Consider the following 115,343-nt stretch of genomic DNA (forward strand, 5'->3'; position numbering starts at 1 on the left):
CTGGACGGCTGGGCAACCACGGCCCGCAGCCTGGCGGGCGTCCTGGGACGGCTGCGTCACGAGCCCGGGAGGGTGGCATGAGCACGAGCACGACTCCGACGGGATCCGAGGAGCGTACGGCACCGGAGGCACCCCAGTCGGCACCTGCGGTCCTCTCCGCCATCCCCACGCCCGGCCCGGGCGAGCCCGAAGTGCCCCGATACGCCCCGCAGTGGCTGCAGTTGAGGGAGCCGGCCGATGCCGCGGCGCGGGCGCACGACCTGCTCGACCCGCTGCGGATACGGCTCGCCAACCGGCCCGGGCGCAGCACCGACCTGGTCGTGCACGACCTGGGCTGCGGCACCGGTTCGATGGGCCGCTGGCTCGCCCCGCTGCTCGACGGCGCACAGCACTGGGTCCTGCACGACCGGGACCCCTACCTGCTGCACTTCGCCACGGTGGGAGCGCCCCGGGCAGCCGCCGACGGCAGCCGGGTAACCGTCACCACCCAGCGCGGCGACATCGGCCGGCTCACCCCCGACGCCCTGACCGGGGCCTCACTGGTGACCGCCTCCGCGCTGCTCGACGTCCTGACCGCCGAGGAGATCGACACGCTCGCCACGGCCGTCGTGGGCGCGGGCTGCCCGGCCCTGCTGACGCTCTCCGTCGTCGGCCAGGTGGAACTCACGCCCGCGCACCCCATGGACCAGGAGATCGGCGCCGCGTTCAACGCCCACCAGCGGCGCGGTGAACTCCTCGGCCCCGACTCGGTGAGCGCGGCCTGTGAGGTGTTCGACCGGCTGGGCGCGAGCGTACGGGTGCATCCGAGCCCCTGGCGGCTCGGCGCCGAGCAGGCGGAACTGACGCAGGAGTGGCTGCGCGGCTGGGTCGGTGCGGCCGTGGAACAGCGGCCGGAGCTTGCGGCCCGTGCGGATACGTATCTGCGCGACCGGCTGGCCGCGTGTGCGGCGGGCGAACTGCGAGTGGTGGTGCACCACAGCGACGTGCTCGTCCTGCCACGCCCGGCGGGAGGGGTGTCATGACCACAGGGACGGCCCCGGCACAGGCGCGGGAGGGAACACACATGGCTGCGGTGGGTGTGCAACTGCCGGAGGACACGGGCGCCCTGACGGCTGCGGACGATACGGCGGCGCGCGTGGGTGCGGATGCGGGTGCGGCCAAGGCCGTGCTTCGGGGCCCGCGCACGGACACCGCCCCTGCGGCGGCCGTCGTGCGCCCCGAGCCGGACGCCGCGCCGGCCGGCCGTCGCCGCCCCGTCTTGCGTGCCCTGCGCACGCACCTCGGCACGGTCGCCGGGGCCGTCATCCTCGGTGTGCTCCTGTGGCGCCTCGGTACCGGAGTCTTCCTCGACGGGCTGCGGCGCATCGACGTCCCGACCCTGCTCGCCGGACTCGGGATCGGCGTGCTGACCACCGTGTTCAGCGCCTGGCGCTGGTGCCGCGTGGCCCGCGCGCTCGACATCCGGCTGCCGCTCGGCGCAGCCGTCGCCGACTACTACCGCGCGCTGTTCCTCAACGCGGCGCTCCCCGGCGGAGTTCTCGGCGATGTGCACCGCGCGGTGCGGCACGGACAGAGCACGGGTGACGTCGGCCGTGGCGTACGCGCCGTGTTCCTGGAGCGGACCGCCGGACAGGTGGCCCTCGTGGCCGTCGGTGTGCCGGTGCTGCTCACGCTGCCCTCGCCGGTGCTGACCGAGGCCCGCCATTTCGCCGGTCTGCTGGCGCTCGCCGCGCTGGGTGCGGTCGCCATCGTGGCGGCGGTGCGGTTGGGCCGGGCGCCCCGCCCCTCCCGCCGGCGCCGCACCCTCGATGCCGCGCTCGCCGAGGCGCGGACGGCCCTGCTGAACCGCGGCAGCTGGCCGGCCGTCCTGTTCTCGTCCGTCGTCGTGCTCGCCGGGCATCTGCTGATGTTCCTGGTGGCCGCGCGCGTCGCCGGATCGCACGCCTCTGCGACCACGCTCCTGCCCCTGGCCCTGCTCGCCCTCATCGCCATGGGCCTGCCGCTGAACATCGGCGGCTGGGGCCCCCGGGAGGGTGTCACCGCATGGGCCTTCGGCGCGGCAGGCCTCGGTGCGGAGACGGGGTTGAGCGTCGCGGTCGTGTACGGCGTCCTCAGCTTCGTCGCGAGCCTGCCCGGGATCCTCGTACTCCTCGCCCGGTGGTACGAGGGCCTGCGGCAGCCGCGCACGAAGACGGACGCGAAGACGGACGTGATGACGGACGTGATGACGGACGCGATGACGGACGAACCCGCCCCCACCGCGAGCACGGGCCACACCCCCGAAACGGACGGGACGACGACCGAGGCCGCGGAAGAACCCGCCGCGACGCCGTCGAGGCCCGCGGCGCGGGGCCCGGAGCGCACCCCCCACGCGCTCCGTGCCTCCGTGCCGTACGCCTCCTACCCCCGGTCACCTCCCGCGCCGCGCGGACCGGCTCTGATGCGGCGTCACGACCGGTGCCAGCCTTCTGGACTGGCGATCCCCGGTACGCCGTCCAAGCCCTCGTCCGAGGCGACCAGGGAGAAATACGCCTCGAAGGAGTCGGCGAGCGCCGCAAGCAGTTGCTTCCCCTTCTCCGCGGAAGCGAGTGAAGGACGCCCGATGACACCGGATTCCGTATAGGCCGACATACCGAGGGTGAGCAGATGCCTTCGGTCGTCGGCGACGAAATCGGTGGTCTCGTAACCGGGCCTGACCAATTCGGGATGACAGTGCAGAAGAATGGAGGTCTCGATTTCCCCGGCATGCATGTCGCTGAGCAGCGAGGTGAGCACTCCGGCCCGCTCCCGGGCCGTCTCCCAGTCCTCCGGGGCCGGGAACAGCGCCATCCGCACACCGCTGCCCCCGGATTCCTGGACGACATTGCCGAGGACGTAATTCCCGCCGTGACCGTTCACCAGCACCAGGGCCTCCACGCCCGAGCGGCGGAGCGATTCGGCGATGTCCCGTACCACCGCATGGAGAGTGACGGAGGAGATGCTCACGGTGCCCGGCCACCCGGCGTGCTCGTGCGAGCAGGAGATCGTCACCGGAGGAAGGAGGTGAACCGGATACGCGGCGGCGACCTCGCGGGCGATCGAGCAGGCGACCAGCGTGTCGGTCGCCAGCGGAAGGTACGGACCGTGCTGTTCGAAACTGCCCACGGGAAGGACGGCGACCTGACGGTAGGGGCCGGCCGCCCGTGCCCGTACGTCGTGCGAGGTGTCCGACGGCAGCACACCGCCGGCAGTATCCGCAGTTCCCGAATCGCTCATGATTTCACGGCCTTTCGTCTCGTACCGCCTGCGCTTACCAAGATAGGAACAGATCATGACAGACATTGACGGCGTGCTCGGCGGGAATGCCCACCGCTCGGGAGGCCCCCGAGTCGTGAATGCCCCCACCGGGGTCACCCGAGTCGTGAACGCCCCATTGCCCACCAAGTACGGTGATTTCCAGGCCATCGGCTACCTCGACCACGACCGCGGTGACGAACAAGTGGCGCTGGTGTACGGCGACATCCAGGAAGAGGGGATGCTCGTCCGTCTGCATTCCGAGTGCCTGACCGGGGACGCCTTCGGGTCCACGCACTGCGAGTGCGGGCCCCAACTCTCCACCGCGCTGCGGGAGATCGTGGCCGAGGGGCGTGGCATCGTCGTCTACCTGCGCGGCCACGAGGGCCGCGGCATCGGCCTGCTCGGCAAGCTGCGCGCGATGAAGCTCCAGGCGGAAGGCCTGGACACGGTCGAGGCGAACCTCGCTCTCGGCCTCCCGGTGGACGCGCGCGACTACGGGGTCGCGGCGGAGATCCTGCACGACCTCGGTGTACGGTCCGTGCGCCTGCTCTCCAACAACCCGCGCAAGCGGGAGGCGCTGCTGCGCCACGGCATCAAGATCGACGAGCAGGTTTCGCTGCTGATACCGCCGTGCGAGAACAACATCACCTACCTGCGGACCAAGCGGGAGCGGCTCGACCACTACCTGCCGCATCTGGACGCGGTGGTGCACTCCTCGTGAGTGCGGCGGTGCACTGTTCATGAGCGGGGTGCGCGGCGGCCGGCCGGGGCCGGCGTCCGTACGATGCCGGCCGCCGCACCCGCGGCCCTCGGTGACGTGGGCCCGGTTCCCGGAAACAATCAAGGAATGACCGACGACGTCCTCCACCTCTCCGGCGACCGCATCCTGGAACTGCTGGACACCGACCTGGCGATCCACTCCCAGCGCGTCGCCTTCACCGCGCTCGGGGACGGAACCGCCGAACTCCCCGGCAAGATCATGCATCCCAGCCGCTACGACGACAGCGTCGTCTTCGCCTATGTCGCGCGCCTGTCCGCGGACACCGGGCCCGTGGCCAAGGTCGGCAGCGTGAACCCGGGCAACGCGACAGCCGGGCTGCCGACGATCCACGCGGTGATCAACGCCCTGGACCCGGTGACCGGGCGGCTGGTCGCCGTTCTGGACGGCACGGCGGTGACCACGCTGCGCACGGCCGCCGCCAGCGCCGTCGCCTTCGACGTCCTCGCCACCGCCGACAGCGCCGAACTCGGCCTCCTCGGCTCCGGCACCCAGGCGCTCGCCCATGCGCGAGCCGTCGCCCGGGTGCGTCCCCTGCGCTCCGTACGCATCTGGAGCCCGACCCCGGACCGGCGCGCCCGGGCCGCACACGTCCTCGCCGCCGAACTCGGTATCCCCGTCAAGGCCACGGACAGCGCGGAGGAGGCCGTGGCCGGGCTCCCCATGATCGCCGCCTGCACCCTCAGCCGCACGCCCGTCGTCCGAGGCGAATGGCTCGCGCCCGGCTGCACGGTCGTCAGCGTCGGCTCGTTCGAACCCACCCGCAGCGAGGTGGACGCGGAGGTCGTACGGCGGTCAGCGACGGTGGTCGTGGACGACCCGGACACGGCACGGGAGCACTCGGGGCCGGTCGTGGCCGCGCTGTGCGACCGGCTGCTGGCCGCGGACGACCTGGTACCCCTGGGCGGGGTGCTCACGGGCCGCCGGGAGGCGCGCACGAGCACCGACGACATCGTCCTGTACACCAGCGTCGGGCTCGGCGTCCAGGACGCGGCGGCGGCCTGGGCCGTGATCGACGCGGCCCGTGGACGGGAGCCCCGATGACCCCGCGTGCGAGCGTCGTGGTCATCGGCGGCGGGGTGATGGGGACGAGCACCGCCTACCATCTCGCCCGCGCGGGCGTCCCCGACGTCGTCCTGGTCGAGCGCGGGGAGCTCGCCTCCGGTTCCACCTCGCGGGCGGCCGGCGGCGTACGGGCGCAGTTCTCCGACGAACTCAACGTCCAGCTCGGGGCGCGGAGCCTGGAGGCGTTCGGGCGGTTCGCCGAGGAGCCCGGACAGGACATCGGGTTGCACCGGGTCGGCTATCTCTTCCTGCTGTCCACCCCTGAGGAGGTCGCCTCCTTCGAGGCCGGGGTGCGGCTGCAGAACTCCCTCGGCGTACCCAGCCGCATGATCGACGTGGCCGAGGCCAAGCGTCTGTCGCCGTTGATAACCCCTGATGGACTGCTGGCCGCCGCGTTCTCACCGGACGACGGGCACTGCACCCCCGAGTCCGTGGTGCACGGCTATGCCGCCGGGGCCCGTCGGCATGGCGCCAAGGTCCTGCGGCACTGCGCGGTCACCGGCATCGAACTGCACGGCGACACCATCACCGCTGTCATGACCGAGCGCGGCCGCATCGAGACCGACACGGTGATCTGCACGGCGGGCGCCTGGTCACGGGCCGTCGGCGCGATGGTGGGCGTGGACCTGCCGGTCCAGCCGCTGCGCCGGCAGATCGCCGTCACGGAGGCCGTGCCGGATCTGCCGCCCGCCCTGCCCATGACCATCGACTTCAGCAGCACCTTCTACTTCCACAGGGAGGGCCCGGGCCTCCTCGTCGGCATGTCCGACCCCGACGAGGAGCCCGGCTTCGCCACCGAGCCCCACGACCGCTGGATCCCACGTCTTTACGAGGCGATGGAACGCAGGGCGCCCGCCCTGCTCGACCTGCGCCGCACCGGCGGCTGGGCGGGCCTGTACGAGGTCACTCCGGACCACAACGCGCTGATCGGCGAGGCGAGTTCGCCCTCCCGCTTCCTGTACGCCACCGGCTTCTCCGGCCATGGTTTCCTGCAGGGGCCCGCCGTCGGCGAGGTCCTGAGGGATCTCTACCTGGGACGCGTACCCTTCGTCGACGTCAGCCCCCTGAGCGTCGGCCGGTTCGCCGCCGACGCACTGCGCCCGGAGGTCAACCGCGTATGACCGAGCTCCACCTGTGGCTCCGCCACGAGTCCCGAACGACCGAGCGGCGCACGCCGATCGTGCCGGCCGACGCCCGGCGGCTGGTCGAGAGCGGAGTGACCGTCACGGTCGAGGACTCACCGCAGCGGGTCTTCCCGGCCGAGGAGTACGAGGCGGTGGGCTGCCGCATCGCCGGGCCCGGCTCCTGGGTGACGGCGTCGCCGGACGCGGTGATCGTCGGACTCAAGGAACTCCCCGACGAGCCCATCGATCTGATTCACCGCCATATCTTCTTCGGTCACGCCTACAAGGGGCAGCCGGGCGCCGAGACCCTGCTGCGCCGCTTCCTCGCGGGCGGTGGAACGCTGCTCGACCTGGAATACCTGGTGGACGACACGGGGCGCAGGCTCGCCGCGTTCGGCTACTGGGCCGGATACCTGGGCGCAGCCCTCGCCCTGCTCCACCACCGTGGCCGGCTGACCGCGCCACTGCGGCCGACGTCCAAGGAGGAGCTGGACGAACAGCTCCGCGCGGCGGCGGGCGAGGCGCGGGCACTGGTGATCGGTGCGCTGGGGCGCAGCGGACGCGGTGCGCGGGTCGCGCTGGGCGTGGCCGGCGTCGACCCCACATGCTGGGACCTGGCCGAGACCCGCGAACTGGACCGGCCGGCCCTGCTGGCCCACGAGCTGATGGTCAACACCGTGCTCACCACGCGCCCGGTGCCGCCGTTCCTGACGGACAAGGACCTCGACGACCCCAGCCGACGGCTGCGCACCGTGTGCGATGTGACGGTCGACGTGGGATCGCCCCTGAACCTCCTGCCGTTCTACGACACCGCGAGCGACTGGGACCATCCGGTCCGCCGACTGCGCGAGGAGCCCGTCCTCGATCTGATCGCCATCGACAACCTGCCCTCCCTGCTGCCGCTGGAGGCGAGCTGCGACTTCTCGGCGGCGCTGACTCCGTTGCTGCCGGACTTCGAGGTCGGCGGCCCCTGGGGCCGCTGCCGGGAACGGTTCGACGAGGCGGTCCGTGAACTCCGCGCGGGGGAAAGGAAGTAGAACCATGTCCGAGACCACGAAACAGTCCACGCCGGTCCCGGCGAGCGGTACGGTCCACTGGGTCGGCGCGGGCCTGTCCACGGGCAGCGGGCTTGCCGTGCTCTGCGACACCGCGGACCGGGTCCGCCTGTGGCACCGGACCGAGGAGCGCGCCGCGCGGTCCCTGGCCGGGCTCGGCCTGACGGGCCGGGCCGAACCGCGCGCGTTCACCCTGCCGGCGCTCGCGGCGGAGGTGGCTCCGGGCGACGTGGTCGTCTCCATGCTCCCGGCACCCGAACACGCGGCCCTGCTCGGCGTGTGCGTCGAGCGGCGTGCCCACTTCGCCTGCTCCAGCTATGTGTCGGACGCCGTCCTGGACCTGGTGCCGGCGGGTGGCCAGGCGGGTGTCGTGGTGCTGACCGAGGCGGGCCTGGACCCCGGCATCGACCACCTCTTCGCGCAGGGACTGATCGCCCGGGCGAAGAAGGCGATCGGCGCCGGGACGGCCGCGGAGGTGAGCCTCACCTCGTACTGCGGCGGCATCCCCGCGATCCCGAACGACTTCAGGTACCGCTTCAGCTGGGCGCCCCTCGGAGTACTCAACGCCCTGCGCTCACCGGCGCGTTACATCGAGGACGGCGCCGAGACGACGGTGGCCCGCCCCTGGGAGGCGACCCGCCCCCACGTCATCGAGGGCGAGACCTTCGAGGTCTACCCCAACCGTGACAGCGTCCCCTTCGTCGACCAGTACGGACTGCCGCCCGCCTGGAAGCCGGGAACCTTCGTGCGCGGCACCCTCCGCCTCGACGGCTGGCTGCGCGCCTGGGACCGGGTCTTCGAGGAACTGAAGGGGGGCGACGACGCGCGCATCGCAGCCCTGGCAGCCGAGTTGGCGGCGACGTACCCGACGACGGACGAGGACCGCGACCGCGTGGTCCTGGCCGTGACCCTGGACGTACGGGCCGACTCGGGCGAGACGTGGTCGGGCCGCTGCCTGCTGGACCTCGAGGGCACCAAGGAGGAGAGCGCGATGGCCCGTTGCGTCTCCCGCCCTCTGGCCCTCGGCGTCCGGTATGTCCTTGCGGGCTCCCTGCCGGCGGGACTCAACCGGGCGGCCGGGACGGCGGAGCGGTCCGGACAGTGGCTGCGGGAACTGGCCGAGGAAGGGCTGGAGTTCACGGTGCTGCCGTGAATCCGGGAGCTCGCCGTTCAGCCTCCCACCGCTTCGTGCACGAGCCGCTTCAGCTCCGGGTAGACCGTGTGCGAGCCCATGGGGCGGAGCTGGGTCAGGAACTGGACGGTCAGATCGTGGTGCGGGTCCACCCAGAACGTCGTGGTGGCCACCCCGCTCCAGCCGAACGAGCCCAGGACCGCGGGCGACCGGGTCAGTTCGGGGTCCGTGACGACGGAGACGCCGAGGCCGAAACCGAGGCCCGCCTTGCCGGGCTCCCGGTGGACCCGGCTGCCGTAGGAGCGCAGGTCGGCGTCGCCCGGAAGGTGGTTCGAGGCCATCGTGGCGATCGTGTCGGCGCTCAGCAGCCGGGTGCCGTCCAGTTCGCCACGGCGGCGCAGGAACTCCATGAAGCGGTGGTAGTCGTACGCCGTCGCCACCATGCCGCCGCTGCCGGAAAGGAGCCGGGGCCGGCCGTGCAGGGGCAGACCGGGGACCGGGGTGATGCCGCCGTCCTCCGTCTCGCCGTACAGCTCCGCCAGCCGGGGCGCCTGCTCCTGCGTCAGGGACAGGCCCGCGTCCTTCATGCCCAGCGGGGCGAAGATCCGTTCGGCGAGGAAGTCGTCCAGGTCCAGGCCCGACACCACCTCGACGAGCCGGCCCAGGACGTTGGTCGCCACCGAGTAGTTCCACTGTGTGCCCGGCTCGAACTGGAGCGGGAGCCGCGCATACGCCTCGCATGTCTGCGCAAGGTCCGTGCCGGGTACCACGGAGGAGTCGATGCCCGCCTCCCGGTACAGGGCGTCGACGGGGTGCGAACGGTAGAAGCCGAACGTCAGCCCCGCCGTGTGGGTGAGCAGATGGCGGACCAGAATCGGCTGCTCGGCAGGGCGGGTCCGGATGTCCGGGCCCGAGCCGTCGACGTACACCTGCGGATCGGCGTAGGCCGGCAGGAACTCGGCGACGGGCGTGTCGAGCCCGAAGCGGCCCTCCTCCAGCAGGATCAGCGCGGCGACCGACGTGACCGGTTTCGTCATCGAGTACATCCGCCACAATGTGTCGGTCTCGACCGGGAGGTGCGCCTGCACGTCGCGGTGCCCGTACGTGGTGAGGTGGGCGACACGGCCGTGCCGGGAGACGGCCACCAGGTAGCCGGGCAGCCGGCCGTCGTCGACCTGGTGCGCGAAGTGCTGGTCGAGGCGGGCCAGCGCCTTCGGGTCGAGGCCGACCTCGTCCGGCTCCACCTCTTGCCGCAGGTGTCCCATCGTTCTCCTCCGGTCTCTCCCGGCGTCGTCCCGGGTCTTCCGGGTCTTCGGGTCCAACATTTCATGGTCCGCTACGGAACCGGGGCCGATCCCTCCACGGGCGGGGGTCCCCCCTGGTCGAGCGAAGTCGAGACCTTGGGAGAGGCCCGCGTTCCGGACCGGCCGGGCAGGCGGAGGGCCAGCGGCGTGCCGAGCAGGGACACGCCGGCGAGCACCACGAGCGTGGGTCCGGGCGCCGCGTCCGTGCCGGTCATCAGCGTGCTCGCGGCGGCGACGCCCACCGTGGGCCCGACGTTCAGCGCGGTCTGCTGCAGCCCGCCGGCCACCCCGGCCGATGCGACGGGCACCTGTCGTACGACGACGGCGGTCGCTGTCACCATCACCATGCCGAAACCGGCGCCCACCAGTAGGAATCCCATTCCCGCCGGGACGGCCGACGACGCCTCTTCCAGCCGGGACAGTACGAGGACTCCGAGGGCGAGCAGCAGCATGGCCGCCCCGGCCGTACGGCGCGGACCGAACCGGCGCATGAGGACGGCCGTCACCGGCGCGCCCAACACCATCGCCACGGGCCCCGGCAGGGCCCGCAGCGCCGTCTGCAACGGGTCGAGACGGAGCACCTCCTGAAGCAGGTAACTGCTCGCGAACAGCGCGCCCAGCATCGTCACCGACGCGGCCACGAGCAGACCGAGCGCCGGGCCGACGCCCGTCGAGCCGAGCACGCCCGCCGGCACCAACGGGCTCGCGGTGCGGCGCTCGTGCCGGACGAACCCCCAGCCTGCCGCCGCTGCCCCGAGCAGAGCCGGCACGGCATCGGCCGGCCGGCCGGAGTCCGGGATGCCGACGAGGGCGTACACCAGGCACACCAGGGCCACCGCGAGCAGACCCGCACCCGGGAGGTCCAGCGGTGTGCGGGACGGGGGCGTGCGCTCCGGACCGCGTACGACCGCCGCCAGGCCGCCCATGACCAGCGCGGGCGCCACGTTGAGGAAGAAGACGGCCCGCCAGCCGAAGGGCGTGACCAGCGCCCCGCCCACCAGCGGACCGGCCGCGGCGGCCGCACCGATCGCGCTGGTGCGCAGGGCGATCGGCATCCCCAGCCGTTCCGGCGGGTAGGCGGCCCGCAGCATGCCGAGCGTCGCCGGCTGCAGCAGGGCACCGAAGACGCCCTGGACCACCCGTAGTCCGATCACCCAGCCGATGCCGGGCGCCACCCCGATCCCGGCGGAGGCCGCGCCGAAGCCCACCATGCCCAGGGCGAAGATCCGCCGGTGGCCGTGGCGGTCGCCGAGGCGGCCGGCGAAGACCAGCAGGCTTGCCACCGCGATGAGATAGCCGGTGCTCGTCCACTGCACCTGGGCGAATGAGGCGTGCAGATCGCGTCGCAGGGTGGGCTGCGCGACGGTGAGCACCGTGCCGTCCAGGGCGACGATCACAGCGCCGACCACGCTGCTCGCGAGCGTGAGACCGTGGTGCGCCCTCACCGGTCGGCCGGCCCGAGGTGCGCGTCGAGCGCCGTGTGCAGCAGGGGTACGAAGTCGTCGGCGCCCGTGGTGAGTTGGAGGCTTCCCCAGGTCCACAGCTGGGCGATGCCGTGCAGGTTCGCCAGCAGGGAGCCCGCGACGAGCGCCGCGTCGGCATCCGGGCGGGTCCGGCCGACCAGGTCCACCAGCAGGGAGAACAGCGGAAGGCTGGTCCCGCGCAGGCCCAGATGACCGCTCTCCAGCAGATCATGACGGAACATCAGCTCGTGCATTCCGCGGTGGGTCAGTGCGAAGTCCAGATAGGCGTGCCCCAACGCCGTCAGCTGGTCCCGGGGGCTCGCTGTGCCGTCGCCGACCGCCTCGGCCGCCCGCGCCGCCAGGTCGCCGAAGCCGCGGCGCGCGATGGCCGACAGCAGCTCCAGATGGGTGGGGAAGTAGCGGCGCGGGGCGCCGTGCGAGACCCCCGCCCGTCGGGCGATCTCCCGCAGGGTCAGCGCCTGTACGCCCTCCGTGTTCACCAGGTCGACGCCGACATCGACCAGTCGGGCTCGCAGCCCGGTCTCCGGATCACTCATAGACACTGTCTACCACCCGGGAGTAGACAGTGTCTACAGATGATGTGGACGACGTCTGCCCGGGAATGCGGGGCTCGGGCGGCCGAGTTGACCCAGGTATGACTCAGGACGCCACGCAGAACGCTCTGCTCGCACTGCTCTCCGAGGTCCACGGCGGGGTGCTGGTCACCCTCAAACGCGACGGCCGGCCTCAGCTGTCGAACGTCAGCCACGCCTACGACCCGGACGAGCAGATCATCCGGGTCTCGATCACGGACGACCGCGCCAAGACCCGCAATCTGCGCCGGGACCCGAGGGCCTCGTACCACGTGACCGGCCCCGACCGGCGCGCGTACACGGTCGCCGAGGGTACGGCCGACCTCTCGCCGGTCGCGCAGGATCCGTACGACGAGACGGTCGGGGAACTCGTCCGGCTCTACCGTGACGTCCTCGGCGAGCACCCCGACTGGGACGACTTCCGCGCCGCGATGGTCCGCGACCGGCGCCTGGTACTGCGGCTGCATGTCGAGCGGGCGTACGGCATTCCCAAGGGCGCCAACAGAGGCTAGGTGTATGGACCCGTGGGAACAGCCGCGCCGGTCACTATGCCTGGTCCGGAAGACCGGCGGTGGTGCGCGCCTCGATGGCGCGCAGGACGGCCACCATGTCCTCGCCGCCGTACCCCAGTGTCACCGTCTCCTCGAAGAGGGTGTGGCAGACGTCGAGAAGCGGGGACGCGAGGCCCTCCTTGCGGGCGGCCTCCGCGATCAGCCGGTTGTTCTTCAGGACGTCCAGGGCCGCCGCCTGCACCGTGAAGTCGCGGGAGTGCAGCTTGGGCGCCTTCATCCGGGAGACTCCGCTGGCCATCGGGCCCGCGTCCAGGACGTCCAGGAAGAGCTGCCGGTCGAGTCCGTGCCGTTCCGCGAAGTGGTACGCCTCCGAGAGCCCGGTCACCAGGGTGATCAGGAACAGGTTGACCGAGAGCTTCATCAGCAGGGCGCTCGGAGCGGGGCCGCAGACGAACATCTCGCGGCACATCGGGGTGAGCAGCGGCCGCACGAGGCCGACCGTCGCGTCGTCTCCGGCCAGCATGGCCACCAACTGGCCGTTCTCCGCGGGGACCCGGGATCCCGAGACGGGCGCTTCGACATACCTCCCGCCCGCCGCGAGAACGTCGGCCTGAAGGCCGTGCGAGTAGCCGGGCGAGGTCGTGCCCATGTGGACGACGACGCGTCCGGCGACGCGCGCGGCGAAGTCCGGGGTGCCGCGGCTGAGGGTGGAGTCGATCGCGCCGTCGTCGGCCAGCATGAGGATCACGACGTCCGCGCGCGCGAACACCTCGGCGGGGTCCGCCGCCACCTTGGCGCCGGCCGCGCGCAGCGGCTCCGTGCGGGCGGCTGTGCGGTTCCAGACCACCAGCGGCGTACCGGACCGGACCAGCTGGAGCGCCATGGGCTGCCCCATGACGCCGAGACCGATGAAACCGACGTCCACCATGGACCGCCTTCCCTGCGAGGCGCCTATGACAGCGGTCATAGTAGCGGGCGTTATGACGCCGGTCATAGGGTGGGACGAGCATCGACGCGGTGAGTCGGGAGGTCGACGATGGCGGTGTCCGAGCGCGGGCCGCGCGAGCGGATGGTCTTCAGCGCGGCCCAGCTGATCCGGCGCGACGGCGTCACCGCGACCGGTATGCGCGAGGTCGCCGCCCATGCGCAGGCGCCGCGCGGCTCGCTCCAGCACTACTTCCCCGGTGGCAAGGAACAGCTCGTCAACGAGGCGGTGGACTGGGCCGGCCGGTATGCGGCGAAACGGGTCGCGCGCTTCCTCTCAGGGATGACCGAGCCGACGCCGAGCGGGCTCTTCGCCGCGATGGTGCATCAGTGGACGGACGAGTACGCGTCGGCCGGGTTCGGGGGAGGCTGTCCGGTCGCCGCCGCGACCGTGGACTGTGCGCAGTCCACCGACTCCACGCGGACAGCGGCCGCGGCGGCGTTCGCCTGCTGGACCCGCCCGGTGGCCGAGGCGCTGACGGACATGGGCGTCCCGGCGGCCCGTGCCGAACCGCTCGCGACGCTCATGATCAGCACGCTGGAGGGAGCGCTGCTGATCGCCCGTGCCGAACGGGACGTACGTGCGCTGACGACCGTGGCGCGGGAACTGGGGCCTCTGCTCGACGGGAGCGTCGAGCGGGACGCCTGACCGCCGGGGCGAGGCCCTGCCGCCGGTGCGGGACGCACTGCGTGCCGGGCTTGCCGTCCGTCCCCCGCCGCCACTAGCGTCCGCTCGTGATCAATGGGGCACATGTCGTGATCTACTCCCGTGACGCCGAGGCGGACCGGGTCTTCTTCCGGGACGTCCTCGGGTGGGCGCATGTCGACGCGGGTCACGGCTGGCTCGTCTTCAAGGCCCCGCCGGCCGAACTCGCCTTCCACCCGGCCGACGGAGAGCCCTCGCACGAACTCATGCTGATGTGCGACGATCTTGACTCGACGATGGCCCAACTCACCGCGAAGGGCGTCGAGTTCACCCGGGCGGTCACCGAGGCCCGCTGGGGCCGGGTCACCGGTTTCCGGCTGCCCGGCGGGGACGAGGTCGGCCTGTACGAGCCGCTCCACCCGGTGGCGTACGACCTTTGACCCGCAGCGGGAGGAGTCCTCAGAGGCATCCGAGGGCACGGTAGGTGTCGCGGGTCGTACCCGCGACCCGCGCCCAGGTGCGGTCACGGGCGACGGCCGCCCGGGCGGCGGCTCCCCAGGCCTGCCGCCTCCTTGGGCTGTAGAGCATCATTTCGAGTTCATCTGCCCAGGCCAGAGAGGACTCCGGCGGAATCAGCCGCCCGGTCAGCCCCGATTCGACCAGTTCTCTCATCGCCGTGAGATCACTTGCTGCCACGGGGAGACCGCTCGCCATCGCCTCGACCGGCTCGAACGGGGTCATCAGATGGCCGGCGCGCTCGTCGGTGCGCGGCACCGCGAACACATCCAGCACGGCGTGGTACGCCCGCACCTGGTCGTGCGGCAACCGGCCGGTGAACTGAGCCGCGCCGTCGTCCAGTCCCAGGTGCCCGGCCAGCTCTTCGAGCGTTCTTCGCTCGGGTCCTTCGCCGGCCACGAGCAGCCGCACCGGCACGCCCCGGCGTCTGAGCTCGGCCCCGGCCTCCAGCAGCGTGCCGATGCCCTCCTGGCGGGTGAGGGCGCCGGCCGTGCCGACGACGTACTCGTCGGGCCCGATGCCGAGACGGGCGCGCAGGGCGCGGCCATCGGGCGGCGCCTCGAGGAAGTTCGGGTCGACGGCGTCGGGCGCGATCCGCACCCGTTCCTCCGGCACCCCGCGCGAGACGATCTCGGCCTTCATCGCCTCGCCCAGAGTCAGTACCGCATCCGCCTCGCGCATGCAGTACGTCTCCAGCTCCCGCAGTGCGCGATAGGTCTCGTCGCTCCGACGGCGGCCGGGCGCCAGGGTCAGCCAGCTCTCCTCCGGGAAGCAGCGCACCTCGTAGACCACGGGAAGCCGGTACGCCTCGCGCAGGGCCAGCGCCACCCGGCCGTTGCCGTGGTCGCCGGCAGCGTGCAGCACCGAAGGGCGCAGCCGTTCGACGAGCCGGGCGGCCAGCTCGGCGTTGCGCGCCAGCACCGGCCCCGAGCCGTAGGGGAGCCACCACGGAAGCAGCCGGTGTTGGGGGACGCCCTCCAGCAGGTGCAGCGGCCGGGCGTCGAACACCCCTTGGGTCACCGGAAAACCGATGCGCGTGACCACGTGCGGGTCGAGCCCCGACGCCGACTGCGCTCGGGCGAGAGCCTGGGTGCGCAGGGTGTGGCCCGTGTGCCTGTACGGCGGCCCGTCGGTGACCAGGTGCAGCACGCGGCCGGGCACGGGCCGGATCGGACGCCCCGGCGTGGTTGTTACGCGGGCGGGGGACGGCTCCCCCGACGGTCCCGACGGGCGGGCCCGTACGGCGAGGCGGCGCTCGAGAGGCCGCAGCGGACGCCGGGCACGGGACGGCAGCAGTCGTACGGCGAGCAGGACCGCACGCCGCGGATCGTGCCGCAACTCGGCCCAGGCCACCGAGGCAGCCAGGGTGAGGGCGCGTACCGGGCGACGGGGCGGGCGACGGGACATGGCGTCAGGCTAGGACGCGCAGATGACCGACATGCGACGTGCGGCCCCGGCCACCCGGACGGCGGGCACACGACGTGCGGGCCGGCCGGCCGGAGAGAGACGGGCGCACGATGTGCGGGCCGGTCAGCGGGAAAGAGAGACAGGCGCACGATGTGTGCGCCGGGCTCTTCCCGTGTCGGGCGGGTGAGCGCCCGGCCGGGCGCTCACCATGAGCCGGGCGCTCACCATGAAGGGCGGGGGAGTGGGGCAGCAGACGGACCCGGGTCCCCGAACAGCCCGGTGCAGTCGGGGACCCGGGTGACCAGGGGTGCCTCAGGCCGTGACCGTCTCCCGGCTCGCTGCCTTGCCGGCCGGGCGCTCGCCGAGCTGCTCCGAGGGCACCTTGTGCGTCTCACGGGCCGTGAGGGCGGCGACGACCGGCGGGACGCACAGGGCCGCCGTGAACAGGGCCACCGACGACCAGTCCGTGCCATGGGGACCCGCGATCTCCGCGGCGAAGGTGACCGCGAACCCGGCCACCGCGAAACCGATCTGCGTACCGATCGCCACCCCGGACAGGCGCACCCGGGTCGAGAACATCTCGCCGTAGAAGGAGGGCCAGACACCGTTCGCGGCGCTGTAGACGACACCGAAGGTGAGGATGCCCAGGAGCAGAGTCAGCGGGTACGAGCCGGTCGAGATCGACCACAGGTAGAGGAACATCATCACCGCGCTGCCGACGGCGCCGACCAGATACACCGGGCGGCGGCCGATGCGGTCCGAGAGCGTGGCCCAGGCGGGGATCGCGCCCAGGGCGACCAGGTTGGCGAGGGCGCCCACCCACAGCATGGAGGAGCGGGACATGCCCACCGCGTCGCTGGTGGCGTACGCCAGCGCCCACACGGTGAAGATCGTGCTGACCGAGGCGATGAGGGCACCCGCGATCACCCGCAGCACGTCCGCCCAGTGTTCGCGCAGCAGCACGGCGAGCGGCAGCCGGACGACGCCCTCGGTGGCGGCCTGCCGGGCGAAGGCCGGGGTCTCCGCGAGCCTGCGCCGGATGACATAGCCGACGGCGGCGACCACGACGCTCAGCCAGAACGGGACGCGCCAGCCCCACGAGAGCAGTTGGTCCTCGGGGAGCGCGGCGACGGGGATGAAGACGAGCGTGGCGATGAGCTGGCCGCCCTGGGTGCCGCTGAGCGTGAAGCTGGTGAAGAAGCCGCGCCGGTGCGGTGGCGCGTGCTCCAGGCTCATGGAGCTGGCGCTGGCCTGCTCGCCCGCCGCCGAGATGCCCTGCAGGACGCGGCACAGCACCAGTAGCACCGGGGCCAGGCCGCCCACCTGGGCGCGGGTGGGCAGACAGCCGATGAGGAACGTCGACAGGCCCATCAGGATCAGCGTGAACACCATGATCTTCTTGCGGCCGTGCCGGTCGCCGAAGTGGCCGAGGAACAGCGCGCCGACCGGGCGGGCCGCGTAGGCGACGCCGAACGTGGCGAGGGACAGGAGTGTTGCGTTGGCCGGGTCGGACGCGTCGAAGAAGACCTTCGGGAAGATCAGCGCGGCCGCGCTGCCGTAGATGAAGAAGTCGTAGTACTCCAGCGCGCTGCCGATCCAGGCGGCCGTCGCGGCCTTCTTCGGCTGGCCGGGCGGGGCGTCCGGGGGCGTGGCGGGGACAGACACGGCGTGCTCCTTCGAGGGGACTCCAACGTAAGTGGAGTGAGCGGAGGGGAGAAGTGCCGGATCCCTGGGGTGACGGGTCGGCCGCGCCGGGCGCGCAGCTTTTCGGTTCGCTCGCGTCCCGGCTAATTAACCCACTGGATAGTTAGTAGCGGTTGGCCAGTGATGTTGCGCCCGTGTTTCCCGGGTGTCAAGGGTCCGTGCCGAAGGATCTTCGGGCGAGGGGTGCCGCTCAGACTTCCGTGCGGTCCGCCGTCAGATACGCGATGACCATGTCGCCGAGCATCGTGCGGTAGTGCTCGCGCTGGTCGGCGGCCACCAGATCGCGGCCGAACAGGGCGCCGAAGGTGTGCCGGTTGGCGACACGGAAGAAGCAGAAGGAGCTGATCATCGCGTGCAGGTCGACGGCGTCGACATCGGCCGTGAACAGGCCTGACTTCTGGCCCGCTTCAAGAATGCGGCGGATGACGTCCAGGGCGGGCGAGCCGATTTTCCCGAGCCGCTCGGAGGCGGCGATGTGCCCCGCCTCGTGGATGTTCTCGATGCTGACGAGGCGGATGAAGTCGGGGTGCTGCTCATGGTGGTCGAAGGTGAGCTCCGCCAGGCGCCGGATGGCCGCGACCGGGTCCAGATGCTCGACGTCGAGTTGCTGCTCGGCCTCGCGGATCACCGAGTAGGCCCGCTCCAGTACGGCGGTGAACAGCTGTTCCTTGCCGCCGAAGTAGTAGTAGATCATCCGCTTGGTGGTGCGGGTGCGGGCGGCGATCTCGTCCACGCGGGCCCCGTCGTACCCGGCCCGGGCGAATTCCTGCGTGGCGACGTCGAGGATCTCGGCCTTGGTGCGGGCGGCGTCGCGGATGCGCCCGCCTGGTCGTGCCGGTTCGTCGACGCTGGTCATGGGGTTCCTTCGGGCGAGGGGCCGGTGCCGGTGATTGTAGAAGCACGGCCGGGGTGTTCCCGTCGGGTCTTCACGTGGACCAGTGATGCTGATATAGCTAACGTACTGGTTCGTACATTAGTGCCGCTCGGGAGGAACCGCCGTGCCCCAGGACTCATATCTCGTCGGCCTCATCGGCTCGGGCATCGGTCCCTCGCTCAGCCCCGCCCTGCACGAGCGGGAGGCCGGCCGCCAGGGGGTGCGCTACCTCTACCGGCTGATCGACATCGACGCGCTCGGCGTCGGGCCGGAAGCCGTGGGCGATCTGGTCCGGGCCGCCCGCGACCTGGGCTTCGACGGGCTGAACATCACGCATCCGTGCAAGCAGCTCGTCATCCCCCATCTGGACGCGCTCGCCCCGCAGGCCGAGGCGCTCGGCGCGGTCAACACCGTCGTCTTCGAGGACGGCCGGGCCGTCGGCCACAACACCGATGTCACCGGCTTCGCGGCCTCCTTCGCCCGCGGACTGCCCGACGCCCCGCTGGAGCGGGTGGTGCAGCTGGGCGCGGGCGGCGCGGGTGCGGCCGTCGCACACGCCCTGCTGACGCTCGGCGCCGGGAACGTCACCGTCGTCGACGCCCTGCCCGACCGTGCAGGCGGCCTCGCCGCCTCTCTGAACGGACACTTCGGCGCCGGGCGTGCGGCTGCGGCCGGCCTCGACGCGCTGCCGGCCCTGCTGAGGGGCGCCGACGGGATCGTGCACGCCACGCCCACCGGCATGGCCGCCCACCCCGGACTGCCATTTCCGGCCGAGTTGCTGCATCCCGGACTGTGGGTCGCCGAGGTGGTCTACCGTCCGCTGGAGACCGAACTGCTGCGCACCGCCCGCACCTTCGGTTGCCTCACCCTCGACGGGGGTGGCATGGCCGTCTTCCAGGCCGCGGACGCCTTCCGCCTGTTCACCGGCCGGGAACCCGACAGCACGCGCATGCTGGCGGACATCGCAGAGCTGGCCGGAGCGGCGGGCGCCCGCAACCAGTAGGGAGAACCGTCATGCGTACGTCCATCGCCACCGTCTCGCTCAGCGGATCCCTGACCGAGAAGCTCACCGCCGCGGCCCGGGCCGGCTTCGACGGCGTCGAGATCTTCGAGAACGACCTGCTTGCCGGCCCGCTGAGCCCCGAGGAGGTCCGGGCCCGCTGCGCCGACCTCGGCCTGACCATCGACCTCTACCAGCCGATGCGCGACATCGAGGCCGTCCCCCCGGAGGCGTTCGAGCGGAGTCTGCGCCGGGCCCGGCACAAGTTCCAGCTGATGAACCGGCTGGGCGCGGACACCGTTCTGGTCTGCTCCAGCGTCTCCCCGCTCGCCGAGGACGACGACGCGCTCGCGGCCTGGCATCTGCGGAAACTCGCCGACCTGGCACAGGACTTCGGGATCCGGGTCGCCTACGAGGCGCTGGCCTGGGGCCGGCACGTCAGCACATACGACCACGCATGGCGCATCGTCCAGGCCGCCGACCACCCCGCGCTCGGCACCTGCCTGGACAGCTTCCACATCCTCGCCCGGGGCAGCGACCCCAAGGGCATCGAGGACATACCCGGCGAGAAGATCTTCTTCCTGCAGCTGGCCGACGCCCCGCTGATGGCGATGGACGTCCTGCAATGGAGCCGCCACTACCGCTGCTTCCCCGGCCAGGGCGGCTTCGATGTCGCCGGGCTCCTCGGACACGTGATGCGCGCCGGCTACACCGGCCCGCTGTCCCTGGAGGTCTTCAACGACGTCTTCCGGCAGGCCGAGGCGGGCCCCACCGCGGTGGACGCCCGCCGCTCGCTCCTTGTCCTCCAGGAGGCGACCGGGCTCGCGACCCCGCCTGCGCCCGTCGTGCCGACCGGCATCGCGTTCGCCGAACTCGTCACCCCGGACGTCGACCCGGTCTCCGCGCTCCTCGGCGCGCTCGGCTTCGCCCGGACGGCCCGGCACCGCACCAAGCCCGTGGACCTCTGGGAGCAGGGAGAGGCCCGCGTCCTCGTCAACACGGGTCCGGCCGCACGCCGCGACGGCACCGCGCTCGCCGCGATCGGCCTGGAGTCACCGGACCCGGCGGGCGCCGCCCACCGCGCCGAGGCCCTCCTCGCCCCGGTCCTGCCACGCCGCCGCGCCCTCGCGGACGCCCCGCTGGAGGCGGTGGCCGCCCCAGACGGCACGGAACTCTTCTTCTGCTCCACCGAACAGCCCGGACTTCCCAGCTGGCGGGGCGACTTCGAGGACGTCCCGCACGAGATCCCGGCCCCCGGCGTCGACCGTATCGACCACCTCGCCCTCACCCAGCCCTGGCACCAGTTCGACGAGGCGGCCCTCTTCCACCGCAGCGTGCTCGGCCTGACCGCCCGGGAGAGCGTCGACGTCGCCGACCCCTACGGACTGCACCGCAGCCGCGCGGTCACCAACGCCGACGGCAGCGTGCGCATCGCCCTGAGCGTTGGACCCGCCCCCACCGACAACGGCGCCCGCGCCCAGCACATCGCGCTCGCCACCGGGGACGTGGCCGCGGCGGCCCGGCGCTTCCGCGAGGCGGGCGGCCGGCTCCTGGAGGTGCCCGCGAACTACTACGACGACCTCGCGGCGCGGTTCGAGTTCGCCGACGGCGAGCTGGAGACGTACCACGACCTCGGCATCCTCTACGACCGTGACGAGCACGGCACCTTCCGCCACTGCTACACGCAGACCGTGGGCCGCGTCTTCTTCGAACTGGTCCAGCGGGACGGCGGATACCGGGGTTACGGCGCCCAGAACGCGCCGGTGCGGCTGGCGGCTCAGCACGCGGGGCGGCCGGTGCGCTGAGTACCTGCGTCTGAACCCCGGAGCTGGATCTTCGGTCGGGTCCGGCCTGGCGGTGTGTCCGAGTTCGTCGGGCTGCCGGTTCAGCGGTGGTGTCCGGTGTGCGACTCCCCGTTGACGTGGGGAGCCGCGCCAAGGGCGGCCTGCGGCAGGTGGTGATGCAATGCCCACCATGGTCGGGCAAGGCAGCCGCGGTCGTCTCGCGTACTCGCGCATCGGGCCACACGTGCTCAGGACCTCGCCCGCGTCGGCAGCCCATGTCGGCGGAGGAATGCGTCGACGAGCCCGTCGGTGAATGCGTGGCCGATCGGCTCGTCGGTCACCATCGCGCGGTAGTACAGAGGGCCCAGGAGCTGGTCCGTCTCGGCCGCCATGTCGAGGTCGGCAGGGAGCTGCCCCCTGTCCACGGCCCGTTCCAGTGGCAGGCGGTCGCGGCAGCGCTGCACGTCGAGACATCTGGACCGGAAGTCCTGGGCGAACACCGGGTCGTGCTGCGCCTGGGCGATCAGCGCCTTGAAGACGGCGCCAGGGTCGGATTCGCTGGGCCGCCAGGGCCGGGGAGTTCACGACGCAGCTGGGCCGGGCCCTCGCGGAGCCCGGCCCGTATCCGATCGACTGCGTGGTGCCCCCGGTCGTCCGAGGGCTGTCACCTGCGTGCTCAGGCCTGGTCCCACAGCTCCGCGTGCCGTCGATGTGCCTCCGTCAGACCGTGGTTGAAGAACCGGTCGTAGTAGTCGCCCTCCACGTGGTGCGCCTGCAGCCAGATGCCCGGGACATGGATCGCGTCGGTGTGCGCCGGGAAGCGGCGGTGCGTCGTGATGATGTACTCGCAGATGTCCCGGGCGCAGTCGATGACCCGTTCCTCGTACTCACTCGCCTCGGCGAGGTAGCGCTGCCCGTAGTCCTCCTTGTAGATGCGGGTGAAGACGTCCTTGTCGGTGTAGACGCCGCCCGGCCCGAACTTCGACCTGATGACCGCGTCGACCGCGTCCGACATGGACGGGTGCGCGGGCGGGCAGGCGGCCGCGATCAGGGGTTCGCCCTCGGGCGACGTGAGGCCGACCGGATGGGAGCGCAGGGTCGCGTACCTGGGCAGCGGGACGTGCCAGCGCCAGATGTCGGCGAGGCGCCAGCGGGGGGTGACGAACGTGAAGCCGAGCATCTTCCCGTACCGGCTGGAGAACTTCGGGTCGCCCAGGGCGATCTGCGGGTTCAGTGAGGCGTGGATCCAGGCGCCCAGGCCCATCGCCTCGGCCGTCAGCATCAGGTTCTGCAGCAGCAGGTCCGCCTCGATCTGGGTGCGCATGGGGCCGAGCGCGCCCAGCGGCAGTTTGAGGTCCTTGTTGAGGAAGCCGTTGTCGATCCACTTCCTCACCCCGGCGGGCCGGTAGAAGTTGCGGTCGTCGACGATCGTGGGGCGCGCCCCGTCCGGCTGGGTGAGCAGGTACATCAGCGCGTTGATGTACTGGTGCGAGAGGTCGACCACCGGGAAGAAGACCGTCGTGCCCGGCAGGTTGGACAGGAACCGGTTCGAGTCGAGGTACGCAGGAAAGTCGCGCATCCCATCGGCCACGTCGAGCCGGTGGTCGAGCACCCGCACCTTGGCCTCGCGCGCCCGTGCCACCAGCGTCTCCGTGTCGAACGGTTCGTTCGGCGCCGGGGGCAGCTTGCGAAGGTAGTAGGTGCCCGAGTCGTTGATCATGAAGAAGTGGGTGCCCTGCGCGTTGTCCGGGCTGCCCGCGGTGCGTCCGGTCATGGTCAGACTGGGCTTGGCCATGATGGGTTGGCCGTCCCGCGGGTCCTCGAAGGGCCGGTCGGGCATGGTCAGTCCGGTGGAGCCGGTCAGCGCGATCAGTACCGCCTCCTCCAGCTCCGACAGCGGGAGCGGCGGGTGCGGTGAGCTGTAGCTCATGGAGCCGGCGGGCACCGACGCGCCACGGCTGACGCGGTGCGTGCGACGGTGCCAGACCGTCTCCAGCAGGGGCCGGGTGAAGAGGTCCGTCAGCCCCGCTCCTGAACCGGCGCCCTTCGGCCCCGCGCCATGGTCAGCCATCCGAGCCTCCATCCGTCGTCGGCTTCACCGTCCGCCAGGGCGCGAACGCGCTCGTGCCCCGCGGCAGCAGCGCCGCCAGCTCCGGGCAGTGCCGCAGGATCACGGAGTTCATGCCGCCCTTCTCCACCCAGTCGATACCCAGCGGGGTGTACACCTCGGGCCGGTAGTCGACGGTCAGGAAACGGTCGGACTGAAGCCGCCGGCTGGCCATCAGGATGAAGATGCGGAACGCGGTGTCGCTGAAGCCGAACCCGGCCGGCGGGTTCTCCGCGAACAGGCCGACCACCGTGTCGATGTCGTCGACGGAGCGGTAGACCTCCTTCAAGCGCGTCAGCGTCCCGGCGTTCTCGGTGAGTTCCTCGAAGGAACGGATGCGCTGCTTGTGCAACCCCGCGCGGAAGTCGTTGTAGCGCGGGACGCCGCGCCGCCGGGTGCGCACCAGGTCGACCACCGACAGGTCGATGATCTCGCCGTCCCGCTCGAAGTGCTGAAGCGCGCGCGGGAAGTTGTGCAGGGTGATCGCGCCCGGGTGGGCGATGCCGAACGAGTACAGCGTGTTCGCCAGGCCCGTCTTGCGGATCTGCGACTCGGCCGCGCCGCCCTGGATGTCCGTGAAGCCGACCGTCTCCAGCCGTTGCCCGAAGTGGTGCTCGCACAGCTCGTAGTCGTCCGGGATCAGCGGATGCATCCGGTAGACCGTGACGAAGTCCTCGGTCAGCGAGTACGGCGCCGCGTGGTGGTCGGGCAGCGTCTTCGGGATGCCCTTGAGGGAGTGCGCCTCGAAGAGCCACAGGCCCAGCTGGTTGAGCCAGTTCTTCGGCGGACCCTGCCAGTTGGTCTTCAGCGCGAGGTCGATGGCCTCGGTGGCGAGGATCGCCGGCGTCCACTCCACCGTGTGGATCTTCGCGATCAGCGCCGAGACCACCAGCCGGGCCGTGTGGTAGATCCGCTCCTCGCTCATCGACGGGTACTCGGCGCGCAGCGCATCGCAGACCGTGTTGTGTTCCCGCGCGAACAGCGTGTGCATCGCACTGAGCCCCATCCACCAGCTCTCGTTGAAGCCGGTGAGCGGAATACCGTTCGCCCCGATCGGCAGATGGCCGTCCTCCAGGCGGATCCGGGCACCCCCGTCGGGCTCGCGCAGGAACCGGGCCGTCTGCTCGTCCTCGCCGTACACCTCGGAGCCGTCCCACCAGTGTGAGGCGACGTTCCCGAACAGGATCGGCGGACGGCCCCCCGGTACCTCGATGCCCTCGTTCTCCGCGAACCGCATCACGTTCTCGGCCGGGCCGCCCGGTGTGTTGTGCCAGGGCCCGCTGCCGGGCGGCAGCGGCACCTCGACCGAGCGCTCGCCCGGCTTGTAGCGGCGGTGGTTGACCCAGTCGTGCACCTGGAACTGGATCCACGCGGCGGCGAGGACGTTGAGCGAGGTTGCGGGCAGGAACCGCTCGCGGTACAGCAGTTCTCGGCTGACCGTGACCGGGTTGGGGGTGTCGAAGAGATCGGGCCGGTAGTCCGGCTTCAGGTTGCGGCCGAAGGTGGCGCCCACCGCGCCCATCCTCGGGACGGACAGATCGTCGTACCTGCCGTCGTACGACCGCTCGGTGCGCAGCCGTTCAGGGATCGGCTCCGGCACCGGCTGGGCCCTGGGCGGCGCCTCGTGGGGTTCGGTGTCGATCAGGTTCTGCCGGCGCAGCACCTTGCGCAGGAACACCAGGTTCAGCAGGCTCAGCTGCAACGGCAGCCGGTGCCAGGGCACAGAGCGGTTCAGCAGCCGGAACGCCGCGCCCACCGGCGGTGCCAGGAGCCGGTTCTGCAACGGCTCCGGAGTGACGAACTTGAGGCCCTGCCGATGGGCGCTGCTCGCCTGGTAGGCGGCCTTGCGCGCCCGGTTGATGTTGCCGAGCGGACGGAACTCGTCCGTCGTGTACCAGGGGTTGAAGGAGAGCTCGTCGATGCGGCGGGCGGCGGCCCGGGCCTCGGCGCCGTCCAGGTCCTGGCCGGGCACGGTCAGCCGGGCGATCGGCACGACGGGGGAGACCCCCTCCTTCCACTCCACCGACGCGTCCTCGACCGGGGTGTGCCGCTCGTCGGCGAACCGCTGGACGCACAGGTCGAAGACGACGTCGGCCTTCGCCAGCCGCTGCGCGATCTCGCGGTGCAGGAAGTCGGGGTCCTCACGGTCGGGCGAAAGCGCGGGCGGGCTGCCCGGAGCGGGACGCAGCAGATAGCGCACCGGTCCGGCTTCGCCCCACAGGATCGCCCCGCGGCTCCAGTACGTCTCGGAGGCGAGGGAGGTGACGGCGTGCCGGGCCGCGGCCTGCACAGTGCGGCGCATCCGGTTGGCGGTGCCGAGGCCGACCGCCAGCGGGAGCTTCACGAACAGCCCGAACGCCTTCTGCAGCGGGGTGCGGGCGCCTGCCATCGCCTTGGCGAACGCCACGAACTCCCGCGCATTGCGGGCGTGTGAGACGGGGTGACTGGTCGCCAGCAGGTCGTGGCTCTCCTCCGCCGACACCCGCACCCGTACGGCCGCACCGCGCAGGTCGGGTGCCCCATCGCCCTGCCGGATGCCGCTTGCGTTGGACAGCCGCACGGTCGCCGGGTACTCGGCGCCCGGCTGGGCGAACCCGACGCGCAGATCGGCCGGCAGATCGTCGTGGAAGCGCAGCCGGGCGTTCTCCACCGCCAAAGGTGCCTTGGCATGGAAGGTGCGCGAAATCGCGCCTCCGCCGGCCCGCCGGTTCCTGAGCTGCACCTCCATCAGTTCCTTGGCCAGGCGCTCGAACACCAGCCGTTCCGCCTCGGGACTGCCGCCTTCGTATCGCTCGTACTGCTGCTCGTGCTGCCCGGTCTCGGCCATCGGTCGCTTCCTTCGTGCGGATGCGTACGCAGGGGCCAGCACGTTATCGGCCCTGCCCGGGGCGCCCACAGCGGTGCTTCCCGCCGATGTGCGCCGTGTCGTGAGCTCTACGAACAATAGGACGATCAGTGGTATTTGCGCTCGTCATCGGAATGGCCGAAATCCAGTTCGAAACTGGTGTCCATCCCGTGCACTCCTCGGCCCCCAGCAATCCCACCCGGCACTGCCGAGGTTGGCCGAGGAGTGACTGGTCCGCGGTTGACGACCGTGCTCCGCGGTGGTGTACGGCCTCGACCCGCACGCGCCGGCGACCTGCGCGGCGTACTCGTACGCCGGATTCGGACAGCGCGGCGACCCGGGCACGGCCGCACGTACGATGTCCACGCGGGCTTCCAGCGCAACATCCGCGCCACCCGTCATCCGGCCGTCGGGGTCCTTGAGCGCGGCCTGCGCGGCAAGTCGGTGAACCCCGCACGGCGCTCGCCTTCGCCGCCGACACGGCCATCGAGACGATCTCGCCGCCGGGCGGCGCCCTGCGCACCCCCGCCACCCGTCCGGCCGCGGCGCCCGGCGAACTGGCGGTGCGCGTCAGCGAGGCGGCTCGCCGCGTGCTGCGGCCCCTGCTGCGACCGGCCGAGCCCGGCCGGGCCGGAGAACACCGAACCGCGCCTGCCCTGTCCGCGGATCGACAGCCCTCGAAGCGGCGGCGAAACTAGCGGGGAGCCGCAGCAGTTCCGGATGTGTTCCATTCCGCGATCACGGGCCAGTCGTGCTCGGTGGACAGCCGGCTGACCGTTCCCGTCGCCAGCTGGAACAGCCGGCCCTCGGTGGCCGGAAGACCGAGGCGGCGAGCGGTGAGGACGCGCAGGAAGTGTCCGTGTGCCACGAGGATCACATCGCCTTCGGCGAGGGCGGGCGCGATGCGGGCCAGCACCCGGTCGGCGCGCGCTCCCACCTCGTCCGGCGACTCACCGGGGTGTCCGGGCGGGCCCGGCGGCACCCCGTCGGCCCACAGCACCCAGTCGGGCCGGGTGCGGTGGATCTCCGCGGTGGTGATGCCCTCGTAGCCGCCGTAGTCCCACTCGTGCAGATCGGGGTCGGGCGCGGCGCCGGACAGGCCCGCGAGTTCCGCGGTGCGTATCGCCCGGTGCAGGGGGCTGGTGAGGGTGAGAGCGAAGGTGCGTCCGGCGAGCACCGGGGCGAGGGACTTGGCCTCTTCCTCGCCCCGGTGGGTGAGCGGGAGATCGGTCCAGCTGGTGTGCTGTCCCGAGACGCTCCACTCGGTTTCGCCGTGGCGGACCAGCAGGAGGTCGCCCACGGCTCACCTACTCCGCGGACTCGACGGCGTGGCCGCCGAACTGGTTGCGCAGCGCCGCGATCATCTTCATCTGCGGCGAGTCGTCCTGACGCGAGCTGAAACGCGCGAACAGCGAGGCGGTGATCGCGGGCAGCGGCACCGCGTTGTCGATGGCCGCCTCCACGGTCCAGCGGCCCTCTCCGGAGTCCTCGGCCCAGCCGCGCAGCTTGTCCAGGTGCTCGTCCTCCTGGAGTGCGTTGACCGCGAGGTCCAGCAGCCAGGAGCGGATGACCGTGCCCTCCTGCCAGGAGCGGAAGACCTCGCGGACGTTCTCCACGGAGTGGACCTTCTCCAGCAGCTCCCAGCCCTCGGCGTACGCCTGCATCATGGCGTACTCGATGCCGTTGTGGACCATCTTCGAGAAGTGCCCGGCGCCGACCCGGCCCGCGTGGACGTACCCGTACGGGCCCTCCGGCTTGAGTGCCTCGAAGATCGGCTGGAGCCGCTCGACGTGCTCCTTGTCGCCGCCGACCATCAGCGCATAGCCGTTCTGCAGGCCCCAAACGCCGCCGGAGACGCCCGCATCCACGAAGCCGATGCCCTTGATGCCGAGTTCCGCGGCGTGCTTCTCGTCGTCTGTCCAGCGGGAGTTGCCGCCGTCGACCACCGTGTCGCCGGGCGACAGCAGGTCCCCCAGCTCGTCGATGACGGACTGGGTGGCGTGGCCGGCCGGGACCATCACCCAGACCACGCGCGGGGCGTCGAGCTGTTCGACCAGTTCGGCGAGGCTCTTCACGTCGGAGACGTCGGGGTTGCGGTCGTAGCCGATGACGGTGTGGCCTGCGCGGCGGATCCGCTCGCGCATGTTGCCGCCCATCTTGCCGAGGCCGATGAGTCCGAGCTGCATATCAGTTCACTTCTTTCTGAGCGTGCGGTAGGCGGCCACGAGGGCGGTGGTGGAGGGGTCGAGGCCGGCTACGTCCGTGCCTTCCGTGAGCGCGGGTTCGACGCGCTTGGCCAGGACCTTGCCCAGTTCCACGCCCCACTGGTCGAAGGAGTCGATGTTCCAGACGGCGCCCTGCACGAACACCTTGTGCTCATAGAGGGCGATGAGCTGGCCGAGGACCGAGGGGGTGAGCTCGGTCGCCAGGATCGTGGTGGTGGGGTGGTTGCCGCGGAAGGTGCGGTGCGGCACCTGCTCCTCCGGCACGCCCTCCGCCCGTACCTCCTGGCTCGTCTTGCCGAAGGCGAGCGCCTGGCCCTGGGCGAACAGGTTGGCCATCAGCAGGTCGTGCTGCGCCTTGAGCTCGTCGCTCAGCTCGTCGACCGGGTTCGCGAAGCCGATCAGATCGGCCGGGATCAGCTTGGTGCCCTGGTGCAGCAGCTGGTAGTAGGCGTGCTGGCCGTTGGTGCCGGGCGTGCCCCACACCACCGGGCCGGTCTGCCACTCCACCGGGTGCCCCTCACGGTCCACCGACTTGCCGTTGGACTCCATGTCCAGCTGCTGCAGATACGCGGTGAACTTCGACAGGTAGTGCGAGTATGGCAGCACCGCGTGCGACTGGGCGCCGAAGAAATTGCCGTACCAGATGCCCAACAGGCCCAGGAGAAGCGGGGCGTTGGCCTCCGCCGGTGCGGACAGGAAGTGCTCGTCGACGATGCGGAAGCCGTCGAGCATCTCCCGGAACCGCTCCGGGCCGATGGCGATCATCAGGGACAGACCGATCGCCGAGTCGTAGGAGTAGCGGCCGCCGACCCAGTCCCAGAACTCGAACATGTTGTCCGGGTCGATACCGAACTCGGTGACCTTCCCTGCGTTCGTCGACAGGGCCACGAAGTGCTTGGCGACCGCCTTCTCGTCGCCGTCGAAGGCCTTCAGCAGCCAGGAGCGCGCCGAGGTCGCATTGGTGATCGTCTCGATCGTGGTGAACGTCTTGGACGCGACGATGAACAGCGTCTCCGCCGGGTCCAGGTCACGGGTGGCCTCGTGCAGGTCGGCGCCGTCCACGTTCGACACGAACCGGAACGTCAGCGAGCGGTCGCTGTAGGCGCGCAGCGCCTCGTACGCCATCGCCGGGCCCAGGTCGGAGCCGCCGATGCCGATGTTGACGACATTGCGGATCCGCCTGCCGGTGTGGCCGGTCCACTCGCCCGAGCGGACCCGGTTTGCGAAGGCGGTCATCTTGTCGAGCACCGCGTGGACCTCGGGCACCACATTCACGCCGTCGACCTCGATCACGGCGTCCCGCGGCGCGCGCAGTGCGGTGTGCAGGACGGCCCGGTTCTCGGTGACGTTGATCTTCTCACCGCGGAACATGGCGTCCCGCTGACCGAACACATCGGTGGCGGTGGCCAGTTCCTGGAGCAGGGCGAGGGTCTCGTCGGTGATCAGCTGCTTGGAGTAGTCGACGAGCAGGTCACCGACGCGCACGGTGTAGTGCTGGGCCCGCTCGGGGTCCCGGTCGAACAGCTCGCGCAGGTCGGGGTGGAGCAGTGCCCCCGCGCGATGGTCCTCCAGGGCCGTCCACTCGGGGCGGTGGGTGAGCCTGGGGCGGTCAGACATGGCTGGCGTTCTCCTTGGCGGCCTCGCCGCGCAGGGCGATGGCGTACATCTCGTCCGCGTCGAGGCGGCGCAGCTCCTCGGCGATCAGTTCGGAGGTGGGGCGCACCTTCAGCGCCATGGTGCGCGACGGCTGGCCCGGCAGGGTGAGCGTGGCCAGCGGGCCCTCGGGGCGGTCGATGACGATCTCGCCCTTCTCGGTGCCCAGGCGGACGGCCGTGACGACCGGTCCGGCGGTGACGACCCGCTCCACCGGCACCTGGAGCCGGGCGCCCAGCCAGCGGGCCAGCAGTTCGGCGGCCGGGTTCTCGGCCTCGGCCTCCACGGCCGCGGAGGTCACCTTCATGCGGGCCTGGTCGAGAGCGGCGGCCAGCAGCGACCGCCAGGGCGTCAGCCGGGTCCAGGCCAGGTCGGTGTCGCCCGGGGCATACGAGGCGACCCGGGTCTCCAGCACGGCCAGCGGGTTCTCGACGGCGTACAGATCGGTGATCCGGCGCTGGGCCAGGGCGCCCAGCGGGTCCTTGGACGGGTTGTCCGGTGCGTCCACCGGCCACCACACCACGACGGGCGCGTCCGGCAGCAGCAGGGGCAGGACCACCGAGTCGGCGTGGTCGGACACCTCTCCGTACAGCCGCAGCACGACCGTTTCGCCGGTTCCGGCGTCCGCGCCCACCCGTACCTCGGCGTCCAGATGCGAGCGTGTGCGGTCGCGCGGGGTGCGGGCGTGCCGCTTGATGACGACCAGGGTGCGCGAGGGGTGCTCGTGCGAAGCCTCCTCGGCCGCCTTGATCGAGTCGTAGGCGTTCTCTTCGTCGGTCACGATGACCATCGTCAGGACCATGCCCACGGCGGGGGTGCCGAGGGCGCGGCGGCCCTGCACCAGCGCCTTGTTGATCTTGCTTGCCGTGGTGTCGGTCAGGTCGATCTTCATGGCCTGCGCCAGCTCCGTCCGTCTCGTGCGAGCATCTCGTCGGCTTCCTCGGGACCCCAGGTGCCCGAGGGGTACTGTGCGGGCTTGCCGTGCCGTTCCCAGTACTCCTCGATCGGGTCGAGGATCTTCCAGGACTCCTCCACCTCCTCCGTACGGGGGAAGAGGTTGGCGTCGCCGAGCAGTACGTCCAGGATCAGGCGTTCGTACGCCTCCGGGCTGGACTCCGTGAACGACTCGCCGTAGGCGAAGTCCATCGTGACGTCCCGGATCTCCATCGAGGTACCCGGCACCTTCGAACCGAAGCGGACCGTCATGCCCTCGTCGGGTTGCACCCGGATGACGATCGCGTTCTCGCCGAGTTCCTCGGTGGCGGTGGAGTCGAACGGGGAGTGGGGCGCACGCTGGAAGACCACCGCGATCTCGGTGACCCGGCGGCCGAGCCGCTTTCCGGTCCGCAGGTAGAAGGGGACGCCCGCCCAGCGGCGGTTGTCGACCTCCAGCTTGACGGCCGCGTACGTGTCCGTGGTGGACGCGGGGTCGATGCCCTCCTCCTGGAGGTATCCGCGCACCTGCTCGCCGCCCTGCCAGCCGGCCGCGTACTGCCCGCGCACCGTGTGCCGGCCGAGATCCTCCGGCAGCTTCACCGACTTCAGGACCTTCATCTTCTCGGTGACCAGCGCCTCGGCGTCGAAGGCGATGGGCTCCTCCATGGCGGTGAGGGCCATCAGCTGGAGCAGGTGGTTCTGGATGACGTCCCGGGCGGCGCCGATGCCGTCGTAGTAGCCGGCGCGGCCGCCGATGCCGATGTCCTCGGCCATGGTGATCTGCACATGGTCGACATACGACCGGTTCCAGATCGGCTCGTACATCTGGTTGGCGAACCGCAGCGCCAGGATGTTCTGGACGGTCTCCTTGCCCAGGTAGTGGTCGATCCGGAAGACCTGGTCCGGCTCGAACACATCGTGCACGATCGCGTTCAGCTCGCGCGCGCTCGCCAGGTCGTGGCCGAACGGCTTCTCGATGACCGCGCGCCGCCAGGAGCCCTCCGGTGCGTCCGCGAGGCCGTGCTTCTTGAGCTGCCGCACGACCTTCGGGAAGAACTTCGGCGGTACGGAGAGGTAGAAGGCGTAGTTGCCGCTGGTGCCGCGGGCGGCGTCCAACTCATCGACGGCGGAACGCAGTTGCTTGAACGCGGTGTCATCGTCGAAGTCACCGGGGATGAATCGCATGCCCTCGGCGAGCTGCTGCCAGACCTCCTCGCGGAACTCGGTACGGGCGTGCTCGCGCACCGAGTCGTGCACCACCTGCGCGAAGTCCTGGTCGGCCCAGTCGCGACGGGCGAAGCCGACGAGCGAGAAGCCCGGCGGGAGCAGACCGCGGTTGGCGAGGTCGTAGACGGCCGGCATCAGCTTCTTGCGGGACAGGTCGCCCGTGACACCGAAGATGACCAGACCGGAGGGGCCCGCGACACGGGGGAGACGGCGGTCGCGGGAGTCGTGGAGGGGGTTGACCCAGTCGGTGACAGTGGTCCCCTCGGAAAGCTCCTTGCTCATTCGCCGTCAACTCCCTTGCTCTTCAAAGAGGCGGTGACCGCCTCCAGCAGGTCCTGCCACGCCACCTCGAACTTCGCGACGCCCTCGTCCTCGAGCTGTCCCACCACCTCGTCGTACGAGATCCCGAGCCGCTCGACGGCCGCGAGGTCGGCGCGGGCCTGCGTGTAGCCGCCCGTCACCGTGTCGCCCTGGATGTCGCCGTGGTCGGCGGTGGCGTCGAGGGTGGCCTCCGGCATGGTGTTGACCGTACCCGGGGCGACCAGCTCGTCGACGTACAGCGTGTCCTTGTACGCCGGGTCCTTCACACCGGTCGAGGCCCACAGCGGACGCTGCTTGTTGGCCCCGGCGCCCGCGAGGGCGAGCCAGCGCTCACCCCCGAAGACCTCCTCGTACGCCTCGTAGGCGAGCCGTGCGTTGGCGAGCGCCGCCCTGCCCTTGAGCGTGAGGGCCTCGTCCGTGCCGAGCTTCGTCAGGCGCTTGTCGATCTCGGTGTCGACGCGGGAGACGAAGAAGGAGGCGACGGAGTGGATGGCGGACAGGTCGAGCCCGGCGGCCCTCGCCTTCTCCAGGCCGGCCAGGTAGGCGTCCATGACCTCGCGATAGCGCTCCAGCGAGAAGATCAGCGTCACATTGACGCTGATGCCCTGGCCGATGACCTCGGTGATGGCCGGGAGGCCGGCCCGGGTCGCCGGGATCTTGATCATCACGTTCGGGCGGTCGACCAGCCAGGCGAGTTGCTTGGCCTCGGCGATCGTCGCCGCGGTGTTGTGGGCGAGCCGCGGGTCGACCTCGATGGAGACCCGGCCGTCCCGCCCGTCCGTCGCCTCGTACACGGGCCGCAGGATGTCGGCGGCGGCGCGGACGTCGGCTGTCGTCATCATGCGCACGGCCTCGTCGACCGTCACGCCGCGCACGGCCAGGTCGGCCAGCTGCTCTTCGTATCCTTCTCCGGAGCCGATGGCGGCCTGGAAGATGGAAGGGTTGGTGGTGACGCCCACCACGTGCCTGGTCTCGACGAGTTCGGCGAGGTTGCCGGACGCGATCCGCTTGCGGGACAGATCGTCGAGCCAGATCGAGACGCCCTCGTCGGACAGGCGCTTCAGGGGCTCCGCGGCTGCGGTTGCTTCGGTCACTGTGATCATCTTCTTTCTGGCGATCGGATCAACCGCGGACGGCGGCGAGAGATTCCTTGGCGGCGGCGACGACGTTCTCGGACGTGAAGCCGAACTCGGCGAACAGGGTCTTGGCGTCGGCGGAGGCCCCGAAGTGCTCCAGGGAGACGATGCGGCCGTTGTCACCGACGTACCGGTACCAGGTGAGTCCGATGCCCGCCTCGACCGCCACGCGGGCCTTCACGGACGGCGGCAGGACCCGCTCGCGGTACTCGGCAGGCTGCTCCTCGAACCACTCCACGGACGGCATCGACACCACCCGGGTGCCCACGCCCTCGGCCTCCAGCCGCTCGCGCGCGGCGACGGCGAGCTGCACCTCGGAACCGGTGGCGATGAGGATGACGTCCGGCGTGGCGGTGGAGGACTCCTTGAGGATGTAACCGCCCTTCGCCGCCTCCGGGTTCGGGGCGTACGTGGGCACGCCCTGGCGGGTGAGCGCGAGACCGTGCGGGGCCGGGTCCGTGGAGTGCCGCTTGAGGATCTCGGCCCAGGCGATCGCGGTCTCGTTGGCGTCGGCAGGGCGGACAATGTTCAGGCCCGGGATCGCGCGCAGGGAGGCCAGGTGTTCGACGGGCTGGTGGGTGGGGCCGTCCTCGCCGAGGCCGACGGAGTCGTGGGTCCACACGTACGTCACCGGGAGCTGCATCAGGGCGGACATGCGGACCGCGTTGCGCATGTAGTCGGAGAACACCAGGAAGGTGCCGCCGTAGATACGGGTGTTGCCGTGCAGCGCGATGCCGTTCATCTCCGCGGCCATCGAGAACTCGCGGATACCGAAGTGGATCGTACGGCCGTACGGGTCCGCCTCCGGCAGCGGATTGCCCTTCGGCAGGAACGAGCTGTTCTTGTCGATGGTGGTGTTGTTCGAGCCGGCCAGGTCGGCGGAGCCGCCCCACAGCTCGGGGATGACCGCACCGAGCGCCTGCAGGACCTTGCCGGACGCGGCACGCGTGGCGACGGAGGCACCCTCCTCGAACACCGGCAGGGCGTCTTCCCAGCCCTCCGGCAGCTGACCGGCCACGACCCGGTCGAACAGCTTCGCGCGCTCCGGCTGGGCGGTGCGCCACTCGGCGATCCGCTTGTCCCAGGCGGCGTGCGCCTCGGCACCGCGGTCGAGGGCCTGGCGGGTGTGGGCCAGCACCTCGTCCGCGACCTCGAAGCTCTTCTCCGGATCGAAGCCCAGGACGCGCTTGGTCGCCGCGACCTCGTCCGCGCCGAGGGCCGAGCCGTGGGAGGCCTCGGTGTTCTGCGCGTTCGGGGCGGGCCAGGCGATGATCGTACGCATCGCGATGATCGAGGGGCGCTCGGTCTCGGCCTGCGCCGCCTTCAGCGCCGTGTACAGCGCGTGGACGTCGATGTCACGGCTCTCGGCGGGCTCGATGCGCTGCACGTGCCAGCCGTAGGCCTCGTACCGCTTCAGCACGTCCTCGGAGAAGGCCGTGGCGGTGTCGCCCTCGATGGAGATGTGGTTGTCGTCGTAGAGGAAGACGAGATTGCCGAGCTTCTGGTGGCCGGCGAGCGAGGAGGCCTCGGCGGAGACGCCCTCCTCCAGGTCGCCGTCGGAGACGATGGCCCAGATGGTGTGGTCGAAGGGGGAGGTGCCCTCGGGGGCGTCCGGGTCGAACAGGCCGCGCTCGTAGCGGGCCGCCATCGCCATGCCGACCGCGTTGGCGACGCCCTGGCCGAGCGGGCCCGTGGTGGTCTCGACGCCTGCCGTGTGACCGTACTCGGGGTGACCGGGTGTCTTCGAGCCGTGTGTACGGAAGGCCTTCAGGTCGTCCAGCTCCAGCTCGTACCCGGCGAGGAAGAGCTCGGTGTAGAGCGTCAGCGAGGTATGGCCGGGGGAGAGGACGAAGCGGTCACGGCCGGTCCACTCCGGGTCGGCGGGATCGTGCCGCATCACCTTTTGAAAGATCGTGTACGCGGCCGGGGCCAGGCTCATCGCGGTGCCCGGGTGGCCGTTGCCGACCTTCTGCACCGCGTCGGCGGCCAGAACGCGGGCCGTGTCGACGGCTCGCCGGTCGAGCTCGGTCCATTCGAATCCGTCTTGGCTCTGCGTACTCATCTTCAGGAAGTCCTCACTGCATGGGGAATCGCTGGCGGAACGCGTTCAAACCTAAAAGTCTGACTTTTGCCGGGGAAGGTCCCCCTGTGTCAGCCTTCGGTGAAAGTGGGACATCGGCAGTGGGACCGAGGCGGCGCGAGACGGACATGGCGGACAGAATCACGCAAGACGGCGACGGGATCAGGACGTATCCGTTCCCGGTCGACCTGAGTGTCGGCGGCGTCGGTATGCAGGTGGGTCCGATGGATGCGGGCCGTCTCTGGCGCGAGGACGGGCCGCTCGACCGGGTTCACCGCATCGACTTCCACGTGGTGATGCTCTTCAACGGCGGCCCTGTGACGCACATGGTGGACTTCGCCGAGTACCGCGTGACGGCCGGCGACCTGTTGTGGATCCGCCCCGGGCAGGTCCACCGCTTCTCCCGGACGAGCGAGTACCGCGGCACCGTGCTGGCCATGCAGCCCGGATTCCTCCCTCGGGCCACGGTGGAGGCCACCGGCCTGTACCGCTACGACCTGCCGCCCCTGCTGCACCCGGACCCGGACCAGCGCGCCGGCCTTCAGGCCGCGCTCGCCCAGCTGCAACGCGAGTACGAGGACACCACCACGCTGCCGCCGACCCTGCACACGGCTGTGCTGCGCCACTCCCTGACCGCGTTCCTGCTGCGCCTCGCGCATCTCGCGGCGAGCTCGGCCGAGGCGGCCCGCGGCCAGGCGGACACCACCTTCACCCGGTTCCGGGACGCGGTCGAGAAGGGCTTCGCCACCAACCACAGTGTCAGCGCGTACGCCGACGCCCTCGGTTACTCCCGCCGTACCCTGGTCCGCGCCGTCCGCGCCGCCACCGGGCAGACGCCCAAGGGCTTCATAGACAAGCGCGTGATCCTGGAGGCCAAACGTCTGCTCGCCCACACGGACCTGCCGATCGGCCGCGTCGGCGCCGCGGTCGGCTTCCCCGACTCGGCGAACTTCTCCAAGTTCTTCCATCAGCACACGGACACGACACCGGCGGCGTTCCGGGCGGAGCTGAGATGACAGGAAAGGGGGTGGGCCCTCGGCCCACCCCCTCGATGCCGGTCCGTCAGTGACCGAAGTCGAACCAGTTCACATTCACGAAGTCGTTCGGCTGGCCGCTGGTGAAGGTCAGATAGACGTCGTGCGTCCCGGTGACGGAGGTGATGTTCGCCGGGACCGTCGTCCAGCTCTGCCAGCCGCCCGTGTTGGCCACCGCGAAGGAGCCGATCGGCGCGTTGCTCCGGCTGTCGAGGCGCACCTCGACCAGTCCGCTCACCCCGCTCGCCGCACCGCTCGCGACCCGGCCGTAGAACTGCCTGGCCGCCGTGGAGCCGAAGTCGACGCCCTTGTAGAGGGCCCAGTCGCCATTGGCCAGGTAGCCGATGTCCTGGCCGCCGCCGGTGTCCGTGGTGGCCTCGGTGGCCACGCCGGACTGGCTGTCGTACGACTCGGCCTGGATCGCGCTGTACGCGTCCCGGTTGCCGGACGGCGGAGGCGTGGTACCGCTCCCACTGCCCGAGGACTGGAGCACCTGTACGTAGTCGACCACCATCGGGTGGCCGGACTCCGTGCTGCTGGTCGGGCCGCCGCCGAACGCTGCCGGGAAGGCGCCGCCCATGGCCACGTTCAGGATGACGAAGAAGCCGTGGTTGGTGGCGTTGGCCCAGGTCGTCGCGTCGACCTGGTTCGCCGTGACCGTCTGGTAGTTGACGCCGTCGACGTAGAAGCGGATCGCCTCGGGGCTCACCGAGCGGTCCCACTCCATGGTGTAGGTGTGGAAGCCGGACTGGCAGGTCGTGTTGGGGCAGGCGGTGGAGTTGCCGATGCCGGTGGTCTCGTTGCACGGGCCGCCCGGGTTGGTGCCGCAGTGCATCGTGGCCCACACCTTGTTCATTCCCTGGACGTTCTCCATGATGTCCAGCTCGCCGACACCCGGCCAGTTCTGGTAGTTGCCGCGGTAGGGCGCGCCCAGCATCCAGAACGCGGGCCAGTAGCCCTCGGCGGCGGTGCCGGTGACATTCGGCATCTGGAGGCGGGCCTCGACGCGCAGTTTGCCGCCCGCCGGGGGCTGGAAGTCGGTGCGGGTGGTCTCGATCCGGCCCGAGGTCCAGTTGCCGGAGGCATCGCGGCGCGGGGTGATGAGGAGGTTGCCGTTGCCGTCCAGCGAGACGTTGTTCGTGCCGGCCGTCATCGTCTCGACCTCGCCGGTGCCCCAGTTGGCGGGGCCGCCCGGATACGAAGTCCCGGTGTCGTACTGCCAGTTGGCCGTGTTGACGCCGGACCCCGCGGCGCCGTCGAAGTCGTCGAGGAAGACCTGGGTCCAGCCGGAGGGGGGTGCGGGGGCGGAGGCGTTCGCGGGGAGGGTGGCGGCCGTGGCGACCGCGGTCGCCAGGCCGAGCGTGGCGAGAACGGCGACGAGGGCGCGTCGCCGTCTGGGTATACCGGAGGTTTCACTCATGGGGCGTGCCTCTCGGGTACGGAGTATGTGCGCGGGCGCCTTTGAGAGCGCTCTCAAAGTGGGCCCAATGTGCTCTCCGTCACGGAGGCCGTCAAGACTTAAAGCAAGGAAAGTCCTTTCGTGGCAGGGAAGTTCATGCAGTGAACGGTGCAAACGTGCTAAAGCGCGCTTCCCGCCTTCCAGTCCGCCCACGACAGGTTCCAGCCGTTGAGGCCGTTGGCCGGGTCGACCGTCCGCTCACCCGAGTTCCTGACGATGACCACGTCACCGACCATCGAGCTCTCGTAGAACTTGTAGCCCGCCACCGAGCTGTCGCTCGCGCCCTTCGCGTCGTGCAGACCGACACAGCCATGGCTGGTGTTGCTGTGGCCGAACACCGAGGTCGAGGCCCAGTAGTTGCCGTGCACGAAGGTGCCGGACGTGGTCAGCCGCTGGGCGTGCGGCACATCCGGGATGTCGTACTCGTCGCCGAGGCCGACCGTCGAGGACTCCATCCGCGTCTGCTTGAACCGCTCGCTGATCACCATGATCCCGGACCAGGTGGTGTGGGACGAGTCGCCGCCGGTGACCGGGTAGGTGGCGTACGCCGTGCCGTCGCGCTTCACCGTCATCGTCCTGGCCGCCAGGTCCACCGTGCTGATCTGCTCGCGGCCGATATGGAAGGTGACGTCCTTGGACTGGGTGCCGTAGACGCCGTCCGCGCCCTCGACGTCCTTCAGCCGCAGACTCAGGGTGATCTTCGTGCCGGGCTTCCAGTACGTCTCGGGCCGGAAGTCGCGCCGGGTGTCGCCGAACCAGTGACCGACCACCTCGACCGCCGGATCGGCCGTCACCGTGATCGCCTTCTGAACGGCGGCGCGGTCCTTCACGGCGTGCGTGAAGTTGATCGACACCGGCATGCCGACACCGGAGGTCGAGTTCGCCTCGGGGGTGAAGCAGCCGACGAAGGTCGCGCCCGGAGACCCGGTGGTGAAGGTCGTCACCGTCGCCCCGGCGGCGCCCTCGGGCTGGGCCGTCACGATGTACTTCGTGCCCGAGTACGGGTTCTTCGCCGAGGTCCACCTGGTCCTGGTTTCGTTGAGGGATCCCGGCAGGGTCGAGCCGTCGTCTCCGGTGACCTTGACGGACGCGAGCGTGCCGTCGGTCACGGTGACCTCGACGGGACCGGTGAAAGCGGCCTTCCTGGTGCCGTCGGCGGGCGTGACCGAGACGACCGGCTTCTTGGCGGCGGCCTTCGCGGACGCGGTCGCCCCCGGGGAGGTGCCCTCGGAGGCGCCCGCCGACCCGCTGCAGCCGGTCAGGACGGCGGCCGGTGCGACACCGAGAAGAGCGAGCATCCCGCGCCGGGACCACCTCTCCCGTCGCTGCACGGACCGGTTCGATATGTGCGAGACGCCCACGGCACGCCTTCCTGAAGTTGTCGATCTGTGCGTGGCATCCTGCGTCCGGTGCATGGGTTGAACCTTTGAATCCGAGGGGCCCTGCCTGAGATTCCCGTGAAGACACGCTGAGAGTCGGCCTGAAACCAGGGTTGTTCCGGTGCCGGTCATGGTGAGAGTGGGAACGGGCATCCGCCGGGCTGCCCCGGACCCGACCATCGACGGAGGCACACGTGATTCCAGCCCGCGGGCGGTATGCCCTGGCCATCGTCGGAGCGGGCGCGGCCGGCGCGCTGACCGCGATCCAGCTGTGCGAGACGGCCGCGCGGCGGCGTACGCCCCTCGAACTCGTCCTGGTCGACCCGGCGCCGGAGGCCGGACGCGGTACCGCGTACGCCACCCCCGATCCCCGGCATCGGCTCAACGTGCCCGCGGGCGGCATGAGTTGCTATCCCGACGACCCCGGTCACTTCACCCGCTGGCTGTGCCGCCACGGCGAACCCAATGTCACCGCCGCGGACTTCGTCACCCGGTACCGCTTCGGCGCCTACCTTGCGGACACCCTCGGCCAGGCGATCGTCCGCGCCCATGGGGTGGCGCGGGTGCGGCGGGTGCGGGCGCGCGCGGAAGGCTGCGCGGACACCGCCGACGGGCGGCTGGAACTCCGGCTCACGGACGGCGAACTCCTGACGGCGGACGGCGCGGTGCTCGCCACCGGGCCCGCCGCCGGGAACGCCGCCTGGGCCCCGCCCGGCCTGCGCTCGTCACCGCGGTTCGTCGCCGCGCCCTGGGCGCCGGCTGCACTGGACGGACCCCTCGCCGACACTGCCGATGTGCTGCTGGTCGGCACCGGCCTGACGGCCGTCGACCTGGCCCTGACCCTCGACCGCCCGGGCCGCACGATGCACGCCGTGTCCCGGGGCGGTCTGCTCCCGCAACCGCACGCGCTGACCCCGGCCGGCGAGATGCCCGCGCCGGAGGGGCTCTACGGGGCGTCCCTGGACGGGCTGCGGCGGGCTGTGTACCGCCATGCCGGCCGGGCGCTACGGCTCCACGGCGACTGGCGTCCCGCCCTGGACAGTCTGCGGCCGCACACGGCACACCTGTGGCGGAACCTGACGCTGCAGGAGCGGGAGGAGTTCCTTGAGCGGGACGGGGCCCTGTGGAACACGCACCGGCATCGCATGGCGCCCGCCACGGCTGAGGCGCTGGCACGGTTGCGGGCGGCGCGGCGGCTGCGCGTGTACTCCGGCGGCGTCGCCGCCGCCCACGCCGAGCGGGACGGCACGATGACCGTCACTCTCGCCGACGGCCGTACCCTGCACGCGGGTTGGGTCATCGACTGCACGGGCCCCGGCCGTCACCTCGACGACCCGCTGTGGCGTTCGCTCGTCGACGCCGGCGCGGCCGTCCCCGGCCCCCTCGGCATGGGCGTCGCGACCCGCGACGGCCGGCTTCTCGACGACCTTGGCCGGACCGTCCGTCCGCTGTTCACGCTCGGCGCTCCGCGTCGCGGCGAGCTCTGGGAGACCACCGCCATCCCCGAGATCCGGGTGCAGGCCGCCGCACTGGCACAGGAGTTGCTCGCACCTCTCGCCCCGCCCGAGCGCCGCGTCCGTCGACGTCCCCTCGACGGGCACGGTCTCGCCCTGACCACGCATGCCGCTGCGGCCACCGCCTACCGCACCGGACTCGATCGCGTCCTCAAGGTCAGGTCCGGGGCCGATGACGCCTTCCGGCGGGCGGTCGCGCTCGACCCCGGCTTCGCGCTCGGGCATGCGGCGCTCGCGCTGCTCGGCCACGAGTGCGGCGTCGACGTCGACGTACCCCGGGCCCTCGCCGAGGCGCAACGCTGCGCGCGCGAGCGGGCAGACGACCGTGAGCGCTCCTTTGTGGACGTCGTCACCCGCCGTGTCCACGGCACCGACGGGGACGGCGCCGCGTTGCTCGGCCACCTCGACGCGTACCCCGGCGACGCGCTCGCCCTGGCCGCCGCCGTGCCCACCATCGCCTTCTCCGGCGTGAGCGACCTCGACGACGACTACGCGCTGCCGCTGGTGGAGCGCACGTCACCCGCGTACGACGGCCACTGGTTCCACACCTCCCTGCTCGCCTTCCTGCGCCAGGGGCAGGGCCGCTATCACGAGGCGGGCGAACTCGCCCACCGCGCCCTGGCCACCGAGCCCGGCTCCGGACACGCGGTGCACGCGCTCGCCCACGTCCACTACGAGTGCGGCGCCCACGAGGCGGGCCGCGACTGGCTCGACGCGTGGGTGTCGGGGCAGGGGCGCGGCGCTGTCCACCGGGCGCACTTCTCCTGGCACATCGCACTGCACGAACTGGCGCTGGACGACCCGGCCGCCGTCCGCAGGCGCTGGTTCGCGCAACTGGCACCGGGACGCGTGTCCGGGGTACGGGCGCTCGTCGACTCGGGGTCGCTGCTGTGGCGGGCGCGGCTGAGCGACAACTGGCCCGGCGAGGTTCCGGCGGCCGATGTGCTCGACTCGGTGGCCCGTGAGGTCGTGGAGCGGCCGGCGACCGCGTTCACCGCGATGCACGCGGCCGTCGCCCTCACCGCCGCGGGCGACGTGGCGGCCCTGCGCCGGCTGCGCGACCATGCCGCGGGCGCCGACTCCGTGCAGCGCGAGGTGATCGTCCCCCTGTGCGAGGCGTTCGCCGCGCTCGTCGAGGAACGTTTCCACGAGGCGGCCCGCGGTCTCGATGCGCTCCTGCCGGTCCTGCGCAAGGTCGGCGGGAGCGCGGCCCAGCGCGAGGTGGTCGAGGAGACCCTGCTGTACGCACTGGTCGCCGCGGGCCGTTGCGAGGCGGCACGCCGACTGCTGGACGCCCGACTCGACCGCAAAGCGGCCCCCAGGGACCGGCGGTTGATGGCCGCGCTGTGCGGCTGACCGACGCCCGTCCCGGTCGAGGTCCTGGACGAGCCCGTGGAGAACGAGGGCTGCTACGCGTTCCGCATCCGCCCCATGGCCCGTTCCGTCACCCGGCGTGCGGCGGGAGCGGGGCGGGCTGCCTCGCCAAGACACCCGCGCCCGGCCCCCCTCAGCGTGACTCCGGCTGCCATCCCAGTGCCCGCGAGATGCCTCGCGCCGCCAGGCGAACCGCGGGTATCAACGTGGGGACTTCGGCGCCGACCTGAGGCACGACGACCGACACCGCCGCCGCCACCGCACCGTCCCGGCCGCGGACCGGAGCCGCCACCGACATTGCGTCGTCGGTGATCTGACGGCTGCTCACCGCCGCGCCGGAGCGCCGTACTTCGGCCAGTTCGCGACGCAGCCGCACCGGATCCGTGATCGTGTACGGGGTGAACGCGGCCAGCGGTCCGTCGCAGTACTCCTCCTGGAAGGCCTGGTCGCCGTGGGCGAGCAGCGCGAGTCCCACTCCGGTGGCGTGCAGCGGCCAGCGTGCGCCGACCCGGATGTGCACACCCACGGCCGAGCGCCCGGAGATCCACTCGATGTACACGACCTCGTTGCCGTCGCGCACCGCCAGTTGCACGTTCTCGTGCGTGGCCTCGTACAGGTCCTCCAGATACGGCAGAGCGACCTGTCGCAGTGCGAGCCCGCGCGGGGCGAGTGCCGCGACCTCCCACAGCCGCAGGCCCACGTGATAGACGCCGTCCGCGTCCCGTTCCAGCGCGCCCCAATCCGTCAGGGCGCCCACGAGGCGGTGCGTGGTGGTGAGCGAGAGCCCGGCCCGGCGGCTGATGTCGGTCAGGCAGAGCGCCGGGTGCGCGTGGTCGAAGGCGGCGAGCACGGCGAGCAGCCGGTCGGTCGCGGAGCGCCGGTACGGCTGCGGTCCTTCGGCGGGGCGCTGCCGTGCCGGAGGTACGGCGTCGGATTTCGGCACGGCGTCACCCGAGACCGGTCTCGGCGACTCTCTGCAGCAGCCCGTGCAGGATCTCCCGCTCGGCGGGGTCGAGGGGCCGGAGCAGTTCGTTGGTGACCCGCAACCCGGCCTCGTCCGTGTCGCGCAGGAACGCCCGGCCGGCCCCGGTCAGCACGACGATGCGGCTGCGCCGGTCGTCGGGGGAGGGGCGGCGCTCGGCGAAGCCGAGCCTCTCCAGGTCGTCGACCAGCCCGACGATCGCGCTCGGGTCGTAGCCGAGGGATGTGCTCAGTTCGCGCTGGAGGGCCCCCTCGGAGGTGGCGAGGAAGCGCAGCAGTGCGTAGTGGCGCAGCCGCAGGCCCGACTCCTGGAGGAAGGTGTTGAACAACTGCCCGGAGCGCAGCCCGAGCCGGTACAGCAGATAGCCGGTGTCCGAGTGCAGCCCGCGCATCCACGGTTCCTGGGCGTCGATGGGGGCAGAGCCTACGGCAGTTTCTGCGGCGTGCTGCTGGCCGGTGATGACGGGCTCCCTGGGCCTGGCCCCCGGACGGAGGCGTACGTACATGTTCACCCACAGCATGCCGCACCGGTCGGTCGACAACAACTATTGACGACAACAATGATTGTCCTTAGCTTCGATCTCGTAGCCGTCCGCCGCTGGAGGCCGTAGTGCACTCCAACGGCCGACCCGTCTGGAGGGACCCGCTCGTGCCCAGCATCGATCTCACCGGCAAGGTCGCCGTCGTCACCGGTAGCGGCCGTGGCCTCGGCCTGGCCTACGCCCATGCCCTGGCCGCCCACGGCGCCTCCGTGGTCGTGAACGACGTCGACGAGGCCGTGGCCGAGCAGGCCGTGAAGTCCATCACCGAGGCGGGCGGGAAGGCCGTCGCCGAGGTCGTCCCGGTCGGTACCACCGAGGCCGCCGACCGGCTGGTCGCCCGCGCGGTCGAGGAGTTCGGCCGGCTCGACGTCCTCGTCACCAACGCCGGCATCCTGCGCGACAAGGTGCTGTGGAAGATGACCGACGACGACTTCGACGCGGTGATCACCACCCACCTCAAGGGCACCTTCACCTGCGCCCGCGCCGCCGCCGTGCGGATGCGCGACCAGGGCGAGGGCGGCACCCTGATCCTGGTCGGCTCCCCGGCGGGACAGCGCGGCAACTTCGGTCAGACGAACTACGCCGCCGCCAAGGCGGGCATCACCGCCATGGCCCGCACCTGGTCGATGGAACTGGCCCGCGCGAACATCACCGTCAACGCGATCGTGCCGGTCGCCGCCACCGCCATGACCGAGACCATCCCGGCCTTCGCCCCCTACGTCGAGGCCATGAAGAACGGCGACCCGCTGCCCGGCTTCCTCCGCAAGGGCGAGGGCTTCGGCGCCCCCGAGGACTGCGCGGCCCTGATCCCGTTCCTCGCCTCCGACGCCGCCCGGGAAGTCACCGGCCAGGCCATCGGCATCGGCGGCGACAAGGTGGCACTCTGGTCGCATCCGCAGGAGATCAGGGCGGCGTACGCGAACGGAGGCTGGAGCCCGGAGGCCCTCGCCGACGTCTGGGCCACCTCGGTCGGTGCGGAGCCGCAGACCGTCGGCATTCCCGCGCCGAAGTTCCCGGAGGCGTGATGGACCTGAACGAACTCGTCGCGATCGACGTCCACACGCATGCGGAGATCTCCTCCAAGGGCAAGTCCTCGCTGGACGACGACCTGCACGACGCCTCCAGCGCGTACTTCAAGGTCGAGGGCAAGCGGAAGCCGACCCTTCAGGAAACGGCCGCGTACTACCGGGAGCGGAAGATGGCCGCCGTGATCTTCACGGTCGACGCCGAGTCCGCCACCGGCACCGAGCCCGTCCCCAACGAGGAGGTCGCCGAGGCCGCCGCCGCGAACCCGGACGTGCTGATCCCCTTCGCCTCCATCGACCCCTTCCGCGGCAAGGCCGGGGTGAGGCAGGCCCGCCGTCTGGTCGAGGAGTACGGGGTGAAGGGCTTCAAGTTCCACCCCAGCATCCAGGGCTTCTTCCCCAACGACCGCTCGGTGGCCTACGACCTCTACGAGGTGATCGAGGAGACGGGGACCATCGCCCTGTTCCACACCGGCCAGACCGGCATCGGCGCCGGTGTGCCCGGCGGGGGCGGGATCAGGCTCAAGTACTCCAACCCGCTCCATGTGGACGACGTCGCCGCCGACTTCCCCCACCTGAAGATCATCCTGGCTCACCCGTCCTTCCCCTGGCAGGACGAGGCGCTCGCGGTGGCCACGCACAAGCCCGGCGTGCACATCGATCTGTCCGGCTGGTCGCCGAAGTACTTCCCGCCTCAGCTCGTGCAGTACGCGAACACGCTGCTGAAGGACAAGGTGCTCTTCGGCTCCGACTACCCGGTGCTGACGCCGGACCGCTGGCTGGCGGACTTCGCGAAGCTGTCCATCAAGGACGAGGTCAGGCCGAAGATCCTCAAGGAGAACGCCGCCCGTCTGCTCGGGCTGACGAAACCGTAAGGGGCACCCCCATGTGCAATGACGGACAGGGGCAGACAGATGCGCAATGAGGGACTGGGGTCGTGGCCCGCACGCCGGGCCCGCAAGACCCCGCACCGCACCGCCCTGATCCACGGGGACACCACGGTCACCTACGCGGACCTGTACGAGCGCACCACGCGGCTCGCCCATGCGCTGCGCGCCCGTGGCGTGCGCCGCGGCGACCGGATCGCCTACCTCGGCCCCAACCATCCGGCGTACCTGGAGACGCTCTTCGCGGCGGGCACCCTGGGCGCGGTCTTCGTACCGCTCAACATCCGCCTCGCCGGACCCGAGATCGCCTACCAGCTCGCCGACTCGGGAGCCAAGGCCCTCGTCTACGCGCCTTCGCTCGCCGGCCTCGTCGCCGGACTGCCGGGCAGCACCGATGTGCGGACGTACGTCCAAGTGGGCGCCGATTACGAGGAGCTGCTCGCCGACGCGAGCGACGAGCGGATCGACCAGCCCGTCGCCCTCGACGACACCTGCATCATCATGTACACCTCGGGGACCACGGGCCGGCCCAAGGGCGCCATGCTCACACACGGCAACCTGGTCTGGAACGCGGTCAACGTGCTCGTCGACCACGACCTGATCGCCGACGAACGCGCCCTGGTCTCCGCACCGTTGTTCCACACCGCCGGGCTGAACATGCTCACCCTGCCGGTCCTCCTCAAGGGCGGCACCTGCGTCCTGGTCGAAGCCTTCGACCCGAACGCCACCTTCGACCTGATCGAACGCCACCGGATCACCTTCATGTTCGGCGTTCCCACCATGTTCGACCAGGTGGCCCGGCATCCGCGCTGGGCGGGCGCGGACCTGTCCAGCCTGCGCATCCTCACCTGCGGCGGCTCACCGGTGCCCACCCCGCTCATCGCCGCGTACCAGGAGCGCGGGCTCACCTTCCTCCAGGGCTACGGCATGACTGAGGCCGCGCCCGGCACGCTCTTCCTGGACGCCGAGCACGCGGTGAGCAAGGCGGGTTCGGCCGGGGTGCCGCACTTCTTCAGCGACGTACGCGTCGTACGGCCCGACCTCACCCCGGTCGACATCGGCGAGACCGGCGAGGTCGTCGTCAGCGGGCCACACGTCATGCCCGGCTACTGGGGGCTGCCCGAGGAGACCGCGGCCGTGTTCGCGGACGGCTGGTTCCGCAGCGGGGACGCGGCCCGTATCGACGAGGACGGGTACGTCCATATCGTCGACCGCATCAAGGACATGATCATCTCGGGTGGCGAGAACATCTACCCCGCCGAGGTCGAGGACCAGCTCCTCGCCCACCCCGACATCGTCGAAGTCGCGGTCATCGGCGTGCCGGACGACAAGTGGGGCGAGGTGCCGCGCGCGGTCGTCGTCCCCCGCGAGGGCGCCACGCTCGACCCCGACGAGGTCATCGCATCGCTCGCCGGGCGACTCGCCAAGTACAAGATCCCCAAGTCGGTGGTGATCGCGGACGAACTCCCGCGCACCGCCTCCGGAAAGCTCCTCAAGGCCCGTGTCCGCTCCCGGTACGGCACCGACTCGTAACTTCGCCACGTAAGGAACGTCAATGAGCATCACCGTCAACGGCCTCGACGAACTCAAGAAGCTGGCCGGCAGCGACCTCGGCACCAGTGAGTGGATCGAGGTCACCCAGGAGCGGGTCAACACCTTCGCCGACGCCACGGGCGACCACCAGTGGATCCATGTCGACCCGGAGAAGGCCGCCGAGGGGCCGTTCGGCGCGCCCATCGCGCACGGCTACCTGACCCTCTCCCTCTTCATCCCGCTCTTCACCGAGCTCCTGGAGGTCGAGGGTGTGTCGACGAAGGTCAACTACGGCCTGAACAAGGTGCGTTTCCCGGCGCCCGTGAAGGTCGGTTCCCGCATCCGGCTGGTGGCGAAGCTCGCCTCGGTCGAGGACGTGCCCGGCGGGGTTCAGATCGCCGTCGACGGCACCATAGAGATCGACGGCGGCGGGAAGCCCGCCGCCGTCCTGCAGAGCCTGTCGCGCTTCTACGCCTGACAGGCCTGCCTCCCGCGGTCCTTAATGCTGTCGGTACGAGTAGACGGTGGTCGCGAGCACGCACACGCCCGGTTGGACGACCTCGGCGCGGAGCGTGCCGCGCGCCGCGTCGTAGTCCACGCCCTCCGCCTCGAACGTCCCGCTGCACACACTGCGCTGTGGCAGCGCGAACAGGCTCGTCACCCGCCCCGTGATCGGCCGACCGTCCAGCTTGCGCGGCAGGTCCACCTGGAGCAGCGGCCGGTCTTCCGGGAACAGCGTGCGCGAGCCGTCGTCCGAGGCGCACACCAGCCGGGTGTCATTCACGAAATCGCAGCCCTGGATGTCGCGTACGGGCTTGTCGAGAGTGATCTGCGGAGCCTGAGGAAGTGCACCGCCCTGGCGCGGGGTGGACGGGTTGAGCAGGGGAGCGGGGAAGACCTGGAGCCTGTTCTGGTCGCCCCACTCGCCCGACACCAGCCACTGCCCGTCGGGCGAGACGGCGGCGAAGGAGTTGTTGAGCTTCTCGCCGGGGTCGAGCTGATGGACGTACTCATAACGCTTCCCGGCCGGGGTGGTCACCGCGAACATCTTCGAGGTCGCGGTGTCCGGGCCCTGGTAGGCGTCGAACACATACCCCTGAGCGATGTCCGGGTCGCCGATGTGGTTCCAGCCCTTCAGACGCAGGTCCAGCGGGATGGAGGCCAGGCCCCGGTGCAGCAGCGAGCCGTCGGCGCGGCTGGCCAGCCCCTGCCCGCCGCCGAGCGAGTCGACGTAGGCCGTGCCCGTCTCGGTCCAGGACGGCCCGGCGGCCACCGACGAGGTGGCCGCACCGAGCGTGAAGGCAGCCGATAAGGCGGCCAGGGCGATTGGTTGACGTCTCATCAGGTCCTAGGCTCCTGCCACGTCGACGAAGATGGGGTTGGCATAGAACCATGTATCGGCCCACGGGTCACCATTGCCGGGCACGTGCGGAACAGGGCCGTGCGGGTCGACGGACGCGCCGAGGTAACCGGCACCGTGGCGATTGCCGTCGCTGCCGCGCAGCCGGACGTAGAAGGACTCATCGCCTGTGGTCAGCGGGATGCGCAGGGTGTACGTGCCCTTCCGGCCCGTCACGTCGTCCGTGTGCACGACCCTGGTGTCGGGCGCCTGCCACGCGTCCCGGTCGGCCACGGGGCCGCGCACCGCGCCACGGATGACGTCCACGTGCGCCAACGCGGGCAGGATCCCCTGGGGGTTGGGCCGTGAGGCGGTCGTCACGGTCACGTACAGGGAGAGCTTCTCACCCTTGCGGGCCCGGAGTCGGCCGCCGAGCGTGACCCCGCGCCCCGAGTCGCAGTCCCGCTTCAGCCGCACATCGAGCCCGTCGAGCAGATGCCCGTGGTCGAGCCAGACCCGGCCCGCGCGCAGGCCCGCCATCACCGCGCGGTAGCCGTAGCGCGTCACGCCGACGTGGGTGCGGCTGAACTCGCCGGGCCAGAAGTCGCTGCCCGGCTGCGGGGTGGTGGTGTTGACCGGGTCGGGCAGCTTGCCGGTGTTGTCGAAGTTCTGCCCCGGCAGCCAGTCGCCGTTCTTCCAGGTGTCGAACACCACGCGGTGGACGTCCGAGTTGGTGGTGACGGAGAACAGCTTGCCCTCGGCGAGCATCGAGTCCCACAGACCGCCGACCGTCGCGGTCGCCCAGTCGAACCCGCCGTAGGTGAGGTAGGCGTCCGCCGGGTACCCGGCGAAGGAGTTGGCGGACGGCTTGTTCTCGTACTCGCCGCGGATCGAGGTCGAGCCGCGCCCGCCGGGGATGGCAGCGCCCTGGGCACCTGGCGCGCCCTCCATGCCGATCATGATCTCGGGCGCCGCGTCCCGCCAGTTGCGCATCTCGTGCGGGGAGTCGATGCCGAGGCGCAGAGGGTGGTTGGCGAGGACGAGCACGTCCTCGACATAGCCGGTGCGGCGCTGCTCGGCCAGCCACTGGATGGCCTTGACGGCGTGCGCCTCGTTGCGGGCCGTGTTCGCGTTGCCGGGGGCGCCGTCCGTGTAGCCCAGCAGCTTGCCGTCGTAGGCGAGTTCGAACTGCGTGAGCAGGTCGACCTCGTTCGGGCCGGGTGCCGCGAAGATCGTGCAGTGCTCGGCGGCCGGGATGTACCACTCCAGGCCCTGGAAGATCAGCTGGCGCGGGTTCTCCGCGCGTGCCTTGAGGATCTCCTGGTGCTCCATCTCGGCGCCGTAGCGGGCGTGCCCGAAGTTGGAGTGCTCGTTGAACACCATCCAGTCCAGGCCGTACTTGGCGGCCGCGGTGGCGATCTGGGAGAACGTGTACTTGGCGTCGTGGCTGTAGACGGAGTGGACGTGGTGGTCGCCGACGAGGTACGCGAGGCGCGGGTCGTCGCCGCCGAACCGTCTGTCGTCCGCCACCGCCGGTGTGGCGAGCGAACCCGCGGCGAAGGCGGCGCCGAACAGGCCCGCGCTGCGCAGAAGTCCACGCCGGGAGAGACCCTGTGCGTCGAGCGCGGCGGGGGAAACGGACGGATCGGCCCAGGCGGGCAGCTGCTGCTCGGTCATGGTGATCCTCGAAGAAGGTCAGTGGTTCATGAAGGAGGTGACGGGCAGCGCGCGTTCGACGATGCGGACGTCGCCGAGCCGGCCGTGCAGGATCTGGTCGATCTTCCCGGCGTACTCGTAGCCTCCGAGCAGCCACGGCAGCCCGACCGAGGTGAGCCCGATCGCGGCGGCCTTCGGGTTGCGGACGACCGGGCAGCCCTCCACGTAGAGCGTGGTGTGCGTGCCGTCGTTGACGACCGCGAGGTGCCACCAGGTCTCCAGCGGCGTCTCCTGGCCCCAGTTGGTGGCGATGCCCTCCTGGTTCAGGGGGCGCACGGCCCACTGCGGCTCGCGGTCGTTCGACAGCGACAGCGTGGCCAGCGGCTCGTCGGGGTCGTCGGCGGTCTTGCCCGCGGAGCCGCCCGTACCCGTACGGCTGACGATGCCCGACCAGGCGTGGTGGGACGGGTCCCAGTCGGCGGGAAGACGGTAGAAGGCCTCAATGGTGTAACCGGCCTTGAAGGTGGCCGCGTTGAGGGGAGAGCCGTCCACCGTGCGCAGGTACGCGCCCTTCAGCGGGGACTTGAAGCCCTGGAACTCCAGGCTGCCATGGCCCGGCTGGTCCGGGTGGTGGTCGGAGGACCAGTTCAGCGCGCCGCCGCCGACCGTGACCAGGGTCAGATCGTTGCCGCGCCCGGACAGATCGCGGACGGTACCGGTCACGGCCGCGCCGTCGGTCTGCCCGTCGAAGCGCCAGTAGGCCACCGTGCCGGGAATCACCATCTTCGACGCCGGTCGCGCCGGGCGCGCGGGAACGGGGGCGAAGCCGGAGAAGCGCTTCTCGAAGTCGATGCCGACCGAGAACCGGTCCGCGTCACCGCTCAGCTCGATCTCCTGCCGCTCCAGCTCGTTGAGCCCCTTCGCGGCCCGGCCGAGGATCCAGGGGGAGACCGTCTCCACGTCGATGACGTTCCGGTCCAGGTCGAAGCGGTACAGACGGATCATCGCCGCGCCGCCGAAATAGCGGTTCTGGTAGTTCGTCAGATGCAGATGGACATCGTTGCCCGCTGCGTTCTTGCGGGTTGCACGGCCCGCCGGCCAGTAGTGCCCGTTGAGGGTGAGGAAGATCTGGTCGTGGTCCTTGACCAGTTGGTCCCACAGCTGCTGCCCGTAGGAGGACAGGGAGTCGTCCTCGACGACCAGTTCGTGCGTGGTGAGGATGACCGGTGTCCTCGGGTGCTGCGCGAGGACGTCCTTCGCCCAGGCGTAACCCTGCGCCGACAGCCGCCAGTCCAGCGCCAGTACCATCCACTCCCGCCCGGCGGCCCGGAAGAGGTGGAAGGTGTTGTAGCCGTCCGGGGAGGCGCCGCCGAAGGAGGGCTTGTCCTGGAAGCGCTGCGGACCGAACGTGTCCAGGTAGGGCGTCGAGCCGCGCTGGTCGGTGGTCGAGGACCGCACGTCGTGGTTGCCCGCGAGGACGCTGTAGCCGACACCCCGCCGGTCGAGCAGCTCGAACGCCTCGCCGATCGCGGCGAATTCGTCGTTGGCGCCGTTCTGCGTGAGGTCGCCGAGGTGGGACAGGAAGACGATGTTCTCGTCCTTGCCGTGTTCCAGGAGGTAGCGCAGCGAGGCCTCGAACGGAGCGGCGTAGATGCTCGGTCCGTCGAACAGATACTGGGTGTCGGGCATCACGGCGAACGTGAAACGGCGGCTGTCCGCGTCCGGCCGCCACCCGGCGGCCGACGCCGGGGCCGCCTCGGCGACGGCAGGCAGGGCGACCCCGGCCGTGGCGGCGGCGCCGAGCAGTGCGGTGGCTCTGAGGAAACTGCGTCGTCCGGCACCGGCCTGCGCGGCCTCGCCCTGGATGTGGTCATGCGAAGTACACATGGGTGCTCCGTAAGAGGTGACAGGGAAGAGGAAGCGTGGGGGGTTTCAGAGAACGCGCAGGGTCCAGCTCCAGCGATGGACGCCCGGTGCGATGCGATAGGAGGGGGAGGTGTCGGGGCCGCACGAGGCCGTGCCGAGCCCCCGGTGCGCCGCGTCGATGTGCACCACGCACCCCGAGCGCGGCACGAGCTCGTCGTGGTGCGAAGCGGCGGTCAGATCCTCGGCGCGGTGACGGGTGACGGACACCTGGCGCGGCTGGTCGAGCGTGACCGCGAGGCCCGTGGCGTCCGGCGCCGACAGCGTGAAACGGCGGACGCCGTGCCGGCCGCCGCTTTCCTGGGGACGTAGATAGGGGGTGAACAGTTCGTCCACGGGAACGGAGTGGTGGCCCACGGGCGCACCCGCGCTCCGGTCGGGATACGACTCCCAGGGCCCCTGCCCGAACCAGTCCAGCAGATCCAGGCCCGCCACCGTCTCGAAGACCGAACCGACCCGTGCCACGTCGTCGAACTGGTCCGGAAGCTCGGCCTGTTCATCGATCCGGACCCCGCCCTCGACCGGCGTGAACACCTGCCGGTGGCGGACGACACCGACCGTGCCGGCGTACTCGGCGATCACGGACACCCGTGCACCGTCCCGGCGCACGGAGACGACCTTGCGGACGAGGGAGTCGAGCCCCCAGGCGCGCCAGCGCAGCGCCATGCCGCCCAGCTCGTCGTTGTCGGTGGGGGCGCGCCAGAGGGAGAGCGTGGGGGCGGCCGTGAGGAGCGGGTGGACGAGGAGGCCCTCGCCGTCGACCTCGACGGGACGGTCCGCCACCGGCGGGTCCTGGACCACGGAGGCGGCGCGCAGCCGTACCTGCGGCGTACACACCTCCGTGCCCCGCGGCGCCCACGGCAGGTCCTCCGCCGTCGTCACCCGCAGCGTCAGCCAGGCTTCGCCCCCGTCCCGCGGCAGTTCGAACGGCAGGGGCACTGCCGCCGTCTCGCCGGGACACAGGTCGGGCAGTTCGGCCGGCGCGGTCAGTGTGCGGCCGTCGGCGAGGGACAGCTCCCAGCGGCCCGTGAGCCAGTCCAGGCCGCGGAAGTGCTGGTGGTTGCCGAGGACGATCCCCTCGTGCTTGTAGCACTGGATCCGTACCGGCGCCGCGATCTCGCGGTGCTCGTACAGCGCGGGTTTCGGGGTGCGGTCGGGGAAGACGACCCCGTCGGCGATGAAGGCGCCGTCGTGGATCGTCTCACCGAAGTCACCGCCGTACGCCCAGCGGTGGCCGGGCGCGGCGACACCGTTGTCATACAGTCCGGCGCCCGCGCGCCCGGCAGGTCTTCCGTCGCTCACGCGCTGGAGAATGCCGTGGTCCCAGAACTCCCAGATGAAGCCGCCCTGAAGACCCGGGGTGGACTCGATGGCCGCCCAGTGGTCGGCGAGCGTGCCGTTGCTGTTGCCCATGGCGTGCGAGTATTCGCACTGGATGAGCGGTTTCGTCCGCTCCCCGGACAGCGCGTGCGCGACGCAGTCCTCGATCGGCGCGTACATCGGACAGGCGATGTCTGAGGCCAGGTCCGGGTCGGCCCAGCCACGCTTGGCGGCCCCCTCGTACTGGAGAGGCCGGGTCGGATCGTACCGCCGTACCCAGCCGGCCGCCGCGTCGTGATGCGCGCCGTAGTCGGACTCGTTGCCCAGCGACCAGATGATGACGGACGGGTGGTTCTTGTCCCGCAGCACCATCCGCGAGACCCGGTCCACAAAGGCGTTCAGATAGCGCGGGTCGTCGGCGATCTCGTGGGCGTGGTCGTGGGACTCGATGTCCGCCTCGTCGACGACGTAGAAGCCGAGCTCGTCGGCGAGGTCGTACAACCCTGGATCATTGGGGTAGTGGGCGGTGCGGATCGCATTGAAGCCGAAACGCTTCAGCAGCACGAGGTCCGCACGCATGTCCTCGTACGACACCGTCCGGCCGGTCAGCGGATGGAAGTCGTGCCGGTTGACGCCCCGGATGAACACGCGCTCCCCGTTGACCAGCAGATCCCGCCCGACGATCTCGACATCGCGGAAGCCCACGCGGTGGTACGACGTGTCGGCGACCGTGCCGTCCGCGCGGTGCAACCGCACCGTCAGGCCGTACAGCTCGGGCGTCTCGGCGTTCCAGGTGCGGACCTCGGGGACGGTGGTGCGCATCCGCGCTTCGCCGAGGAAGGCGGAGACGCGCTCGTCCTCGGCGTTGATCCGGTCGAACTCCTCGTCCTGGGCGAGGAGATGCCCCTCCAGCTCCCCGCTGACGTACCACCCCTCGGGCAGCGCCCCGCCCGTGTCCCGCACCCGGCAGTCCACCTGCAGTTCGCCGTCGAGCCGGGCCCGAACGGTCACGTCCGCGAGGTGCAGCGGGTCCGTCGCGTACAGCAGCACCGACCGGGTGATCCCGCCGTGCCACCACTGGTCCTGGTCCTCGATGTGCGAGGCGTCCGACCACTTCACCACGGTCAGCCGTACGACGGCCCGCTCACCGGGACGTACGACACCGGACAGGTCGAACTCGGCGGCCAGATGGGAGTCCTTGGAGATGCCGACGGGCCGCCCGTCCACGTGCACCAGCAGCACGCTCTCGGCGGCCCCGATCCTGAGCACGATCCGGCGTCCGGCCCACTCGGCCGGTACGTCCACCTCACGCTCGTGGACGCCTGTCGGATTGGCCGCGGGCGAGGCGGGCGGGAACTCGGCGAACGGCATACGGACGTTGGTGTACTGCGGCAGGTCGTCCGTGCCCTGCAGCGTCCAGACGCCGGGGACGTACGACGACGACCAGGCCTCTGCCAAGGGCGCGTCCGGCGCCGGCAGAAGCTGGAAGCGCCAGTCGCCGTCCAGACAGAGGGCTCCGGAGCGCCGGTCCACGGCGTTCATCGGCAGTCGCCCCCATGAGGTCACCTCGGGTGCCTCCCAGGGGCGGAGCGCCAGCAACGGGTCCATCAGCGGATTGCCCCCTTGCCGAGGTCGCCGATGATCTGCCGGGCGCCGATCGCGAACACGATCAGCAGCGGGACGAGGGCGAGCAGCGCGCCGGTCATGACCATCCCGTAGTCGGTGGTGCCATGGGTGCCGTTGAGTTGGGACAGTGCGACCTGGAGGGTGACGTTGTCCGGGTTGGTGAGGGCGATCAGCGGCCAGGCGTAGTCGTTCCACTGGCCCATGAAGGTGAAGATGCCGAGGAAGGCGAGACCGGGACGGACCACCGGCAGCGCCACGTGCCAGTACTGGCGCAGGAAGTTCGCCCCGTCGATCCGTGAGGCGTCGAGCAGCTCGTCGTGGATGGCGCCCTTCATGTACTGGCGCATCCAGAAGATGCCGAACGCGTTGGCAGACGCCGGCACGATCAGCGAGGTCATCGAACCGATCCAGCCGAGCTTCGCCATGATCACGAACTGTGGGATGGCGGCCAGCTGTGCCGGGACCATGAAGATGACCATCAGCAGCGCGAACAGCACCCTGCGGCCGGGGAACTCGAACTTGGCGAAGACGAAGGCCGCCAGCGAGTCGAAGAAGAGGACCAGGAAGGTCACCGAGCCGGCCACCAGCAGGGAGTTGAACATCGAGCCGAAGAAATCGATGTTGTCGAAGAGATGGCGGACGTTCTGAAGGAAGTGCGAACCCGGCAGCAGCTTCGGCGGGTACGAGAAGATCTCCGACGAGGTGTGCGTCGACATGATCACGGCCCAGTAGAACGGGAAGGCCGACAGCAGCAACCCGATGACCAGGACGGCGTGGAGTGCGATCCCCCGGCTCCGGGTGCCCCGGACGGCCTTCGGTCGCCGTGTGCCTTGGACGGATGCCATGGTGAGCGGCCTCCCTAGTCTTCGCCCCGGCGCTGCACCAGGCGCCAGTTGATGATCGAGAAGAGGATGACGACGAGGAAGATGCCCCAGGCCACGGCGGCGCCGTAGCCGAAGTCGTTGTTGTCGAAGGTCTGCTGGAAGAAGTAGAGAACCATCGTCCGGCCCGCGTGGCCCGGACCGCCCGAGAAGGTCGAGTCGTTGGCGGTCGTCTGCAGCAGCACCTGCGGTTCGGAGAAGCTCTGCAGACCGGTGACCGTCGAGACGACGAGCACGAAGAGCAGTACCGGCCGCATCATGGGCAGCGTGATCCGGAAGAAGGTCTGCACGGCGCCCGCGCCGTCCATCCGCGCCGCCTCGTACAGCTCGCCCGGGATGGTCTGCAGACCGGCGAGGAAGATGATCGCGTTGTAGCCGGTCCACTGCCAGGTCATCAGCGTCGCGATGGCGACCTTGATGCCCCACGGGGTGTTCAGCCATGCCACCTGGTCCAGGCCCACCGCCTGCAACAGGGCGTTGACCAGGCCGAAGTTGGTGGAGAACACCGAGCCGAAGATGATCGCGACGGCCACGACCGAGGTGACGTTCGGCAGGAAGTAGGCGAAGCGGTAGACGTTCTTGAAACGGACCGCCGCATTGAGCATCACGGCCGTCACCATCGCCAGGAAGATCATGGGGAAGGTGGCCAGCGCCCAGATGACGATGGTGTTCCCGACCGAGCTCCAGAAGTCGCTGTCGCCCAGCAGGTATTGGTACTGCGTAAGGCCCGCCCACTCCATCGAGCCGAGGCCGTCCCAGCGGTGGAAGGAGACATAGAGCGAGAAGCCGACGGGGATCAGGCCGAAGCCGAGGAAGAGGAGGTAGAAGGGGGAGATGGCGGCGTAGAGGTGCCAGTACTCGCGGAACCCCTTCTTCGGCTGCGCGGCGGGCGGGTCCGCCAGGGACGCCGGGGGTTTCTCCAGTGCGGGGAGGGTGGCCATCAGTGGCTCACCCCCAGATGATCGGCGATACGACGGCACTTGCTCATGGCGTCACTCCAGGCCTTCTTCGGGTCCTTGCCGAGGACGCCGACGTTCTTGATCTCGTCCTTGACGGGCTGCCCGAGCGCCACGTCGAACGGGCTGTTGTAGGCGACCGCGATCTTCTGCGCGGCGGGACCGAAGACGTCCATCGTGACCTGGCCGCCGAAGAACGGATCGGGCTCGCGCAGCTGCTCGAGGCCGTACGAGGCGGGGGTGGAGGGGAAAAGTCCCGCGTCCACGAAGCCCTGGGCCTGGTTGGGCGCGTCCAGGATCCATGTGATGATCTCGAAGGCCCGCTCGGGCTCGCGGCACGCCTTGGTGATCGACAGGAACGAGCCGCCGTTGTTCGAGGGCCGCACGGGCATGTCGGCGACCCGCCATTTGCCCTTGGTGTTCGGAACACCGCTCTTGATGTCGTTGGTCGCCCAGGAGGCACCGAGCTGGCTGGGCAGCTTGCCGTCCTGGATGGCCGACAGCTGGTCCGGAGTACCGTTGACGAGGTTCGAGACGATCCCCCGCCGTTTGGCCTCCACGGCCAGCGCCCAGGCGGCGCGCACATGCTCCTGGTCGCCGATGAAGTGGCGGTCCTTGTCGACATAACGCTTGCTGCCCTGCTGCACCGCGTTCTCGAAGACGGCGTTGACGTCGGTGAGCAGACAGGTCCCCGGGATCCGCTTCTTGAGCTGCTCACCCGCCGCGAAGAACCTCTCCCAGGTGTCCAGCTCCCGGGACACGTCGGCGGGTTCGTACGGGAGCCCGGCCTTGCGGAAGACGTCGTACTGGTAGAAGTGCGCGACCGGGCCGCAGTCGATGGGGAATCCGACCATCGTGCCGTCGTCGGCGATGCCCTGGTCCCACTTCCACGGCAGGTACTGGCTCTTGTACTTCTGCGCGCCCAGGGTCCGCAGGTCCACGAACTGGTCGGCGTCGGGCAGGTAGGACGCCATGTCCTCGCCCTTGAGGCCCGCGATGTCGGGGATGTGGGCACGGCCGGCCATTGTGGTGATCAGCTTGGACCGGTAGTAGCCGCCGATCTTGATGGCCTGCAGGTTCACCGTGCGGTCGTAGCGGGCCCTGGCCTTCTCGACGACCGTGTCGCCGAGGCCGCCGTCCCAGTACCACAGGACCATGTTCCGGCCTGTCGAACCGGTTGGAACCGCACAGCCGGACGCCAGGCCGCCGAGAGTCGTGGCGGCCGTACCGGCCAGCCCCGCGCGCAGCAGGCCCCTTCGTGAGAGCCGCACGCTCCCACCCCTTTCGGAACTTTTCGGGACGTCGTACGAGAACGACGTCGTATGAGAACAAGGGGTGTGTCACAGATGCCGTGCGGGCGGCGTGACGGGCGCGTAGGCGACGGGCGGGCCGACGTCCGCGGGGATGCGGTCCGCCAGGAAGCCGTACGCACCCTTCAGATCGGGGTCGGTCTGCGAGCGCCACCAGCGGTCGACGCCGTACCAGCCGGGGGCGGCCAGCGCGCCACCGGGCCGTGCGACGGAGAGCCCGGCCGCGAGCACGGCGAACCGCAGCCGCTGAGCCAGTGGCCAGCCGCCCAGCGAGGCCGCGACGAAGCTTGCGCCGAAGACGTCGCCGGCGCCCGTGGCATCGAGGACATCGATGTCGAGGGCGGGGACCTCCGCGTATTCGCCCGTCGTCTGGTCGACGGCCATCGCGCCGTCCCCGCCCCGCGTGACCACGGCCACCGGCACCAGTTCGGAGAGTGTGCCGAGCGCGGCGACAGCGCTGTCGGTGCGGGTGTAGGCCATCGCCTCGGTCTCGTTGGGGAGGAAGGCGTGGCACAGGGAGAGCTGGTCGAGCAGGTCGCGGGACCACTGCTGGGTGGGGTCCCAGCCGACGTCCGCGTAGATGTGCGTGCCGTTCGCGGCCGCCTTGGCGAGCCACGCGCGCGGCTCGGCCTCTATGTGCACCAGGGCCGTGCGCGCCTCGGGCGGGTCGCCCATGAGCACGTCCTGGGAGTGCGGTGGGTCCTGTCCGTGGGTGACCAGGGCTCGGTCGTGGATGGGGGTCCCCTCTGCTCGAGCAGAGCCGAGAGCTTGGGGGAAGGTGAGGGAGACGGTGACGGGGGTGGGCCAGCCGGCCGCCGTCCGGGAGAGCGAGAGGTCGATGCCCTCCTGGTCGCGCAGGACGTCACGGCAGTACTCGCCGTAGAAGTCGTCCCCGAAGACCGTGGCCAGCGAGGTCTTCAGACCGAACCGGGACGCGGCCACCGCCAGATTGGCGATGCCGCCCGGGCCGCAGCCCATCCCGGCGGTCCAGATCTCCTCGCCCGGAGTCGGGGGCTTTCCCAGCCCCGTGAGGACGAGGTCGTAGAAGAGCAGCCCGGTCAGCAGCACATCGGGCCGGTCGTCGTCCACGGATACGTCCTCTCGTCAGAGTCTTCAATTCGGTGAGCGGAATCGTGCGTTGCTCCCACGAGATTGGTCAATACCCGAGCAGAACTGAGCATGGATTTGATTGAAGATGACGAGTAGTGTTCATCGCGTGCTGGCAGAACGACGACACCAACTCATCCTGCGGGCCCTGCGCTCCGGTGGCCCCGCGGCCGTGACCGATCTCTCCGAGCAGCTGGGTGTGAGCCCCGCCACTATCAGGCGCGACCTGGTCAAACTCGAGGAGGACGGCCTGCTCACACGCGTCCACGGAGGCGCGGTCGTGGAGGAGGGCGACCAGCCCTTCGCCGAGGTCGCCGAGGTGCGCGTGTCCGAGAAGGACGCCATAGCGGCGCGAGCCGCCGAGATGATCAGTGACGGCCAGTCGGTGCTGCTCGACATCGGCACCACCGCCTACCGCCTGGCCCGCCAGCTGCACGGCCGCCGCCTCACCGTGATCACCAGCAATCTGGTGGTCTACGAGGAGCTCGCCGACGACGAGGGCATCGAGCTGGTCCTGCTCGGCGGCATGGTCCGCCGCGAGTACCGCTCCCTGGTCGGCTTCCTCACCGAGGACAACCTGCGCCAGCTGCACGCCGACTGGCTCTTCCTCGGTACCAGCGGAGTGCGCCCGGGCGGGCAGGTGATGGACACGACGGTCGTCGAGGTGCCGGTCAAGCGCGCCATGATCAAGGCCGGCGACCAGGTCGTCCTGCTCGCCGACGCGGCGAAGTTCCCGGGTACGGGCATGGCGAAGGTCTGCGGTCCCGAGGACCTGGACGTGCTGGTGACGGACGCGCCCGTGGACGCGGTGACCCGGTCCTCCCTGGAGGAGGCGGGTGTCGAGGTGGTCGTGGCAGGAGAGGTGCAACCGTGAAACTGACGATTCTGGGCGGCGGCGGATTCCGGGTGCCGCTCGTGTACGGGGCGCTCCTCGGGGACCGTGCCGAGGGCCGGGTCACCCGTGTCGTGCTGCACGACCTGGACGCGGACCGGCTGTCGGCCGTGACCCGCGTACTGGCCGAGCAGGCTTCCCGCGTGCCCGACGCACCCGAGGTGACCGCAACGACCGACCTCGACGAGGCCCTGCGCGGCGCCGACTTCGTGTTCTCCGCGATCCGCGTCGGCGGTCTGGAGGGCCGGGCGAACGACGAGCGGGTGGCCCTCGCGGAGGGCGTCCTGGGTCAGGAGACGGCCGGCGCGGGCGGTATCGCGTACGGCCTGCGGACCGTGCCCGTGGCCGTCGACATCGCGCAGCGGGTGGCCCGGCTCGCCCCCGACGCCTGGGTCATCAACTTCACCAACCCGGCGGGCCTCGTCACCGAGGCCATGTCCCGCCACCTCGGCGACCGCGTCATCGGCATCTGTGACTCCCCGGTCGGTCTCGGCCGCCGTATCGCGCGCGTGCTCGGCGCGAACCCGAAGGAGGCGTGGATCGACTACGTCGGCCTCAACCACCTCGGCTGGGTCCGCGGCCTGCGCATCGCCGGACGGGACGAACTCCCGCGCCTGCTCGCCGACCCCGACCTGCTCGGCTCCTTCGAGGAGGGCAAGCTCTTCGGCGTCGACTGGCTCCAGTCGCTCGGCGCGATCCCCAACGAGTACCTGCACTACTACTACTTCAACCGGGAAGCCGTGCGGGCCTATCGCGAGGCCGACAAGACCCGCGGCGCCTTCCTCCGTGACCAGCAGGCGCACTTCTACGAGGAGGCCCGGCGCACGGACGTCTCGGCCCTGGAGGCCTGGGAGCGCACCCGCGCCGAGCGCGAGGCCACGTACATGGCCGAGAACCGGGAGACGGCCGGCGCGGGCGAGCGCGAGGCCGACGACCTCTCCGGCGGCTACGAGAAGGTTGCGCTGGCGCTGATGCGGGCCATCGCGCGCGACGAGCGCACGACGCTGATCCTCAACGTACGCAACCAGGGCACCCTGTCCGTCCTCGACACGGACGCCGTCATCGAGGTCCCGTGCCTGGTCGACGCCAACGGGGCGCACCCGGTCGCCGTCGACCCGCTGCCCGACCACGCCACCGGCCTGGTCTGCGCGGTCAAGGCCGTCGAGCGCGAGGTGCTCGCCGCCGCCGAGTCCGGCTCCCGTACGACGGCTGTGAAGGCCTTCGCCCTGCACCCGCTGGTCGACTCGGTGAACGTGGCCCGGCGGCTGGTCGAGGGCTACACGGCCGTCCACCCCGGCCTCGCCTACCTGAAGTAAGCTCCTGGCGGAAAGCGCTTTCCCCGTCGCCTGTCCTCCGTCTTCTTCTCTCCGCTCTTTCTCTGGAGACCTCTCATGCACGACGAACGCCGCCGCATCGAGGAGCGCCTAGAGCGCCTCCACAACCAGCGCATCAAGCCCGCGATCCACGCGGCCGCCGTCCCCTTCGAGGTGGAGGCCTGGCAGGCCCCGGGGGAGCCGGTGCCCTTCGAGGAGGCCGCGGCCGCCCCGTACGAGCCCTTCGCGATGGACACCCCCTGGGGTCCGCCCTGGGGGACGACCTGGTTCCGGATGCGTGGACAGGTGCCCGCCGCCTACGCGGGCAAGCGTGTCGAGGCCGTCATCGACCTCGGTTTCGTGGGCGACTGGCCCGGCAACCAGGCCGAGGCCCTCGTCCACCTCACGGACGGCACACCGCTGAAGGCCGTCAACCCGCTCAACCAGTACGTGCCGATCGCCAACCCGGCGGCGGGCGGCGAGGAGATCCACTATCTGGTCGAGGCCGCCTCCAACCCGGACATCCTCGCCAATGACTTCGCCGCTCCGACCCCGCTCGGCGATGTGCTCACGGCCGGCGACAAGCCGCTCTACACCTTCAAGCGCGCCGACATCGCCGTCCTGGACGAGGAGGTCTGGCACCTCGACCTCGACGTCCAGGTGCTGCGCGAGCTGATGCTCGAGCTGGGCGAGCACGACCCGCGGCGGCACGAGATCATGCACGCGCTCGACCGGGCGATGGACCTGCTGGACCTGGACGACATCTCCGGCTCCGCAGCGGAGGTCCGCGCCGCCCTGAAGCCCGTGCTGTCCAAGCCGGCCAACGCGAGCGCGCACATCATCTCCGGCGTCGGTCACGCGCATATCGACTCGGCGTGGCTGTGGCCGATCCGGGAGACCAAGCGCAAGACGTCCCGCACCTTCTCCAATGTGACGTCGCTGGCCGACGAGTACAAGGAGTTCATCTTCGCCTGCTCGCAGGCCCAGCAGTACGAGTGGGTGCGCGACAACTACCCCCACGTCTGGGCCCGCATCCAGGAGTCGGTGAAGAAGGGCCAGTGGGCGCCGGTCGGCGGCATGTGGGTCGAGGCCGACGGCAATCTGCCCGGCGGCGAGGCGATCGCCCGCCAGCTGATCCACGGCAAGCGGTTCTTCATCGAGCACTTCGGCATCGAGACCAAGGGCGTCTGGCTGCCGGACTCCTTCGGCTACACCGCGGCCTATCCGCAGCTCGCCAAGCTCGCCGGCAACGAGTGGTTCCTCACCCAGAAGATCTCCTGGAACCAGACCAACAAGTTCCCCCACCACACCTTCTGGTGGGAGGGCATCGACGGTACCCGCATCTTCACGCACTTCCCGCCGGTCGACACCTACAACGCCCGCTTCAGCGGCGAGGAGATGTCCCGCGCCGTGCGCAACTACTCCGAGAAGGGCGGCGCCACGCGTTCCCTCGCGCCGTTCGGCTGGGGCGACGGCGGTGGCGGCCCCACCCGCGAGATCATGGAGCGGGCACGGCGGCTGAAGGACCTGGAGGGCTCCCCGAAGGTCGAGATCGAACACCCCGACGCGTTCTTCGCGAAGGCCCTCCAGGAGTACCCGGACGCCCCGGTCTGGGTCGGCGAGCTCTACCTGGAGCTGCACCGCGCCACCTACACCTCCCAGGCCCGCACCAAGCAGGGCAACCGGCGCAGCGAACACCGCCTGCGCGAGGCCGAGTTGTGGGCGACGACGGCAGCGCTGCACGCACCGGGCTACGCCTACCCGTACGAGAAGCTGGACCGCCTGTGGAAGACGGTCCTCCTCCACCAGTTCCACGACATCCTGCCCGGCTCGTCGATCGCCTGGGTGCACCGCGAGGCGGAGGCCGAATACGCCCGTGTGGCCGGGGAACTGGAGGAGCTGACGGCCGAGGCGGTCGCCGCGCTCGGCGCCGGGGGGACGCGCGTCTTCAACACGAGCCCGTACGACCGCGCCGCAGTGGTCCGCACACCCGAGGGCGCACCGGCGTACGTCGAGGTGCCCGCCAACGGCAGCGCGTCCCTCGGCGGAGGCGGAGCCGAGCCCCCGCAGCCGGTGACGGTCACGGGCTGCGTCCTCGACAACGGGCTGGTCCGGGTCGAGATGGCCGAGGACGGCACGCTGGCGTCCGTAAGGGACCTCAGGGCGAACCGCGAGGTCCTCGCCGACAAGGGCAACCTGCTGCGCCTGCACACGGATCTGCCCAACTACTGGGACGCCTGGGACATCGACAAGCACTACAAGAACCGGTACACGGACCTGCTGGACGCCGAGTCGGTCACGGTGGTCGAGGAGGACCCGCTCGTCGGCGCGATCCGCGTGGAGCGCTCCTTCGGCAAGGGATCGAAGATCACCCAGACGATCACCGTCCGCGCGGGCAGCCCCCGGATCGACATCGAGACGGACATCGACTGGCACGAGGCCGAGAAGATCCTCAAGGCCGGCTTCCCGGTGGACATCCGGGCGCCGCACTCCTCGGCGGAGATCCAGTTCGGCCACGTCCAGCGGCCCACCCACACCAACACCAGCTGGGAGGCGGCCCGCTTCGAGGTCTCCGGCCACCGCTGGGTGCACATCGGTGAACCCGGCTACGGTGTCGCGGTCATCAACGACTCCACATACGGCCACGACGTCTCCCGCACGGTCCGCGAGGACGGCGGTACGACGACCACGGTCCGGCTGAGTCTGGTGCGCGCCCCGCGCGTCCCGGACCCGGGGGCCGACCAGGGCCGGCACCGCTTCACGTATGCGCTGCTGCCCGGCGCGAGCATCGAGGACGCGGTCGCCGAGGGCTACTCGCTCAACCTGCCGCTGCGGGTGGCGGATTCGGCGGGTGCGCCCGAACCGGTCGTCTCCGTCGACGGCGACGGTGTGACCGTCGAGGCCGTCAAGCTCGCCGACGACCGGTCCGGCGACGTCGTCGTTCGGCTCTACGAGTCCCGCGGCGGCCGTGCGGAGGGGATGCTGCGCACCGGCTTCCCGCTCGCCGGCGCCCAGGTCACCGACCTGCTGGAGCGACCGCTTCAGGACGCGGACGTCGACGGCGACGGCGCGGTCCGCGTCGGGCTGCGCCCCTTCCAGATCCTGACGCTGCGGCTGAAGCGTGCCGAGGTGAGGTGACCGGTGGCCATACAACCCTGGTTCAACGACGGCAAGTTGGGGGTCTTCGTCCACTGGGGCATCTACGCCGTCGACGGCGTCCAGGAGTCCTGGTCGTTCTACGACGACATCGTCCCCTACGACCAGTACATGTCCCAGCTCGACCGCTTCACGGCATCGCGCTACAACCCCCGTGACTGGGCGAAGCTGTTCGCCCGCGCGGGCGCCAGGTACGCCGTGCTGACCACTCGCCACCACGACGGCGTCGCCCTGTGGGACACCGCCCACGGCAATCTGAACGTGGGCCGCGACCTGATCGCCGGATACGCCGAGGCCCTGCGCGAGCAGGGCCTCAAGGTCGGCCTCTACTACTCGCACTCCGACTGGAGCCACCCCGACTACGCCTCCACGCGCAAGCCGGGCCGTCCGCCGGAGCTGGAGGACAACCGGTACTCCGAGGTGGCGGCCGAGCTCGAGGACCTGGACGCATGGGAGCGGTTCATCGCCTACCGCGACGGCCAGATCCGCGAGCTCACCTCCCGCTACAAGCCCGACCTGATGTGGTTCGACGGCGAGTGGGACCGCAGCGAGGAGCAGTGGCGCATCCCCGAACTCGCCGCGCTGATCCGCTCCGAGGTGCCGCACGTGGTCTTCAACGCCCGCATGCTCAGTGAGGGCGACTACGCGACGCCGGAACAGGGCGCGCCCGTCGTGCCGCCCGAGGGCCCCTGGGAGCTGTGCCTGACGATCAACGACTCGTGGGGCCACCAGCATCACGATCACAACCACAAGTCGGTGGACCAGCTGATCCGCTACTTCGCCGAGACGATCGGCGGCGGTGGCAATCTGCTGCTCAGCGTCGGTCCACGGGAGGACGGCACGATCCCGGACGAGCAGGCCGAGCGGCTGGAGGGGCTCGGCGACTGGATCCGGGTGCACGCGGAGGCCGTGTACGGGACGGTGCGCGGGCTCCCCGCCGGACACCACTACGGCCCGAGCACCCTCTCCCCGGACCGCCGCACGCTGTACCTGATCCTCTTCGACGCCCCGCGCGCCGAGATCAACGTACGCGGCCTGCTCGGCTCGGTGCGCCGGGTCACCGTGCTCGGCAGCGGCACCGAACTGGCCCACCGGGTCACCGGCGGTCTGCACGAGACCCCCGGGGTGCTGTGGATCGAGCCGCCCGCCGCGGCGGACCTCGACCCGCACGCCACGGTGCTCGCCGTCGAACTGGACGGGGAACTGGAGTTGTACCGGGGGTCCGGCCGGTTCTGACCGGTGTGGGGGTGCCCGGCTCACCGGGCACCCCCACCCTCATGCTCAGCCGGTGAAGCCGGCCGTGATGGACGTGAACTGCCAGTTGTTCTGGCTGATGCCGGAGCAGTTGCTCACCACGCCGCCGCCGGCGCACGGCCGGTCGCGGTTGACGGCCCAGAAGGCGAGGCGGGCGATGTGGTGGGAGTTCGCCCAGTCGCGGATCTGGGTCCAGATCGCCGGGGTGGTGTTCTCCTGCTGGTCGGACAGGCCGTTCATCCCGGAGATGCCGATGTGGGAGTAGGCCGTCGCGTCGTCCCAGCCGAATGTGGACTTCAGCTTGGTCTTCAGGCCCTCGGCCGCGTTCACCGTGTTGCCGTACATGTCGGAGCCGCCTCCGAAGTCGAACGGCATGATGGTGAAGACGTCGATGTTGGCGTTCAGCGACTGCGCCTGCTCGATGAGCCGGTTGCCGTAGTAGGTCGGGCCGGTCGTCGAGGTCCCGAAGGTGACGATGGTCTTCAGACCCGGGTTGTTCGCCTTCACGGTCTTCAGCGCGGTCAGGATCTTCGCCTGCACGGCCTCGTTCTCGAACTCGTCCGAGTTCTCGATGTCCATGTCGATCGCCTTGAGGCCGTAGGCGTCGATCACCTTCTGCAGGGCTCCGGCGAGCGCGCTCGCGGAGGAGCAGTTGGCGCCTAGCTTGCTGCCCTGCCAGCCGCCGAACGACGGGACGATGTCACCACCCGCGGAGCGGATCTGGTTGATGGCGGTCTGGTCGACACCGCCGGTCAGCGCCCGGCTGCCGTCCCAGGCGGGGGTGCAGCCGCCCGAGTCGAGCACGAACGCCATCGTGAACCACTTGATCCCGGTCGCGCTCATCACCGTGGTCGGGCTCGGCGGGTCGCCCCAGCCCTCGTACAGGTACGGCGCGGCCTGCTTGAAGCCGGTGCCGCCACCGCTGCCCGCGTCCGTGGTGACGGTCACGGCGTTGGAGGCCGCCGAGACGTTCCCGGCCGCGTCGCGCGCCTTGACGGTGAAGGTGTAGGAGGTGCTCGACGAGAGCCCGCTGACCGTGGCCGTCGTACCGGAGACACTGAGCACCTGGTTCGAGCCGCTGTAGATGTCGTACGCCGTCACGCCGACGTTGTCGGTCGAGGCGTTCCACTTCAGCGACACGCTCGACGAGGTCTTGCCGGTGGAGGTCAGACCGGTCGGCGCGGTCGGCGCCTGGGTGTCCGAGCCGCCGCCACCACCGCCGGGTCCGTCCAGGCTGATGTCGTCGGCGTAGTACGTGCCCTGCGCGTACCAGCCGTGGACGTAGATCGTGGCGCTGGTCTGCGAGGCGCCGGTCGTGAAGGAGACGGACAGCTGGCTGTACGCCGACGGGGACGTCGTCCAGGTCGAGGCGCCGCCGTTCACGCCGAGGTAGACATAGCTGCCGCGGACCCATCCGCTGAGGGTGTACGTCGTGTTCGGCTGGACCGACACCGTCTGGGTGCACTGGGCGTTGTCGCTCGAACTCGCCGCCCCCGCAAGGGCCTTGGAGCCGCTGTGGACGGGGCTGGAGACGACCGAGCCCAGATTCCCCGTACAGGACCAGGGCGAGAGGCTGCCCGACTCGAAGCCGGGGTTGGACAGGATGTTGGCCGCATGGGCGGTCCCGGGGAGGGCGACCGCCCCGGCGAGGGCCAGGGCGGCGGAGCCGATGAGTGCGAAGAAGGCACGTCTGGACCGACTGAGAAGTGTGCGCACGCGATCTCCCTGAAGAGAATGGGGGTTCGGGAGTGCAGGGGAGTGCAGAAGGGTGCGCAACCAAGTTGGTATGGACCAATCCTGGTGTCAAGGGCTGAGCACGGATTGGTCCAGACCGGTGGGGTGTGAGGCCCTGACATCTGTGCGGCTCCGCCGCGTGGGCGCGAGCAGCCAAGCGCAACCCGCACCCGGAAGACGTCCTAGAGCGGCAGGGCCTCTGCCGCACCAACCTCCGCCGAGGCGATCGGAACCGGCGGCAAAACCGGAGCCTGCTCCAACTCCTCCGTCCGCTGCTGAGGAAGTGAAACGGAACGAACGGGCCGCGGCCCCGCCACCACCGTGTAGTCCGTCCCCAGGAACGGCGGAACAACCTCACCCGGATCCTCGCCGAGCGCCAACTGGACTGCCGCCCAGGGGGCGTTGACACCGCACAGCGACAGCTGGTGCAGCCCGCCCGCCGGGCGCGTGTTCACGTCCAGCAGCACCGGCTCGTCGCCGTACATCCTGAACTGGATGTTGGAGAGGTAGTGCAGCCCGAAGCCCTCCGCGAGCCGCCTGGCCGGCTCCAGCCACTGCTCGTGCAGAGTGAAGCCCCGGCGGCGGCCGTTCTTGGTGCGGCCCACCGCCATACGGATCCGGTTGTCGGGCCCGGTCAGGCAGTCGACCGACACCTCCGGCTGCTCCAGACGCGGCATCACCAGCCAGTCGACGGGCTCGTCGGCCTCGTGCAGCGCCTGGACGACGAGGTCCAGCTGCACGTACGAGCTCGGGAATCCGCTGAGGTGCACCAGCGAGAAGGGGGCCCGGGTGATGATGCGGAACCCCACCCCGCCCGCGCCCGCCGCCGGCTTGAAGCACGCCTTGTGCCCGTCGGCCTCCAACTCCTCCACGGCGGCGATGAGTTCGTCCTCGTTCGTGACCCGCCACCATGGCGGAACCGGGACCCCGATCGACTGCGCCGCCTGGTACGCCGTCACCTTGTCCTGGAAGACGGCCACCGCCTCTGCGGTCGGCGCCAGCAGCGCCGTACCGGCCGCCTCGAACTCGGCGCGGTGCGCGACGATCGCCTCCTGGTGCAGGCGGGGCACGAACACGTCGATGCCGCGGCGCGTGCACTGGTCGAGGGCGTACTCGACGTATGCGGCCGGGGACAGGCCCTCCGGCTCCAGGTCGGCGGTGTCGGCGGCGGCCAGGACGGGCGAGTCGGCGTCGCCGTGCGTGGCATGGATCTCGACGGCCCGGTCGCTGGGATTTCTCCGCAGCTGATCCATGAAGAACACGTTCTCCGCGTACGTGCGGTTGAGCCAGACGCGTACGCGAGAGACCATTCAGGCCGCCTTTCACGGTTTGCGGGCAGGGCGGAGCAGGCCGTGCCCGGCCAGGGGAGAGGGAGGTACACCGGACCGCCGTACGCGAAAAGGCGTTCGTGACGGAAGTGCTGGGGCGATCATAGGGCCTTTCGGGCGCCGCCACTGCTACGCGCGTGTTACGGATTCTCCCCGGCTCTTGTTCGAGCGGCAAGGGGGGTTCGGAGGGACCCCGGCGCATGCGGTGACCGCCGTTTCGCAGGACTCCCGGGCGCCTGCCGCGGGTCGCTCTTGTCCGTCGGCGACCCGATGTGTTCTCGTGTTCCCATTCGGTTCTCGAAAGGGGCGAGGGTGGAGTCGACGGACGGTCGTGGCCACCTGCTCGCGATCAGCGACCTGCACATCGGGTACCCCGAGAACCGCGCTCTCGTCGAACGCATGGAGCCCACGTCGGACGAGGACTGGCTTCTGGTCGCCGGTGACGTGGCCGAGACCGTCGCCGACATCCGCTGGGCCCTGGAGCTGCTGGCCGGCCGTTTTCGCAAGGTCATCTGGGCCCCCGGCAACCACGAGTTGTGGACCCACCAGAAGGACACCGTCACCCTGCGCGGCGTCGAACGCTACGAGTATCTGGTCGACATGTGCCGGGAGCTGGGTGTGATCAGCCCCGAGGACCCCTACCCGGTCTGGCAGGGGGCGGGCGGCCCGGCGGTCGTCGCGCCGCTCTTCCTGCTCTACGACTACTCGTTCCTGCCCCCCGGCTGCACGACCAAGGAGCAGGGACTGGAGTACGCGCACGGCACCGGGATCGTGTGCACCGACGAGTTCCTGCTGCACCCCGACCCCTACCCGAGCCGCGAGGCGTGGTGCCGGGCCCGGGTCGCCGAGACCGAGCGCAGGCTGGAGGAGCTCCCCGGCGAACTGCCCGCCGTGCTGGTGAACCACTATCCGCTGGACCGGCACCCCACGGACATCCTGCGCTACCCCGAGTTCGCCATGTGGTGCGGCACCCGGCTCACCGCCGACTGGCACCGCCGCTTCCGGGTCGCGTGCATGGTCTACGGTCATCTGCACATCCCGCGGACCACCCATCACGAGGGCGTGCGCTTCGAAGAGGTGTCGGTGGGCTACCCCCGCGAATGGCGCCCGCGCCCGGAACCGCCGGGGAGGCTGCGCCGCATTCTGCCGATGGAGGTCCAAGCAGGTGATCGAGGAGCTGCTCCCGGGGTCGGTCGCGGTCGTGGAGGCACACGGCGATGACGCGCTCGGCGACGGCGTCTGTCTCTACCCCGAGGAAGAGGCGGTCATAGCGCGCGCCGTCGACAAGCGCCGCCGGGAGTTCACCGCCGTGCGCGCCTGCGCGCGGCACGCCATGGAGAAGCTCGGCGTGCCGCCGCAGCCGGTGCTGCCCGGCGAGCGCGGTGCACCGCGCTGGCCGGAAGGGCTGGTCGGCAGCATGACCCACTGCGAGGGCTACTGCGCCGCCGCGCTGGCCCGCGTCGGCGAGCTGGCCTCGCTCGGCATCGACGCGGAACCCCACGACCGGCTGCCGGACGGCGTCCTGGAGGCCGTGGCCCTGCCCACCGAGCAGACCCGGCTGCGGGGCCTCGCCCGCAGCCACCCCTCCTTCCACTGGGACCGGCTGCTGTTCAGCGCCAAGGAGTCCGTCTACAAGGCATGGTTCCCCCTGACCGGGAAGTGGCTCGACTTCCTGGAGGCGGACATAGAGATCGCCCCGGGTGCCGCCGCGGACGTCTCCGGCGGCTTCCGGGCACGGCTTCTGGTCCCGGGCCCGCTGGTCGACGGCCGACGCATCGAGGTCTTCGACGGGCGTTGGACCATACAGCGCGGGCTGGCCGCCACGGCCGTCGTCGTACCCCACCCCTGAGTCACCGGGGACACCAGTCTCCGAGCAGCCGGAAGAACTCCTCCTCGGTGCCCCTGAGCCCCGCCTCCGCCAGGGCCCGGTCCGCCTCGGCCAGGGCACCGGTCGGGACCACGGGTGGTCGGTGCGGGTCCGGCGGGCTGTCGAAGGCGGCTCGTACGGTGTGGAGGAGGCGCAGATAGGCCTGTACGGCGGCGCGTTGGCGGTCGGTCAGTACGGCGGTCGGCATCGGTCGGCTCTCCCCGGGTCGGCCGGGCGACGTGGTGTCGCGCGGCGGTACGTGCACGGCACGCCCCCCGCGATACGCGGACGGTCTCCGCGCGCACGGGTGGCACACCTCCAGCTTGCCGTCCGCCACTGACAATCCCGTTTCCGTACTCGTGGGTTCGCCCGCTTAGCGGAGGCGAAACCTTCCTGAAATCCGTCGTGGCTCGAGGTCCCTACGCTTGACTCAGGAAGGGCTTTCGGCCGCCTCCCCGGCGGCCAGGGGGAAGGGAGGTGAGCCGTGGACGTCCCGGTCCGGCACGTACCCAGACTGCGTTCCGTGGGTGACGGCGAACTCCGGTTGCACCACCGCGTCGTCCACGGCTACCGGCGCGCCTTCCGGATGGCGGGCGAGGGGCCGGCGCTCGTGCTCATCCACGGCATCGGGGACTCCTCGGCGACCTGGGCCGAAGTCATCCCCGACCTCGCCCGCACCCACACCGTGCTCGCGCCCGATCTGCTGGGCCACGGCGATTCCGACAAGCCGCGTGCCGACTACTCCGTGGCCGCGTACGCCAACGGGGTGCGCGATCTGCTCACCGTGCTCGGCATCGAGTCGGCCACGCTGGTGGGGCACTCGCTGGGCGGCGGGGTCGCGATGCAGTTCGCGTACCAGTTCCCCGAGCGCACCGAGCGGTTGATCCTGGTCAGCGCCGGGGGAGTGGGGCGGGAGGTCAACCCGGTGCTGCGGGCCGTCTCACTCCCCGGCGCGCACCTGATGCTCTCGACCCTCCGGCTGCCCGGCATGCGGCTCCAAGTGGGCCTGTTCGCCCACCTGATGAAACTGCTGGACACCGATCTCGGCCAGGACGCACCGGAGTTGCTGACCCTGGTGGACGCGCTGCCGGACGGAACGTCCCGCAGCGCGTTCATCCGTACGCTGCGGGCCGTGGTCGACTGGCGCGGACAGGCGGTGACCATGCTCGACCGCTGCTATCTGACCGAGGGCATGCCCACGATGCTGATATGGGGCGACCGGGACAGCGTGGTGCCGGTGCGGCACGCCTACGGCGCGCACGAGGCGATGCCGGGCAGCCGTCTGGAGATCTTCGAGGGCGCAGGCCACTTCCCGTTCCACAGCGATCCCGCGCGCTTCCTCGCCCTGGTCGAGGAGTTCACGAGGACCACGCTCGCGGCGGACTGGAGCCGCGACCACTGGCGCGAACTCCTGCGCACGGGCCGCCCCGGCACGGCGGCGGGCCACCCCGACACGGCCTACACCAGGGCGCTGGAGCGGGATCTGCGGGAGGCGAGCGAACGCAGCGCGACCTGAGGCCGCCGCCGGGAGCCGACCGGTGACGTTCCGTGCGGTCGGGGCCGGGCGGCCTCGACAAAATCGCGGGGCCGTGACAGGGAGGGAAGTCTAAGCCGCACGTTCCCTGGCCGCAGGGTCCTCCGGACCCTCCGCCCTGCCCGTGACCGCCTCCCACTCGGCGCGCGTCAGCGGCGGGGCCGTCAGTTGCGGGCGGCGCGGGCCGCGCAGGACCGCGAGCACAACGGCCGGCCTCAGCAGCTCACTCGTCGGCTTCGACAGCGTGACCACGTCGAAGAACGCCTTGGCGACCAGCGGGCGGCCCGTCGCGGCGAGCATCAGGCGGTTGACATACGCACTAAGGAGACGGTTCGCGAGGCCCGGGGCCTTGCCGATCGCCCCCGGGTAGTGGATGTCCGTGCTGGTCGCGAACTCCCAGGCCGTCGCCACCGGCCGGGCCACCCCCCGCTGCACCCGCCGTGCGAGCCCCGGTGCCGTCAGCCCGTGCTCGCCGACCTGCGCTCCCAGCGCCACCGCGCCCTGCGCGGCAACGGTCAGCCCATGCCCGTAGACGGGGTTGTACGTGGCCACCGAGTCGCCGATCGCCACGAACCCTTCGGGCCAGCCCTTGACCTTCTCGTAGAACCGTCGGCGATTGACCGTGCTGCGGGTGACGACCGGGTCCGACAGCGGCTCCGCGTGGGCGATCAACTCACCCACCACCGGATGCCGAACGCTACCGCGCGCGAATGCCTCGAACTCCTCGGCCGAGGCGGGTGGTTCACCGCCGCGGGTGCCCGAGAGCGTCACCAGCCACCGTCCGCCCTCGATCGGCTCGATGGTCGTCGTCCGCCCCGGCACCGGAACCGTCGCGTCCGACTGCACGTTGACCAGTGGGAATTCCTCCGTTCCCGGCGGCGCCCGGAAGATCCGGCTGGAGTAGGCGAGCCCGGAGTCCACCTCCTCCAGCGGCGCCTCGGGCACGCCCAGCGCCTGCAGCCAGAACGAGGCCCGTGAACCGCGGCCCGACGCGTCGACGACCAGGTCGGCCTCCAGTATCCGCTCCTCGTCGTCCGCCGTCCGCACACGCACGCCGGTCACCCGTGACGCTCCGCCCTCCAGGGCCAGTAGTTCCGTGCGCTGCAGCACGGTTACGCGCTCGTTCTTGACGACCCGCTCCCGCACCACCCAGTCGAGCAGATCCCGGCTGCACGCGATCATGAACTGCATCTCGGGCCAGCGCCGGAACCAGCCCCGCGGCTGCATCGACACCAGCCCCGTAGGCAGCGGGATACGCCGGGCGCCCGATGCCAGCCACGCGTCGGTCACCCCCGGCAGCAGCTCCTCCATGGCGCGGGCACCCCCGGACCAGATCACATGCACATGCCGGGCCTGCGGGAGTCCCTTGCGTGGCTCGGGGCCGTCGGGCAGCACGTCCCGCTCGACGACGGTGACGTCGGCGTACGCGCTCAGAGCCGCGGCGGCCAGCATGCCGGCCATACCGCCGCCGATGACGACGGTCCTACGGGGTGCCGCACCCGGGGAGGTGCTAGCGGGTTCGCTCATGGAAGTCGCTTCCTGGCCTGGTCCCGGCCGACCCCCGGGCGGCCGCGACAACGGGTGACTGACGCAGGGCGATCGACATCCGCACGAGGTCGCGGGGACCCTCGGGGGACGCCGGCGGGGCATCGTTCGCCCCCGCCGACCGGATCACCCTGCCCTCCGGGTCGGCGGCCCGTGCCCGCACCGCGACCGCCACCATCACCGCGTCGGCCTCGGCCTGCGCCTGGGCCGACTCGGAGCCCGCCGCCACGGCGGCGTCGTAGGCGCGGGCGCGCACCTCGGAGTCGAAGTAGGGGTACAGGCTGAGCATGCCGTCGTGGATGTCGGACTCCCGCTGTGTCACCTGCAGTTCGGCCGCCGACCACCAGGCGATCCGCACCCCGCGGTCCGCGTGGGCGGACACCGGCCGCAGCTCACGCCACAGGGGCCCGAGCCGACGGTACGTCGACCAGGTGCTCCAACTGTCCCCGACCCGCTGGCAGGCCAGCGGAAGGCAGAAGCCGACCGCGCTGATCTGCGCCCCTGCGGAGGCCAGCACGGGCGCCGCGTCGCTGCTCAGATAGTCCAGGTCGAGGCCGTACCAGCGGGCGATGACGGCGGTGAACTTGGTCGACAGATAGGCCAGGTTGAACAGATAGCCGGTCACGATGATCAGCAGCCCGGCGCGCAGCCAGCCGCGCACCTGGAGGGCCCAGCGTCCGCACATGAAGTTCATCGCGACACCGGCGACGGTGAGCGCCAGCAGATACAGCACGATCATCTCGCGCATGTACGGCGTCCGGGCGTAGTACGTGTCGAAGTCCACCAGCCGTTCCACCGGGGCGTGGCCGAGGGCGAACAGCGTGATCAGGGCGGCGATCACCACACCGTACCCGGCGATGATCCGCCGGGAGGTGCGGCGGGTCTCGTCGGGCGGTCCGCCGCGCCAGTTGACGACGAGCACCAGGCACGACGCGCTGAATGCACTCAGCAGGCAGTACACCAGCGGCGCCGAGAAGTTCGTGACGCCCGTGAGGTCGTTGACCTTCGCGATCGTCGGCGGCGCGGCGAAGAAGAACACCAACCCGGCCAGCGCGAGCAGCGCGCAGACCGACCGTAGCAGCGGATCGCGCCACGAACGCGTCAGCGCGGGCGCCTTGACCGCGAGGGCCACCCCCATCGCGGCGGCCGGCAGGTAGTAGCTGGAACCGTCCATGGTCCGGCGTGTCGCCTTTCAGCCCTGTGGCCCGCGATACCCCAGCGAGGCCTCGATCCGGCCCGCCAGGTCGTCCCGCTTCACGGGTCCGCGCAACGATGATCCGGCCAGCCACGTGCGGCACTTGCTGGCGAGCAGAAGCCCGAAGCTCTCGGCCTCCTTCTCGTCCGCGAGGTCGAAGTGCGTTCGGGCGGCGACCTTGTGGACGGTCGCCTGCAGATCGGCGGTGTCGCTCAGCAAACGGGCCGCGACGGCGGCGCCCTCCACGTGGTGGCCGTGGTGACCGGCGTTCATGTGCCACAGCTCGTGACCGAGGATCACCAACTGGTGATCGGGGGCGGTGCGTTCCTCGATGACGACGAGATCCTGGTCGGCCATGTCCAGCCAGAGACCGCTCGCCGTGCCGGGCGGGAAGGGGGCCGTGCGGAACTGCACGGGACGGCCGCGGCGCCTGCTCATGCCGTCGCACAGCGCGGTGTAGAGGTCGGCGGGTTCCGCCGGCGCCGGGAGCGCGAGCTCCGCGACCAACTCGCCGCACAGACGGCGCATTTCCCTTCCGATGCCCACGGTTCTCTCCCGGATCAGGACTCGGGCCGCTTGACGCTCTCAAGGAGCATGTCCAGCCACTCCGCGACCTTGTCGCGGTGCTGGTCGGTGGGCAGCTGGGCCGCCCGCCAGGCGATGCCGCGCACGCCGTGGTCCTGCAGCAGCCGCTCCAGCGGGTCGGCGGCGACCTCGGCCGCCTTGCGCTCGCGGTCCGCGAGCTGCTGGAGGAGCTCCTGCTCGGAGCGCTGGAGGGCGTTCGCGAGCGCCTCGGGATCCTCGGCCGTGAGGAACCCGGCATGCACCTTGAAGAAGCGCTGAATGGCGTCGCAGTGCTCCATCGTGGGGCGCCGGTCGCCATTGATGAGGGCACCCGCCTGCTGGCGCGACATGCCCGCGCCGTCGGCGATCTCCTGCTGGGTGTACCTGCGTCCATTGGGCTTGAGCCGGGTGCGGCGCAGCAGGTCGAGTCGCTGCAGGAAGCGCGTCTGAAGATCAGGCTCTCCGGCGGGCATTCCACCCAGCAGGGCCTTCACCACCGGCTCCGGGACGCCGGATTCGACCGACAGGCGCGGGACGGCGAAGATCTCCGTGTGCCGCACGCCGAGCCGGTCGGCAAGGGCGGTGACACGGGCCACGACGGCAGGCAGCAGACCCGTCGCGGCGCCCGGAACCTCGAAGCCATCCGTCACCGACAGGTCTCCTACGTCTCTTCACAGCTCGTTCTCATGGTCACCCGGAACCATCCGGAGACTAGCTGTTGTCTCGAACTTACATCCAGGTCTCGCCACAACTGTGGCGAGATTCAGCCGTCAACAGGCGCTAAATGCCACGATAGTTGACACCGCACACCCGGGGCAGCAGGATCAAGGCGCCGCGTGAAGGCCGCAAGGGCAAGAGGGGTGACCTCCCGATGGCATTTCAGGCAGGAGGGCAGCGGTCGCAGCCGCGGCCCGTCCCCGAGAGTCCGGAAGCACAGGCGTACCTCGAGGACTACGCCACGCTTCTCGGAGCCGTGCCCTTTCCGTCCGTCGTCTTCGACCACCGCTGGGACGTGGTCCTCGCCAACACGGCGTTCGAGACGCTCTTCCGCGACGTCGCGCCGCATCCGACGGCCATGCCGGGCGACAACTTCCTGCGGTTCGTGCTGTTCCACCCGGACGCCGGCACGATCCTCGGCGAGCACGAGTCGAGCTGGTGCCTGCCGATGCTGGCGCACTTCGCGGCGGCGGTGGAGCGGCACGGACACGACCACGGACTGCAGTCCATCCGCCGGGACATCGCCCAGGACCCGATCATGGAGGCCGCCTACCAGCAGGGCCTGCCGCACTGGATCCGCGCGGTCGGCCCGCACGCCGTGGAGCACGACGGGGCGGTTCGCCCGCTTCTGCACCCCGACCCGCGCTGGGGCTCCGACTGCAGGGTGGTGGGGGAGACCCCCAAGACCCTTCAGGACATGGGCTATTCGCGACTGACCCTGGTACTGCGCGAGGCACGCCGTCCGGCTCCCGCCCCGCGTACGGCTCGCCGTGCCCGGCGCACGGCGAGCCACCTCAGCGTGGTGCCCGCGCCGCGCGACTGAGGCTTTTCCGGAGCCCCGGCTCCGTCGGCGTTCAGGTCGCCGACGGCTCCGGGGCTCTTTTGTGTGCGTCGCCCCTCCTGGGCCGCCGGTCTCAGCGGCCGACCACGAGCACGAGCGGAACGCCGGCGCACGGAACCAGCCGCAGACCCCGCCATGCCACCGGCCGCGCCCCCTCCAGCGCGGCCGCGAAGTCCGGCCCCTTGGTCAGTGAACCGGCCAGATGTGCCGGATCGGCCGAGGCGGCCACCCGCCCCCGCGCGTTGACCAGGTGCGCGGGCCCCGGCAGCCCCCGCAGCAGCGGCAGGACGGCCGCCTCGAAGTGCCGCAGATACACGTCGGCCGCGGCCACTCCCGCGAACCGTCCCTCGATGTGCACGGGTGCCGACAGCGTGAGGCTGTACTCGTCGGAACAGAGGTAGTCCACATACGGACCCGCCACCGCCCGTCGTGCGGTGTCACGGGGCAGCGCGAACCAGTCCCAGTGCGTGTAGTCGGAGTACGCCGACTGCGCGGGATCCAGGTCGAGCAGCAATGGCCGTACGTCGCCGTCCGCGCCGGTCTGCCACCACTCCAGCCATGCCGGTACGTCGCTCAAGAGCCCGGGCGCGGCCACGAACCCCACGCCGGAGACCAACTCCTGCCGGGCCAGCCGCGCATGGAGTCCCGGGCGCAGTCCCGCCAGGTCCACGGTCGCGGGCCGCCGCCCCTGGTCGGCCACCCGCGCGAGCAGTGCCGTCGTATCGGCGCGGGTGGCCGCGACGGCGTCGAAGACCGCCTCGAGGGCGGAGCCGACCCGCGCCGCCACGTCCGCCTCGGGCAGAGCGACCAGGCCGGTGCTCCTGCTCATGGGCGCCCTCCCGCGCACAAGGAACCGGATGCCGGCGCGTTACAGGGCGAGGCGCAGCGCGATGAGTCGTGCCGTCGATTCCTGGACGCACCGCTCGGCCAGTTCCCTGGCCGAATCGTCGGCTCCATCCTGCACGGCGGAGATTACGGAGCGGTGACGCTCCACCACCTCTTCACGATAGGTGTCGTCCCCGAGCACGAGGCACAGCAGCGCCCCGACCTCCGTCTGCAGCGCGACCTGCTCCCGGGTGAGCCGGGCGGACTGTGCGGCGGCGGCGAGCTCCACATGGAACCGGCCGTACACCCGGCTGCGCGCCGCCGCGTCCTCGGCCGCCGCGAACTCGTCCAGGGTGCGGCGCAGCTGCTGCAGGTCGTCCGGTTCGGTGCGCTGGGCCGCGAGCCGGGCCGCGGCGCCGGAAACGGCCGTCCAGTGGTCGCCCAGGTCGCGCAGCTCCTCCGTGCTCCAGCCGATCAGCCGCGCCTTGATCCGCTCCTCGCCCGGGTCAGCGGGCAGCGAGACGAAGCTGCCGCCGCCGCGTCCCCGCCGGGTGGTGACCAGACCCTGCTGGCGCAAGGCCATGAGCGCCTCCCGCAAGGTCACGGTGGACACGCCCAGCTGCCCCGCCAGTTCGCTTTCTCCGGGCAGCTGCTCACCGTCGGCGAGCAGTCCGAGCTCGATGGCGTCGCCGAGCCGGCGGACGACCGTCTCCACGCGAGCCCGGGTGTCCACCGGGGTGAACACGGCTCTCCGGGCTCCGCCGCCTCTGTTGTGCTTCACGGCCACCACCTTGCCAGTTGACTCAAGCTTTACCTTAAGGGGGCCTTGAGGTTTGAACTATGACTTCATATCTTTTCGCTTCAACGTAAGAGTGCGCCAGAAAGGTTCCCGTCCATGGAGGGAAGCGCGGGAAGCGCGATCCGGCTGCAGGGGCTGCGGAAGGAGTTCGGTGACACGACCGCCGTGGCCGGGGTCGACCTGGAGATGTCCGACGGGGAGTTCTTCTCGATGCTGGGCCCGTCCGGCTCCGGAAAGACGACCGTCCTGCGCATGATCGCGGGCTTCGAGAGCCCCACCTCCGGAACCATCGAACTGGCAGGCCAGGAGGTCACCGGTCTCGCCCCCTTCGAGCGGGACGTGCACACCGTCTTCCAGGACTACGCGCTCTTCCCGCACATGACCGTGGAGCAGAACGTCGCCTACGGTCTCAAGGTCCGCAAGGTGCCCAAGGCCGAGCGGCTCGTACGGGCCCGCAAGGCGCTCGCGGACGTACGCCTCGAAGGTTTCGGCAAGCGGCGGCCGAGTCAGCTCTCCGGCGGTCAGCGCCAGCGGGTCGCACTCGCCCGTGCGCTCGTCGGCCGCCCACGTCTGCTGCTGCTCGACGAGCCGCTCGGCGCCCTCGACCTCAAGCTGCGCGAGCAGATGCAGGTCGAGCTCAAGGCGCTCCAGCGCGAGGTCGGCATCACCTTCGTGTTCGTCACCCACGACCAGGAGGAGGCCCTGACGATGAGCGACCGCATCGCCGTCTTCAACCAGGGCCGCATCGAACAGGTCGGCACCCCCGCCGAGATCTACGAGCGCCCCGCCACCGCGTTCGTCGCCTCGTTCGTCGGCACCTCGAACCTGATCGAGGGCGAGGCGGCACACCGGGTCGTCGGCGCACCGGGCACGTACAGCATCAGGCCCGAGAAGATCCGGGTGCTCAAGGAGTCAGCCGTCGCGGACGAGCCGGAGCACTCCACCGCCACCGGAACCGTCGCCGAAGTGGTCTACCTCGGAGACTCCACCCGTTTCCTCGTGGACCTCGACGCGGGCGGCCGCCTCACCGCACTCCAGCAGAACCTGGAGACCTCCTCCGAGGACGTCGCCGCCTACCGCGGCACCCGCGTGCGGCTCCAGTGGCACCGCTGCCACACCGTCAAGGTTCCCGACGCCCGCTGACCCCCCACGCCAGGCCCCCTCACGTATGGAGAACGTCGTGCGTCTCACCCGAACCCTCCAAGCCACCACCGCCGTCGCGGTACTGTTCGCGGCCACCGCCTGCGGTTCGTCCGGCTCGGGCGGGTCGTCCTCGTCCACGGGCCTCAACCCGCCCGACCTGAAGGTGCAGTCGAAGCTCGGCAAGAGCGAGGGACAGGTCAACCTCATCGCCTGGGCCGGCTATGTCGAGGACGGCTCCAACGACCCGAAGGTCAACTGGGTCGGCGACTTCCAGAAGCAAACGGGCTGTCAGGTCCACTCCAAGGTCGCGGCCAGCTCCGACGAGATGGTCAAGCTGATGAAGACCGGCGAGTACGACGCCGTCTCCGCCTCCGGCGACGCCTCCCTGCGCCTCATCGCCTCCGGTGACGCGGCCCCCGTCAACACGGACCTCGTGCCGAACTACAAGGACGTCTTCAGCGATCTGAAGCTGCAGGCGTGGAACTCCGTCAAGGGCAAGGCCTACGGCATCCCGCACGGCCGCGGCGCCAACCTGCTGATGTACAACACGGAGAAGGTCAAGCCCGCGCCGACCTCCTGGTCCGCCGTCTTCGACGACGCGGCCAAGTACAAGGGCCACGTGACCGCGTACGACTCCCCGATCTACATCGCCGACGCGGCCCTCTACCTGAAGGCCACCAAGCCCGAGCTGAAGATCAAGGACCCCTACGCCCTCGACCAGAAGCAGTTCGACGCGGCGGTCGCCCTGCTGAAACAGCAGAACGCGAACGTCGGCGAGTACTGGGGCGACTACCTCAAGGAGGTCTCCGCCTTCAAGAGCGGTGACTCCGTGGTCGGCACCACCTGGCAGGTCATCGCCAACCTCGCTCAGAGCGAGGGCGCCAAGGTCAAGGCCTTTGTGCCCAAGGAGGGTTCGACCGGCTGGTCCGACACCTGGATGCTGTACTCCAAGGCCAAGCACCCCAACTGCGCCTATCAGTGGATGAACTGGATCATCTCCCCGAAGGTCAACGCCCAGGTCGCCGAGTACTTCGGCGAGGCCCCGGCCAACGCCAAGGCGTGCGAGGAGACCAGCGACAAGAACTTCTGCACCACCTTCCACGCCGCCGACACGGCTTACTGGAAGAACGTCGCCTTCTGGAACACGCCCATCGAGCAGTGCCTCGACGGCCGAACGGACGTCAAGTGCGTGCCGTACGCCAAGTGGGTCCAGGCCTGGACCGAGATCAAGGGCTGAGGACGCGACGATGACCGCCACCCTGCCTGCCGCCGGCGGGACCCCCGCCCGGCGGCTCGCCGGGCTGCTGCACCGCCGCCCGCGGCTGCGGCTGTCCCTGCTCCTGACCGCCCCCCTGCTGTGGCTGGCCGTGCTCTACCTCGGCTCGCTCGGCGTCCTGCTCGTCTCCGCGTTCTGGACGACGAACTCCTTCACCTCCGAGGTGGTGAAGGTCTGGTCGACGGACAACTTCCACGCGCTGCTGACGACCCCCGTCTTCCGCCAGGTGATCCTCCGCAGTATCGGCGTGGCCCTGGCAGTCACCGCCCTGTGCGCGGTGATCGCGTTCCCGCTGGCCGTCTGCACGGCGCGCGTCGCGAAGCCCAGGTGGCGCCCGCTGCTCGTGGTTGCGATCCTCACGCCGCTGTGGGCGAGCTACTTGGTGAAGGTGTACGCCTGGCGGCTGATCCTGTCCCAGGGCGGGCTCGCCGACTGGATGCTGAAGCCGTTCGGACTGAGCGGCCCCGGGTTCGGACTCCCGGCGGCCGTCATGACCCTGACGTACCTCTGGCTGCCGTACATGATCCTGCCGATCCACACGGCGCTCGATCAGCTGCCCGCCAACCTCCTGGAAGCGTCCGCCGACCTGGGGGCGCGGCCCGGCCGCACCTTCCGTTCGGTCGTACTGCCGATGGTGCTGCCGTCCGTCGCCGCCGGCTCGGTCTTCACCTTCTCGCTCAGCCTCGGCGACTACATCACCGTGCAGATCGTCGGCGGCAAGACCCAGCTGATCGGCAATCTCGTCTACTCCAACATCGAACTCAACCTGCCCATGGCCGCCGCCCTGGGCACCGTTCCCGTGGTGGTCATCGTGCTGTACCTGCTGGCGATGCGCCGCACGGGCGCGCTCAGCAGCCTCTAGAAGAGGTCCCTCGTCATGCAACTGTCCCGCTCCGCGCGCATCGCGCTGCGCATAGCCGCCGGACTCGGCTTCGCGGTGATCTACGTCCCGCTCGCGCTCGTGCTGGCCAACTCCTTCAACCCGGACCGCAGCGCGAGCTGGCCGCCGCCCGGATGGACCTTGCACTGGTGGTCGGTGGCCTGGGAGAACGCCGGCGCCCGCAGTGCGCTGTGGGTCTCGGTGAAGGCGGGCCTCGGCGCCACGGCGATCGCGCTGGTGCTCGGCACGCTGATCGCGTTCGCGGTGGCCCGGCACCGCTTCTTCGGCCGCGACGCCATCTCCTTCGTGGTGGTCCTGCCGATCGCGCTGCCCGGCATCGTCACGGGCATCGCGCTCAACTCGGCGTTCAGCACGGTCCTGGAGCCGCTCGGCGTCGGACTCGGCCTGTTCACCGTGATCGTCGGACACGCCACCTTCTGCATCGTCGTCGTCTTCAACAACGTGGTCGCGCGGCTGCGCCGCACCTCCGGCACGTACGAGGAAGCGGCGATGGACCTGGGTGCCGACACGTTCCGCGCCTTCGTCGACATCACGTTCCCGCTGGTGCGCTCGGCACTGTTCGCGGGCGCGCTGCTGGCGTTCGCGCTGTCCTTCGACGAGATCGTGGTGACGACGTTCACGGCGGGACCGGGCATCGAGACCCTCCCCATCTGGATCTTCAACAACATGACCAGGCCTCAGCAGGCGCCGGTCGTGAACGTGGTGGCGGCGGTCCTCGTCCTGCTGTCGGTGATCCCGATCTACATCGCCCAACGGCTGTCCGCGGACACGGCGACGGAGAGCCGGATCTAGGCCTGTTCCCCTATCCAGGCCTGTTCCCGAATCCAGGCCTGTTCCCGTACCTGCCCACCGCTCAACGGACCGAAGCCGCCGGCGGACGCTCGCGCACGGCGCCGTAGGCGAAGAAATACGCCGGCACCCGGTGAACCCACCGAGACGTGGTGAGCAGCTCGGTCATGCGTCGCGCCCGCTTGCCGTCGCCGAAGGGCGGGCGTCCCGCCAGCAGTTGCCCGATGACCCGCGCGTGTGCGATCCGCTGCAACCCCTGCGTCGCGACCGTGGTGGGCCACCGGCGGCGCTGGATGCGGCGCACATCGCCCAATCCGACGGTGCCGTCGTGGAGCGGCTCGACGAGATACCGGGCGGCGGCCACGGCGTCCTCCACGGCAAGGTTGATGCCGATGCCGAAGACCGGTGACATCGCGTGGGCCGCGTCGCCGATGCACAGCAGCCCCGGGCGGTGCCAGCGCCGGAGGCGGTCGAGCCGTACGTCGAGCAGCTTCACCTCGTCCCAGGACCGCGGTACGTGCACCCGGTCCGCGAGCCATGGGACGGCGTCCCCGTATGCGGACATGAACTGCTCGAGACCGGCGGCGCGGCGCTGGGCGTCGGTTCCCTTGGGGATCAGCGTGGCGCACTGCCAGTAGTCCCCCCGGTCGATCATGGCGGAGATGAATCCGTCCCCCACGGCTCCCACGAGCCCTTGCGGGTCGTCCTCCCGCCGCGGCAGCCGGAACCACCAGGCGTCCATCGGGCAGGTGAACGTCCGCAGTCCCAGCTCGGGCAGCGACCTGGCGAGCGAACCTCGGCCGTCGCAGGCCACCGTGAGGAGGGCCCGCAGCTCACCGGTGCGGCCGTCGGACGTGCGGTACCGCACGCCTGTGACCCTCCCCCGAGTTCTCGGCTTCGCTCGAGCAGAGGAGACCCCCACGTGCTCCCGCAGAAAGGAGGTGGCCTCGGTGTCCATCCGCAGCGAGAAGGACGGCTCGCGCCGGGCCTCGTCCGCGAGCAGGTTGAGAAGGTCCCACTGCGGCACCATCGCGATGTAGTTGTACGGGCCCTGCAGCGCGCCGAGGTCTCCGACGGTGACCGGAGAGCGGTCCGGGCCGAGTGGCAGTTGGACCGTGGTCACGTGCCGCTGCGGCAGTCGGCCGAACCTTTCGGCCAGGCCCAGGTCGTCCAGCAGCGCCAGTGTCGACGGATGCACGGTGTCGCCGCGGAAGTCGCGCAGGAAGTCGCCGTGCTTCTCCAGGACCGTGACCTCCACACCGGCCCGGGCCAGCAGGAGCCCGAGGACCATGCCGGCCGGGCCGCCACCCACCACACAGCACTGGGTCCGCTCCATCGCAAGGGCTCCCTTCTCTGCGTCACCGCTCGGCTCGTCGGCGAAGGCGGCAATGTCCACACTGACACACCTGCGGTGAGTTCATATAAGGCCACAGAATTGTTCTTATGTGGCGTAAATGGTGCAAACCGTACAGCGGGAGGCGTGATGAGTCAGCAGCCGATTCTGCTGCCCTACGGGGACCCGGCCTTCGTGGCGGATCCCTTCCCCCTCTACCGGCAGCTGCGGGACGACGGCCCGGTACGGCGGGCCGTCATCGCCGGTGGAGTGGAGGCCTGGCTGGTGACGCGCTTCGACGACGGTCTCGCGGCCCTGTCCGACCCACGCCTGAGCAGCGACGTCCGTGACGCGTCGGATCCCCGGATCGTGGAGCGCCTGCCGGCCACGGACCGCGGGTCGATGCTGCGCCACATGCTCCGCTCCGACCCGCCCGATCACACCCGACTGCGCCGCCTGGTCTCACAGGCGTTCACCGCGCGCCGGGTGGCCGAGCTGCGGCCCCGTGTCCAGGAGATCACCGACCACCTGCTCGACGCGATCGTGCCGGACGGCCGCGGGGACCTCGTCGCCGACTTCGCTCTGCCGCTTCCGGTCACGGTGATCAGCGAGCTGCTCGGGGTGCCGGTGGAGGACCGGCACGACTTCCAGCGCTGGACCGATGCCATGATCCTCCAGGGGCCGGAGCCACCGGATCCGGCCGTGGTGGACGCGGCATGGCGACAGATGCGCGCCTATCTGACCAAGCTTCTGGAGGTCAAACGCGCCCAGCCGGAGGACGACCTGCTCAGCGCGCTGATCACCGCCCGGGGCGAGGAGCAGCGGCTGGACGAGGACGAGCTCATCGCCATGGCGTTCCTGCTGCTGGTGGCCGGCTACATCACCACGGTCAACCTGATCGGCAACGCCATCGTCGCGCTGCTCGCTCATCCCGACCAGTTGCGGCTGCTGCGGGACGATCCTGAGCTGCTGCCGGGCGCGATCGAGGAGTTCCTCCGCTACGACGGGCCGGTCAATCCCGGCATCGCGCGGTTCGCGCGCGAGGACGTCGAGATCGCGGGCGTGATGATCCCCCGCGGAGCCACCGTCCTGATCGCCTCCGCCATCGCCGACCGCGATCCGGCACGGTTCCCCGACCCCGAGCGACTGGACATCACCCGACGCGACAACGCCCATCTCGCGTTCGGGCACGGCATCCACTACTGCCTGGGCGCGCCGCTGGCCCGGCTGGAGGGCCAGATCGCCATCGCGACCGTGCTGCGCCGCCTTTCCGACCTCGCCCTGGCCGTGCCGCCGAGCGAGCTGCGATGGAAACCCAGTGGTCTGCGCGGGCCCGAGCACCTGCCCGTCACCTTCACGGCAGGTGGCGGGATGCGCGAACGGTCCCGACCTGATCCGGACGACGGCTGAAGGCTCCTTCCTCCGGACCGCGGCCGGTGACGGCCTCGGCTCCACCGTACGCAAATGACTTGCGCTTCTTGCGCTATTCTTGCGCGCATGACGCGACGACTTGCTGAGGTGGCGAAAAGGGTCGGGGTCAGTGAGGCCACGGTCAGCCGGGTGCTCAACGGAAAGCCCGGAGTCTCCGAAGCCACCCGGCAGGCGGTGCTGTCCGCGCTCGACGTGCTTGGCTACGAGCGGCCCACGCAGTTGCGCGGCGAGCGCGCCCGGCTCGTCGGGCTCGTGCTGCCCGAGCTGCAGAACCCCATCTTCCCGGCGTTCGCGGAGGTCATCGGCGGCGCGCTCGCCCAGCTCGGGCTGACCCCCGTGCTGTGCACGCAGACCAGGGGCGGCGTCTCCGAGGCCGACTATGTGGCGTTGCTGCTGCAACAGCAGGTCTCCGGGGTCGTCTTCGCCGGCGGCCTGTATGCACAGGCCGACGCCCCGCACGATCACTATCGGCAGCTTGCGGACCGCAACATTCCGGTCGTCCTGGTCAACGCGGCCATCGAGCACCTCGGGTTCCCCGGTGTGTCCTGCGACGACGCGGTGGCGGTCGAGCAGGCCTGGCGGCATCTGGCCTCGCTGGGCCATGAGCGGATCGGGCTCGTGCTCGGGCCCGGCGACCACGTGCCGTCGGCGCGGAAGCTGGCCGCGGCGCGGACGATCGCCCCGGACCTGCCCGACGAACACGTCGCACGGGCCATGTTCTCGATCGAGGGCGGCCACGCGGCCGGCGCCCGGCTCATCGACCGAGGGGTCACCGGGTTCATCTGCGCCAGCGACCCGCTGGCGCTTGGCGTCGTACGGGCCGCTCGCCGCAAGGGACGTGACGTTCCGTCACAGATCTCGGTCGTGGGCTACGACGACTCCGCGCTGATGAACTGCACCCAGCCGCCGCTCACCACCGTCCGGCAGCCGATCGAAGCCATGGGGAGGGCCGTGGTCGAACTGCTCAACGCGCAGATCGGAGGCAGTTCCGTGCCGGCCGATGAGCTGCTGTTCGAGCCCGAGTTGGTGGTGCGTGGATCCACCGCGCAGGCTCCCCGTGACTGAGATCCACGCTGCTGTCGATTAATTACAGATTCTGCGCGATATCTTGCGGAGAGATGTCGGCGGTGCTTGAGTGTGCGGCGCCAGACACGGCGGTGTGCACGCCTCGCGCTGCCCTGGGCCCTCCCCACTCCTGCCCAGAGGGGTCCACCGATGAGAAGCACCGGGTTCCGTCGTACCTTCGTCGCGCTCAGCGTCTGTTCCCTCGCCCTCACCGCCTGCGGGTCGAACGGTGACTCGGCCAGTGGCAAGACCCGTATCACCGTCAACTGCATGCCGCCGAAGAGCGCCAAGGTCGACCGCGGCTTCTTCGAGCAGGACATCGCATCCTTCGAGAAGCAGAACCCGGACATCGACGTCGTCGCCCATGACGCCTTTCCCTGCGAGGACCCCAAGACCTTCGACGCCAAGCTCGCCGGCGGCCAGATGGAGGATGTGTTCTACACGTACTTCACCGACGTCCGGCACGTCGTCGACGTCAACCAGGCCGCCGACATCACCGGCTACGTCACGGAGCTCAAGAGCTACGACACCATCCAGAAGCAGCTGCGCGACATCTACACCGTCGACGGGAAGATCTACGGCATCCCCCGCACCGGCTACTCGATGCACCTGCACGACATGCGCTGGACCGACGACTCGATGGGCAGCAAGCAGCTCCTCGTCATCAACGACGTCCAGCAGCTGATGGGCTCCGGCAAGCTCGGCATGTACCTCTCCGCGCCCGACAACATCCCGATCCTGGTGAAGGAGAAGGGCGGCAACTACAAAGACCTGGCGCTCGCCCCCATGCCCGGCGGCAAGGGCACGCTCATCGGCGGCGACGGCTATATGTTCAGTAAGAAGGACGCTCCCGCCCGGATCAGGGCCGGGCTGAAGTGGCTCGACCACATGTTCCTCACCCCGGGCAAGGGCTTCCTCGGCGACTACGTCCGCGCCGAGAAGGCGAACGCCCCGGTCGGCCTGCCCGAGCCGCGCCTGTTCACCGGCGCCGCCGACGCCCGGGACCAGCAGGTCAAGAAGGCCAACGCCAACGTCCCCGTCGAGAACTACCAGGCGTTCCTCGACGGCAACCAGCACCTGACGATGAAGATCGAGCCGCCTCAGGCGCAGCAGATCTACTCCGTCCTCGACGGCGCCGTCTCCGCCGTAACCTCCCGATCGTCCACACCAGCCTGCTCAACGACCCGCTCGGCATCTGGCTGCCCGCCGTCGCCAATGCCTTCAACCTCTACCTCCTCAAGCGGTTCTTCGACCGGATCCCGCGGGACGTCCTGGAGGCCGCCGAGATCGACGGCGCCGGTCGGCTGCGCACCCTGTGGTCGATCGTGCTGCCGATGTCCCGGCCGGTCCTCGGCGTGGTGTCGATCTTCGCACTGGTCGCGGTGTGGCAGGACTTCCTGTGGCCGTTGATGGTCTTCTCCGACACCGACAAACAGCCCATCAGTGTGGCGCTCGTCCAGCTGTCGCAGAACATCCCGCTGACCGTGCTCATCGCCGCGATGGTGATCGCCGGCATCCCCATGGTCGTGATGTTCCTGGTCTTCCAGCGGCACATCATCGCCGGGATCAGCGCAGGCAGCACAAAGGGCTGACTCGGCCCACCCCCCTCACAGAAAGGCACGCACCGTGGGACAGCCCACCCCTGCCCCGATCGACCAGGACTGGTGGCGCACCGCCGTCATCTACCAGGTGTACGTCCGCAGCTTCGCGGACGGCGACGGCGACGGCACCGGTGACCTCGCGGGCGTCCGCGCCAGGCTCCCCTATCTCGCCGAACTCGGCGTGGACGCCCTCTGGTTCAACCCCTGGTATCTCTCGCCGATGAAGGACGGCGGCTACGACGTCGCCGACTACCGCGCCATCGACCCCGCCTTCGGCACCCTCGCCGACGCCGAGAAACTCATCGCGGAGGCACGGGAGTCGGGCATCCGCACGATCGTGGACATCGTGCCGAACCACGTCTCGGACCAGCACCCGTGGTTCCGTGCCGCCCGCGCCGGCGGCCCCGAGCGCGCCCTGTTCCACTTCCGTCCGGGACGTGGCCCGCGCGGTGAACTGCCCCCCAACGACTGGAAGTCCCAGTTCGGAGGCCCCGCCTGGACCCGGCTGGAGGACGGCGAGTGGTTTCTGCACCTCTTCGCCCCCGAGCAGCCCGACCTCAACTGGGCCCACCCGGCCGTCCGCCAGGAACACGAGGACGTGCTGCGGTTCTGGTTCGAGCGCGGTGTGGCGGGCGTACGCATCGACTCGGCGGCCCTGCTCGCCAAGGACCCGGACCTGCCGGACTTCGTCGAGGGCCGCGACCCGCACCCGTACGTCGACCGCGACGAACTCCACGACATCTACCGCTCCTGGCGCGCGATCGCAGACGAGTACTACGGCGTCTTCGTCGGCGAGGTCTGGCTCCCCGACAGCGAGCGCTTCGCCCGCTATCTGCGCCCCGACGAACTCCACACCGCCTTCAACTTCGCCTTCCTGTCCTGCCCTTGGGACGCGGCCGCGCTGCGTACGGCGATCGACCAGACCCTCGCCGAGCACGTGCCCGTGGGCGCACCGGCGACCTGGGTGCTGTGCAACCACGACGTGACCCGCACGGTCACCCGGTACGGCCGCGCTGACACCGGTTTCGACTTCGCCACCAAAGCCTTCGGCACCCCCACCGATCTGGCCCTCGGTACCCGGCGCGCCCGGGCCGCCGCCCTGCTCTCGCTCGCCCTGCCCGGCTCGGTCTACGTCTACCAGGGCGAGGAACTCGGCCTGCCCGAGGCGGAGCTGCCGCTGCAGAGCATCCAGGACCCCATGTACTTCCGCTCCCAGGGGCTCGACCCGGGCCGTGACGGCTGCCGGGTGCCCCTGCCCTGGACGGCCGACGCCGCCTTCGCGGGCTTCGGGTCACGCGCGGAGCCCTGGCTGCCCCAGCCCGCAGGCTGGTCCGTGTATGCCGCCGACCTCCAGGCGGCGGACCCGCGCTCGATGCTCTCCCTCTATCGCGAGGCGATAGCGATACGGCCGGCATTCGGCGACGGCCCCCTCACCTGGCTGCCTGCACCCGAGAGCGTCCTCGCGTTCAGCCGCGCGGAGGGACGCCTGACCTGCGTGGTGAACCTCGCCGACGCGCCCGCCGACCTGCCGGCGCACTCCGCGCTCCTGCTCAGCAGCGGCCCCCTGGACGCACAGGGGCGGCTGCCGAGGGACACAGCGGCCTGGCTCCGCAGCTGAGGCCGCACCGCTGTCCCGTACCCCCACCACGAAGGGATCAGCACATGCACAGCACCATCTACAGATCTGTCAGGCCCATGTCAGCCCTTGGGGCGGTCGTCGCCCTTGCGGCCGGCATGCTCGTCACCCTGGCTCCCGCCGCGCACGCGGCAGCGGGCGCCGACCTGCCCTTCACCTCGGTCGAGGCCGAGTCGGCCACCACCACCGGCACGCGGATCGGCCCCGACTACACCCAGGGCACCCTCGCCTCGGAGGCGTCCGGACGCCAGGCCGTCCGGCTGGACGCCGGTCGGCGCGTCGAGTTCACCGTGCCGCGCGCGGCACGGTGAACGTCGCCTACAGCGTCCCCGACGGCCAGTCCGGCACGCTGAACGTCTACGTCAACGGCACCAGGCTCACAAAGACCCTCCCGGTCACCTCCAAGTACTCGTACCTGGACACCGGTTGGATCCCTGGCGCCAAGACCCACCACTTCTTCGACAACGCCCGGCTGCTGCTCGGCCAGAACGTGCAGGCGGGGGACAAGGTCGCCTTCGAAGCGACCAACACCCAGGTCACTGTGGACGTCGCCGACTTCGAGCAGGCGGCCGCGGCGGCCACCCAGCCTGCCGGATCGGTCTCCGTCACATCCAAGGGAGCCGACCCGAGCGGTCAGGGCGACTCCACTCAGGCCTTCCGGGACGCCATCTCCGCCGCCCAAGGGGGAGTGGTCTGGATCCCGCCGGGCGACTACCGGCTGACGTCCTCGCTGAGCGGAGTGCAGAACGTGACCCTCCAGGGCGCAGGCAGCTGGTACTCCGTCGTGCACACCTCGCGCTTCATCGACCAGACCGGCTCCTCGGGCAACGTCCACATCAAGGACTTCGCGGTCATCGGTGAAGTCACCGAGCGTGTCGACTCCAGCCCCGACAACTTCGTCAACGGCTCGCTGGGACCGAACTCGAGCGTCTCCGGCATGTGGATCCAGCACCTCAAGGTCGGCCTCTGGCTGACCGGAAACAACGACAACCTGGTCGTCGAGAACAACCGCATCCTCGACACCACCGCCGACGGCCTCAACCTCAACGGCAACGCCCGCGGCGTCCGCGTCCGCAACAACTTCCTGCGCAACCAGGGCGACGACTCGCTCGCCATGTGGTCGCTGTATGCGCCGGACACCGGCAGCAGCTTCGAGAACAACACGATCTCGCAGCCGAACCTCGCCAACGGCATCGCGGTCTACGGCGGCACCGACCTGGCGGTCGGGAACAACCTGATCGCCGACACCAACGCCCTCGGCAGCGGCATCGCGATCTCCAACCAGAAGTTCCTGGACCCCTTCTCCCCACTGGCCGGCACGATCACGGTCGACGGCAACATGCTCGTCCGCACGGGCGCCATGAACCCCAACTGGAACCACCCGATGGGCGCCCTGCGCGTGGATTCGTACGACAGCGCCGTCAATGCGACCGTGAACATCACCGACACGACGATCAGCGACAGCCCGTACAGCGCCTTCGAGTTCGTCTCCGGCGGCGGGCACGGCTACGCCACGAACAACGTCACCGTCAGCGGGGCGACCGTCACCAACACCGGCACGGTCGTCGTCCAGGCCGAGACGCAGGGGACGGCGAAGTTCAGCAACGTCCAGGCCACAGGGGTGGGGTCGGCGGGCGTCTACAACTGCCCCTACCCGTCCGGCTCCGGCACCTTCACGCTGAACGACGGCGGCGGCAACTCAGGCTGGAACAGCACCTGGTCGGACTGCTCCACCTGGCCGCAGCCGGGCCAGGGCAACCCTCCCCCTGACCCGAACCGCAACCTGGCCAAGGGCCGTCCGGCCACCGCGACCGGCTCCCAGGACGTCTACACACCGGACAAGGCGGTCGACGGCGACGCCAACTCCTACTGGGAGTCCACCAACAACGCCTTCCCGCAGTCCTGGACGGTGGATCTCGGTTCGGCGCAAGCCGTGCGCCGACTAGTGCTCAAGCTGCCGCCGCTGTCGGTCTGGGGCGCGCGCACCCAGACCATCACCGTGCTGGGCAGCACCGACGGCTCGGCATACTCGACGGTGGTCGGCTCGCAGGGCTACCGCTTCGACCCGGCGACCGGCAACACGGCGACCGTCTCGCTGCCGAGCGGCACCAACCTGCGGTGGCTGCGGCTGACCGTCAGCGCCAACACCGGTTGGCCCGCAGGTCAGTTCAGCGAGGTGGAGGCGTACTCGACCTCGTGACCCTGCGCGGCCCCGCGCTTCGCCGCCTGGATCTGCCCGTACACAGGGGTCCGCAGTTCGGCGAATCGCGGGGCCACCCGGGGCGGGTGGGGTGGACCTGGCGTCACAGATCCAGGACGAGTCGCTTCCCCCGGCAGCGGGACACACAGATCAGCATGGTCTCGCCCGCCTCCCGCTCCTCGTCCGTGAGGACCGAGTCACGGTGGTCCGGGGTGCCCTCCAGAACGTCGGTCTCGCAGGTCCCGCAGGTGCCCTCGGTGCAGGAGTAGAGCACCTCGACGCCCGCGGCCCGCACGGTGTCGAGCACGGAGACGCCGGGCGCAACGGTGAGGGTACGGCCGCTCTGCGACAGCACGACCTCGAACTCGGTGTCCTCGCCGGTCTCCTGCTCCTTCGGCTGGAAGCGCTCCATGTGCAGCGCCCCGGCCGGACTCCGGCCCTGGACCGCGTCGAGCAGCGGACCGGGTCCACAGCAGTAGACCAGCGTGCCGTCGGGGACGTCGTCGAGCACCGCATCGAGGTCCAGCAGCCCGGTCTCGTCCTGCGGGGCGACGGTGACCCGGGCCCCGTACCGGCTCAACTCGTCGGTGAAAGCCATGGAGTTACGGGTGCGGCCGCCGTACAGCAGGGTCCACTCGGCGCCCGCGGCCTGGGCCGAGGCGAGCATCGGCAGGATGGGGGTGATGCCGATGCCGCCCGCGATGAAGCGATAGCGGGGCGAGGAGTGCAGCGCGAAGTGGTTGCGCGGTCCTCGTACCCGGACCTTGTCCCCTTCGCCCAACTGCTCGTGCACGTAGGCCGATCCGCCGCGCCCGTCGGGCTCGCGGAGAACGGCGATCCGCCACGCGTGCCGGTCGGCGGGATCGCCGCACAGTGAGTACTGCCGCTCCAGGCCCGGCCCGAGCACGACGTCGATGTGGGCGCCCGGCTCCCAGACCGGGAGCTGCTCGCCCAGCGGGTGGCGCAGGGTGAGGGCGAGCACGCCGTCGGCCGCCGACTCCCGGCGCTCGACGACGAGTTCGGCTTCGAACACGGTCATGAGCTGGTTCCTCGCGGCTGGTGTCCTTCGGGGTGGGCGAGCATCCACTCCCACATCTCCACCGGGTCCTGGGCGCTGTGCTCGGCGCCGCAGTGGCAGGTGCCGTGCAGGATGTCCGTGCCCGGGAGCCAGTCGATGCGGTAGATCTCGCCGGTGGGGCTGCTCACTGGACCTTCTCCACCGGCTTGTCGCCCTCCTCGACCAGACGGGCGAGGATACGGCGGGCGGCCAGGCCGCCGGTGTCGATGTTGATGCTCAGCTCCTGGTAGCCATTGCGCTCGGTGCCCAGCGTCTTCTGCAGCAGGGTGAGTGCGTTGACGTCCTGCATGACGACCGTGTGGTTGAAGTCGCGCAGAAACGTGGTGACTTCGTCGTCGTCCTTCGCGAAGTCCCGGGAGACCGCCCAGAAGTCGTACACCTTGCCGTCCGTGGACGGGGTGATCGCGTAGGTGATCTCGGTGTGGAAGCCGTTGGGGTCGGTGCCGTCCGGCTCGGGGAGCACACCGACCGGGGCGACACGGCTGTGCAGGAGGTAGAGGCACGGGGCGTGGTACTCGATGTCCTGCCAGCGGGTGATCCGGCCTTTGATGCCGGTGGAGTTGGCGTAGAAGGGCGGGCACTCGGCGTCGTCCATGTGCCTGCTGACACGGACGATTCCCGCGCCCTCGTCGACCTCGGTGGTGATCGGCGTCTCGGCGACCTCGGGCGTGCCGATGTAGCCGCCGTGCAGATACGTCTCGTGGGAGAGGTCGAGCAGGTTGTCGACCAGGAGGCCGTAGTCCGCGTCGATGGGCTCCATGCCCTTGACGGTGACCCAGTCCGGGGAATCGAGGTGGCGGGCCCGCGGGATGCTCCGGGGGTCGGCGAGCGCCGGGTCACCGATCCACACCCACACGAGGGAGTCCTGCTCGACGACGGGGTACGAGGCGACACGGGCCGTACGCGGGATGCGCTTCTGCCCGGGCACGTACACACACGTGCCCGTCGTGTCGTATGTGAACCCGTGGTACCCGCACACGATCCGGTCCCCGTCCAGCCGGCTCTCCGACAGAGGGAAGCGACGGTGGATACAGCGGTCCGCGAGCGCGACCGCGGTGCCGTCGTCCTCGGTGCGGTAGAAGACGAGCGGTTCACCGAGGATCGTACGACCGAGCAACTCGCGCCCGACCTCATGGCTGTAGGCGGCGACGTACCACTGGTTCCTGGCGAAGTCGGTCATGTGCGGCATGGCGTTCCCGTCCCTGAGAGCGGGGCGCCGTCGCCCCGCGAGCCGTGGTTGGACTCAGGGTCCTGACGGCTGGGGCCGCCGCGCAAGGCGGCTTCTGCCAGGCGGAAGTGCTTCAATAAAAGGGCTGGTCAGAGCCCTGGTCTGCGTGTTGCTGAGCACTGGCAAAGTGGCGGAGTGGCGCCGCTGGGCGGTTTGCTCCCGGGGCGGCCGCAGACGGTCGTGGCGAACACGTCCGCTCGCGCCGCTGCCCCGATTCCGTTGGCGGCGATCACCTTCTTGGTCTGTGCCTGGGACTGTCTACCCCCACGGCCCCCACAGTTTCTGGGCCTCGCCCATGGAGCCGGAGAGGCGGCGACGTGGACGCGTTTCGCCGCGTCGTGGCTCGCGGAACAGATCAGTGCTCCCACGCATCACGGAGTTTGACGGGCGTCGACCGGTCCGGACAATTCGGCTTCCCGTCTGTGGAGTCCGTTCGCCAACGGCACTCGCGCGCGGCGCCCGCCGCACCGACCGCCCCGACCGGAACGGGTTGAACTGAGCCCGGCGGCACCGGAGTTCGCTTGCCTGACAACTTCGACGCGGACGCCCGTCCTCAGGCATGACCGGCTGACGATTCGTCAGGATGGTCGCCAGAGATGGTCGCCAGAGTAGGGTGGCGGACGGAGTAGTTTGAAATCTTAAACGTCTACCCAATGGGAGAACGTCATGCGCGTCGCGATCAGCGGGTCCACGGGACTCATCGGCTCCGCCCTCACCCGCTCACTGCTCGCCGACGGTCATCGCGTGGTGCGCCTGACCCGTCCCGCGACGGTGTCCTCGCCGGCCGACGGCAGTGAGTGGGCGCACTGGGACCCCGCCGGCGGCCGGCTGGATCCGGCTGTCCTGGACGGTGTCGACGCCGTGGTGCACCTGGCCGGAGCCGGAGTCGGCGACCGGCGGTGGAGTGAGGCGTACAAGCAGGAGATCCGCCGGAGCCGACTCCTGGGGACGCAGGCCATTGCCCAGGCATGCGCCGAGTCGGCCACACCGCCCCGAGCCCTGGTGTCGGCCTCCGCGACCGGCTACTACGGTGACACCGGCGACCGGGCCGTCGAGGAGAGCGAGCCGGCGGGGAGTGACTTCCTGGCCTCTGTCTGTGTCGACTGGGAGGCCGCTGCTGCACCGGCCGAGCGGGCGGGCGTGCGTGTGGTGCATCCGCGTACCGGACTGGTGGTCTCCGCCAAGGGTGGCGCCTGGGGCAAGCTGTTTCCGCTCTTCCGCCTGGGGCTCGGCGGACGGCTCGGCTCCGGTGACCAGTACTGGCCCTTCATCTCCCTGCCCGACCATATTGCGGCGCTGCGTTACGCGATCGACAACGAGGAGCTTTGCGGGCCGCTCAACTTCACGGGACCTGAACCGCTGACGAACCGTGAGATCACCCGCGCCATGGGCCGCGTGCTGCACCGGCCCACCCTCGCCGCCGTCCCGGCCTTCGCGCTGAAGGCCGTTCTCGGTGAATTCGCCTCGGGAGTCACCGGCAGCTGTCGCGCCGTCCCCACGGGGCTGTTGAAGGCGGGGTTCGCTTTCCGTCAACCCACCATTGAGGACGCCCTCCACTCGGCTCTGCAGCCGAACTGAAGAAGTGCATGATTCATACACTGAAGGTGCGGTTTCGACCGCAGCGGACGCAAGGTCACACTCACCGAGACCGGGCGGGCGTTCGCGACGGAGTGCCGCAAGCTCGTGGCGGCCGCGCAGCAGGCGCAGCAGGCCGCCACTCAGGCCGAGGCGGGGCTGGTCGGCACGCCTACGGATCGGAGTGGTGGCCTCGACGGTCGGCGAACCCCCGCTGGGCACTATCGCCGCTTTGCGGGAGGAGTGCCCTCGTGTCGAGTTGCAGATCTCGGAGGTCGACGGGCCGGGACATAGCCGCGGACCGGGCGGTCGGCCGACCGGGACAGCCGGGCCCCCTCCACGGCGGCCTGGGAGCTGTCCGCCGACGTCAACTCCTCCCCCGGGTCCGCGAGTTGGCCGACGAATCGCAGCCGACGGGCGGGACGCGGGCTGTGGACGGTGACCCCGGTCAGTTCGCGCACGGCGGCGAGCGCGCGCACATGGTTCTGCCCCGGCGGCCCCTGCGCCCCTGTCTTCGGCGACCAGGAACACCCACTGGTCCTCGAAGACGTCTTGGTCCTGGAAGACGTCGACGGACGGGAAACCGGAGATGACGCCATGCGGCAGAAACGCCCCCTTCGACGGTGCTCAACACAGTCGCGGGCTCTTCGGCGACGGCGATGTCGGGGGGCCGCTGGAAGCGCAGCAGGACGCCGGGGGCCTCGGCGAGCACCTCGCGTGCCGGCGCCGCGCCGAAGACGGTGACCGCGTAGTCGGAGGCGAGCAATGTGAACCGGCGTTCCTCGGTGGCCGGATCGAAGTCGGCCCGGCTGCCGAAGACCAGCTCCAACAGGTCGCAGGCGGCGGTGGTGCGGTTCAGCAGCATCATGCCCAGGGGTGTCAGCTCGTAAGGCCCGCTGCCGTGGACGAGAAGTTCGTCGCCGAAGTGTCGGCGCAGCTTCGCCGGCGCGGCGGCGCTCATCGCGGGCCGGCTGAGCCCGACGCGCCTAACGGCCCGGGTTACGTTGCGCTCCTCCAGCAGCGCCCGCAGCGCGGGCACAAGGTTGAGATCCAGGGCGGCCAGGTTCACGAGATCCCCCCGCCGCACGGACCGCATCAACTCATGGCGTCATCGGTGCTCGGGGATTCCGGGTTTCTGCGGCCGGTGCCGGGCCGCTTGGAGAGGCGTTCGATGTCGTGCGCAGTGATGATCCCGACGAGTCGGCCGCCGTCCGTGACCAGGATGGGCAGCCCGCTCTCCGGGCTCAGGCGGTCCAGGACTCCGCTCAGCGGTTCGTCCGCTGTCGCGAGGGTGCACCGTGACAGCGGGGACGCGACATCGCGTATGCGCAGCTCGTCGCGGCGCTCGGGCGGCACGGTGGAGGCCAGCCGGGCCGGCCGTACGACGCCGCTGGGGCGGCCGTCGAAGTCCACGAGCGGCACTGCCGAGTGACGTGCCTGGGGCGTCACGCCGGACGCTTCGGTGAGGAAGCGGTCCACCGTCAGCCAGTCCGGAGCAGTGACGACCGGACTGGTCATCGCCTCGCCCGTTCGCACGCCCCGCAGGGCCGCGTGGAGCTCGGCCCACCGCCGCTCGGCCCCGGCGGTGACCGCCACGAACATGCCGATGAGCACCAGCCACAGCCCGCCCGGGTTGCCCCTCACGAACACCAGCCAGCCCGCCCCGGCGAGCACCATGCCGATGACCTGGCCACTTCGCCCGGCCGCACGCTGGCCCCGGTCACGGTCACCGGTGCGCCACCACAGCGCGGCCTGCAGCACCCGGCCTCCGTCGAGCGGTGCGGCGGGCAGCAGATTGAAGACTCCCAGGAGCAGGTTCGTGCCGCCCAGCCACCACAGCACGGCGGTCGGTATCCGCCAGGCCGGCGACGCGCCCGCCGCGGCCGCGGCACCCAGAGCCGCCCCGCCCAGCAGCAGGCTGGCGAGCGGCCCGCTGAGGGCGACCGTGAACGCCGACCGTGCCGTCGTCGGCAGGCTCATTCGGGTCAGGCCGCCCAGCGCCCACAACGTCATGTCCTGCACGGGGATACCGGCCCGGCGCGCTGTCAGTGCGTGCGCCGCCTCGTGCGTCACGAGACTCAGCAGCAACAGCAGAGCACCGGCGACCCCGGCGACCGCGTACACCAGCGGTTCCTGGCCCGGCGCGTACGCGGGCAGTGTCCGGCTGCCCAGGCCGTAGGCGAAGAGCAGCATGATCAGCGGCACGCTCCAGTGGGCGCGCAACTCCAGCCCCCGGACGCTACCGATCCGGATCGAACCCTTCATCGTCATCACCCGCTTGCGGGGACACGGGGCGACACGGCGCACGGCCACCGGCCGGCTTCCGCCCTCTGCTCCCCATACGTCCATCGTCCGTCCGCCGCCCCAGGACCGGAAACCGTCTGTGGGTACGGCGTCGGCGCGCCCGGGGTGCCCTCCATGCCCTGGGCCGCCGCCCGCGATCACCGCCGCGCGGGCGGAAGCGGCGCCGCGGATCTACGGTGGTTCGAGAGATCGCCTGGGAAGCGAAGCTGCAGTGCGGAGGAGGCCGCGATGGAGGAGCAGTTCGTCTGGGTGACGACACGCCGTATCCGACCGGGGACGCTGGAGGAGTTCGAGCGTGCCTGGCGCCCCGACCCCTACCCGGAGGGCCTGCGGCGCGCCTACGCCTACTGGTCCGAGGACGCGCAGGAGATCACCGGGGTGTCGTTCTGGGACTCAAAGGAAGCATGTGACTCCTGGCGGGACTCCGAGCCGGAGGCTCGGCGGCGTACGGCCATGGCCCCGTACGTCGTCGAGGAGAAGGAGGGCTTCTACCGCGGTCGAGCGCTTGCCCTTCGCCACTAGAAAACGCACACCGACGGGCGATGGACGCCGAGCCGCCCCTTTCACTCGGTCGGATTCGCCCGTCTTTAGTGTATTTTCGTAACGTCGCCTGGATTGTCTACAGGTGGGAAGTGGTCCGAATGGCTCACGACGGTCGGAGTGACGACCTCATGGCACGCAGCCGTGAGCGCTTCCTGGCCGGTGAGTCGGCGGGCCCGGGGGTGCGAAGCGAGATCCTCTCCTCCTGGAGCCGCTGCCAGTCCCTGGGCCTGCTCCCGAGCCTCGGGACCACCTACCGGGGAGAACCCGACCTGAACACCGAGCTCGTCCACGCGGCGCAGCCGGTGCTCGACGGGTTGGGGGCCGCGATCGCCGACACCTGGTCGACCGTGATCCTTACCGATGGCGAGGGCCTGGTGCTCCGCTGCCTGGCCGGCGAGCCGCAGATGACCCGTTATCTCGACGAGGCGGGGGGAGGGGCTCCCGGCTTCAGCTTCCACGAGTCCTGCGCCGGTACGACGTCCATCGGGCTCGCGCTCGTGGAGCGGCGTACCAGCCATGTCTACGGTCATGAACACTTCGCTGACGCATGGGTCGTGCAGGGCTGCGTGGCCGTGCCCGTGCACGAGCCCTTGAGCGGGCGCATCGTCGGCATTGTGGACCTTGCGACCGAGCGGTCCGAGTTCACCCCGACGTTGGAAACCATGGGGCGCAACGCCGCTCACGCCATTGAACGAAGGTTGCTGGAGCAGAAGACCGACCGGGAGCGCGCACTGCTGCAGGCCTACATGCGCCATGCGCGGGCACCGGACTCCAGGGAAGGCAGGCGATGTCTCCTCGGCGCCCCGGCCGAGGAGATACTGAACGGGTCCGACCGGCTCATCCTGGAGGAGAAGGCGGCAGGACTGATCGCCTCGGGTCAAAGAGCCGCCATCCAGGTACCCGTCTCCGGCGGCCGGGTGGCCACACTTCTGGCGCGGCCGGTGGGCGACGCGGTCGAGGGGATCGCCGTCGAGGTCATCCTTCCCGCAGGCCGCGCGCTGTTCGTCACGGACCGGACGCCCGCTTCCAGGCCGGACGTGCCCCGGACCGACACGCTCGGGACGGCCGGGCTCCCCGGTGCCCGGAACGGCCCTCCCGCCACGGCTCCGTCGCCTGCCACGGTTCCGTCTCCCACGGCGGTTCCCTCTCCCACGGCGGTTCCCTCTCCCACAGCGGTTTCGACCCCCGGCGAGGACCGGCGGCAGCGCCACCGATGGCTGCTGACCGTCGGGGAACCGGGGGTCGGCAGGCTCGCCCTCACGGCGCGGCGCCGCCTGGAGCTGTTGCGCGAGTCCAGCCGCCGCATCGGCACCACCTTGGACGTGGTCCGCACCGCCGAGGAACTGGCCGAGGTGGTGGTCGAGAACTTCGCCGACGCCGTCACCGTCGACCTGTACCCTCCGGTGCTCCAGGGGGACGAGCCCTCGGCGGCCGACGGGCTGCTGATGCAGCGCGCCGCAGTGGGCGGGGTGGACGGGCTCCCCTTCCCCGGGGTGGACGAGCAGATCAGCTTTGACCCCACCGGCCCGCAGGCCCAGTGTCTGGCCAGCGGCTCTCCGACGATGGAGGCGGACCTGACGGCGGCGCGATGCTGGGCCACCCCTGACCCGGAACGCTCCGCGGAGATCCTCGACCGGGGCATACACTCCCTCATCAGCGTCCCGCTGAGCGCCCGCGGCGTGCCCCTGGGGGTGGCCAGCCTCTACCGCTCGCGACGATCCGCTCCCTTCGAGGACGACGACGCCTCCCTGGCCGCGGAGCTGGTCGCCTGCGCCTCGCTCTGCATCGACAACGCGCGCCGCTACACCCGCGAGCACGCCACGGCCCTCGCCCTTCAGCGCAGTCTGCTCCCGCAGGACCTGCCCGAACAGAACGCGCTGGAGGTCGCATACCGATATCTGCCCGCCCACATCGGAGTCAGCGGCGACTGGTTCGACGTGATCCCCCTGTCGGGGGCCCGCGTAGCGCTCGTCGTGGGCGACGTGGTCGGCCACGGCGTCCACGCCGCCGCCACCATGGGGCGGCTGCGCACCGCAGTGCACAACTTCTCCTTGTTCGAACTCACCCCCGACGAACTCCTCACGCATCTTGACGACCTGGTCGCCCGGATGGCAGGGGAGGAGAGCAGCATGGACGGCTTCATCGGAGCCACCTGCCTGTACGGGGTGTACGACCCGACAACGCGACGCTGCAGCCTCGCCCGTGCGGGACACCTGCCCCCGGCGCTCATCTCCTGCGACGGGACGGTGACCTTCCCCGAGGTACCCGCCGCGCCGCCGCTCGGCCTGGGCGGATTCCCCTTCGAGACGGTCGAGATCGAGCTACCGGACGCAAGCCAGCTGGTGCTCTACACCGACGGGCTCGTCGAGGACCGCGAACTGTGCATCGAGACCGCGCTGGAGGAACTCCGGCGGACTCTCGGCCACCCCGACCGCTCCCCTGAGGAGACCTGTCAGGCCGCCATCGCGGCCCTGCCGCAATCCCGGCCGAACGAGGACGACGTCACCCTGCTCGTCGTGCGCCCCCGCGGTCTGGACCCCTCGGACATGGCCTCCTGGGACGGCCTTCCCCAGGACCCGGCCATCGTGTCCGAGATCCGCGGTGCGGTCCTTCGGCAACTCGCGCGCTGGGAGCTGGAGGAGATCGGCTTCACCACCGAGCTGATCCTCAGCGAACTGCTCACCAACGCCATCCGTCACGCCACCGGACCCGTCTCGGTTCGGCTGCTGCGCGACCGGACGCTCATCTGCGAGGTCGCCGACACCAGCAGTACCTCCCCCCATCTGCGCCAGGCCACCACGACCGACGAAGGCGGTCGCGGCCTGTTCCTCGTCGCCCAGCTCGCCCAGCGCTGGGGAACCCGTCACACGCCCCGCGGCAAGGTCATCTGGGCCGAGCAGCCGCTGCCCGGGGGCTGACCCGCGGTCCGGCCGCCGATCCGCGCCCGCTCGCCGCACCGGGGAAGGCGCCACACGGAGGGACCCGGCCAGGCAGGAGACCATGGCTTTCGAATCTCAGTACGACTTCGTCATCGTCGGCGGAGGCTCCGCCGGATGCGCGCTGGCGGCGCGGTTCAGCGCAGATCCCGCAAACCGGGTGCTGGTGCTCGAAGCCGGGCGCCCCGACTACCCGTGGGACGTGCTCATCCACATGCCCGCGGCCCTGACCTTCCCCATCGGCAGCCGGTTCTACGACTGGAGGTACGAGTCCGAGCCGGAGCCCTTCATGCACGGGCGCCGGATCCACCACGCCCGGGGCAAGGTGCTCGGCGGCTCCAGCAGCATCAACGGAATGATCTTCCAGCGGGGCAATCCCCTGGACTACGAACGCTGGAGCGCCGACCCGGGCATGAAGACCTGGGACTACGCCCACTGCCTGCCGTACTTCAAGCGGATGGAGAACTGCCTCGCCGACCCGGAGGAGGACTTCCACGGCCATCACGGGCCGCTGGTCCTCGAACGCGGACCGGCCGGCAACCCGCTGTTCAGCGCCTTCTTCGAGGCCGTGCAGCAGGCGGGGTATCCGCTGACCGACGATGTGAACGGTTACCGCCAGGAGGGCTTCGCCCCGTTCGACCGCAATGTGCACCGCGGGCGCCGGCTCAGCGCCGCCCGCGCCTATCTGCACCCCGCGATGAGCCGCCCCAACCTGCGGGTGCGGACACGGGCGACGGTGACCCGGATCCTGTTCGAGGGCAGGCGGGCGGTGGGCGTGGAGTACAGCGCGTGGGGCCGCGGCGCGCTGCGGCGGGTACGCGGAGGCAGGGTGGTCCTGTGCGGCGGCGCCATCAACTCCCCGCAGCTCCTCCAGCTCTCCGGCGTGGGGAACACGGACGAGCTGGCACCGCTGGGCATCGCCCCCGTGCACCACCTGCCGGGCGTCGGTGAGAACCTCCAGGACCACCTGGAGGTCTATGTGCAGCACGGCTGCAGGCAGCCGGTGTCGTTGCAGCCGGCGCTCAAGCCGTGGCGGCGGCCCCTCATCGGCGCCGAGTGGCTGCTCCTGCACCGGGGTCCCGGGGCGACGAACCACTTCGAGGCAGGCGGCTTCGTACGGAGCAACGAGGATGTGTCCTACCCCAACCTGATGTTCCATTTCCTTCCCGTCGCCGTCCGCTACGACGGGTCCTCTCCCGTACAGGGGCACGGCTACCAGATGCATGTCGGACCCATGTACTCCGATGCCCGGGGATCGGTGAAGATCACCTCGCGCGATCCGCGCACGCACCCCGCGCTGCGGTTCAACTACCTGTCCACCGCCAGGGACCGCCGGGAGTGGGTCGAGGCGATCCGCATCACCCGGCACATCCTCGGCCGGCCCGCCTTCGAGGAGTTCAGCAGCGGTGAGCTCTCTCCCGGCCCCGGGGTCGAGACCGACCAGCAGATCCTGGACTGGGTGGCGGCCGATGGCGAGACCGCCCTCCATCCCTCGTGCACCTGCCGGATGGGCACCGACGAGGCATCGGTCGTGGACCCGGACACCATGGAGGTTCACGGCCTGGCGGGACTGTACGTCGTGGACGCCTCCGTGATGCCGTATGTGACCAATGCCAATATCTACGCCCCGGTGATGATGCTCGCCGAGAAGTCCGCCGACATCATCCTCGGAAACACGCCCCTGCCGCCCGATCCCGTCGAGTTCTACCGCCACACCGGCGACGGATGAGGCCGCCCGCTCACGGGCGCGTCCGTCACGGACGCACCGCTCACGGACGGGCTCGACGCGCCGTGCGGGAGGCACGGCGGTGGACGATGTAGAGGGCCCCGCCGACGGCGGTGATGACGGCGGGGACCAACAAGGCGCCCCACCGGTAGTACCACTGGTCACCCGGGTACACCGTGGCCCGCGGCCAGGCCACGTTCACGGTCATGGCCGTGCCGTACAGCACGGCAAGGAGGTTCACGGCGAGGCCCCAGCGGCCCAGGGAGAAGTACGGACCATGGTCGGCACGCGGCCATGTGCCGCGCAGTCGGCGCACCAGCATGGGGCCGGTGACCAGCAGATAGGGGACGTAGAACAGCACGATTCCGGCCGACGTCAGGGTGTAGAACAGGTGCCGGTTGCCGAGGTTGACCAGCAGCAGTGCGAGGGTCAGCAGACAGGTGAGGAGGGCCGGCACCACGGGGGTCCTGGAAAGCGGGGAGACCCGGGCGATGACCCGGCTGAAGGGCAGCCGGCGGTCGCGGGCCATGGAGAACAGCAGCCGGATGGCCGCGGTCTGCACGGCCAGGCAGCAGACGGTGACGGCGATCGCCACGCACACCAGGAAGGCGTTGCCGAGCCCGGTGCCGAGCGTGGACTTGACGAGGTAGGGCATGCCCAGGTCGCCCAGTTCCCGGGCCCCGATGTCGCCGACCGCCATCAACGCGACCAGCATCAGCAGCCCGCCGGCCACGAACGCCGCGACGAGCGCCCGCAGGATGGCGCGGGGTGCGTGGCGCCTGGGGTCTTTCGTCTCCTCCGCCAGCGCTCCTGCGGTGTCGAAGCCGTAGAAGACGTACGCGCTTGCGAGAGAGGCGACAAGGAACGCGCCGGTATAGCCCGAGGAATGGCCGGCACCGGTGCCCTGGGTCTGCAGGACGACCTGCGGTCCCCGCTTGACATGCATCGCCAGCATGGCGATGAGCAGGGTCACGGCGACCAGCTCGATCAGCACGCCGAAGTCGTTGATCCTTGCCATCAGCCGGACGCCGCAGATGTTGACCACGGTGGTGAAGACCACCAGGCCGAGGGCGAGCAGGATGGCGTTCTCGGCACCGCCGCGGGTGTTGGTCAGGCCTGCGTCGTCGGGGCTGCCGAGGATCTGGAAGGCCGCCGAGATCTGCGGCAGTACGACCTGGTAGGCGACCGCGACGGCGGCTGCGGTCACCACCGCGCCGCCGGCCATGATCCAGCCCGACAGCCATGAGGTGAGGGGCCGGGCGAGCTGCTTCGACCACTGGTACACCGAGCCGGCCAGCGGGAACTGCCCGGCCATCTCGGCGAAGCACAGGGCGACGGCGAGTTGCCCGAGGAACACCAGCGGCCAGCTCCAGAAGTACGCCGGTCCGCCGGAGGTGAGGCCGAAGCCGAAAAGCTGGAACACTCCGGTCAGGACCGAGATGTAGCTGAAGCTCGCGGCGAAACTGGACAGCGGTCCGAGCCAACGCTCCAGCTCCTGGCGATAGCCGAACCGCGCCAGGTCATTGCTGTCGTCGCCGGGCACCTCGGGAGGATGGCTTCTGAGGATCCTCACGGTTCCCATGATGGCTCCATGGTCACCTGCGGCACGTACCGGATCGTGGCGGGTCGGAGATCATCGAGGGATCGCCGGTCAGGGCGGCTTCTGCCGGAGGGCGCGGGTTTGCGAAGCGGTCTTGGCGAGGTTTTGGCGGGCCTCGGGTGAGACCTTGGCCGGTCTTACATCTGTCGTACCGACGACTTTCACATGAGCGCCACCGCACCCTTTCCTGACGTTTGGTGGTCCTGGAACACTCCCTTCGCGCAGGTTCCCTCACCATCGGGCGTCACATGCCCCGTCAGGACAAGAGGTCACCCCGTCATGCCTCATGTGAATCGGCGCCGCTTCCTCCAACTCGCGGGCGGTACCGCCGCGTTCACGGCGCTCTCCACCAGCATCGAGCGCGCCGCGGCCCTTCCCGCGCACTACCGTTCCGGCACCATCGAGGACGTCGAGCACATCGTCGTCCTGATGCAGGAGAACCGTTCCTTCGACCACTACTTCGGCACGCTGAGAGGTGTCCGCGGCTTCGGCGACCCGCGCCCGGTGACCCTCCAGAACGGCAGGTCGGTCTGGCACCAGTCGGACGGCACCAAGGACATCCTGCCGTTCCACCCCGACGCCGACGACCTGGGCATGGCGTTCATCCAGGACCTCCCGCACGGCTGGAACGACGGGCACGCCGCCTTCGACGGGGGCAAATACGACAAGTGGGTGCCCGCCAAGTCCTCGACGACGATGGCGTACCTGAAGCGCGAGGACATACCGTTCCACTACGCGCTCGCCGACGCCTTCACCATCTGCGACGCCTACCACTGCTCGTTCATCGGCTCCACCGACCCCAACCGCTACTACATGTGGACGGGTTACACGGGCAACGACGGCCGGGGCGGCGGCCCGGTCCTCGGCAACGACGAGGTCGGCTACAGCTGGACCACCTACCCCGAGCGCCTGGAGAAGGCGGGGGTCTCCTGGAAGATCTACCAGGACGTCGGCGACGGCCTCGACGCGAACGGCTCCTGGGGCTGGATCCAGGACGCCTACCGCGGCAACTACGGCGACAACTCGCTCCTCTACTTCACCCAGTACCAGAACGCCAAGCCCGGCGACCCGCTGTACGACAAGGCCCGCACCGGCACCGACGCCCGCAAGGGCGAGGGCTTCTTCGACCATCTCAAGGCCGATGTGAAGGGCGGCAAGCTGCCGCAGATCTCCTGGATCGTCGCCCCCGAGGCCTTCACCGAGCACCCCAACTGGCCCGCCAACTACGGCGCCTGGTACGTCTCCCAGGTCCTCGACGCACTCACCTCCGACCCGAAGGTGTGGGCGAAGACGGCCCTGTTCATCACGTACGACGAGAACGACGGCTTCTTCGACCACCTGATCCCGCCGTTCCCGCCGGGCTCCGCCGCGCAGGGCAAGTCCACGGTCGACGCCGGACTCGACCTCTTCACGGGCAACGCGAGCCACCCGGCCGGTCCCTACGGACTCGGGCAGCGCGTGCCGATGCTGGTGGTCTCGCCCTGGAGCAAGGGCGGCTTCGTCTGCTCCGAGACCCTCGACCACACCTCCATCATCCGGTTCATGGAGAGCCGTTTCGGCGTGCACGAGCCGAACATCTCGCCCTGGCGGCGCGCGATATGCGGTGACCTGACCGCGGCCTTCGACTTCTCGCACAAGGACACCAAGCCGGTGGCGCTCCCGGCCACCGACGGCTACCAGCCGCCGGACCACAACCGCCACCCCGACTATGTGCCGACCCCGCCCGCCAACCCCGTCCTGCCTAAGCAGGAGCGCGGACTGCGGCCCACCCGCCCGCTCAAGTACGCGCCCGTCGTGGACGGGGCGGCGGACAGCGCGGCCGGGACGTTCACGCTGGCCTTCGCTTCCGGGGCGCACGCCGGAGGTGCCTTCCTCGTCACGTCCGGCAACCGCACCGACGGCCCGTGGACCTACACCACCGAGGCCGGCAAGACCGTGTCGGACACCTGGAACTCGGCGTACTCGAACGGCTCGTACGACCTCACCGTGCACGGCCCCAACGGCTTCCTGCGCGTCTTCAAGGGCCCCGGCAAGCAGGCCGGACCCGAGGTCACGGCCCGGCACACCGGCGACGACGTGGAGCTGACCTTCACCAACAAGGGCTCCGGCACGGTGCGGCTCACGGTGGCCTGCGGGTACGGCGGGCAGGCGAAGACCGTCACGGTACGGGCCGGTGCCACGGTGAAGTACACCGTCGACCTGGGCTCGAGCAGGCGCTGGTACGACCTCACCGTGACGTCCGACGCCGACGCGTCCTTCCTGCGCCGCTTCGCCGGGCACGTCGAGAACGGGCGGCCGGGCGTGAGCGATCCCGCGATCGCCACGCAGTAGGGCACCCGGCAAAAGGTGTACGCGCGATGAATCCCGTATCGCGGGGGCTGGCCAGGTACCGGTGCGCTCGGGGTAGTGTGCCCCGGTGACCACGCAATCGAACACTCCTGCAGGCTGGTACCCGGATCCGCATGGTGCGCCCCAGACCCTGCGGTACTGGGACGGCGCCCAGTGGACCCAGCACACCCACGCCGACCAGCAGGGTCAGGCCGCCGCCCAGGTGCCCCACCAGGCACCCCCGGTGCAGCAGCCGCAGCAGGCGTACGGTCAGCAGGCCGCGGGCCCCGATCCGCGGGTTCAGCGCCAGGTACAGCAGCAGGCCGGGGTCGCTCCCAGCGGCCCCGGCGGCGGCACCCTGTTCAGCGAGCCGGTGCTGGTCGTGAACCAGAAGGCCAAGCTGATCGAGCTGACGAACGAGTACAGCGTCTTCGACCAGAACGGCAACCAGATCGGTTCGGTCACGGAGGTCGGGCAGAGCACGTTGAAGAAGGCGTTGCGCTTCGTCTCCAGCCTCGACCAGTACATGACGCACAAGCTGGAGATCCGTGACGCCTACGGGCAGCCGCAGTTGGTGCTGACCCGTCCCGCGAAGTTCATCAAGTCGCGGGTGATCGTGGAGCGTCCCGACGGTCAGGTGGTGGGCGAGATCGTCCAGCAGAACATGATCGGGAAGATCAACTTCGCGATGAACGCGAACGGCCAGCAGGTCGGGGCGATCAAGGCGGAGAACTGGCGCGCCTGGAACTTCGCGATCGTCGACCACGCGGACAACGAGGTCGCTCGTATCACCAAGACCTGGGAAGGTCTGGCCAAGACGATGTTCACGACCGCGGACAACTACGTCCTGCAGATCCACTACCAGCTGCCCGAGCCGCTGCTGAGCCTGGTCGTGGCGACGGCGCTGACCGTCGACACGGCGCTCAAGCAGGATGCCCGGGGTCTCGGCTGAGCTTCCGTCACTTCCACTGTTTCCAGTACGACGAGGGCGGCCGGCGTGTGTGAACACGCCGGCCGCCTTTTCGTTCAGAGCGCGGTGAGGTGCTCCGAGGACGGGGGCGTCGGCTGCGGGGGCAGCAACGACGGCTCGTAGGGTGCGGGTCGGGGCTCCAGCGCGAGCACCGCCGCGACCGGGTGGTCCTCGCCCGCGGACGCCACGGCCAGGTCCGGCGCGGACCGCGACAGTGTCACCACACCCCACGACGCCAGGATCGCCCCGGCCGCCGTCAGGAGCAGGCCCGCCGCGCCGCCCTGGAGGCGTTCGCCCAGGAGGGAGAGGCCGATCACCACCGCCGCGACCGGATTGGAAAGGGTCACCAGCGCAAGCGGTGCGCCGAGGCCGTCCCGGTACGCGGCCTGCGACAGCAGCAGGCCGCCCGTCGCGAACACCGCCACCAGCAGCGCCACCACGACGACCTGCGGGCTGAGCACCGGTCCCGAGCGGTCCGTCGCCGCCACCGTCACCGTCTGCGTCAGCGCCGAGGCGACGCCCGACGCGAACCCGGAAGCCGTCGCGTGCCGCAGTCCGGGGCGGGCGCCCACGGGGGACCCCCATGACCGGGGGAGCGACAGGGCGCCGATCAGGACCGCGGTCGTACCGGCCACAGCCAGCGCCTCCGGAAGGCTCAGGATGTGATCGGGCTCGGGCCCGGACGCCGTCACCAGTAGCGCGGCCAGACCGATCAGCGTGAGCGCGGTGCCCCGCCACTCCGCCGCGCCGACCTTCCGTCCCGCCGCCCGTGCCCCCAGCGGCACGGCGGCCACCAGGGTGAGCGCGCCGAGCGGCTGGACCAGTGTCAGCGGACCGAACTTGAGAGCGGCGACGTGCAACAGCGCGGCGGAGGCATTCAGCACGACCGACCACCACCAGGCGCCGTGCGTGAGCAGCCGCAGCACGCCCGCGCCGGAACTGCGGGCGGCGAGCCGCTCCTGAGCCACTGCGGCGGCCGCGTATGCGACGGCGGAGAACAGGGACAGGGCGACGGCGAGGATCGTGGCGCTCATCGGCCCGCTCCCACCAGGCCGGAACCGCCGCCCGCCGTGCCCCGGACGGCCGATGGGCTCTCGGTGACCGGCTCGGCGGGCCTCGGTGACGGCACGCCGCGCGCCACCGTCACGGTCGGGCGGCGCCGCACCGACGACGGTGCGCGGGCCACCGCGAGCGCGATTCCCAGCAGGACGGCCGCCACGATCGCGTCAAGCCAGTAGTGGTTCGCCGTGCCGACGATCACCACCAGGGTCACCAGTGGATGCAGCAGCCAGAGCCCGCGCCACCGGGACCGGGTCGCCGCGATCAGGCCGATCGCGACCATCAGCGCCCAGCCGAAGTGCAGCGAGGGCATCGCCGCGAACTGGTTCGACAACGAGTCGGTCTCCGGCTCGGCGTCGTACACGGTCGGCCCGTACATCTGTCCGGTGTCCAGCAGGTGCGCCACGTCGAGCATCCGCGGCGGGGCGAGCGGAAACGTGAGGTGCAGTGCCAGCGCGGCACCGGTGACCAGGGCGAGAACCCGGCGGGCCCACAGATAGTGGTCCGGCCGGCGGATGTACAGCCAGACCAGGAAGGCCGCGGTGGCCGTGAAGTGGACGGCCACGTAGTAGACGTTCGCGGCGCGGACGAGGGTGTCGCCGTGCAGCAGTGCGGACTGCACGGCGCCCTCGCCCGGCAGATGCAGGGAGCGTTCCCAGTCCCAGACGCGGTGTGCGTTGCGGAGGGCCTCGGCGGTGTGGCCGTTCGCGAGCTGCCGGCCGAACTTGTAGACGAGGAAGAGCCCTGCGACCAGCAGGAGCTCACGGACGAGAGGCGGCCGGCGTATCGCGGCTGCCTCACCTCTTTCAGGCTCGGTACGGGAATCCATCCCCCGGCCCCTTTGCTGACGGTACATGCGCGGGTGGTGCGTGGTGAGCCCAGGAAAGGGTCCACTCGACAGACGAGTGGGTCCTGTCCAAGGCTCATCGATACGCCAGTGTACCGATACGCTCGGGTACCGGTACACTGGCGTATCGATATACTGATGTGAAGCGGCCCACCCGGCCGGGACCACGACGGAGGAGCAGAAGCCATGACGTCGCAGGCAGCGGACGCACCGGAGACGGGTGTCGCCTCGCGCCGCTCCAAGCTCACGCCCGAGCGTGAGCAGGAGTTCTTCGACGCCGTGCTCGAACAGATCCGCGAATGCGGTTACGAGGCGGTCACCATGGAGGGCGTCGCCGCCAGCACGCGGTGCAGCAAGTCGACGCTGTACCGGCAGTGGAAGACGAAGCCCCAGTTCGTGGCCGCCGCTCTCCGGGCCAACCGCTGTGTGCGGTTCGCAGGTGTCGACACCGGGTCGCTCGCCGGGGATCTGCGTGCCGCGGCGCGTGCCGCGGCCGAGTGGGCCAACCGCGACACCAAGCTTCACCAGGCCCTCGGCCCCGCCGTGATGCAGGACCAGAAGCTCGCGCAGGCGTTGCGCGAAGCCCTCATCGAGCCCGAGATCAGGGCGCTGCAGGAGATCCTCCGGCGCGGCGTGGCGCGCGGGGAGGTACCGGCCGACCATCCGGCGCTGGAGTACGTCCCGGCGCAGATCATGGGCGTGCTGCGTGTCCGCCCGATGCTGGAGGGGCGGTACGCGGACGAGGAGTACCTCACCCGCTTCGTGGAGGCGGCGGTGCTCCCGGCACTCGGACTGACCTAGAGACCGGGTCGCCGTCCGTGGGATGACCGGACGTCGACTCGCTCGCGCCGCACCGTGGGGACGGGGGCGGCGCGCACCCCCGGCCGGGTGGGGTTCCTCTTGAGCGGAGGGGAGCCCCGCCCGGCCGCATCATGTCCGGCCGGGGACGAGCGGGCGGCGGCTCAGACCCTCTGCCCGTTGCCGCCGGCCGACGCCGCCTTGATGCCCTTGGTGATCTGGTCCAGTACGGACAGCTTGGGGGCGTTCGACCCGACGTCGATACCGAAGCGGACCACGACGAGCTGCTGGGAGGCGGTGGGCGACGGGAAGACCAGGGATTCGACGTAGCCGTCCGCACCCTTGCTGGTGATCGCCTTCCAGCGGACCATGTAACCCTTCTGACCGGCCACGGTCACTGCCTGGGAGGCCAGCACCTGGTGCGAGGTGATCCCGCCGTAGGAGGTGCCGCCGTACGACTCCGCGGCGTTCCTGGCGATGTCCTGCTCGGCCGCCGCCTCCGCGGTGGTGGCGGTCAGCCCCTTGTCCTGTGCGGACGCCGAGTACGCGCCACCGGTGTTGCAGGTCTTCGACGTGTCGCCGGGGCACTTGTACGTGCCGTTCGACTGGATCGCCGCACCCGAGTCGATGGTCCCGCCGGTCCAGCCGTCGGGCACGGGGATGCTGATGCCGTTGAACGGGTCGGTGGCGTAGCCGTCCTGGATCTGCGGCTGCCCGGACTGACCGGGCGCGGGGGCTTGGCCTCCGGAGCCTCCGGAACCGCCTGACCCGCCCGACCCGCCCGAACCACCGGATCCGCCCTGGCCGCCGAAGGGACCGCCCTGGCCTCCTTGCCCCTGGCCGCCGAAACCGCCTGGGCCGCCCGGCCCCTGGGAGTTCGCGGAGTTCCTGCTGCCGCCGTCGTTCGCCGTGAGCGCATAGACACCGCCGCCTATGGCTGTGAGCACCGCGACCGCCGCGGCGACGGCTATCCCGGTCCGCACCCCGCGCCGCGCGGGGGCGGGCTGGGCGCCGGGATACGGGTACGGCACGACGGCGTACGGCTCGCCCGGACGGGCGCCGACGACCGGCGGCTGCGCCGGCGGACCCCACGCGGCGGCCGGATCCGCGGGGCGGGTCCGGTCCGTCCATGCCTTGCCGTCCCACCAGCGCTCGGTGGCGGGTCCGTCACTTGTCTGCCCGGGGTCGGGGTACCACCCGGGAGGAGTCACCTGCGTCATGGACCCACCGTATGAGGCATGCGTGAAAGGGGGATGAGAGAGGGCACGGGCCCGCATGCAGGATTTTCGGGCGGCGCGACCATCTTGGAAAATTGGCGACATTTCCGGGAGGCTTGACTGTCAGTTACTTTCACCGGGGCTGGTCGGCGGCTCGCCGCGTCGCCCCGGGACACCCCGCGTCACCCATCACGGCAACAGGTGTCCCGACCTCCCTCCACCGGTGCCCGAGGACGACTAGGCTCCATGCCTGTACGTCGTTTGGGCGACCTGGGGAGGTACCGGGATGACGAAGGCACGGCCCGGCGCGGCCGCCTCGGCTTCCCTGTGGGAACGCCAGGCGGAACTCGCCGCCGTCACGGAAGCGGTCGACGCCCTGCGCGACGACTCCTCGGGATCGGGGCGCCTGCTGGTGTTCGGTGGGGAGGCCGGCATCGGCAAGACCGCGCTCCTCGCCGAGACACGCCGTATCGCCGAGAAGCGCGGCTGCACGGTCTGGTCGGCACGCGGCGGCGAGACCGTCACGTCCGTCCCCTTCAATGTCGTACGCCAGCTGCTCCAGCCCGCGCTCGTCTCGCTGATGCCGGAGGAGGCGCGGGAATACCTGGGCGACTGGTACGACGTCGCTGGCCCCGCCCTCGGTATAACGGAACCCGGTGAGCGGCAGGCCGACCCCCAGGGCGTGTGCGACGGCCTCGTCGTGGCCGTCACCCGGCTCGCCAAGCGTGATTGGCCCCTCGTCCTGCTCATCGACGACGCGCACTGGGCCGACCAGGAGACCCTGCACTGGCTGGCCGCGTTCGTCGAGCGCCTCGACGAACTGCGCGTGCTCGTCGTGGTCGCCCGCCGCCCCGGCGACGCCACCGACGAAGGCGCGCGCTTACTCGAGGCGGTCGCCGCGGCGGCCCGCCACCCGGCCGGCACGCTGAGCGCGCTCACACCCCAGGCGACGGCCGGACTCACCCGGGCCACGGTCGGGGCGCACGCGGACGACCCGTTCTGCCGCGAGGTGTGGGCCGTGACCGGCGGCAACCCGTACGAGACCGTCGAACTCCTCGCCAAGGTCCAGGACAGCCAGCTCGAACCGGTCGAGGCCTCGGCCGCCGAGCTGCGCGCCCTGAACCGCTCGGCCCGCGGCAACGGCCTCGTCGCCCGCCTGGAAGGCCTCGGCATCGACGCCACCCGGTTCGCCTGGGCCGCCGCCATCCTCGGCACCGGCATCACCGTGGACCTGGTGGCCCGGCTCGCCACCATGCGTCGCGACGAGGCGGGGCGCTGTGCCGAACTCCTCTGCGCCGCCCGTATCCTCACCGAGCCCGACCCGGCCACCCGTCAGGCGGACGACGGGGAGCTGGAGTTCGTCCACCCGCTGATCGCCAGCGCCGTCTACCGCTCGATCCCGGACGGACTGCGTACCGCGATGCACGGCATCGCCGCGCAGGTCGTCACCGACTCCGGGCTCGGCCCGGCGGCCGCCTCCCGGCACCTCCTCGAAGTGCACCCGGACGACGACGAGGAACTCGTCGAGCAGATGCGCGAGGCCGCGCGCGAACACCTCGCCGTCGGCGCCCCCGAGGCGGCCCGCCGCTGTCTGGAGCGAGCCCTGCTGGAGCCGCCGCTGCCCGAGGCCCACCCGTATGTGCTGTACGAACTCGGCTGCGCCACGCTGCTCACCTCACCCGCCACCACCATCGACTACCTGCTGTCGGCCCTCGCCATGCCGGGTCTGGAGGGTGACGACCGGGTACATGCCGTCTACCGCCTCTCCCAGGCACTCGTGCACAACGACCAACTGGACGAGGCCATTCGCGCCGTCGACGCGGAAGCCGCCCTCCTCGAACCCGGTCCCTCCCGCATGCGCCTGCAGGCCGTGCACTACATGTGGGAAGGCATCCACGCGGGCGAGGAGGACTCCCCGGCCCGCTCCCGGGAGCTGGCCGATCTCGCCCGCACCTGCACCGGACGGGACAATTCCGAGCGGGCCCTGCTCATCCTGCGCGGCTTCGACGCGATGACTCACGGCGAGAACGCGGAGGAGGTCGTGGAGCTGTGCGACCGCGCCCTCGTCAACGGCCGCCTCGCCCCCGGACTCGGCTGGACCGACACCGAGTGGGGCATCGAACTGCTGCTGATGCTGGGCAGCGCATACGCCTACACGGACCGCCTCGACCGGGCCGAGAGCCTGTTCACCGAGGGGCTGCGCGCCTACGAGTCCGCCGGCTGGAGCGGCGGCCACCTTTCCCTCGCGCACGCCTACGTCGGACTCGGACACCGCAGGCGGGGCCGCCTCAGGGAGGCGGAGACGTCCCTGCGCGCATCGCTGCGCCTCGCGGAGCGCGTCGGCCGCGGACTGCCCCTGTACTGGTCCGCGACGTGCGGACTCGTGGACACCCTGCTCGCCCGTGGGCACGTCGAGGAGGCCTGGTCGATCGCCGAGCGGTACGGCTTCGCACCGCCGTACCCGTCCACGATCGTCCTGCCGGACACCCGTTCCGTCCGCGGCCGGCTGCTCCTCGCCGTCGGCCGGACCGAGGAGGGCGTCAACGAACTGGAGGCCGCCGAGAAGGCGTCCGGCGGACGCGGCCACAACACCGTGCTGGCC

General features: G+C 70.5%; 87 protein-coding genes and 7 pseudogenes (1 of these 94 running past the window's edge). 44 read left to right on the plus strand and 50 right to left on the minus strand.

Annotation, left to right across the window (positions count from 1 at the left end; translation table 11 throughout):
* Positions 1-77 precede the first annotated feature (77 nt).
* Both ABT186_RS07925 and ABT186_RS07930 read left to right on the plus strand, forming a co-directional pair.
* A complete protein-coding gene (locus ABT186_RS07925; RefSeq protein WP_351924119.1) occupies positions 78-1,022 on the plus strand; it encodes a class I SAM-dependent methyltransferase in 945 nt (314 codons plus the stop codon).
* 41 nt (positions 1,023-1,063) lie between these two features.
* Positions 1,064-2,077, plus strand: a pseudogene (locus ABT186_RS07930) (lysylphosphatidylglycerol synthase transmembrane domain-containing protein); the annotation flags it as partial.
* Positions 2,078-2,448: 371 nt separating this feature from the next.
* Here ABT186_RS07930 and ABT186_RS07935 read toward each other — a convergent pair.
* Complete coding sequence (locus tag ABT186_RS07935) at positions 2,449-3,255, minus strand: creatininase family protein (protein ID WP_351924123.1); 807 nt, start codon at positions 3,253-3,255, stop codon at positions 2,449-2,451.
* A 55-nt stretch (positions 3,256-3,310) separates the two neighbouring features.
* Between ABT186_RS07935 and ribA the strand changes: the two genes are divergently transcribed.
* The 5 genes from ribA (at position 3,311) to ABT186_RS07960 (ending at position 8,451) form a co-directional block, all read left to right on the plus strand.
* Entirely contained in the window at positions 3,311-3,997 is a 687-nt protein-coding gene (gene ribA / locus ABT186_RS07940) for a GTP cyclohydrolase II (protein WP_351222998.1), read from the plus strand.
* A 126-nt stretch (positions 3,998-4,123) separates the two neighbouring features.
* Positions 4,124-5,098, plus strand: coding sequence for an ornithine cyclodeaminase family protein (locus ABT186_RS07945; protein WP_351222996.1), 975 nt, complete (start codon positions 4,124-4,126; stop codon positions 5,096-5,098).
* Positions 5,095-6,240 (plus strand): NAD(P)/FAD-dependent oxidoreductase, encoded by a 1,146-nt coding sequence (locus ABT186_RS07950; protein WP_351222994.1) that lies wholly within the window; start codon positions 5,095-5,097, stop codon positions 6,238-6,240. Before ABT186_RS07945 ends, ABT186_RS07950 begins: the two co-directional genes overlap by 4 nt.
* Positions 6,237-7,280, plus strand: a complete 1,044-nt coding sequence (locus ABT186_RS07955; protein WP_351924125.1) for a saccharopine dehydrogenase — start codon at positions 6,237-6,239, stop codon at positions 7,278-7,280. The genes ABT186_RS07950 and ABT186_RS07955 overlap by 4 nt, the downstream gene beginning before the upstream one ends.
* Before the next feature lie 4 nt (positions 7,281-7,284).
* A complete protein-coding gene (locus ABT186_RS07960) occupies positions 7,285-8,451 on the plus strand; it encodes a saccharopine dehydrogenase family protein (RefSeq protein ID WP_351222990.1) in 1,167 nt (388 codons plus the stop codon).
* 17 nt (positions 8,452-8,468) lie between these two features.
* On the opposite strand, the gene ABT186_RS07965 is transcribed toward ABT186_RS07960, so the two are convergent.
* From ABT186_RS07965 to ABT186_RS07975, 3 genes are all read right to left on the minus strand, one after another.
* The gene (locus ABT186_RS07965; RefSeq protein WP_351222988.1) at positions 8,469-9,695 is read right to left on the minus strand and encodes a serine hydrolase domain-containing protein; all 1,227 of its coding nucleotides are present in this window, start codon (positions 9,693-9,695) and stop codon (positions 8,469-8,471) included.
* Positions 9,696-9,766: 71 nt separating this feature from the next.
* Positions 9,767-11,179: an MFS transporter gene (locus ABT186_RS07970; RefSeq protein ID WP_351924127.1), complete on the minus strand. Its 1,413-nt coding sequence runs from the start codon at positions 11,177-11,179 to the stop codon at positions 9,767-9,769.
* Positions 11,176-11,754 carry a TetR/AcrR family transcriptional regulator gene (locus ABT186_RS07975; RefSeq protein ID WP_351924129.1) on the minus strand — a complete coding sequence of 193 codons (579 nt, stop codon included), beginning with the start codon at positions 11,752-11,754 and terminating at the stop codon, positions 11,176-11,178. Before ABT186_RS07975 ends, ABT186_RS07970 begins: the two co-directional genes overlap by 4 nt.
* Before the next feature lie 98 nt (positions 11,755-11,852).
* Here ABT186_RS07975 and ABT186_RS07980 point away from each other — a divergent pair, with 98 nt between their 5' ends.
* On the plus strand, positions 11,853-12,302 hold the full coding sequence (locus ABT186_RS07980) for a PPOX class F420-dependent oxidoreductase (protein ID WP_351222982.1): 450 nt from the start codon (positions 11,853-11,855) through the stop codon (positions 12,300-12,302).
* A 34-nt stretch (positions 12,303-12,336) separates the two neighbouring features.
* Here the strand turns inward: ABT186_RS07980 and ABT186_RS07985 are convergent, their stop codons facing one another.
* Positions 12,337-13,227 carry an NAD(P)-dependent oxidoreductase gene (locus ABT186_RS07985; protein ID WP_351223010.1) on the minus strand — a complete coding sequence of 297 codons (891 nt, stop codon included), beginning with the start codon at positions 13,225-13,227 and terminating at the stop codon, positions 12,337-12,339.
* Positions 13,228-13,338: 111 nt separating this feature from the next.
* Between ABT186_RS07985 and ABT186_RS07990 the strand changes: the two genes are divergently transcribed.
* Together ABT186_RS07990 and ABT186_RS07995 are read left to right on the plus strand one after the other, a co-directional pair.
* A complete protein-coding gene (locus ABT186_RS07990; RefSeq protein WP_351222980.1) occupies positions 13,339-13,935 on the plus strand; it encodes a TetR/AcrR family transcriptional regulator in 597 nt (198 codons plus the stop codon).
* A gap of 86 nt (positions 13,936-14,021) precedes the next feature.
* Positions 14,022-14,372 (plus strand): VOC family protein, encoded by a 351-nt coding sequence (locus ABT186_RS07995; RefSeq protein ID WP_351222978.1) that lies wholly within the window; start codon positions 14,022-14,024, stop codon positions 14,370-14,372.
* Positions 14,373-14,391: 19 nt separating this feature from the next.
* On the opposite strand, the gene ABT186_RS08000 is transcribed toward ABT186_RS07995, so the two are convergent.
* The 3 genes from ABT186_RS08000 to ABT186_RS08010 all read right to left on the minus strand — a co-directional run bounded on the left by ABT186_RS08000 (position 14,392) and on the right by ABT186_RS08010 (position 18,415).
* Positions 14,392-15,855: a glycosyltransferase gene (locus tag ABT186_RS08000; protein WP_351924131.1), complete on the minus strand. Its 1,464-nt coding sequence runs from the start codon at positions 15,853-15,855 to the stop codon at positions 14,392-14,394.
* Positions 15,856-16,167: 312 nt separating this feature from the next.
* Positions 16,168-17,520, minus strand: a complete 1,353-nt coding sequence (locus ABT186_RS08005) for an MFS transporter (protein ID WP_351924133.1) — start codon at positions 17,518-17,520, stop codon at positions 16,168-16,170.
* A 229-nt stretch (positions 17,521-17,749) separates the two neighbouring features.
* A complete protein-coding gene (locus tag ABT186_RS08010) occupies positions 17,750-18,415 on the minus strand; it encodes a TetR family transcriptional regulator (RefSeq protein ID WP_351222972.1) in 666 nt (221 codons plus the stop codon).
* Between the two features lie 142 nt (positions 18,416-18,557).
* Here ABT186_RS08010 and ABT186_RS08015 point away from each other — a divergent pair, with 142 nt between their 5' ends.
* Positions 18,558-19,436, plus strand: coding sequence for a shikimate dehydrogenase (locus tag ABT186_RS08015; RefSeq protein ID WP_351222970.1), 879 nt, complete (start codon positions 18,558-18,560; stop codon positions 19,434-19,436).
* Between the two features lie 11 nt (positions 19,437-19,447).
* Positions 19,448-21,238, plus strand: a complete 1,791-nt coding sequence (locus tag ABT186_RS08020) for a bifunctional sugar phosphate isomerase/epimerase/4-hydroxyphenylpyruvate dioxygenase family protein (RefSeq protein WP_351924135.1) — start codon at positions 19,448-19,450, stop codon at positions 21,236-21,238.
* Positions 21,239-21,465: 227 nt separating this feature from the next.
* Here the strand turns inward: ABT186_RS08020 and ABT186_RS08025 are convergent.
* From ABT186_RS08025 to tkt, 10 genes and pseudogenes are all read right to left on the minus strand, one after another.
* Positions 21,466-21,756, minus strand: a pseudogene (locus tag ABT186_RS08025) (TetR-like C-terminal domain-containing protein); the annotation flags it as partial.
* Positions 21,757-21,893: 137 nt separating this feature from the next.
* On the minus strand, positions 21,894-23,288 hold the full coding sequence (locus ABT186_RS08030; RefSeq protein ID WP_351222966.1) for a hypothetical protein: 1,395 nt from the start codon (positions 23,286-23,288) through the stop codon (positions 21,894-21,896).
* On the minus strand, positions 23,281-26,151 hold the full coding sequence (locus tag ABT186_RS08035) for a peroxidase family protein (protein ID WP_351924137.1): 2,871 nt from the start codon (positions 26,149-26,151) through the stop codon (positions 23,281-23,283). Before ABT186_RS08035 ends, ABT186_RS08030 begins: the two co-directional genes overlap by 8 nt.
* Before the next feature lie 712 nt (positions 26,152-26,863).
* Positions 26,864-27,469 (minus strand): histidine phosphatase family protein, encoded by a 606-nt coding sequence (locus tag ABT186_RS08040; protein WP_351924139.1) that lies wholly within the window; start codon positions 27,467-27,469, stop codon positions 26,864-26,866.
* 7 nt (positions 27,470-27,476) lie between these two features.
* Positions 27,477-28,355, minus strand: a complete 879-nt coding sequence (gene gnd / locus ABT186_RS08045; protein WP_351222960.1) for a phosphogluconate dehydrogenase (NAD(+)-dependent, decarboxylating) — start codon at positions 28,353-28,355, stop codon at positions 27,477-27,479.
* A gap of 6 nt (positions 28,356-28,361) precedes the next feature.
* Entirely contained in the window at positions 28,362-30,011 is a 1,650-nt protein-coding gene (gene pgi / locus ABT186_RS08050) for a glucose-6-phosphate isomerase (protein ID WP_351924141.1), read from the minus strand.
* Positions 30,004-30,939: a glucose-6-phosphate dehydrogenase assembly protein OpcA gene (opcA, locus tag ABT186_RS08055; protein ID WP_351222956.1), complete on the minus strand. Its 936-nt coding sequence runs from the start codon at positions 30,937-30,939 to the stop codon at positions 30,004-30,006. Before opcA ends, pgi begins: the two co-directional genes overlap by 8 nt.
* Positions 30,936-32,492, minus strand: coding sequence for a glucose-6-phosphate dehydrogenase (gene zwf, locus ABT186_RS08060; RefSeq protein WP_351222954.1), 1,557 nt, complete (start codon positions 32,490-32,492; stop codon positions 30,936-30,938). Before zwf ends, opcA begins: the two co-directional genes overlap by 4 nt.
* Complete coding sequence (tal, locus tag ABT186_RS08065; protein ID WP_351222952.1) at positions 32,489-33,634, minus strand: transaldolase; 1,146 nt, start codon at positions 33,632-33,634, stop codon at positions 32,489-32,491. The genes zwf and tal overlap by 4 nt, the downstream gene beginning before the upstream one ends.
* Before the next feature lie 19 nt (positions 33,635-33,653).
* Complete coding sequence (gene tkt, locus ABT186_RS08070) at positions 33,654-35,729, minus strand: transketolase (RefSeq protein WP_351222950.1); 2,076 nt, start codon at positions 35,727-35,729, stop codon at positions 33,654-33,656.
* Positions 35,730-35,875: 146 nt separating this feature from the next.
* On the opposite strand from tkt, the gene ABT186_RS08075 reads away from it, so the two are divergent.
* Entirely contained in the window at positions 35,876-36,763 is an 888-nt protein-coding gene (locus ABT186_RS08075; protein WP_351222949.1) for a helix-turn-helix domain-containing protein, read from the plus strand.
* Between the two features lie 46 nt (positions 36,764-36,809).
* On the opposite strand, the gene ABT186_RS08080 is transcribed toward ABT186_RS08075, so the two are convergent.
* Positions 36,810-38,201: a glycoside hydrolase family 16 protein gene (locus ABT186_RS08080; protein ID WP_351222948.1), complete on the minus strand. Its 1,392-nt coding sequence runs from the start codon at positions 38,199-38,201 to the stop codon at positions 36,810-36,812.
* Between the two features lie 158 nt (positions 38,202-38,359).
* On the minus strand, positions 38,360-39,601 hold the full coding sequence (locus tag ABT186_RS08085) for a L,D-transpeptidase (protein WP_351924143.1): 1,242 nt from the start codon (positions 39,599-39,601) through the stop codon (positions 38,360-38,362).
* Between the two features lie 212 nt (positions 39,602-39,813).
* Here ABT186_RS08085 and ABT186_RS08090 point away from each other — a divergent pair, with 212 nt between their 5' ends.
* On the plus strand, positions 39,814-42,489 hold the full coding sequence (locus ABT186_RS08090; RefSeq protein WP_351924145.1) for an FAD/NAD(P)-binding protein: 2,676 nt from the start codon (positions 39,814-39,816) through the stop codon (positions 42,487-42,489).
* A gap of 151 nt (positions 42,490-42,640) precedes the next feature.
* Here ABT186_RS08090 and ABT186_RS08095 read toward each other — a convergent pair whose 3' ends face one another.
* Positions 42,641-43,366, minus strand: a complete 726-nt coding sequence (locus ABT186_RS08095) for an IclR family transcriptional regulator (protein ID WP_351924216.1) — start codon at positions 43,364-43,366, stop codon at positions 42,641-42,643.
* An 88-nt stretch (positions 43,367-43,454) separates the two neighbouring features.
* Entirely contained in the window at positions 43,455-43,994 is a 540-nt protein-coding gene (locus ABT186_RS08100) for a MarR family winged helix-turn-helix transcriptional regulator (protein WP_502973156.1), read from the minus strand.
* A gap of 143 nt (positions 43,995-44,137) precedes the next feature.
* Here ABT186_RS08100 and ABT186_RS08105 point away from each other — a divergent pair, with 143 nt between their 5' ends.
* The 4 genes from ABT186_RS08105 to ABT186_RS08120 are packed head-to-tail and all read left to right on the plus strand — an operon-like array spanning position 44,138 to position 47,953.
* A complete protein-coding gene (locus ABT186_RS08105) occupies positions 44,138-45,055 on the plus strand; it encodes an SDR family NAD(P)-dependent oxidoreductase (protein ID WP_351924147.1) in 918 nt (305 codons plus the stop codon).
* A complete protein-coding gene (locus ABT186_RS08110; protein ID WP_351222944.1) occupies positions 45,055-45,930 on the plus strand; it encodes an amidohydrolase family protein in 876 nt (291 codons plus the stop codon). The genes ABT186_RS08105 and ABT186_RS08110 overlap by 1 nt, the downstream gene beginning before the upstream one ends.
* 39 nt (positions 45,931-45,969) lie before the next feature.
* Positions 45,970-47,475: an o-succinylbenzoate--CoA ligase gene (menE, locus tag ABT186_RS08115; protein WP_351222942.1), complete on the plus strand. Its 1,506-nt coding sequence runs from the start codon at positions 45,970-45,972 to the stop codon at positions 47,473-47,475.
* A gap of 22 nt (positions 47,476-47,497) precedes the next feature.
* On the plus strand, positions 47,498-47,953 hold the full coding sequence (locus tag ABT186_RS08120; protein ID WP_351222940.1) for a MaoC family dehydratase: 456 nt from the start codon (positions 47,498-47,500) through the stop codon (positions 47,951-47,953).
* A gap of 21 nt (positions 47,954-47,974) precedes the next feature.
* On the opposite strand, the gene ABT186_RS08125 is transcribed toward ABT186_RS08120, so the two are convergent.
* The 8 genes from ABT186_RS08125 to ABT186_RS08160 form a co-directional block, all read right to left on the minus strand.
* On the minus strand, positions 47,975-48,817 hold the full coding sequence (locus tag ABT186_RS08125) for a hypothetical protein (RefSeq protein WP_351222938.1): 843 nt from the start codon (positions 48,815-48,817) through the stop codon (positions 47,975-47,977).
* Between the two features lie 6 nt (positions 48,818-48,823).
* Positions 48,824-50,491, minus strand: a complete 1,668-nt coding sequence (locus tag ABT186_RS08130) for a PHP domain-containing protein (RefSeq protein ID WP_351924149.1) — start codon at positions 50,489-50,491, stop codon at positions 48,824-48,826.
* Positions 50,492-50,509: 18 nt separating this feature from the next.
* Complete coding sequence (locus ABT186_RS08135; RefSeq protein WP_351924151.1) at positions 50,510-52,357, minus strand: LamG-like jellyroll fold domain-containing protein; 1,848 nt, start codon at positions 52,355-52,357, stop codon at positions 50,510-50,512.
* Between the two features lie 45 nt (positions 52,358-52,402).
* Entirely contained in the window at positions 52,403-55,321 is a 2,919-nt protein-coding gene (locus ABT186_RS08140) for a glycoside hydrolase family 2 TIM barrel-domain containing protein (protein WP_351924153.1), read from the minus strand.
* A complete protein-coding gene (locus ABT186_RS08145; protein ID WP_351222930.1) occupies positions 55,321-56,184 on the minus strand; it encodes a carbohydrate ABC transporter permease in 864 nt (287 codons plus the stop codon). Before ABT186_RS08145 ends, ABT186_RS08140 begins: the two co-directional genes overlap by 1 nt.
* Before the next feature lie 14 nt (positions 56,185-56,198).
* Positions 56,199-57,161 carry a carbohydrate ABC transporter permease gene (locus ABT186_RS08150; protein WP_351924154.1) on the minus strand — a complete coding sequence of 321 codons (963 nt, stop codon included), beginning with the start codon at positions 57,159-57,161 and terminating at the stop codon, positions 56,199-56,201.
* Complete coding sequence (locus tag ABT186_RS08155; protein ID WP_351222926.1) at positions 57,161-58,447, minus strand: ABC transporter substrate-binding protein; 1,287 nt, start codon at positions 58,445-58,447, stop codon at positions 57,161-57,163. Before ABT186_RS08155 ends, ABT186_RS08150 begins: the two co-directional genes overlap by 1 nt.
* Before the next feature lie 69 nt (positions 58,448-58,516).
* The gene (locus ABT186_RS08160) at positions 58,517-59,575 is read right to left on the minus strand and encodes a carbohydrate kinase family protein (protein ID WP_351222924.1); all 1,059 of its coding nucleotides are present in this window, start codon (positions 59,573-59,575) and stop codon (positions 58,517-58,519) included.
* A gap of 127 nt (positions 59,576-59,702) precedes the next feature.
* On the opposite strand from ABT186_RS08160, the gene ABT186_RS08165 reads away from it, so the two are divergent.
* The 4 genes from ABT186_RS08165 (at position 59,703) to ABT186_RS08180 (ending at position 66,190) form a co-directional block, all read left to right on the plus strand.
* Complete coding sequence (locus tag ABT186_RS08165; RefSeq protein ID WP_351222922.1) at positions 59,703-60,467, plus strand: DeoR/GlpR family DNA-binding transcription regulator; 765 nt, start codon at positions 59,703-59,705, stop codon at positions 60,465-60,467.
* On the plus strand, positions 60,464-61,801 hold the full coding sequence (locus tag ABT186_RS08170) for a 6-phospho-beta-glucosidase (protein WP_351924156.1): 1,338 nt from the start codon (positions 60,464-60,466) through the stop codon (positions 61,799-61,801). Before ABT186_RS08165 ends, ABT186_RS08170 begins: the two co-directional genes overlap by 4 nt.
* Positions 61,802-61,876: 75 nt before the next feature.
* The gene (locus ABT186_RS08175; RefSeq protein ID WP_351924158.1) at positions 61,877-64,936 is read left to right on the plus strand and encodes an alpha-mannosidase; all 3,060 of its coding nucleotides are present in this window, start codon (positions 61,877-61,879) and stop codon (positions 64,934-64,936) included.
* 3 nt (positions 64,937-64,939) lie between these two features.
* Entirely contained in the window at positions 64,940-66,190 is a 1,251-nt protein-coding gene (locus ABT186_RS08180; protein WP_351222916.1) for an alpha-L-fucosidase, read from the plus strand.
* 45 nt (positions 66,191-66,235) lie between these two features.
* Here ABT186_RS08180 and ABT186_RS08185 read toward each other — a convergent pair whose 3' ends face one another.
* Positions 66,236-67,924, minus strand: a complete 1,689-nt coding sequence (locus tag ABT186_RS08185; RefSeq protein WP_351222914.1) for a carbohydrate binding domain-containing protein — start codon at positions 67,922-67,924, stop codon at positions 66,236-66,238.
* A gap of 200 nt (positions 67,925-68,124) precedes the next feature.
* Positions 68,125-69,252: an ATP-grasp domain-containing protein gene (locus ABT186_RS08190; protein ID WP_351222912.1), complete on the minus strand. Its 1,128-nt coding sequence runs from the start codon at positions 69,250-69,252 to the stop codon at positions 68,125-68,127.
* A gap of 330 nt (positions 69,253-69,582) precedes the next feature.
* On the opposite strand from ABT186_RS08190, the gene ABT186_RS08195 reads away from it, so the two are divergent.
* The gene (locus tag ABT186_RS08195) at positions 69,583-70,491 is read left to right on the plus strand and encodes a metallophosphoesterase family protein (protein WP_351222910.1); all 909 of its coding nucleotides are present in this window, start codon (positions 69,583-69,585) and stop codon (positions 70,489-70,491) included.
* Positions 70,436-71,119, plus strand: coding sequence for a 4'-phosphopantetheinyl transferase family protein (locus tag ABT186_RS08200; RefSeq protein ID WP_351222908.1), 684 nt, complete (start codon positions 70,436-70,438; stop codon positions 71,117-71,119). The genes ABT186_RS08195 and ABT186_RS08200 overlap by 56 nt, the downstream gene beginning before the upstream one ends.
* 1 nt (position 71,120) lies before the next feature.
* Here the strand turns inward: ABT186_RS08200 and ABT186_RS08205 are convergent, their stop codons facing one another.
* Complete coding sequence (locus tag ABT186_RS08205) at positions 71,121-71,345, minus strand: hypothetical protein (RefSeq protein WP_351222906.1); 225 nt, start codon at positions 71,343-71,345, stop codon at positions 71,121-71,123.
* Between the two features lie 276 nt (positions 71,346-71,621).
* Here ABT186_RS08205 and ABT186_RS08210 point away from each other — a divergent pair, with 276 nt between their 5' ends.
* Positions 71,622-72,653 (plus strand): alpha/beta fold hydrolase, encoded by a 1,032-nt coding sequence (locus ABT186_RS08210; protein WP_351924160.1) that lies wholly within the window; start codon positions 71,622-71,624, stop codon positions 72,651-72,653.
* Between the two features lie 90 nt (positions 72,654-72,743).
* Here the strand turns inward: ABT186_RS08210 and ABT186_RS08215 are convergent, their stop codons facing one another.
* Genes ABT186_RS08215 through ABT186_RS08230 form a run of 4 tightly spaced genes read right to left on the minus strand, consistent with a single transcriptional unit; the run spans position 72,744 to position 76,625 of the window.
* Entirely contained in the window at positions 72,744-74,198 is a 1,455-nt protein-coding gene (locus ABT186_RS08215; protein ID WP_351924162.1) for an NAD(P)/FAD-dependent oxidoreductase, read from the minus strand.
* Positions 74,182-75,390: an MAB_1171c family putative transporter gene (locus tag ABT186_RS08220; RefSeq protein WP_351222900.1), complete on the minus strand. Its 1,209-nt coding sequence runs from the start codon at positions 75,388-75,390 to the stop codon at positions 74,182-74,184. Before ABT186_RS08220 ends, ABT186_RS08215 begins: the two co-directional genes overlap by 17 nt.
* Before the next feature lie 18 nt (positions 75,391-75,408).
* Positions 75,409-75,939, minus strand: coding sequence for a toxin-antitoxin system, toxin component (locus ABT186_RS08225; RefSeq protein WP_351223004.1), 531 nt, complete (start codon positions 75,937-75,939; stop codon positions 75,409-75,411).
* Positions 75,940-75,971: 32 nt separating this feature from the next.
* A complete protein-coding gene (locus ABT186_RS08230) occupies positions 75,972-76,625 on the minus strand; it encodes a helix-turn-helix domain-containing protein (RefSeq protein ID WP_351222898.1) in 654 nt (217 codons plus the stop codon).
* 221 nt (positions 76,626-76,846) lie between these two features.
* Here ABT186_RS08230 and ABT186_RS08235 point away from each other — a divergent pair, with 221 nt between their 5' ends.
* On the plus strand, positions 76,847-77,515 hold the full coding sequence (locus ABT186_RS08235) for an MmyB family transcriptional regulator (protein ID WP_351924164.1): 669 nt from the start codon (positions 76,847-76,849) through the stop codon (positions 77,513-77,515).
* A gap of 91 nt (positions 77,516-77,606) precedes the next feature.
* On the opposite strand, the gene ABT186_RS08240 is transcribed toward ABT186_RS08235, so the two are convergent.
* Both ABT186_RS08240 and ABT186_RS08245 read right to left on the minus strand, forming a co-directional pair.
* Positions 77,607-78,362, minus strand: a complete 756-nt coding sequence (locus tag ABT186_RS08240; RefSeq protein WP_351924166.1) for a cache domain-containing protein — start codon at positions 78,360-78,362, stop codon at positions 77,607-77,609.
* A gap of 39 nt (positions 78,363-78,401) precedes the next feature.
* Complete coding sequence (locus ABT186_RS08245; RefSeq protein ID WP_502973155.1) at positions 78,402-79,139, minus strand: FadR/GntR family transcriptional regulator; 738 nt, start codon at positions 79,137-79,139, stop codon at positions 78,402-78,404.
* A gap of 114 nt (positions 79,140-79,253) precedes the next feature.
* Here ABT186_RS08245 and ABT186_RS08250 point away from each other — a divergent pair, with 114 nt between their 5' ends.
* Genes ABT186_RS08250 through ABT186_RS08265 form a run of 4 tightly spaced genes read left to right on the plus strand, consistent with a single transcriptional unit; the run spans position 79,254 to position 83,269 of the window.
* A complete protein-coding gene (locus tag ABT186_RS08250; protein WP_351236136.1) occupies positions 79,254-80,300 on the plus strand; it encodes an ABC transporter ATP-binding protein in 1,047 nt (348 codons plus the stop codon).
* Positions 80,301-80,337: 37 nt separating this feature from the next.
* On the plus strand, positions 80,338-81,537 hold the full coding sequence (locus ABT186_RS08255; RefSeq protein WP_351924168.1) for an ABC transporter substrate-binding protein: 1,200 nt from the start codon (positions 80,338-80,340) through the stop codon (positions 81,535-81,537).
* A gap of 10 nt (positions 81,538-81,547) precedes the next feature.
* A complete protein-coding gene (locus tag ABT186_RS08260; RefSeq protein ID WP_351236140.1) occupies positions 81,548-82,438 on the plus strand; it encodes an ABC transporter permease in 891 nt (296 codons plus the stop codon).
* Positions 82,439-82,453: 15 nt separating this feature from the next.
* Positions 82,454-83,269 (plus strand): ABC transporter permease, encoded by an 816-nt coding sequence (locus ABT186_RS08265; RefSeq protein ID WP_351236142.1) that lies wholly within the window; start codon positions 82,454-82,456, stop codon positions 83,267-83,269.
* A gap of 61 nt (positions 83,270-83,330) precedes the next feature.
* Here ABT186_RS08265 and ABT186_RS08270 read toward each other — a convergent pair whose 3' ends face one another.
* Positions 83,331-84,602 (minus strand): FAD-dependent oxidoreductase, encoded by a 1,272-nt coding sequence (locus tag ABT186_RS08270; RefSeq protein WP_502973157.1) that lies wholly within the window; start codon positions 84,600-84,602, stop codon positions 83,331-83,333.
* 147 nt (positions 84,603-84,749) lie between these two features.
* Here ABT186_RS08270 and ABT186_RS08275 point away from each other — a divergent pair, with 147 nt between their 5' ends.
* The 6 genes and pseudogenes from ABT186_RS08275 (at position 84,750) to ABT186_RS08300 (ending at position 92,532) form a co-directional block, all read left to right on the plus strand.
* A complete protein-coding gene (locus ABT186_RS08275) occupies positions 84,750-86,009 on the plus strand; it encodes a cytochrome P450 family protein (protein ID WP_351924172.1) in 1,260 nt (419 codons plus the stop codon).
* 87 nt (positions 86,010-86,096) lie between these two features.
* Complete coding sequence (locus tag ABT186_RS08280) at positions 86,097-87,095, plus strand: LacI family DNA-binding transcriptional regulator (protein WP_351236148.1); 999 nt, start codon at positions 86,097-86,099, stop codon at positions 87,093-87,095.
* A gap of 150 nt (positions 87,096-87,245) precedes the next feature.
* Positions 87,246-88,295: pseudogene (locus ABT186_RS08285) on the plus strand (ABC transporter substrate-binding protein); the annotation flags it as partial.
* Positions 88,244-88,687: pseudogene (locus tag ABT186_RS08290) on the plus strand (carbohydrate ABC transporter permease); the annotation flags it as partial. The pseudogenes ABT186_RS08285 and ABT186_RS08290, both read left to right, overlap by 52 nt.
* Before the next feature lie 34 nt (positions 88,688-88,721).
* Entirely contained in the window at positions 88,722-90,314 is a 1,593-nt protein-coding gene (locus ABT186_RS08295) for a glycoside hydrolase family 13 protein (RefSeq protein WP_351236149.1), read from the plus strand.
* A gap of 44 nt (positions 90,315-90,358) precedes the next feature.
* Positions 90,359-92,532: pseudogene (locus ABT186_RS08300) on the plus strand (discoidin domain-containing protein).
* Here the strand turns inward: ABT186_RS08300 and ABT186_RS08305 are convergent.
* The 4 genes and pseudogenes from ABT186_RS08305 to ABT186_RS08320 form a co-directional block, all read right to left on the minus strand.
* Positions 92,496-92,612: pseudogene (locus ABT186_RS08305) on the minus strand (ABC transporter ATP-binding protein); the annotation flags it as partial. The pseudogenes ABT186_RS08300 and ABT186_RS08305 overlap by 37 nt on opposite strands.
* 23 nt (positions 92,613-92,635) lie before the next feature.
* Complete coding sequence (locus tag ABT186_RS08310) at positions 92,636-93,571, minus strand: PDR/VanB family oxidoreductase (protein ID WP_351234466.1); 936 nt, start codon at positions 93,569-93,571, stop codon at positions 92,636-92,638.
* Positions 93,568-93,738, minus strand: coding sequence for a hypothetical protein (locus tag ABT186_RS08315; protein WP_351234464.1), 171 nt, complete (start codon positions 93,736-93,738; stop codon positions 93,568-93,570). Before ABT186_RS08315 ends, ABT186_RS08310 begins: the two co-directional genes overlap by 4 nt.
* The gene (locus tag ABT186_RS08320) at positions 93,735-94,799 is read right to left on the minus strand and encodes an aromatic ring-hydroxylating dioxygenase subunit alpha (RefSeq protein WP_351234462.1); all 1,065 of its coding nucleotides are present in this window, start codon (positions 94,797-94,799) and stop codon (positions 93,735-93,737) included. The genes ABT186_RS08315 and ABT186_RS08320 overlap by 4 nt, the downstream gene beginning before the upstream one ends.
* A gap of 705 nt (positions 94,800-95,504) precedes the next feature.
* Here ABT186_RS08320 and ABT186_RS08325 point away from each other — a divergent pair.
* Complete coding sequence (locus ABT186_RS08325; RefSeq protein WP_351234460.1) at positions 95,505-96,416, plus strand: TIGR01777 family oxidoreductase; 912 nt, start codon at positions 95,505-95,507, stop codon at positions 96,414-96,416.
* A gap of 507 nt (positions 96,417-96,923) precedes the next feature.
* On the opposite strand, the pseudogene ABT186_RS08330 reads toward ABT186_RS08325, so the two are convergent.
* Positions 96,924-97,482 (minus strand): annotated as a pseudogene (locus ABT186_RS08330) (LysR family transcriptional regulator); the annotation flags it as partial.
* Between the two features lie 26 nt (positions 97,483-97,508).
* Positions 97,509-98,678 (minus strand): site-2 protease family protein, encoded by a 1,170-nt coding sequence (locus ABT186_RS08335; RefSeq protein ID WP_351924174.1) that lies wholly within the window; start codon positions 98,676-98,678, stop codon positions 97,509-97,511.
* A gap of 267 nt (positions 98,679-98,945) precedes the next feature.
* Here ABT186_RS08335 and ABT186_RS08340 point away from each other — a divergent pair, with 267 nt between their 5' ends.
* The 3 genes from ABT186_RS08340 (at position 98,946) to betA (ending at position 103,925) form a co-directional block, all read left to right on the plus strand.
* A complete protein-coding gene (locus tag ABT186_RS08340) occupies positions 98,946-99,239 on the plus strand; it encodes a hypothetical protein (protein ID WP_351234456.1) in 294 nt (97 codons plus the stop codon).
* 149 nt (positions 99,240-99,388) lie between these two features.
* Complete coding sequence (locus ABT186_RS08345) at positions 99,389-102,178, plus strand: SpoIIE family protein phosphatase (protein ID WP_351924176.1); 2,790 nt, start codon at positions 99,389-99,391, stop codon at positions 102,176-102,178.
* An 82-nt stretch (positions 102,179-102,260) separates the two neighbouring features.
* Positions 102,261-103,925 carry a choline dehydrogenase gene (gene betA, locus ABT186_RS08350; protein ID WP_351234452.1) on the plus strand — a complete coding sequence of 555 codons (1,665 nt, stop codon included), beginning with the start codon at positions 102,261-102,263 and terminating at the stop codon, positions 103,923-103,925.
* 40 nt (positions 103,926-103,965) lie between these two features.
* Here the strand turns inward: betA and ABT186_RS08355 are convergent, their stop codons facing one another.
* Complete coding sequence (locus ABT186_RS08355) at positions 103,966-105,495, minus strand: APC family permease (protein ID WP_351924178.1); 1,530 nt, start codon at positions 105,493-105,495, stop codon at positions 103,966-103,968.
* A 306-nt stretch (positions 105,496-105,801) separates the two neighbouring features.
* On the opposite strand from ABT186_RS08355, the gene ABT186_RS08360 reads away from it, so the two are divergent.
* Entirely contained in the window at positions 105,802-107,853 is a 2,052-nt protein-coding gene (locus ABT186_RS08360) for a phosphocholine-specific phospholipase C (protein ID WP_351924180.1), read from the plus strand.
* 85 nt (positions 107,854-107,938) lie between these two features.
* On the plus strand, positions 107,939-108,802 hold the full coding sequence (locus ABT186_RS08365) for an LURP-one-related family protein (protein WP_351234446.1): 864 nt from the start codon (positions 107,939-107,941) through the stop codon (positions 108,800-108,802).
* A gap of 74 nt (positions 108,803-108,876) precedes the next feature.
* Here ABT186_RS08365 and ABT186_RS08370 read toward each other — a convergent pair whose 3' ends face one another.
* On the minus strand, positions 108,877-109,854 hold the full coding sequence (locus tag ABT186_RS08370; RefSeq protein ID WP_351237807.1) for a DMT family protein: 978 nt from the start codon (positions 109,852-109,854) through the stop codon (positions 108,877-108,879).
* On the minus strand, positions 109,851-110,708 hold the full coding sequence (locus tag ABT186_RS08375) for a phosphatase PAP2 family protein (RefSeq protein ID WP_351924182.1): 858 nt from the start codon (positions 110,706-110,708) through the stop codon (positions 109,851-109,853). Before ABT186_RS08375 ends, ABT186_RS08370 begins: the two co-directional genes overlap by 4 nt.
* 204 nt (positions 110,709-110,912) lie before the next feature.
* On the opposite strand from ABT186_RS08375, the gene ABT186_RS08380 reads away from it, so the two are divergent.
* Positions 110,913-111,527, plus strand: a complete 615-nt coding sequence (locus ABT186_RS08380) for a TetR/AcrR family transcriptional regulator (protein ID WP_351237803.1) — start codon at positions 110,913-110,915, stop codon at positions 111,525-111,527.
* A gap of 161 nt (positions 111,528-111,688) precedes the next feature.
* Here ABT186_RS08380 and ABT186_RS08385 read toward each other — a convergent pair whose 3' ends face one another.
* Positions 111,689-112,744: a DUF2510 domain-containing protein gene (locus ABT186_RS08385; protein WP_351924184.1), complete on the minus strand. Its 1,056-nt coding sequence runs from the start codon at positions 112,742-112,744 to the stop codon at positions 111,689-111,691.
* Positions 112,745-113,027: 283 nt separating this feature from the next.
* Between ABT186_RS08385 and ABT186_RS08390 the strand changes: the two genes are divergently transcribed.
* Positions 113,028-115,343, plus strand: the 5' portion of a protein-coding gene (locus ABT186_RS08390; protein ID WP_351924186.1) for an ATP-binding protein. The gene runs 366 nt beyond the window's last position; the window shows 2,316 of its 2,682 coding nt (coding positions 1-2,316); the start codon lies at positions 113,028-113,030; the stop codon falls past the right edge of the window.

The sequence above is a fragment of the Streptomyces sp. NPDC001634 genome (genome assembly GCF_040298185.1).
In the GTDB taxonomy this organism is placed as follows: domain Bacteria; phylum Actinomycetota; class Actinomycetes; order Streptomycetales; family Streptomycetaceae; genus Streptomyces.

Excerpts from the sequence above, each read along its gene's own strand:
- ABT186_RS08000 (WP_351924131.1), bottom strand. The coding sequence starts at position 15,855 with ATGTCCCGTCGCCCGCCCCGTCGCCCGGTACGCGCCCTCACCCTGGCT.
- ABT186_RS08380 (WP_351237803.1), top strand. The coding sequence starts at position 110,913 with ATGACGTCGCAGGCAGCGGACGCACCGGAGACGGGTGTCGCCTCGCGC.
- ABT186_RS08270 (WP_502973157.1), bottom strand. The coding sequence starts at position 84,602 with ATGGAGCGGACCCAGTGCTGTGTGGTGGGTGGCGGCCCGGCCGGCATG.
- ABT186_RS07980 (WP_351222982.1), top strand. The coding sequence starts at position 11,853 with ATGACTCAGGACGCCACGCAGAACGCTCTGCTCGCACTGCTCTCCGAG.
- menE (WP_351222942.1), top strand. The coding sequence starts at position 45,970 with ATGCGCAATGAGGGACTGGGGTCGTGGCCCGCACGCCGGGCCCGCAAG.
- ABT186_RS07935 (WP_351924123.1), bottom strand. The coding sequence starts at position 3,255 with ATGAGCGATTCGGGAACTGCGGATACTGCCGGCGGTGTGCTGCCGTCG.
- ABT186_RS08360 (WP_351924180.1), top strand. The coding sequence starts at position 105,802 with ATGCCTCATGTGAATCGGCGCCGCTTCCTCCAACTCGCGGGCGGTACC.
- ribA (WP_351222998.1), top strand. The coding sequence starts at position 3,311 with ATGACAGACATTGACGGCGTGCTCGGCGGGAATGCCCACCGCTCGGGA.
- ABT186_RS08240 (WP_351924166.1), bottom strand. The coding sequence starts at position 78,362 with ATGAGCAGGAGCACCGGCCTGGTCGCTCTGCCCGAGGCGGACGTGGCG.
- zwf (WP_351222954.1), bottom strand. The coding sequence starts at position 32,492 with ATGAGCAAGGAGCTTTCCGAGGGGACCACTGTCACCGACTGGGTCAAC.
- ABT186_RS08340 (WP_351234456.1), top strand. The coding sequence starts at position 98,946 with ATGGAGGAGCAGTTCGTCTGGGTGACGACACGCCGTATCCGACCGGGG.
- ABT186_RS08100 (WP_502973156.1), bottom strand. The coding sequence starts at position 43,994 with ATGTACGTACGCCTCCGTCCGGGGGCCAGGCCCAGGGAGCCCGTCATC.
- ABT186_RS07950 (WP_351222994.1), top strand. The coding sequence starts at position 5,095 with ATGACCCCGCGTGCGAGCGTCGTGGTCATCGGCGGCGGGGTGATGGGG.
- ABT186_RS08375 (WP_351924182.1), bottom strand. The coding sequence starts at position 110,708 with ATGGATTCCCGTACCGAGCCTGAAAGAGGTGAGGCAGCCGCGATACGC.
- ABT186_RS07925 (WP_351924119.1), top strand. The coding sequence starts at position 78 with ATGAGCACGAGCACGACTCCGACGGGATCCGAGGAGCGTACGGCACCG.
- ABT186_RS08345 (WP_351924176.1), top strand. The coding sequence starts at position 99,389 with ATGGCACGCAGCCGTGAGCGCTTCCTGGCCGGTGAGTCGGCGGGCCCG.
- tkt (WP_351222950.1), bottom strand. The coding sequence starts at position 35,729 with ATGAGTACGCAGAGCCAAGACGGATTCGAATGGACCGAGCTCGACCGG.
- ABT186_RS08205 (WP_351222906.1), bottom strand. The coding sequence starts at position 71,345 with ATGCCGACCGCCGTACTGACCGACCGCCAACGCGCCGCCGTACAGGCC.
- ABT186_RS07975 (WP_351924129.1), bottom strand. The coding sequence starts at position 11,754 with ATGAGTGATCCGGAGACCGGGCTGCGAGCCCGACTGGTCGATGTCGGC.
- ABT186_RS07990 (WP_351222980.1), top strand. The coding sequence starts at position 13,339 with ATGGCGGTGTCCGAGCGCGGGCCGCGCGAGCGGATGGTCTTCAGCGCG.
- ABT186_RS08275 (WP_351924172.1), top strand. The coding sequence starts at position 84,750 with ATGAGTCAGCAGCCGATTCTGCTGCCCTACGGGGACCCGGCCTTCGTG.
- ABT186_RS08130 (WP_351924149.1), bottom strand. The coding sequence starts at position 50,491 with ATGACCGAGCAGCAGCTGCCCGCCTGGGCCGATCCGTCCGTTTCCCCC.
- ABT186_RS08035 (WP_351924137.1), bottom strand. The coding sequence starts at position 26,151 with ATGGCCGAGACCGGGCAGCACGAGCAGCAGTACGAGCGATACGAAGGC.
- ABT186_RS08175 (WP_351924158.1), top strand. The coding sequence starts at position 61,877 with ATGCACGACGAACGCCGCCGCATCGAGGAGCGCCTAGAGCGCCTCCAC.
- ABT186_RS07965 (WP_351222988.1), bottom strand. The coding sequence starts at position 9,695 with ATGGGACACCTGCGGCAAGAGGTGGAGCCGGACGAGGTCGGCCTCGAC.
- ABT186_RS08120 (WP_351222940.1), top strand. The coding sequence starts at position 47,498 with ATGAGCATCACCGTCAACGGCCTCGACGAACTCAAGAAGCTGGCCGGC.
- ABT186_RS08145 (WP_351222930.1), bottom strand. The coding sequence starts at position 56,184 with ATGGCATCCGTCCAAGGCACACGGCGACCGAAGGCCGTCCGGGGCACC.
- ABT186_RS08260 (WP_351236140.1), top strand. The coding sequence starts at position 81,548 with ATGACCGCCACCCTGCCTGCCGCCGGCGGGACCCCCGCCCGGCGGCTC.
- ABT186_RS07955 (WP_351924125.1), top strand. The coding sequence starts at position 6,237 with ATGACCGAGCTCCACCTGTGGCTCCGCCACGAGTCCCGAACGACCGAG.
- gnd (WP_351222960.1), bottom strand. The coding sequence starts at position 28,355 with ATGCAGCTCGGACTCATCGGCCTCGGCAAGATGGGCGGCAACATGCGC.
- ABT186_RS08335 (WP_351924174.1), bottom strand. The coding sequence starts at position 98,678 with ATGAAGGGTTCGATCCGGATCGGTAGCGTCCGGGGGCTGGAGTTGCGC.
- ABT186_RS08235 (WP_351924164.1), top strand. The coding sequence starts at position 76,847 with ATGGCATTTCAGGCAGGAGGGCAGCGGTCGCAGCCGCGGCCCGTCCCC.
- ABT186_RS08020 (WP_351924135.1), top strand. The coding sequence starts at position 19,448 with ATGCGTACGTCCATCGCCACCGTCTCGCTCAGCGGATCCCTGACCGAG.
- ABT186_RS08320 (WP_351234462.1), bottom strand. The coding sequence starts at position 94,799 with ATGCCGCACATGACCGACTTCGCCAGGAACCAGTGGTACGTCGCCGCC.
- ABT186_RS08125 (WP_351222938.1), bottom strand. The coding sequence starts at position 48,817 with ATGAGACGTCAACCAATCGCCCTGGCCGCCTTATCGGCTGCCTTCACG.
- ABT186_RS08325 (WP_351234460.1), top strand. The coding sequence starts at position 95,505 with ATGCGCGTCGCGATCAGCGGGTCCACGGGACTCATCGGCTCCGCCCTC.
- ABT186_RS07960 (WP_351222990.1), top strand. The coding sequence starts at position 7,285 with ATGTCCGAGACCACGAAACAGTCCACGCCGGTCCCGGCGAGCGGTACG.
- ABT186_RS07945 (WP_351222996.1), top strand. The coding sequence starts at position 4,124 with ATGACCGACGACGTCCTCCACCTCTCCGGCGACCGCATCCTGGAACTG.
- ABT186_RS08280 (WP_351236148.1), top strand. The coding sequence starts at position 86,097 with ATGACGCGACGACTTGCTGAGGTGGCGAAAAGGGTCGGGGTCAGTGAG.
- ABT186_RS08385 (WP_351924184.1), bottom strand. The coding sequence starts at position 112,744 with ATGACGCAGGTGACTCCTCCCGGGTGGTACCCCGACCCCGGGCAGACA.
- opcA (WP_351222956.1), bottom strand. The coding sequence starts at position 30,939 with ATGAAGATCGACCTGACCGACACCACGGCAAGCAAGATCAACAAGGCG.
- pgi (WP_351924141.1), bottom strand. The coding sequence starts at position 30,011 with ATGTCTGACCGCCCCAGGCTCACCCACCGCCCCGAGTGGACGGCCCTG.
- ABT186_RS08250 (WP_351236136.1), top strand. The coding sequence starts at position 79,254 with ATGGAGGGAAGCGCGGGAAGCGCGATCCGGCTGCAGGGGCTGCGGAAG.
- ABT186_RS08110 (WP_351222944.1), top strand. The coding sequence starts at position 45,055 with ATGGACCTGAACGAACTCGTCGCGATCGACGTCCACACGCATGCGGAG.
- ABT186_RS08150 (WP_351924154.1), bottom strand. The coding sequence starts at position 57,161 with ATGGCCACCCTCCCCGCACTGGAGAAACCCCCGGCGTCCCTGGCGGAC.
- ABT186_RS08140 (WP_351924153.1), bottom strand. The coding sequence starts at position 55,321 with ATGGACCCGTTGCTGGCGCTCCGCCCCTGGGAGGCACCCGAGGTGACC.
- ABT186_RS08370 (WP_351237807.1), bottom strand. The coding sequence starts at position 109,854 with ATGAGCGCCACGATCCTCGCCGTCGCCCTGTCCCTGTTCTCCGCCGTC.
- ABT186_RS08190 (WP_351222912.1), bottom strand. The coding sequence starts at position 69,252 with ATGGTCTCTCGCGTACGCGTCTGGCTCAACCGCACGTACGCGGAGAAC.
- ABT186_RS08265 (WP_351236142.1), top strand. The coding sequence starts at position 82,454 with ATGCAACTGTCCCGCTCCGCGCGCATCGCGCTGCGCATAGCCGCCGGA.
- ABT186_RS08080 (WP_351222948.1), bottom strand. The coding sequence starts at position 38,201 with ATGAGTGAAACCTCCGGTATACCCAGACGGCGACGCGCCCTCGTCGCC.
- ABT186_RS08075 (WP_351222949.1), top strand. The coding sequence starts at position 35,876 with ATGGCGGACAGAATCACGCAAGACGGCGACGGGATCAGGACGTATCCG.
- ABT186_RS08225 (WP_351223004.1), bottom strand. The coding sequence starts at position 75,939 with ATGCGCCGTCTGTGCGGCGAGTTGGTCGCGGAGCTCGCGCTCCCGGCG.
- ABT186_RS08010 (WP_351222972.1), bottom strand. The coding sequence starts at position 18,415 with ATGACCAGCGTCGACGAACCGGCACGACCAGGCGGGCGCATCCGCGAC.
- ABT186_RS08310 (WP_351234466.1), bottom strand. The coding sequence starts at position 93,571 with ATGACCGTGTTCGAAGCCGAACTCGTCGTCGAGCGCCGGGAGTCGGCG.
- betA (WP_351234452.1), top strand. The coding sequence starts at position 102,261 with ATGGCTTTCGAATCTCAGTACGACTTCGTCATCGTCGGCGGAGGCTCC.
- tal (WP_351222952.1), bottom strand. The coding sequence starts at position 33,634 with ATGATCACAGTGACCGAAGCAACCGCAGCCGCGGAGCCCCTGAAGCGC.
- ABT186_RS08135 (WP_351924151.1), bottom strand. The coding sequence starts at position 52,357 with ATGTGTACTTCGCATGACCACATCCAGGGCGAGGCCGCGCAGGCCGGT.
- ABT186_RS08215 (WP_351924162.1), bottom strand. The coding sequence starts at position 74,198 with ATGAGCGAACCCGCTAGCACCTCCCCGGGTGCGGCACCCCGTAGGACC.
- ABT186_RS08220 (WP_351222900.1), bottom strand. The coding sequence starts at position 75,390 with ATGGACGGTTCCAGCTACTACCTGCCGGCCGCCGCGATGGGGGTGGCC.
- ABT186_RS08030 (WP_351222966.1), bottom strand. The coding sequence starts at position 23,288 with ATGGCTGACCATGGCGCGGGGCCGAAGGGCGCCGGTTCAGGAGCGGGG.